This window comes from Solibaculum intestinale, assembly GCF_040096205.1.
GTDB lineage: Bacteria > Bacillota > Clostridia > Oscillospirales > Acutalibacteraceae > Solibaculum_A > Solibaculum_A intestinale.
On the sequence record NZ_JBBMFD010000004.1, the window covers coordinates 1 to 113,569 of the forward strand.

The following is a 113,569-nucleotide window of genomic DNA, read 5'->3' on the forward strand; positions in this document are numbered from 1 at the left end:
GCGCGGGGGGCGGGGCGCTCGCCCAACGCGTCCTTTTCCCGCAGCAGCGCCGCCGCCGTGTGGGCCGCTTCGCAGCCGGTGTTGATGAGAGCGACCTCCGGACCCATGACTTCATGGATCACGTCCCAGAGAAGGGGAAAATGGGTGCAGCCCAGAATCAGCGTGTCGATCTTTTCCTCGCGCAGCGGGATGAGATAACGCCGGGCCGTGAGCTTTGCAATCTCGTCGTCCTTGCGAAACCAGCCGCTCTCCACCAACGGGACGAACAGCGGGCATTCCCGGCTGAACACCTGAATGTCCGGATTTAGCGTATGCAGCGCCTTGTCGAAGGCCTTGCTCTTGATGGTGGCGGTGGTGCCGATGACGCCCACCCGCCCGGTCTTGGTGGCAGCGGCCGCCGCCTTGGAGGCGGGGTCCACCACCCCGATAAAGGGCAGCTGGATGGCCATCCCCACATGGGGCGCCACCGAGCTGACCGTGCCGCAGGCGGCGATGACCAGCTTAATGTCCATGCTGCTTAAAAAACGGATGTCCTGCGCCGCGTACTTTTCGATGGTTTTGACGCTGCGGGTGCCGTAGGGGACCCGGCCGGTATCGCCGAAATACACGATTTGTTCGTTTGGCAAAATGGTGCGCAGCTCTTTGACCGCCGTCAGTCCGCCGAGCCCCGAGTCGAACACGCCGATCGGACGGTTATCCATCAGCGGCACGCCCTTTCCAGCCCCAGCTCGATGAGCCGGGAAAGAAGCTCCGGATAAGGAAGGCCCGCCGCCTCAAAAAGCTTCGGGTACATGCTGATGGAGGTAAAACCGGGGATGGTGTTTGGCTCGTTTAAGAGGATCGCCCCGTCCGCCTCGCGCACAAAAAAGTCCACCCGCGCCATTCCTTCGCAGCCCAGGGCCAGAAAGGCCTCCACCGCCAGCCGGCGGATTTCCTCGATGGTCTCCTTCGCAAGGCGCGCCGGTATGTGCAGCTCGCTTTCCGATTGGTACTTGGCTTCGTAGTCGTAAAACTCGTTGCAGGGCACGATTTCGCCCACCGTGGCCGCCACCGGTTCCTCGTTTCCAAGAACCGCGCATTCCACTTCCTTGCCCACGATGGCCTCTTCGAACAAAATCCGTTCGTCGCAAGCGGCTGCCGCCTCGATGCAGCGGGCGAGCGCGGCCCGGTCTACGGCCTTGCCGACCCCCACCGAAGAACCGGCGTTTGCCGGCTTTACAAAGACCGGGTACCCCAGAGCCTTTTCCACCTTCTCGAAAACCGCCTCCGGGTCCTTTTTATAATCGAACGTCCGGCACCAGGTCCACTTAGCCTGGGGAATGCCGGCACTTTCAAGCGCCATGTTGGTATAGATTTTGTCCATCGTCAGCGCCGCCGCCGCGCATGAGCACCCTACAAAGGGAATGCCCGCCAGGGAAAGAAGGCCCTGGATGGTGCCGTCCTCGCCGTTTTTGCCGTGCAGCACGGGGAACACCACGTCGATGGGAAGAATGCACTCCCCGGTCTCCTCCCGGATCACCAGGCCGCCTGCCGCCATATCCGGCGAGAGATAGGCCGGCCGGTTGCCCGGATTCTTTTCCCAGTCCCCGTTTTCGATGGCGTCCACCGGCCCGGGATAATAAAACCAGCGCCCGTCCTTGGTGATGCCCACCATGACGACCTCATACCGGTCCCGGGGAATGTGGCTGAGCACCGAAGCCGCTGAAAGCCTGGAAATTTCATGCTCCGAGGAATTGCCGCCGAACAGCACGGCGACCGCGCGTTTATTCATATCGTAACCTCCAACCGTTCGTTCACCAATGATACAACTACATAGTTTACCATCAACCGCTTTCCTAAGTCAATGCTTATGAAGAAGCGGGCGGGCGGATTCTCCAAAGGGATGCGCTTTGGCCACAAAACAGGAGGAAATCTGCCGTTTTCCCAGGAAGAAGCCCAAGGGAAGATGACAAACGGGAAAAGCTATGGTACAATAAGGGCCAAGATCAGGAAAGGATGTGTCGTGCATTTGGAGAAAAATACGGCATTTGAATTGATTAAGGCTCGGGTGGCCGGCGTACTCAAGGAGCAGAACTTCCAGCTCAAAAGCGATGAGATTGTCGACGAACAGGACGGCAGTCGCTACGCCCTTTTTACCACGGAGAAAAGAGCGGTGGGCATCGTTTGGGATGCGAAGAAAAAGCGGTATGTGCTGCAGATCAGCACCGTGACCGACGGTGAGGTGGACGAAAGCTGGCGCACGCTGGCGCTGTGGCTGTTCGACCCTGAGAACCAGAACGATCAGGACGCCAAGTCCATCGCCAACGACTTTGAGGACTCCCTTGTGCAGCTCAATCCCAAAAACGCCCCTGCCAAGCGCGAGCCTACCACCAATAAAAAAAGTAAAATCACCATGGACGGCTTTGTGCAGAACTTTGTCAAGCTCTACCCCCAGTATCAGGATGAGCTCAACGCCCATGTGGAGCATTACGGCCAACTCCTGCCCGATACCTTTATCGACGAGGTTGTGGCGGAATATATGATGAGTATGCTCACCCAGAGGAAAAACGCCTTCATTAAAAAGTTATTCGAGTTCCTCAACAACCATTACAACAACGGCGACGACAACGTGCGTTCCGCCATTATGGTTACGCTGTTCCGCCACCTGCTGGATAACGAAGAGGCCGAGCGGCTGGCTCAGGAGACGTACATGTCCGAGACGCTTAAGCGTTCCTGGCTGCAAATGGGCCGGATGCTGAGGAAAAAAGGCGATAAGCTTCCCTGGTAAAGAAAGGACGTTCGCGGACCGGGATGCCGTGCAAAAGCAGCGGGCTTCGTCGTGCCGCCCGAAATGATACCATCCTTACGACAAGTGAACGGGAGGGATCCACATGGAGCAAAACGATCGAACCGGGCAGATGGGCTGCCCGCCCCAGCCCCAAAAGCCCGCGCGGCCTTACCAGCCTCCGGTAGAACCGTTCTATCCGTCCTATCAGCCTGGATACGGCCAGCCTTATGGAGCTGCGCCGGGCGGCTTTTCGCCACCGCAGACAGCAGGGCAGCAAATTCCGCCGGTATCCTGCCGGCAGGGAAGCCCTGCGGAGGAAGGGCGACGGGTTCCGCCTGCACCTCCTTTGGGCCATCCGGGTGAAACGAATCGGATGCCCCAGCCTCCCGCCACGGGTCAGTCCGTGCCAGGCGGACAAAACGCACCGGTGTATCCGGACAAAACGGCGCCTTTGACCGGAAATCCGCATCCAGGCAGAACGTCCGCTCTAGAGCCGGTGCCTTGTGTTGGTCCGCCGCCTGCGCCCCAGGAAGCGGGTGCGCAGGGCAATGGCGCGTATGCGGACCCGGCGGTACAAATCGTGTACCAAGGCCCGGTCTATGCAGCAAAAACCTCCGGGGAAGCTTTTCAGGCCCCGTCTCCCTCTCAGGGGACAGCGGCCGGGCAGCCGGGCATTTCTTTCCAGAACGGTCCGCAAGCCCAGTTTCAGAATACCGGCGGCCCGGCATCGACCTATCCGCCCCGCCCCTCTAAACCGGCGGGAAATGTGCCCCGCAAGGCCACCAAGGCCTATCAGAATATGCTTAAGACGGCCCGCCAGCCGAAAACCCTGGTGATGCTGGCACTGGTTCTGGTTTACGGCATCCTGTTTTCCGAGACCATTCTGCGTGCCGGTCTGGGCCTTTCGGTCCCGCTGACAGCGGCGGTTTTCTGCGGTATTTCCGTGTGGTACTGCAAAACCACCGGCGTGGAACTTTATAAACCCGCTATGGTTTTGCTTCTCCCCATTGGGCTCATCGCCGTGAGTTTTTTATTCATTGATTCGGGTGCGACCCATTTTCTAAACATGTGCCTGCTGTTAGTGCTCATCCCCATCCAGCTGACCGCTATGAACCGGGCGCATACGGCAGACCTCTTTTCTTTGGAAAGCTTCAAACGCGCGTTTCTTGAAGTGTTCTGCCGACCTTTTTCCAACCTGGATATGCCCTTATTGGCTTTTACCAGAAAAAAAGAACCGTCCTCCGGTAAAAACAAGGCAGCCCTTTGCATCCTAGTGGGAATTTTGGTGGCGCTGCCGGTGGGGCTTTTGTTCATCGCCCTCTTTTCCAGCGCGGACGCCAACTTCTCGAGCCTCTTCGGCAGGACCTTACAGTTCCTCGCGCAGAACGTCGGTTTTATCGTTACCGACGTGTTCTTCGGGCTTATCATCGCCCTGTTCTGCGCCGCTCTGTTCATCGGTCTCAAGGGCAGGCGGGAAGAAGAAACTCCGCAGAGGGAGGCGCAGGGCGCTCCTATACGCAAGGGCGGCCTGCCTGCCGCAGCGGTTGGAAGCTTTCTGACGGTAATCGTGCTCATCCACGCAGTTTTTGTGGGAGTGCAGTTTCAGTACCTGTTCGGTAACGGGAAGGGCCTGCTTCCCAATGACTGGACCTATTCCCAATACGCCCGCTGGGGGTATTGGGAATTGTCCCTGGCGCTGCTGATCGCGCTGATCCTGGTGGCGGTGGTGCTGTTTACGTCCAAGCGCAAAGAAAACGGACGGCTACCCATCTATGTGAGCCTTTCGCTCACCGCCTTAATTTTGTGCGACTTTGTGATTTTAGCCTCTTCCATCTACCGTATGCTCCTTTATATGGAGATGTATAACCTGACGGTTACCCGGCTGCTGGTGCTTTGGTCGATCGTCCTGATGGGCCTTTGCATGCTGTGGCTTTTAGGCCGGGTGTGGTTTGCCCGCTTTAAGGTGCTGCGCTGGTGCGCGGTAACGGTGATCGCCATGGTGATCGTGCTCAACGCGGCAAACGTAGACGTTCTCGTAGCAAGGGTAAATGTGGACCGGTATCTGGCTGGGCAGACCCAGGAGATCGACTGCCGGTACCTTTCCACCCTTTCGCCCGCCGCGGCGCCTCAGGTGGAGCGGCTGCTGAACACGGATGTGAAAGTGGAAGCCCGTGCGGCGCTGCGGGTACAGTCTTATAAGCTCGACCGGAAAAACTGGCGCAATTTCGCTATCCCGGACATGGAGGCGCGAAAGGTGATGCAACGAAACAACATTTCGTCGAGCCGGTATTATACGGGTTCTTATTCCTCTTCCCAGGAATTCCACGGATCCGGCGGCAGAGAAATTTAAATGCAGGAAAAGGGGCCGGGCCATAAGCCAGCGTCCCATAAGGAAGTAAAAGGATTAGGTGTCGGAACCGGCGTGATTTAACACGCCGGTTCCGATTCATTTAGGGACTTCCTTCCAATCTTCAAAGGAATGCGGATTTGTTCCACATAACCGTAGGGCGGATTGCCGGCGATAAGCTCCCCGGCTTCGCCACGTATTTTTACCACCGCCCGGATTTTCTTACTGGTGTCCTTGGCATAGTAGTCGTTAAATACATTTTTGAACACCGCAAAATCATTTTCCTCTTTGGCGCTGTCCACATCGTCGTTGATAGCGATAAAGCAGACATCTTAGGCGGGGAAGATGAAATCCTACAGCCGCCCCATGTAGGGGAATACTCCCTGCCCAGCCGGGACAAGTCTTTGACGATCACGGTGGATACGCTGTAATCCTCCACATATCTCATCACTTCCTGAAAGCCCGGCCTTTGAAAGTTGGTTCCAGAATATCCGTCGTCTACAAGGTCAAAATAATCCGTTCCCCAACAGCGGGATCAAAGTCTTTCAGCAGTTCATATAGTTTTTGTTCCTCGGTCATTCGCACTCTTCCTTTCGTCAACCGGCAAATTCAATGTGATAACGGCGGGCCTGCCAAGGCCCTGTTTCCGGCGGACAATCAGGCCACAGGATTCCAGTTCGTGAAATGCCCGTGCCGTCACCTGCCGCTTCGGCGGAGTTTCGCTTTGGCGTCCTCCACGGTAAAGTACAGGCGGATAGTCCCACCCGCTTCCATGTAGCCTTTCTTCCGGGAAATCCCCGCCCGGTCTAAAGAGTGTACAGCACCTTAGCGTCGTTGGATAAATCCAGAGGGATAAGGAACCGGGGAAAAATGAAATAAGATGAAATCTCCGTATCTGTTTTGTAGGGAATGTATCGCATAAATTCTCCTTCCCATTTTATCCCTCAATTTTTATGATAGATAGATGGACATTGACTTTTTCTCTAATTCTTGTTTCAAAAAGCTGGTAAAATCAAATTTTTACAACTTGGCAAGCAATGCAAACATATACATGTTTGCGATTTGATCGGGTTTTCTACCCGCTAAAATGCTTATTGGGGAATAACCCCATCCCTCAAAATCGCTACCTTCGGTAGCGGCTGTGCATCCTGCAGAGAATGAAAAATTGGAAAGAAACAAAAGAAAAACTCTATGTGAATGGATAAACCATTCACATAGAGTTTCCTTGTTGTCCATTCGCTTGGCATAGGTCCGTATTTCTGCAATACTTCTTTATGCTCCTCTGTCTTTTTTGCGGGGGTCTTTTGGACCAGTTATCTGTGTTTCGATACTACTTGCAGCAGCCGTGATACCCATCGTCGTTTGCAATATCCTCCGCTCTGGGCGGGAAGAACTGCTCCACCGGGAACCGGATCTTCTGGAACAGATCGCAAGGATTGTCGGTGGTGGTAGTGCATTCCTTATCCGGGATGCAGAAATCGTAGACGGGAATGAGCATCTGGACATTTCTCTCCAGCTGGATGATGGTGAACAAACCGATGGTTACGTATATGACCTTTTCCGGTCTGCAACCGCCCAGAGGTCCTCCGAAGCGGCGGCATATGCAATCGGGAATGACGCAGCCTTCGCTGCAGCAGTCGCAGCCGCCCCGGCACTCGCAGGGATCACATATCCGCGCAGAAAGAATGATCGGGTCGGCCACCTGACTAGCTGCCCACAAATGGGCAATGAGGTTCTTCCTGTCGGGTAAAATCTTGAAACCGGATCAAAACCGTGCCGTCTCCTTCCACCGTAATCTGTTCGAGGAGCCGGCGAAAGTCGCCGTTCTTCCACCGCTCCAAATCCAGCAGTTCCTGGGAGACGGCTTCTTCAGTTCCCGTCTCTTGCGGTCTTCGCTGCCAGTGGGAAAGCCGCTTTTCAAGTTCCAGTATTTTGGCCTCCAGGCGCGCGCGCTGGACTTTGAGCTCCTCCATAGACAGGATGCCTTCGGTATAAAGATCCTTCTGCCGCTCCATTTGTACGGCAAGGCGGCGAAGCTGCTCTTCCAGCTTTGCGGCGCTCTCTTGCTCCCGTTCCCCGGCAAGCCTTCGTCCCACCTCCCTTGCCACCTCCCGCCCAAAGACGTCCGGATCGCCCAGGATGGACAGGAGGTATCCCTTCAGATGGCAAAGCAGATCCTCTTCGTAGAGGTTTATGGTATTCGGACAGAAAGCGGCGGTGCGGTTGTGGTTTCCTGCACAGTGCCAGAACACATGGGTGCGCAGGCGGGAGGACCAAACCCGCCTGGTAAAGGAGTATCCGCAGTGACCGCACCGGATCAGGGTGCTAAAGCGGTGGCAGCCGCTGTACCGGCCAGCCGGGCCCTCTTCCTCCGGCATGCAGCGGCGCTGCCGCTCTTTCATAATCGCCTGGGCCTTTTCATACAGGTCCGGGTCCACAATCCGGTACTCCGCCCGGGGATGAACAAACCAGTCTTCCCTGGGCCTTGGCCGCTTGGCGCCGGTGAGAAAATCGATGGTCTCGGTTTTGTGGTTGAGAAGGACCCCGGCGTAGATGGGATTGGTCAGAATCCGGCGAATGGTTTTCGGTGACCATTCGCCTCCCTTTTTGGTGGGAATCCCCCTTTCATTCAGCTGTGCCGCAATCCGCCTGGTTCCAAGCCCCTCCTTCACATAAAGATGAAAGACTTCCGCCACCACCTGGGCCTCCCTAGGCGCAACCTGCAGGGTTTGGGCGTCTACCCGGTCGTATCCGTAGATGAAGTTGGGGACCTTTCCCTTCTTGGCGCTCACTTCCAATCCGAACTTGACCCGCCTGGAAAGGTTGGCACTTTCCTCTTGAGCCAAGGCGCTGAAAATAGTCAGCATGAACTCGCTGTTTCCCAGAACTGTCTGGTTGTTGGATAAAAACAAAATTTCCACATGGCTGGCTTTCAATTCCCGGATGGCCTGGAGGGAATCCACCGTGTTTCTGGCGAAACGGCTGATGTCCTTGACCACCACCATGTCAAAAAGCCCCAGCTTCGCGTCCGCAAGCAGACGGAGAAACTGGGTGCGGTTTTTGACCTGTTTGCCGGAAATGCCCTCGTCCGCATAAATTTGTACCAGAGCATATCCCTGTCTCTTGGCAAAGTCCTCAAAAAAGAGCTTTTGGTTTTCCAACGATTCGATTTGCGCTTCCTTGTCGGTGCTGACCCGGCAATAGGCGGCAATTCTCAAAATGGTCCTCCTTTGTAAACCTTGCGAAGCTCCGGCCCGATCCAACAATCGGACGAAGCCGGAGCTTTTTCTCAGAAATTATCCAGGAGCGATTTATAAAATTCACAGTAATCGCTTCTGTGTTCGGCGGTAAAGGCCATGGCCTCTTTGGGATGGCGGTTGAGCTGCCCGGTAAACATATATTGAAGGTCGTAGCCCCAGACAACTCCCGTTTCTCTAAGCGGGACCATATAATTCTCAATGAAGGTGAGCAGGCTGTAAAGGCTGAACTTAGGGTTTTTCAGAAAGCCCAGCAGAAGCTCCATGGCACAGTTTCCCGCGCCTCTGCCCATACCCATGGCCGTTGCGTCCAGGTAGGAAACCCCGTAAGACATGGTTTCAATCGTGTTCGCAAAGGCAAGGTTCTGATTGTTGTGCGCGTGAAAGCCAACCTTTTTTCCCGCCTTTTCCGCATAATCAATATACTTGCGGGCTAGGGCCGCCGCGTTTTCCGGATAGAGGGAGCCGTAGCTGTCCACCACATAAATGATATCGACACTTGAGCTGCAAAGCATATCCAGCGCGTCCTCGATCTGCTCGGTGCTCGCCTGCGAAACCGCCATGATGTTGCAGCTTGTTTCATAACCCAAGCGATGCAAGTATTCAATCATCTCAACGGCAGCGGGAATTTGGTGAATGTAGCACGCAACGCGGACGAAATCAATGACGCTCTCGCTTTTCGCAAGAAAATCCGTCTTAAAGTCGCAGCGGCCTACGTCCGCCATAACCGCTATTTTCATGTCGCTGACGTTGTCCCCGACGATGGAACGAAGATCCTCCTCGCTGCAGAACTTCCATTTTCCGAATTTTGAAGGATCAAACAGGTGTTTGCTGGCTTTGTAACCAAATTCCATGTAGTCCACGCCGCTCTTTACGTTGGCTTTGTAAAGCGCGGTAACGAATTCGTCCGTAAATTCAAAATTGTTGCAAAGCCCGCCGTCACGGATGGTTGCGTCCAGAACCTTCACATCGTCTCTGACGCTCATAAGACTGCCTTTTCTCAATGTCATGGATTTTCCACTCTTTTCATTTTACTTTAACGCTTTAAAGTTTTTAATTATCAAAATAATTTTACCATTCTCTCTGCTGTTTGTCAACTGCAAATAAAAAAGTCATCGGCAAATTAGTCCGTTTGTTTCCTATGGATTTCCTCCATGCGCTTCTCGATTACCAGTTCCTTGACCCGTTCCCGCGTGGCTGTCGGCGTGTTGGGATTTTGGATTTCATACCGCAGCTGGGGTGATTTTCCCTTTCCCATTTTCCCCCTCCTTTTGCTTGTTTTCTCTTTCTTCTTATATGAGAAAACGGGGCGTGTTATGAACGGGAAGAGCCTGCGCCGGTGCTCCTTCTTTGCAGCCTGCGGCTCCTGTATTCCAGACGCCCGGCGGACCAAATGCAATCGCTGCTTCGGCTTTTACAGAAAACCGGCGCCGTCAGGCTGACGGCGCCGGTTTTCTGAGCAATTCGATTTCTCAAAAGGTATCCCCGACCAGCCGCCATACGGCAGCCGGACAAGGCTCTTATACGCAAAGAAATGATAATAGGGCGGCCCTTATGCCAAGGCTTCGCCCAGCTTCACGCAGGCTTCCTGGGCGTCGTCGTCGGGCGCCTCGTTGCAAATGACGCTGTCGCAGGCGAGCTCCGCGCCGTCCCCAACACAGGTTTCCTCCCAGGTGCGCATCCATTCGCCGTCTCCCCAGCCGTAGGAGCCGAAGAGGGCGATTTTTTTGTCTTTAAGCTTTCCTTCGCACGCAGAAAACATGGGCTCAAACTCGCTTTCCTCCAGCTGTTCGGCGCCCATGGAGGGGCACCCGAAGGCCACTGCATCGAACTGGTCCATAGCGTCGGCATCAAATTCCGCCGAAGTAAAAAGCGTAACCTCAGCTCCCGCACCTTTGGCACCCTCTACTACCTTCTGGGCCATCTGTTCGGTGTTTCCGGTTCCGCTCCAATAAACAACTGCTACTTTACTCATAAAGACAAAACCTCTTTCCATGTATGTTTTGTATGTCAAGCAGCCACCGTCAGCTGCCAAACACTCCTTCCCTGATTCCAAAGGCGGGTATATACATCCCGGCATTTGCGGATCTTCTCAAAAGCCTTGCGGGCCTCGCATTCATCGCAATATACTTTCCAGCAGCCGGTGCATTTGCAATTTTTCCCTTCATTTCGGATAAACCCAATCACATCTCCCAGCGGATAGCCCAAAAAGAGCCCGATTTCATGAGGAAAGGAATCGCATTCCTTGAGCCGTTTTTTCAGCCGTCTCAGACAGTAGTCCACGCCGGTATGCCGATAGCCGTAGCCGGTGAGAAGCGGGGCAACGCCCGTTTTTTTCAGGTCTGCCTGCAAGTGCGCCCGGCGAAACACATAGATGAGCGCCGTATTTGCCTTTTTGCGCAAAAGAAGCAGGGAAATCCCCTTGCCGCCCAGCTGTGCGTTCCATCCGGCAAGCTGCCTGCGCAGTTCCTTTTCACAGGAAAAGGAAGCTGTAAAGAGATTCGCCGTTTTCAAAGACGCCAAGGTCGGCGCACAATGTAAAATCAGATATGGCTCCAGCAAAGGAATTCCCCCTTCTCCTTATCGTTTCAAACCATGCTCAGACAAAACCGAATGCAAAGCGGCGGCGCTGCTGGTATGAACCCGCGCAACCGGAACGTTGTTGCGTTTTGCTTCCTGGGAGGCGCTGATGACCATTTTGTGGGAAACGGTACTGGTGAAGAGAATCAGAAGGTCCGGGCAACCCATTTTCTTTTTGAGAGAACCGTTTTCTTTGGCGAACACCTTTGCCTTGCACCCATATTCCCTGCAGATGTTTTCATACTGGCAAACCATTCGTTCATTTCCGCCCACAATTACAATGCTCATAGTTGCTCCTTTCTGTTTTGACCTCTTATGCCTTCTGCGGCTGTTTGCCGCACGTATTTTCTATTTTCTCCGGACTCTTTGTTTCAAGGCCCGCTGCCCTGTCGAGAGAAGAGCAGGGCGGCTGTTTTTCCCAATGCCTTTTTCCGAATATTCCGGTTATTTTCCTTTTGATCGCGAACTTTCCTGCACAAAATCCAGAAGAATCGAAACGTTTCGTGCTACAAGTTAGTTAAAGCTAACTTAATGTGCTAAAAAAACGGCCTGCGCCGTGCTGATAGTAGCTTCCCCAACGATGCGCCGTCCATACCAATTTTAAAACGGATGGCTGAAAACGAATTTTTTCGGACCGTTTTTTGCGGCGGGCTTTCCCGTTTATCTTTGGCTGTTCTTCTCCGGCCCTTTTCGCCCCCCTCCGGCGGCAACGCAGGGTTTCATGCGGTTTGGGTCTTGTTGACGGAGCAGAAATCTGTTTTTCCTGCTCCGTCAACCCTTATTTTTGGAACACAAAGTGCCGCGTGCTCCTGACCCGGTCCGGGAAACGCCGGTCTTTAGGGGGGTTACTTTTTATGGCACATTCCCGAGGACGGGCAATGATCGCAGCCACAGCCGCAGCTGGACTTCCCCTTTTTCCGGTCCTTTTGAAGCTTTACGACGACCAGAACCACCACGGCCGCAATTGCCGCAGCAATTACAATGGTACCCCAGTTTGCCCAAAGGAAATCCAACATCTTTGCTTCCTCCTTACTCGATTTACACCTTCACCTTTGCTTTGAGGGTGTTGCTTTCTTTATACGGGCGCAACAGCAGGAAGAGAATCAGCGCCACGATGGCAAAGGCAGCGATGGAGCCGATGATGTTTCCCTGACCGGTAAACAGCATGCCCAGCTGGTAGACCACCAGGGAGATCGCATAGGCGAACACGCACTGGTACCCGATGGCGAAGAAGGTCCACTTGGCGCTGTTCATCTCCCGCTTGATGGCGCCGATGGCTGCAAAGCAGGGCGCGCACAGGAGGTTGAAGATCAGGAAGGAATAGGCCGAAAGAGGCGTGAAGAAGGTGCGCATGTTGACCCAGACCTGCCAGCCGTTCTCGGCCACTTCGTCGAATCCGCCGTAGAGCACGCCGAAGGTGCTCACCACGTTTTCCTTGGCGATGAGGCCGGTAATGGTGGCCACGGCCGCCTGCCAGTCGCCCCAGCCCAAGGGAGAGAAGATCCAGGCGATTGCGCCGCCGATGACCGCCAGGATGGAATTGTTGAGATCCTCCACCATACCGAAGCTGCCGTTTTCGAAGCCGAAGCCCTGCAAGAACCAAAGAAGAATGGCCGAAAGAAGAATGACCGTACCGGCCTTCTTGATGAAAGACCAGGCCCGTTCCCACATGGAGCGCAGAATGTTGCCCACCGTGGGCCAGTGGTAAGCCGGCAGCTCCATCACGAAAGGCGCCGGATCGCCCGCGAACATCTTGGTCTTTTTGAGCATGATACCGGAGAGGATGATGGCCGCAATGCCGATGAAGTAGGCGCTGGGCGCCACCCACCAGGCTCCGCCGAACAGTGCGCCCGCAATCAGAGCGATGATCGGCAGCTTTGCGCTGCAGGGGATAAAGGTGGTGGTCATAACGGTCATCTTGCGGTCCCGGTCGTTTTCGATGGTCCGGGAGGCCATAACGCCGGGGATGCCGCAGCCGGTGCCGATGAGCATGGGGATAAAGGACTTGCCGGACAGGCCGAACTTACGGAAAATCCGGTCCAGGACAAAAGCGATACGCGCCATGTACCCGCAGGACTCCAAAAATGCAAGCAGCAAAAAGAGGACCAGCATCTGGGGAACGAAGCCCAGGACCGCGCCGACGCCGCCGATGATACCGTCTAGAATCAAGCCCTGGAGCCAGTCCGCACAGTGGATGGAATTGAGGCCGCTGCTGACCAGAGAGGGAATACTGGGCACCCACACGCCGTAGTTGGCGGGATCGGGTTCTTCCATGGAAGCCGCCTGCGTATAAGCGGCAAAGTCCACGGGGATTTCTTCCTCTATATTTCCTTCGTCGTCATAGAGATAAGCGGTGGTGGTCAGGTCGGTGGCCTCAGCGGGATCCAGCTCCGCTTCCTCGGCGGCCGACTCGAAGGCCTCCACCATGGCGCCGGGAACCACATATTCCTCCGCCGCTTCCTCGTATTCGGCCGAACCGATGGCAAAGAGGTGGAAGCCGTCGCCGAATACGCCGTCGTTGGCCCAGTCGGTGGCCCAGGTGCCTACCGTGGTGACCGACAGGAAATAGACGATAAACATAACCACCGCGAAAATCGGCAGAGCCAGCCAGCGGTTGGTTACCACCTTGTCGATCTTGTCGGAGGTGGAAAGCTTGCCGCGGTTCTTTTTCTGGTAGCAGCTCTTGATGATGGACGCGATATACACGTACCGCTCGTTGGTGATGATGCTCTCCGCGTCGTCGTCAAGCTCCTTTTCCGCAGCCTTGATGTCCTCTTCGATGTGGCCGAGAACGGTTTTGTCCAGGTTCAGCTGGGACAGGACCTTTTCGTCCCGCTCGAAGATCTTAATGGCATACCAGCGCTGCTGCTCGGCGGGCAGGTTGTGCACCGCCGCCTCTTCAATGTGAGCGATGGCGTGTTCCACCGGGCCGCTGAAACTATGCTGGGGGATCGTCTTGGCGCCTCCGGCCGCTTTGACCGCCGCCTCGGCCGCCTCCATGATCCCGGTACCTTTTAAAGCCGAAATCTCCACGACGTTACATCCCAGCTGGCGGGAAAGCTCGTCGATGTGGATGCGGTCGCCGTTTTTCTTGACTACGTCCATCATGTTGACCGCAACCACTACCGGAATACCCAGCTCGGTCAACTGCGTCGTCAGGTACAGGTTGCGCTCCAGATTGGTGCCATCAATGATGTTGAGAATGGCGTCAGGGCGCTCATTGATGAGATAGTTTCTCGCCACCACTTCTTCCAAGGTGTAAGGCGAAAGAGAGTAAATGCCCGGAAGGTCCATGATGACCACATTGCTGTGTTTTTTCAGCTTCCCTTCCTTTTTTTCCACGGTAACGCCCGGCCAGTTTCCCACGAACTGGTTGGCGCCGGTCAGTGCATTGAACAGGGTGGTTTTTCCGCTGTTCGGGTTGCCCGCTAAGGCAATTCGGATATCCATGCCGCGTCGTTCCTTTCCCTATGTAATTAGTCCATACTAACCATTGTACCGAAAAAAACGGGGCATTTGCGCCCCCATTTTTCTCCTACTCCACCTCGATCATCTCAGCGTCCGCCTTGCGGATGGAAAGCTCGTAGCCCCGTACGGTGACCTCCACCGGATCGCCCAAAGGCGCTACCTTGCGTACTTGCACACGGGTGCCTTTTGTGAGGCCCATGTCCATAATGCGGCGCTTGACCGCACCCTCGCCGTGGAGCTTGACCACCGTCGCCACGTCGCCCACCTTTGCCTGCCTAAGCGTTTTCATGCCTGTTTCCTCCTCGTTTCCATCAACTGGGTTATACCATTATTTTGCTGGCCATTTCGCGGCTGATCGCCACGCGGGAATCCTTGACATTGACAATGAGATTCCCTGCAATGGTGGAAATCACAGTAACATTCCCGCCGGTGACAAATCCCAGGTTCTCCAAGTGGGCCTTTACCTCCGGACTTCCGCCCACCTTTCGAATCAGGTTCTCTTCCCCGACGTTTGCAAATATCAACGGCATCATGTTTCACCCCCGCCTTTCAGTAAGCATAAGCTAACCATCTTGTAAAAAATATAGTTAGCACTTACTAACCTCGTATATGTTAGCTCGCGCTAACAATTTTGTCAAGGGGTTTTTCAAAAAACTCCTTTCTTTTTTTCGGTTTTAGGCAAAGGCTCCCCACGACTTGCATTTGCGTGCATAAATATGGTATACTATAAATTAGAATTTGTGGATAATCACGAAATACGACAGAGTGGTGGATCATGAAGATACAAGAATCGGCAGAAAACTATTTAGAAACCATATTGATGCTGCAAAAACGCAAGGGCGCGGTGCGCTCCATCGACGTTGCCAACGAACTGGGATTCTCCAAGCCCAGCGTCAGCGTGGCGATGAAAAACCTGCGGGAAAACGGGTACATTGACGTGGACCCGGACGGGTTTTTGATCCTACTGGACGCGGGGCGGCAGATCGCGGAAAAAATGTATGAGCGCCATACCCTTTTGTCCGACTGGCTGATGACTCTGGGCGTGGACCCAGACACGGCGGTGCATGACGCCTGCCGCATCGAGCACGTCATCAGCAGCGAAAGCTTCGACGCCATCAAGAGGCACACAAAGCAAAAAGAATAAAAACGTTGAACGCATACAAAGCCCGACGTAGAAGCGGTTCGCTTCCCTATTCCGGGTTTGCTGCGGTATGGAGCAGGCAGTCCATCTTCGGCGGAAGGGGCTGTCTGAATACAGCGCTGTGGCGCTGGCTGCGTTTGCACGTAAAAAAGGGCAGGGATGCCATAGGTCCCTGCCCTTTTTCGTCGGGCTGGGGCCGGTCTGCCCAAAACGCTGCGTTCCATTTCCCATTTGTGGGCGCCTGCCTGGCAAACTGCCTTGGGCAGGTTTCCGGTCATCCGGTACTGATCGTCGCTGTCGTCAAAGCGGTAGTCGGAAGCGAACACCTTGACCGCGCCCTCACTGCCGTACAGAATCACCTTCTTGTTGAAGACCGCAAGGCCGTCGATGGTGCAGGGATGGGCCGCCGGAGAAGCGTACACATCGACCACCACATCGAAGAAGAAGGTCATATCCACCGAGTAGAATCCTTTGTTGAAAGGAACCGGCTCGATATCAATGTACACGGTGATGACGTCGGCTCTGCGGCTGCGTACGCTCACAGCCTGGTCGACAATCCGCTGGTTGCATTCGGTGAAGTATACCCTAAGATCTTCCAGGCAGTCTTTGTCCGAGCAGGAATCGTAAATTCTGCTGGTATCAATGCAGACTGCCTCTTTGAAGTTTCCGCTGTTGAAGCCATCGCATGTCTGAAACCTGTTATCAGCCATAATGAATCCTCCTGTTTGTGTATTGAAGCTGTCACTTCAATATCAGTGTATGTGTCTGCGCGGTTCGCGTCACTAAAATGTGCGCGTTTTGAGAGGGAAAAGACAAGTTCCCGGCGAAAACCATCGCCTTTGCCGCCTTTAAAGGCCGGTCAACACATGGAAACTTTCTTTGGGGGAATTCCGGCAACCGCGCTGTTTTGCCGTTTTCCATCCACACCCAGGCTATGCCCGGGCAAGAAAAAGGTGCGGCTTTTGCCAAAGAAAGTCACGCTTTTTTCTTTTTTTGATTTTGGGTGCCGACCTGCCGGAAAGAATGCATTTGCTTTTGAGGGCAAATTGCGGTAAAATGGAAGAATGGAAAACGACAGCCGATTTGACTAATAGGAGCGAGCAGATGAATTCGGAGTATAGCGCAGTCCGGCGCAAGGCGCTGGAAAAAATTTTTGGCCGCATGAACGACATGCAAAAACAGGCGGTATTTCAGACCGAGGGCCCTTTGCTGATTCTGGCGGGCGCGGGAAGCGGAAAAACCACGGTGCTTGTCAACCGCATCGCAAACCTCATCCGGTTCGGCAAGGCCTATCATTCGGACCAGGTTCCGGAAGAGATCGACGACGAGGCGCTGGGCCGGCTTAACTCGTTTGTGGAAGGAACCGAGCCGGACGATGGACAGCTCGACTCCCTTTTGGCGGTGGAGCCAGTGCGTCCGTGGCGGATTCTTGCCATTACCTTTACAAATAAAGCGGCGGGCGAGCTCAAAGACCGAATTGACAAAATGCTGCCCACCGGCGGCGCCGATGTTTGGGCCGCCACCTTTCATTCCACCTGCGCCCGGTTTTTGCGCCGGGACGCCGACCGGCTCGGATACAGCAGCAATTTCGCCATTTATGACACCGACGACCAGAAACGCCTGCTCAAGGAATGCATGAAGGCGCTGCGGGTGGACGACAAGGTGATGCCGGTGCGCAGCGTATTAAACCACATCAGTCACGCAAAGGACTCCATGATCGACCCGAAACGCTTTGTGGAAGCGGCGGGGAGCGACCTGCGTCTGAAAAAAATCGGAGAAATCTATCAAATGTACCAGCGGCGCTTAAAGGAAGCAGACGCCATGGACTTCGACGATTTGCTGATGCAGACGGTCATCCTCCTCAGGGAGAATGAGGACATCCGCACCCATTACCAGAACCGGTTTCGCTACATCATGGTGGACGAATACCAGGACACCAATCAGGTCCAATACCAGCTGGTCAGCCTCCTTTCCGAGGGCCACCGCAACCTGTGCGTGGTGGGCGACGACGACCAGAGCATCTATAAGTTCCGCGGGGCCACCATTGAGAACATCCTGAGCTTCGAGCGGCAATACCCGGACGCAAAGGTGATCCGCCTCGAGCAGAACTATCGGTCCACCGCTTGTATCTTGGACGCGGCCAACGCCGTGATCGAAAACAACAAGGAGCGAAAGGGCAAAAATCTCTGGACCGACAAAAAGGGCGGCGATAAGATCGTTAAGCTTCTGTGCGACAACGAGCAGGAGGAAGCCGCTTTTATGACCGAAAAAATTGTGGAAGCGGCGGCGGCCGGGCGCAAGTTTTCCGAGTTCGCGGTCCTCTACCGGGTCAACGCCCAGGCTTCCGCTATTGAGCGGGCGTTTGTGAAGGCGGGGGTCCCCTACCGGATTCTGGCCGGTCTTCGGTTCTATGAGCATAAGGAAGTCAAGGATATGCTGGCATACTTAAGCGTGGTCAACAACCATGCCGATACCGTCCGTCTGCGCCGCATCATCAACGAACCCAAGCGCCAGATCGGGGACGCGACGGTTGCCACCGCTATGGAAATCGCGGCCCAGGAGAACCTTCCCTTGTTCGACGTCATCGAGCAGGCCGACCGGTTTGCCGCTTTCTCCCGTTCCGCCCCCAGGCTTACCGCCTTTGCGCGGATGATCCGGGAATTTGAAGAAGAGATGGAAATTCTGCCGCTGCACGACGTGTATAAGCACATGCTCGAGCGCACCGGGTACCTTTCCATGCTGGAAGCCCAGGGGGAGGAGGCCCAGAGCCGGATTGAGAACATCAACGAACTCGCCTCCGCCATCATGACCTATGAGGACGAAAACGAGCAGCCCACCCTGGCCGGTTTCTTGGAGGAAATCTCTCTGATGACCGATGTGGACAACTACGATTCCAGCGCCGACGCGGTGACTCTGATGACCCTGCACGCGGCCAAAGGCCTGGAATTCCCGGTGGTGTTTATCCCCGGCATGGAGGAAGGCATCTTTCCGGGCATGCAGGCCATCTATAACCCCGACCAGATCGAGGAAGAGCGGCGGCTTGCCTATGTGGGCATCACCCGGGCGAAGGAACAGCTTTACCTTTCCTCGTGCTGCTCGCGCATGCTTTACGGTTCCACCGCCCGCAACAAGGTTTCCCGCTTTTCCGAGGAAATCCCGGAAGAGCTGGTGGAATGCATTGAAAAGGTCACCATGCGCCGCCCGGCGGCACAACGGGTACGTCAGCCGGACGAACGCAAGCAGGCCTTTGCCATTGCCGCCAATGCCGCCCGGCGGGTCGGCACCGGGTCGGACAATTCCGCACACATGACCAAGAAGGCTCTTTTCTCGGTGGGCGACCGGGTCTCTCACAAAGCCTTTGGGCCGGGTATGGTCATCTCGGTCAAGCCGGTGGGCAACGATACCCTGGTGGAGGTGGCCTTCGATCAAGTAGGTACCAAAAAGCTCATGGCTAATTTTGCAAGGTTAACCCGGCAGTAACCGGATACCCTTTGGAATCGACCGATTGTAAAAAAAGCGTCCCGATTTCCTTGAAGGAAACGGGGGCGCTTTTTCTATGATCTCATTTGCGGCAAAACGCAGGGGACGGATTAAAATCCGTCCCCTGCGTTTGTTTTTCATGCGCTTACTATGCGCGGGCCTTTCTTTTCCTGAGAACAAGAAGAATCACAAGCAGGGCCACACAGGCGACGGCCGCCATCGCCAGCCAAAACGCAGCGCTGCCAGAGACGCCGGTATCCGGCGGCCGCGGATCGTCGGGAGAAACCGGAAGCTCCTCTGCTTTGAACTGCCAGTCCAAATACCCGGCGGCATCCTGAAAGGCATTTCCGAGCGTCAGCGGAACGTCCAGCGTCACCTCCAAATCCACCTGAGCCCCGGAATAAAAGGTCCCCAGGTACACCCAATCGGTCAGTCCGCCCGTCTGGTCCGCAGGAGCGGCAAAGAGGGGGGAATCGCCCTCCTGGGCCACCGTCAGCCCCAGCTGGGAAAGAAATTCCTCCGACCCTTCCTTTGCGCCAAGCGCGCGCAGATAAAGCTTGACCTTCACTTGGTTGGAAGCGTCGTTGTGAATTTCAATCGTTTGCGTCAGCTTGTCACCGGGCATCACCTCTTTGAAATCCATAAACAAGTCGGTGGGAGACTGTTCGCTTCCCGGAGCGAACACAAACTTCTGCGCGCTCCCATCATAGGTGACGCTCCCCTGTGCGAAGGCCGGAAGGGTCAGGCTCATCAGCAGCGCCAGCACCACAAGAGGCAGGACAAGTGTTTTTCTCAACGTTTTCATATCCGCACCTCCTTACTGTCCGGCCGGGACCGCAGTGATGATTCCGTTCTCAACGGTAACGCCCCACGCGTCTGAGGCAACCGTTTCCGGAGAGGACTGTACGGCAGAGGCCACAATCTCCACAGAAAGCACATAGCCTTCCTTTTGGGTCAGCGGCCTGCACTGCTCCATGAGCAGACCTGTGTTCTCTCCAGGCGAGACGGCCTCGGAATAATAATAATATCCGTCCGAACCTTCCATCCAGCCGGTTTTCTCGGCGAGGGTCAGGGAATAATCGGTGCCGTTCTCCGGTTTTTGGGCTAAAACCACGCTCCCGTCGGGCGTTTTCCAGGTCACCACCAAAGACGCCCGGATAAACGCAGTGGTATTCCCGGTATTTTCAATGGACACATTCTCTTTCGTCACGCCGTCAAACGTTTCTTCCACCTGGCAGGCCACTTTGGAAGGCGTAAACAGGTTGGCGATTGGACTGGTTCCTGTGGCAAGAAAGGCCAGAGTAGTCCCGGCGGCCGCGGTAAGGAGCAATACCAGCAACACTGTCAGCCACAGCCGCTTTTTGTTCCAAGCTGAGGACGATTTCTTTTCCGTTTTCCATCGGATCACGATACCCCATGCCTCCTTTCTCAAGCTGCGGGCCTGGTGCCTGCAAACCGGTTATCCAGGTAATGATCGCCGCCAAGCCACTGCATTTCTACCCTCGTATTCGCAAAAGGCACGGTTTTTTCCTCACCGGGAGCCAGCGTAACCTCTTTGGTCATAGAATCAGGCTCGTACCGCCAGGACCAGTCCGTCAATTCCTGGACGGTATATGTGCCCGCCGGCAAATCCGCAACGGCAATTAAGCCGTTCCCATGGACGGTAACAATCAGGTCCACTCCCTGGGTATCCGTGTCGGCGCCGGTAACGCGAAACTGGAAGGTCTGGTTTTCATCCACCGGCTGGGACCCGGTTTTCGAAATGGTCAGCGTGCAGGTTTCCTCACGCGGATAATAGGAAAACCACACATGCTGGTTACTGTTTTGCGGGGTAAGGGTTACGGTCACCGCGTCGCCCTGGGCCGAAGGCCCGTCGTTTAGAATGTAGCGGTCATACTGGTAGCCTTCAAACCGCTTGGGCGTGACCGTATAGGGCGTGTCATAATCCAGGCCCTGGCTGCCGTCCTGCTCAAAATACGCCGGTGGCTCCAGCTGCTGCGCCAGAGAGGGAGAATCCACCACCTGGCCGTCCTCATTTACAGGCTGGCCGCTTTCGTTAACCCGGTACCAGTGCACCAGAATCGTGCCGCCGCCAATCGTGACCTTTGGAATGGGGAATTGATCTTCGGCGTCTTTTTGCTGATAGTCTTTATATTGGAAAGTGGTTTCCCGATTGGTTTCGATGACTTCGCCCTTCTGTACCGTGACGCCTTCCTTCACGGCAACCTTGTACTTCATTACCGGGTTTGCGCCTTCGTTGACGTTGCCCACCCTCCATTGGATGGTTTGGGTGGCAGAGTCATAAGAAGCGCTGCCCTGGCTGATATAAACATCGGCTCTGCCGGCGTTATAGTCCTCTGGATTGTTGGTGATGACCGGATTGGCGCCGTCAAAGGCCAACGCCACCTTCTCCCCCATGGGATCGGTCACAATGCCCTGAGAAGCCGCGATGGATATGCTTCCGGCAATGGCCTCAAAGGCGGTCTCCAGCTTTTGCTCCACGTTGTCGTTGGCCTTGATTTCATAGTAGCCCTTGGCCGGGTCGGTAGCACAGGCCTTGAGGACGTTTTCGCCGTCGTCTCCCGCCTGCAGAGCCACCGAGTAAATGGTGGCACCCTTGGCCTTGGTCTGGTTGGCTTCCCAGACGGTGCCCACGCCGTTGTCCGTGGTGGTATCAGTCGTCAAAACAAGGTTGCCGCGGTTGTCGTAAGAATACTGGCCGTACGCATGCCGCTCGGTGACGCCATGGCTGCAGGTAGCGTCTACATAGGCGTTATAATACAGATTAAAAGAGCTGCCGTTTCCCACGGTCGTGGTATAATCCACCGTCGGCACAAAGCTTGCATTGATAATGGTGCCGCCGTATTGCCCCGCTAGCAGATGAAGCGAGCTGCAATCCGAGTAGGTGGCTGTTCCCACAAAGGGATAGCTATAGGTAGCCGCGCCGTCGGTAAGGAGCACGATGTTTTTGAGCACGCCGGTAGAGGCAGCGGAATACAAAAGCGCATCCGCCTTGTGAATTCCCGCCTGCTGGTGGGTGCCGCCGCTTGCCTGGATGGCGTCGATGGCTTTGTCAAAAGCGTCTCTGGTTTCATAGGTATAAAAAATCCCGTTTGTAGAGGCGCTGTTGGAATAGGTTACGATGGCAATGCGGGTCTGGCTGCCCTCGGTAAGCAGCTTTTCCGCAAACGCTTTGGCCGCCTTTTTGGTGTTGCTGAGCTTTTTTCCGCTCATGCTGCCCGACCGGTCGATCACCAGAACCACATCGGTGGTGGACTGATAATTTTTCCCCTGGATCCCTAAGGTAACTTCCCAGAGGTTCTCCTGGCCTGCCACCGCTTTGGCGTCCTTATCCAGCTTAATGGCGCCCGGTTCCGGCCAGATGGGTGCGTCGTTACGTTTCGCCGCACGGATGCCCGCCGCCGCAAGAGCTGCGCCGTAAACGCCGTTTTTCTCTTCGGTTTGATATCCGTTGTGGCATATGGCGTCGAGAATGCTGCATGCCTGGCCCTCGTCCACCACGCTTTCCAAGCTGCCTGCCTGCTCCAGATTCATCCGGTTGACCGCCAGGCGGAACCCGTGGTCATCCAGACCGCTGTAAAAAAGCTGGTCGCGCAGTTCCCCGGCAAGGGGCAAGGCGCCATCTACATAAAACCCTTTTGTGAAGGCGGCGGTTTCCTCGCTTGTAAATTCGTTTGCGGCGGCATCTTCCATCCCCTCCTGTGCAAAAACAGCAGGAACGCCGCAGGTCATGACCGCCGCCAGCACGGCAAGGCAAAGCAGGAGAGACAGCCATTTCGATGCTCGACTGCGTTTCATCCGCGAAAACCTCCTTTCTTATTCTCCTGTGGGCCAACCGCCGGCGTCCCAAACCGTCGCGCCGTTGTTGGCTGCCTGTGTGGCGAACGCCACAAGGTTGATCTGGGCCTTGCTGTTCTGATAGAGATTACCCATCTCCTTTGCGAAGGTTACTTTCGTAAACAGCGGCTCGGTTTGCGCGCCGGGGGCCAAAGGCTTCTTGTAGTAGTAATACCCGTCCTTGTGCATCCAGTCCTCTTCATTCAAGTCGCAGGAAAGCAGGCTTACGTCCGCCTCCCCCGCCGCACCCTCGGCCAGGGTAATCACTTTTTCCATCCGGATGCGCACATAGGCGGGCTGAGACCCGGTGTTTTTCACCTGAACGATTTTGGAAACATCCGCCCCAGGCATGACGCCGGCCAGGTCCTTGAATGGGACGATTTCGCCGTCCTCGGAGACAGCGGTTTCCTCGAGTTCAATTCTGATATTTCCCGCTGTAATGACATTGGTAGCCGTATCCTCCGCGGTAAAATACGCGATGGTACTATAGGCCGCGACGGAAAGACACGTGATGAACAGGACAAGTGCCAAAAGCTTTCGTCTCATAACGCATTTCCTTTCTGTGATTTCTCGTTTCAGCCTGACCGTTGTTGCTGCACGCCGCAGGGCACACAAGGATATCCTCGCGTCTTTTGTGTTGTGCTAAGATACCCTTGTATGCCCTGCTCTCAATGAGAGCGGGGCATACGCGAAAGCAAAACAAGAGCGGATTCAGGAACCCTGCGACCTTTCCTGTCAGGAGAGACCCAAAACGCGGCATGGGCAAGGAAAAGCCCGCGGCCTGAACCGCCAGGAACAAGCACACGCATTTTCCGGCCGCAGCCGCAAACAAGCCCGGAGGGCGCCACGCGTATGATGTGGCCGGTTGTGATACGCGGACAAAGGCTTCTCTTAGGTCGTTTACGGCATTGGTCAGGAAATTAAGGAAGTAGATGAATTAGAGTTTTGCCCAGGCGTCCGCAGCGGTGGCAACGTTATCACTCTGCACCGCATAGGCCTGGAAGGTCAGGGTTGGATATGTATCGGCCTCCAACACGCTCAGCTGCTCTTTGGTCACGGTGTCCTTCACCGATACGGTATCGTCCTTGAGCACGGCAAAGGTGGTATCGGCCGTGGTCGCGGGAACCTGGCGGTAATACACGCCGTCCACTCCCGAAAGAGCCGTCCAGCCGTCCGCGATGGCATAAGTCATGAAGTCATCGAAGTTTGCGGACTCGGTAATCTTGACAAACAGCCAGCTCGCTTCGCTTGCGGCTTCTACCGTAACGGTGGGATCTTTCGCAATGGTGTTGCCGGGTACCATCTTGTAATCGGTAGTGGTTTCCGTCAGATCAATGTTGATATCGCCGACGGTGAAGGTGTTCTTGACAGGATCCGTCTGGTCCACCAGCCAGGCAAGCGAGCCGCCCACCACACAGCACAGCACCAGCGCGAGGGCTAAAACCGGAATGAGAATGTTCTTTTTCATGTTTTGTCCTTCCTTTCATGGCTTATCGAAATGTAAAATAAATGACGACAGGTGAGCTTAACCTTTGTTAATTCATCGGCGCGGCAGTCCATGCGTCGGCAGCGGTGGCAAAACCATCCGCCTGCACGGCATAAGCGGTGACAGAGACCACGGCCGTCTCATAACCCGCAGTCTGTGCGGCGCCGTCAATCGAAAAACTGCCGAACACCGGGATATTCTGCGAAGCTTTTGCAATGTCCTTATAAGCATACACATTGGGAGCACCCGCCACCGCGGTCCAGCCGTTGGCCTCCATCTGTGCGGCGATGGTCGTATCCCCGGCGGTTTCAATGGCGGACAAGCCGTTCTCCACCTTGGCAAACAGCCAGCAGTCCTCGCTGTTTGCATCCACATGGACGGTGGGATCCTTCGTGTAAGTGCGGCCGGGGATGAGTTTGTACTCGTTTGCCTGCACACGGGGAACATCCGGCGTCGCCTGGCCGTATTCGTCTACCTTGGCTTCGTCCAGCGCAATCTTGACATTTCCTACGGTAAATGTGTTGGTCACTTGGTCTTGCGAGGTGAGAAACGCAGCCGTAGAAAATACGGTTGCGACCACAAGCAACACCGCGCACAGCGATAGCACCAATCCTTTTGTTCCTGCCTTCATCAAAAAAACCTCCTAAAGTAATTTATCTGGGAGCCTTACGGCGTTACCCCTGAATCTGTGGCCCATCCTTTCGCGCCGGACGGCGCCGGTTTCGTTTTTCCACGCGTTCAAACAGGTCCGGTATCAAAATCAACAGCACAAAAACCGCACCGGCGGCAATGGCAAGATACAGGCCGGGCGGATGCTGAATATAATTGGAAACATAGCCGAGATAGGGAATGCAAGCGACCGGCCTTCCCAGAAGATTTTGAAACGGTACCGCAGCAGCGTCCTCGTGGTCGTTGTTGTCGCCCTTGGTATAAAACTGCTGTTTTTCCGTATCGACGCGCGTCACCCGGTGGGTGGCCGGCATCTCGTTGGTCAACAGAAAGGTGATCGGATCTCCCACCTGGACGGAGGATGGATCCGTTTTTTGCACATAAAGCAGCGAGCCGGTGGGAAAAGAAGGCTCCATGGAGCCTGAAAGCACGCAATACACCTGCATGCCGAAGAAACGCGGGCCTGCAATCAGCGCAGCCAAAACGGCCAGCAGTACGACGATGAGGGTGATGCCGGCATTCCCTATTTTTTTTATTTTTTTTACAGTTGTCATAGTCGTTCCTTTCCCGCCTTTCTGTTGTCTGCTTGCTTTTTCAGGTATTCTGAATATGATACAGAAAATCGGATATACTGATAGCAGTATTTTTTTGCTGAATTTCGTAAAGGTAGGCCCTTTGCGCCAAAAAAGCCGGAATCCCTTAGCAATCAAGGGATTCCGGCTTTTTTCTACCATATTTCTGACCCGTTAAAGAACAGCGGCAAAGCGCTGCATATGACTTCGTTTGAGCTCCATGGAGGAGTGTACATATCGGTCGAGCGTAATGTTGACGCTGGCGTGACCCAGAATTTCCGAAAGAGACTTTGCGTCAAACCCTACCTCAATCGCACGGCTGGCAAAGGTATGGCGCAGCGCATGAAACCGCAGGTTTCGCAGCCCGCACTCCCTCAAAAGACGTTTGAAATGATTCTGCAAGGTGCGCGGCTGCATGGGGGTATCCGTCCCGGTGAGGAGATAACATCCTTTCCATGCCTGTCGACATACCGTATCCAACAAAAAGGGAGGAATGGGGATTTCACGGGCGGACCGTTGCGTTTTCGGCGCGTCGATCCATATCTCGGTCCCTCCATTTCCGTCGGAAATCCGCTGCACCGTACGCCGTACCCTTAGGGTGCCGGCGGCGTAGTTAATGTCGTTACATTTGAGGCCGCAGATTTCTCCGATGCGCAGGCCGGTATACAGGCATAAAAGGATTCCCATACTTTCCCGGCCTTGGTTTTCAATAAGACGTGCCGTGAGCCGTTTTTGTTCGTCGGGCGACAGGATCTGCATCTCGTTTTCATCTTTTTTGATTTTGCATACGGTATCAATTTTCGCACAGTAGCCCTGTTTCGCTGCGTATTTGAGTACCTGTCCCATGACTGTCAGGATATCCCGTACCGTTTTTCCCTTCAAATCCCGCGACAGATCCGCAGCGAAAGCCTGCAAATCAGCGCTCGTGACGTCATGGATTCGCAGATATCCAAACCGAGGACGCAGATGTTTTTCGACGATGCCCCGGTATCGGCAGTATGTGGATTTTTTCACCTGCAATTCCATGGACTGCAGCCATAGATTGAGGACATCGCCGGTGGGCATACGCCGTGAAACCGTCGGCTGTTCCATTGCAGCCAGGCCTTGGCGGGCAGCACACAGCTTTTCCTTCACCTCTGTATAGGTTTTGGCGTAAACCGATCGGTACCGTATTTTCCCGTCAGGATTGCGGCCGGCCGGATACCGTCCCTCCCATCTGCCGTCCTTCCTTTTGCGTATGTTCTCTCCAGTCTTCGACATATTGATTCCTCCTTTTGCGGCTCTGCCGCATCTACCAGTATAGCAAAAAAGATGACCACTCCAATGACCCTCATAAAGGTTGAAAAAGGAATTTTATCGGTTGTTTTTGAATCAAATAAAACAAACATTTTCCAGTTAATTTATCATTTTTTCAAAATACACTTGTCAAAAACACTAGTTTATGGTATGCTTATTTAAATTAAATGGCGGTGTTTTACCTTCGCAAAGGGGCTACCTTTACGAAGGATTTCTTTTTTTACAGGTGGTGCCTATTCGTTTTTTATGAGGAAATCACGCAATAAAATTCGAAAACTAATTTGCCCAAAAATCGGCCATAATTCAAGCTGATTCCTTATTTTTATTTCGAAAACCGCATTCTGATTTTCGTGAATTATCTCATATTTATGCGTTTCTGTCGAGTGTTTGAATCCTAAGTATTCCATTGCGCATCGCTCTGCCGCTGGTCTTTTTTCTCTTGTTAAATGAAAAACGCCACGCACAAAAGCGCGTGGCGTTTTCGATTTAAACACACATGAAAAATGGAAAATAAAACACACGCACAACACTTGGTTTCCATTTTCTCTGCGGCCCCTTTTGAAGCATGGTCTCATTAAAACAAAAAAGCGTTCCAGCCCGGCAAAGGAAATGGCCATCGCCTTCCGTGCCTTCATAAGCACAACCGCACGGATGAGACAAGACCACGCACCTGGAAAATTTCCAGGCGTTCCTTTGAGGCGGGAACGCTTTTGTCATAAAATGAGGAAAAAGGCAAACGCTATGGTTAGCTGGCCTTCAGCTGAAGACGAAGCTTATCGGCAATCATAGCGATGAACTCACTGTTGGTAGGCTTGCCGCGGCCATTGTGAATGGTATAGCCGAAATAGCCGTTTAAAATATCCACGTCGCCCCGATCCCAAGCCACTTCGATGGCATGGCGGATGGCGCGCTCCACCCGGGAAGAGGTGGTCTGGTAGCGCTTGGCCACGGTGGGGTAGAGAAGCTTGGTAACGGCGTTGATATACTCGCTGTTGCCCACCGACAGCATGATAGCATCGCGCAGGTAATGGTAACCCTTAATGTGGGCCGGCACGCCGATTTGATGGATGATGTCGGTTACCAGCACCTCTAAATCCGACTGGGCGGGATTGACCGGCCTTGCCGCATGAAGCTGCGCAGGTACAGGCGATTCGCTGCAAAGGGAACAAATCCGGTCGGCCATGTAATCCGCGTCAAAGGGCTTGAGAAAATAATAAGCGGCACCCGAGCTCATCAGTTCGTTTTCAAGCCTCGGGTTATCAAAGCTGGACATGGTGACAAACTGCGGCGTCTTCGCCAGATTCCTCTGCTGCGCTTCACGGATCACACCCAACGCATCCAGGTTGGGCATGAACACATCCAAAAGCACCACATCCGGGTTTACCGACGAAATCGAGTCGAGCACCTTGCGTCCGTCCTTCGGGCAAGTTACCATTTCGATTCCCCGGCTCTCCAGCGCCTGGGCGCACACCTTGCCAAATTCCAGAGAGTCATCCGCCAATAAAAGTTTGAGTCCTTTTTCCATTTCAAATCCCTCACATTCCAAGTTTTTCCGGTGCTATTAGATTACCATATAATACCATAAAATGCAAGAGATTTCCGAAAATATTTTTGAAAATTTTGGAAGTCATTGCAAAACCGTCTAGTTCCGGCGGGTTTATTACGATGCCTTGTCGAGTACGCTGGTATCGACTTGTTTGGCGGAATCCAGCATATTCTCCGCAAAAATGCCGTAGCCGCGTGTGGGATCGTTGACGAACACATGCGTCACCGCACCCACCAGCATTCCGTTTTGAATGATGGGGCTGCCGCTCATTCCCTGAACAATGCCGCCCGCCTTGTCGAGAAGCTCTTGGTCGGTGATACGGATGACCATATTTTTGGTGGGGCTGTTGTCGTTAAAATTGACTTTCTCAATGGTTATATCGTAATACTGGGGCGTTTCCCCGTCAATGGTGGTCAGAATCTGGGCACTGCCTTCCTGCACCTGCTGGCGCATGGCTACCTGCATGGGCTCATGGGCGGAGGGTGCAGTGTCCAGAATGCCGTAGACGCCGGTTTCCCCGTTTTGGGTAAGAACGCCCATGTCCTTGTCGGAGCTGAAGCTTCCTCTGAGTTCACCGGGCTGTCCCACCTTACCGGGATTGATACCGCCGATCACGGCCGGCACAATTTCGCCGGACATGAGAGGCAGGATTTCCCCGGTGTCCATGTCGCAGATGCCGTGGCCCAGCCCGCCGAATACCATGGACTCGGGTTCATAGAAGGTAAGCGTCCCGATGCCGGCAGAGCTGTCCCGCACCCAGGCGCCCAGCTTATAGCAGCCGTCGCTTTTGGAAAAGGCGGGCGTAAAGGATACGTCAAAAGTCATGTTGTCCCGGCGGACAGACAAAACCAGCGGGCTTCCGTCGCATTCGGAAATGATCTTGGACACGTCCTCGTTGCTCATGACGCTTTTGCCGTCGATGGAGACGATCACGTCCCCCAGCTCCAGTCCCGCGTCCTTGGCGGGGTTTACCGAGCCGGCCTCGGTGTCCACCGTGGACATGCCGATGATGAGCACCCCGTCGGTAAACATTTTAATGCCGAAGGGCGTGCCGCAAGGAATGACGGTGGTTCCCTTCACCACGTCCACCGTCACCTGTTTGACGGGGAAAAGGCCTAAAAGCTTCAAATCTACCTTATAACTATGGCCGGCGGTTGCAACCGATGCCTCCACCGAATCGGCGGAAACCACGCTTGGCTGCACATCCACCGGAACACCGCTTTCAATGGAAAAATTTTCGCCCTCCACCACGCTGAACCGGTCGGGAATGGTCGTGCCTACCGTAAGAGTAAAGGCAAGCACCCCGGCAATCACGCCGGACAGCAGGGAGAACAGAAATTTTGATTTTCTTACAAACATTTCTACCTCCTGGCTTGCGGCATCAGCCGCGTTTTTCCTGATAATACTGCGTTTTTGTCCGCATTATAGCTTCACACGCAAACGGACTTTTATCGGTGGGAAATGACCCTATTCGCGGTGGATGCTGGGAAACGACCAAAAAATACCAGATTTATTATGCCACCGAAAACCCTGCGATTATGCAGAATTCCGCCGCTGCTGGAAGTTTTTCTTCCCGCCTGGAGGTTATGCATTTAACAGGACTTCCTAAAGCATGTAAAAAATAAAACCGTCGATAAAAAAGAATAAAACAGGAGTTTCCGTCGGACGTAGAAAAACCGGTTAATTTGCATCTTTTCCTGTTTTTTTGTATTTTATTTGTATCATTTCTATAAAACGAACTTATATCGTATGTTCATTGTGCACATGTTCATTTTTCGTTCATTTTTTGTTTATGAAATGCTTACGACTATGATAAAAGGAAGTCATAAATATCACATATGATAAGGGCGTCGGAAGGAGCCGGATAAAACAGAAAACTACCCCATTTTCTGCTTGTTCTCTTCCGATTGTACCCCTTTTTTCTTTCTCCTTCTTCATTTTTCACTCTCCATTTAAAAAACCAGGCTGTGCCGAACGGATTCGGCACAGCCTGGTTTTTTGTAAGGAAAAGGCGAAAAATCTGCTTGTGGTCGGGGTGCGCCTATGATAAGATAAAAAAAATATATTGATCGATTCCCGTCTTCTAAAGCTATGGCCCTTTCACAGATGGGAACCCGGGAGCGAACCTGATGAAAACCAAAAAAAATTCCATCGCCGTCTCCATTATGCTGGTGGGGCTGATGCTGGCGATTCTCTCCGGTTTCGCGGTCTTTTACATGAAGGATCTGACCACAAACCTGAAAGCGGAAACCAACGCTTATTTATCTGAGATTTCCCAGCAAAGCGTCAAAACGGTGAAAAAACAGATCGACGGGGATCTTAGCACCCTGCACGATTTGGCGGAGTTCATCGGCGCGCAGGAAGACTTGGATTTGAATCGGATTCTCTCCACTTTAAAAGGCGTTTGTGAAAACAACGGATTTAAGCGAATGGGCATCATTACGCCCGACGGCATCGCACATACCACCGACCACATGGAGATGGACTTTTCTGACCGAGCCTATTTTTACGACGCTTTTATCAACGGCGATCCATCGGTGACCGGTGTTCTCATCGACAAGGCGGACGGCGAGCCTATCCATGTGTACGCCACTCCGATTTATAAGCAGGACAAGGCCGTTGCCGTCATTTTTGCGACCCATCATATGGAAGTGTACCAGGAACTTCTTTCGATTTCCACGTTTGACGGCCGCGGATATTCTTATATCGTGCAAAGCACCGGAGAGCTGGTGGTCGATACCGCCCATCCCGGCCGCGATCCCGCCTTTACCGGACTTGACAGCCTTTTCCACAACCCCGATGCTACCGTATATGCGGACAGCGGAGAAATTAAGTTTAACATGCTGTTAGACAAATCCGGAATTCTCGAGTACACGGTAAACGGCGTAGTGAAATATATGGATTACACTCCTATCGGCATCAACGACTGGTACCTGCTCTCGGTAGCGCCTGCAAGCGTGGTTTCGGAGCGCAGCAACTATATTCTGACGCGCACGCTTTTTCTTTACATCGGTGTGATTGGGCTGTTTACTCTTTTGTTTGTATATATTCTTGTGTTTCAGCATCAAAGCAAAAAACGGCTCGAACAGCTCGCCTATTATGACGGCGTAACCGGCGTACACAACCTCTCCTGGTTCCAGCTGGATGCGAAAAATCTGCTGGAGAAGCATACCCAGCTGCACTATGCCATGGTTCAGTTGGATGTGGACAAGTTCAAGTACATCAACGACATGTTCGGCTACGAAGAAGGAAACCGGACTTTATGCCACATTGCCGCGTGTTTACAGGAGCAGGTCAAAAGCAACGAAGCCTTCTGCCGGGTGGCAAACGATCATTTTCTTCTGCTTTTGCGCTATTCCACCACACAGGATCTGTCCAACCGAATCGAACAAATCCGCCACGCCATCTGTGCTCCTTCCAATGAACATACGCAGTACGCCCTGATTCTCTCCAGCGGCGTGTATAAGGTCACCGACCCGGCCCTGCCCATCACCACTCTGATCGAACGGGCGAACCTGGCCCACAAAACCTCCAAGGACGATGGGAAGGGCGCGTGCATTTTTTATTCCGACTGCATCCGTGACCGTCTGCTTGAAGAAAAAGATATTGAAAATCACATGCGCGCGGCGCTTCAAAACGGCGAATTCGTGGTGTATCTGCAGCCGAAGATCGAACTTGGCACCAGGAAGGTATCCGGAGCAGAGGCGCTGGTGCGCTGGAATCGGCCGGGCAAAGGCTTGATTGGGCCGGACCAGTTTATTCCGATGTTCGAAAGGAACGGGTTTATCCTGGAGCTGGATCTGTATATATTCCGGCAGGTCTGCAAGCGGCTGCGTCTGTGGCTGGACTGCGGGTTGACTCCGGTGCCAATCGCCGTCAACCTTTCTAGGGTCCACCTGCACAACATGGAATTTATTGAGAAATACCAGCGTGTGGCGGAGCACTACCGCATTCCGCCCCGGCTCATCGAGCTGGAACTAACGGAAAGCGTAGTATTTGACAATTTTAAGATCTTTATGGATCTGGTGCGGGAGCTGCACCAAGTAGGCTTTGCTTTGTCCATGGACGATTTCGGCGCGGGATACTCGTCGCTGAATCTGCTCAAGGAGCTGCCGGTGGACATCCTCAAGCTGGACCGGGAATTCTTCCGGGAGACGGCCAACAACGACCGGGGCAAAACGGTGATCTGCGGAGTGGTTTCCATGGCAAAGGAGCTCAACATCCGGGTGGTTGCCGAGGGAGTGGAGACAGAGGTGCAGGCTGCGTTCCTCAAAAAGATCGGGTGCGACATGGCCCAGGGCTTTTTGTATGCAAAGCCCATGCCGATGGGAGAATTTGAAGCATATGTGTTCGGCAGAAAGCTGGATGCGTAACCGCGCGGCGGCCGGCAAAGGATTGCCGGCCGCCGTGTTTGTCTTTTTAAGAAAAAACCACGGGACTTTATCTTTTCTTTATCTTTTTTGAAGGATTTCGAAAACCTTGGGCGGTATACTTAGCTCCATTGAATAAAGGAGGCGAGCGTATGCCACTGATTCTGGAAACCAACGGGCTAACCAAGCTGTACGGCGGCCGGGCGGCTGTCAACCAGGTCAGCCTGCACGTAAAAGAAGGGGATATCTACGGCTTTATCGGCAAAAACGGGGCGGGTAAAACCACCTTTATGCGCCTGGTCACCGGCCTGGCACGGCCGGATAAGGGGAGCATGACCCTGTTCGGCGGACAGGATTTTTCGAGAAGCCGGCGGCGCATCGGCAGCATGATTGAATATCCTTCCCTGTATCCCAACATGACGGCGAGACAAAATCTAGAGGCCCACCGGCTGCTGCTGGGAATCCCGGAAAAGGGCAGCGTGGACGAAGCTCTTAAAACCGTCCGTCTGGCCGAAACCGGGAACAAAAAGGTCAAGCATTTTTCCTTAGGTATGCGCCAGCGTCTGGGCATCGCCCAATGCCTGCTGGGGCATCCGGACTTTCTCATTCTCGACGAGCCCATCAACGGTCTGGACCCTACCGGCATCAAGGAAATCCGCGACCTCCTTCTCACACTCAACGGGGAAAAGGGCATCACCATCCTGCTTTCCAGCCACATCTTAGGGGAGCTTGCGAAAATAGCCACCTGCTACGGCATCATCAACCAAGGGGTGCTGGTGGACGAATTTTCCAAAGACGAGCTGCAAACCCGATGCCGGCGCTGCCTGCGCATCCAGGTGGACGACGTAAAAAAGGCGGCGCAGGTGCTCGAAAGCATACTGAAAACCGACCAGTTTGACGTGCTGCCCGACCAGACCATACGCCTGTTCGGCTATTTGGAGGACTCCGGCATGGTCAATACCACCCTTGTGCAAAACGGCGTGACCGTCAGGACCATCGCCCCAGCGGGGCAGGACCTGGAAGGGTACTTCATGCAGCGGATGGGAGGCTACGGGAATGCTTAATCTGTTACGTACCGAATTCTATAAGCTGTGGCGGCAGAAGTCCTTTTACATCTGTGCGCTAGTGCTGGTGGTCTTCACGGTTTTCAGCGTCTTTTCCTATGAGCTTTTGAAGGTAATGATGGAGCTGATTCCGCCTGAAATTGCCCAGGGAGACATTCCTTCCTACGGCGTGGGGATGTCCGCCTCCGCCATCGGGTTTGAGGGGGATATGAACGGCCTATGGGCAATGACCACGTCCTTCGGCGGCAATCTGCTGCCGGTGCTCATCGGCATTTTCGTCGCCCTGTTCGTAACAGCGGACTTTTCCCATGGCGCGTTTAAAAACATCGCCGCCAAGGGCTTTTCCAGAACCTCTATTTACTTTTCCAAGCTCATCACCGGGGCGGTCGCCGGTACTCTGATGCTGCTTTTGATGGCGGGCGCTGCGCTGGCGACCGGTACGGCCCTCTGGGGCTTCGGTACGGCAAGTCCCTCGGATGTGTTCACCCTGCTTTTGATACAGGTGCTCATGCATCTGGCCGCTGTGGGCGTCATGGTGGCGATCTCCTTTTTGCTGCGCAGCATCGGCGGCGCGGTGGCGGTCAACATCTGCACGGTATCCTTTGCAGTCCTGATTCCGCAGCTCATCAGCACCTTTCTTAATTACCTGCTGAAAGAAGACCGGGTGGACCTTTCAAAATACTGGCTCTTTTCCAACATCACCGAGCTGTCGGCTCTGCCCCTCAGCGGCGACGCGGTGCTGCGGTGCGCCATTGTGGCGGTGGTTACCTTCGCGGTCTTTACCTTCTTTGGCGTATATTCCTTTGTCCGGCGGGACATCAAATAAGGAGATACGGCATGGCACTGCCGTCCTTTCAACCTCAATGGGGAGCGTGATCGACCATGAATGGAATCCTTTGGGCGGCAGTGATCCTTCTTGCAATGACGGCGGGCATTTTGTCTGCCTTTTTGCATGGGTACCGCCGGCAGGTGCGCGCCCTGAAGCGGCAGATGGACTTTCTAAAGCAAACCGATACCAACCTGCAGCTGAACACCACGCTCACCTTCCGGGACGTGGACGCTTTGGCTGTGAGCATCAACGAAGCGCTGGGGCGACATCGGAGCACCGAACAGGCTCTCCTTCGGGTCAGCCGCAATTACAAGGATACCATCACGAGCATTTCCCACGACCTACGCACGCCGCTGACCTCCGCCTCCGGCTACCTGCAGATGCTCCGTTCCCCGGATACGCCGGCAAAAAAGCGCGAGCAGTACCTTCACGTGATCGACCGGCGGATCGGGGCGGTGCGAAGGCTTCTGGATCAGCTTTTTGAATTTGCCCGCATTGAGGCGGACGAGCTGGTTTTGAACCCCAAGCGGCTGCTGGTGAACAATGTGCTGCGGGATACTGTGTCTCTTTTCTACGATGATTTCTGCCAGAAGGATGCGAGCCCGAGCCTGGACATTCCGGACGGCTCGCCGGTTGTTTTCGCCGACCAGGACGCCCTTCGCCGGGTCTTCGAGAACATCCTGCAAAACGCTCTGGTTCATGGGGACGGGGGATACCGCGTTTGCTCGGAGCAGACCGCGTTCGGCTGCCGCATCCGGTTTGAAAACACCACCCACACCATCGAAGAGGCCGATCTTGCCCACATCTTCGATCGGTTTTACACCACTGACCGGTCCAGAAGCCGCCGGACCACCGGTTTGGGCCTGTCCATCGCAAAGAAGCTGACCGAGCGCATGGGAGGAACCATCGGCGCTGCCCTGGAAGCGTCCACCTTTGTCATCACGGTCACCTTTCCAGCTGCATAAAAAAGAAAAAATCCGCTTCTGAACGCTGTCTTTCCTTCATATGGTAAGGTAGACGACGGATTCAGGAGGGATTTTTTTGATTACCGTGAATGTTCAGCCGAATGTCAGGATCGCGGTGGAGGACATCAATCCGGCCGGCGGGAAGACCATTCTTCTCCTCCACGGCTGGCCGCTCAACCGCAACATGTTCGAATATCAGCTGCACCTGCTGCCCAAATATGATTATCGCTGCGTCCTCATGGACCTGCGCGGGTTCGGCGATTCCGACCGGCCTTCGGACGGGTACCGGTACAACCAATTGGCCCGAGACGTAAACGCCGTGGTGCGAAGCCTTGGCTTGACCCAGTTTACACTGGCTGGCTTTTCCCTGGGCGGGGCGGTGGCACTGCGATACCTGTCTCTCTTTCCAGGCGCCCCGGTGGAGAAGCTCTGCCTCTTTTCTGCGGCAGCGCCTGCCTTTATCCAAAAGTATGGCTCTCCCCACGGCATGACCAAAATGCAGGTTGACGAGCTGATCCGCCAGGCATCCTCCGACCGGCCGCAGCTGATAGAGGAGTTTGCCGGCCTGCTCTTCGCCCAACCGCACAGCGACGCCATGTTTTCCTGGATAAAAGGGCTGTGTCTGCAGGCAAGCGGCATCGCCACCGTGCAGACCGCCATCGCCATGCGCGACGAGGACCTGCGCTCCGACCTGCGCAAGATCACCGTTCCCACCGGCATCTTTCACGGACGGCAGGACCAGTTCTGCCCCTTTGCATTTGCCCAGGAGCTCAACCGCTCCATCGCCAATTCCCAGCTTTTCGCGTTTGATCATAGCGCCCATGGCGTTTGCTACGATGAGCTGGATTCGTTCAACGAGCGGCTGGTGGAATTTCTCCAGCAAAAATAAACAATTCGGCTGGCAGGCTGCGTCTGCGAAAAGAGCCTGGGGCACACTTTCCCCAGGCTCTTTTGTTTTATCAGGATTCGTCTTTTACGGCAGCCGATAAAGTACCGCCCCGCCTGTTTGAAAAAGAATCGAACAAGAGCGCTCAGGCGGCATCTGCAAGCCGTTTCATAAGACAAGCCTGCGGTTTCCCTTGCGTGTGTTTCTTCATTACGTATGCATCTTAAATCCAATGCCCCACACCGTCTGAATATACGGCTGGCTGGCGTTGATCTTAGCGAGCTTTTGGCGGATGTTGCTGATGTGCACGTTGACGGCGTTGTCCTCACCCAGAAAGGTCTCGTTCCACACCGATTCGAAAATGTTGTTCTTGGTAAAAACCTTGTTGGGGTTGCTCATCAGCAGCTCCAAAATCAGGTATTCCCGCTTTGTCAGGCTGACCGGCTCCTCCCCCACCTTCACTTCAAAGGTGGAGGGATTTAGAGTGATGTCCTTGAAATGAAACACCCTGCCCACCGGACGGGCGTTGTTGCGCCGCAGAAGCGCCTCAATGCGGGCAAGCAGCTCATCGGTATGAAAAGGCTTGGTCACATAATCGTCCGCACCGCTTTTGAGCACCTGAATTTTCGTGCGGGTGTCGTCCTTAGCAGACACGGCGATCACCGGTACATCCGAGCTGTGCCGGATCCGGGCGAGCACCTCTTCCCCGGGGATGCCCGGCAGCATCAGGTCCAGAAGCACCAGATCATATGCATTTTTCTCCATCAGCAAAACCGCCTCGGTCCCCGAATAGGCCGGCTGGACGGCATATCCGTTTTGAGTGAGGAGATCACAGAGCATATTGCTGATGTCGGCATCGTCTTCCACGAGCAGAATGGATGTTTTGCGCATACGTTTATTCGGCTCCCACTTTTATTGCAATCAATTTTGTTCCTAGTGTACCATATTTTTTTCAAAAGTTCTACTAGGCCTTCCACCCTTTTTCCGATTCTCTTTAGCGCGCCATTTTTATCTCCCGTTCCCCGCCGCCTGCCTGAAGCGAAAAAAGCGCGCGGATGGTGGGGATCATCCGGCTAGTCGCCTCGTATCCCGCCTGCACGCAGGCCTCCATCTGGGAAAAGGTCAGCAGACCCGCATCTTCGGGCAATGCCGGCTTGAGTAGAAGACGTTCCCCTCTCGTTTTGCATTCCCGAAGGTTATCCTGCAAAATCCCCAGCGAGTGGGAGGCCACCTCCAGAATGTCGATATGCGCGGGGCACTGATAGCTTCCGGAAATGTCCACCGCCAGCACGTTTTCTTCCCCTGCCGCCACCAGCAGATCCACCGGTAGGATATCCACCACGCCCCCGTCCACCAGACGGCGTTTGCCGATTGCCTTGGGCCGGAACACAGCGGGCACGGCCGCGCTGGCACGCATGGCTTCGCTGAGCGTAGCCTCGTTTTCCCACGTTACGCCCCGCATGGGACGGACGCCGAACAGGCTGTTGGTGTAGGATATCACCAGGCCGCTGATTAAGTCTACCGCCGGGATGACCGTACGCATGGAAAGCTGACAGAGCTTTTTTCCTTCGGTGAGGGTATCCAGATAGCGCTCGAGCCGATTCCCTTTGAGAAAGCCGGACAGGGACAAGGGCCTGCGGCTGAGAAACTGTCCAAGGGCCAGGAGGATGTCGCCATAGGCTGGGTCGACGAGCAGCATGCCTTTTTTCGACAGTTCCTCCACCACCTCATGCAGCTCTTTTGCGGTAAAGCCCGCTGCGTAAAGGCCTGCCACGATGCCTCCGGCGCTTGCGCCGGACACCGCGTCCGGCCTAAGTCCGTTTTCTTCCAGCGCCATCAAAACCCCCACATGAGCCGCTCCCCGTGTTCCGCCTCCAGCAAACGCCATTCCAAAAGACACGATGTATTCCCCCTTTTTGTTTCTATTGGAGTATATTCGCCATTCCTCACAAGTATGGCTTTGTTCACAAGGTTGCACGAAGAGGCGATGGGGAATATTGCTGTGTTTTTGGTCTGGGCAGCGGCGGAGGCCCTTTTTTCATAGGCCGTGTTTGAAACGATTGGGCGCCCGTTTCAAGTTTTTTCTGCTCTTTTTCTTTTTCCTTGCATTTTCGCTTGTCACCCACTGCGCTATACGGTACAATAATTCTATTAAAAGTTGGAGGGAACGCGATGAAAAACTGGCTCAACAAGTGGATCACCCGGCTCGCCGGCTTTATCGAAATTGCCGTATCCATTCTCATCCTAATCAGCATCCTGCTGGCTTCGGTTTCCTTGGTCCAGGAGATGGGCCTTTTTGACGGCAAGCTGCTGACGGTGGACACCTTCGAAGGCTTCCTAGGCCATGCTCTGGCGCTGGTCATCGGTCTGGAATTTATCAAAATGCTTATCAAACACACGCCCGGCGCCGCCATCGAAGTGCTTCTGTACGCCATCGCCCGCCAGATCATCGTGTACCACACCACGACCCTGGAAACTCTGATCGGCATCCTGGCGGTTGCGGGGATTTTCGCCATTCGCAAGTTCCTTTTTGTGCGCACCTTCGACGACAAACCAAAGGGGCAAGCAAATTCGGACAAGGTAGAATCTCTCTCGGAGGAATCGGAGGAGGAGCCTGGCGAGTCTTAACACAATCTTCACCGGGCCAAACCGGGAAATAACACTGCGTTTATCTCTCTTATGCTATACTCAGAACTGCAAAGAGAGGTGAGCGGTATGTCCACGTTATTGATTCTGGCAAGCGTTTTCGTCCTGGCCGGGGTGCCGGCGGGATTGCTGTTGTTCTTCCGCTATTTGCTCAAACGCTGCCATTAAAGACCAATATGGTCTTATTACCGGGATGGGCTTGTGTTCCATCCCGTTTTTTTCTCGCCCAAATTAGCACTCTCAATAGGAGAGTGCTAATTTTAACAGATATTTCATATTTTATCTTATGTTTTGTCATAACCGGCTCCTATAATGAAAGCTGTTGAAAGGAAAGAAAGCAAAGGAAGGCGAATCCAATGTTTCCTGAGAAAACGAACTGACATCCCGCATTCTTTCACAACTCGTTAACCATAGGAGGGATTTGTATGTTTGATCTGATGCCTTTTGGACACAATGAAAAGAGCCTGTTCGATTATCTGGACAACTTTGAACGCAGCTTCTTCGGCGACGCCTTTGGCGGCAGTGTTTCGCAGTTTCGCACCGATATTGTAGACAAGGGCGATAAATACATCCTTCAAGCAGAGCTTCCCGGTTTCGCAAAGGAAGACATCCACATCGACGTGGACGGGGATTATTTGGTCATCCACGGGGAGCACAACGCCCAGGTGGAGGAAAACCATCATAAGTTCGTCCGCAAGGAGCGCCGCTACGGTTCCTTCTCCAGAAGCTTCAACATTGCCAACGTCAAAGCGGACGCTATTTCCGCTTCTTATCAAAACGGCATTCTTGAGCTTACGCTTCCCAAGAAGGAGGAAACGCCTCCGCCCACCCGCCAAATTGATATCAAATAAAATCAAGGAAAAGGCCCTGGAAAAAGATTTTTCCAGGGCCTTTTGTAACAGGAAAGAGCCGCCCAAGCATTTCGGCGGCTCTTTCCTGTTACAGGGCTGCTTGCTCGGCGAAAAAGTTGTCAATGGCGTCAAATACATGTATGGTTTCAAGACCAAGCTCGTTGCATTTCTGCGCCAAAATTTCCACCTGTGCGCGGTCTAAGGAAATGTCCGCAATCCTTGTCTGCCTTCCGTCCTCTTCCCGGTAGGCAAGCCCATAGGACCGATATGTTCCCAATTCCTCTGAAGTCATCTCATTTTCACATACGGTGTACCTGTGCATCTTATTTGATTCCTCCTTGCTAAATTCCCCCCGGAACATTATAGACCTGTAATTTGCAAAATACAATATTTTTTACTAATAATTCCAAATAAAATTATAAAAGATTTGAAACTGATTTTCATGTAAAAACATCCCTTTTTTCTTTTCTTCTTTCTTTAAAAACGATTGTATTTCATAAAAATTACGATTGGCGTTCTTTTTAGGCGCAAGAGTATTTTTTATTTTGTCGCTTATACTATAATACTTTGTGAAATATCAGAATATAGCGTATGATGACTCCAGGTGGTGATATCATGTCGAATACGGACATCAACCTTTCCGTTGGAAAACATATCCGAAAACTTCGCATGCAGCGTGGATGGAGTCAAGAAGAATTGGCATACCAATCTAAGCTGACCAGCGCGCATTTGGGGCACATTGAGCGGGGCGAACAGAATCCAACTTTGGAAACCCTCAGTAAAATCGCGGGTGGGCTTCAGGTTGAAATCCAGGATCTTTTCAATCATACCAATGCTTCTATCCATAATTCGTCGAATTTGCAGTGGGCCTGGTTTCAGAGAAGGCTGGAGAGATTGCCCCTTGAGCAACAGAACGAAGTGCTACGTATCTTGTCCTTATTGTTCGACATGCTGGAAAAATAGATTGTTTCTTTCGGGCGGACCGTTTGTTTGCGGTCTGCCTTTTTAAGCGGCAGCCGCCAGAAACGCCGCCCTGGCCTTTCTCTATCTTTCCCCTATGCTTGTCACTCATTTTCCTTTTCGCGCATAGGCTGGTAATGGTCTTTTTCGTACCCTCCGGTACAAGTTTCAATGAGGGGAGGTTTGTTTCCTTGAACATCATTCATTGCAACAATCCGCAGGAGAATCCCATTCCGGGCTGGATGCAAAATCCCGCGAGGGCTTCTATGCTGATTCTCAATCAAAGCGGCGGCCGGCTGATCCCCCAGGGGTCAGCTATGTATCAGAACGCTTCTTCTTTTTATCCGTCCTTCTATCTTCCAAGCCAAGCGAATTTCCAGTAAACTTCGGGCCTTCCGGATTTCCCCCGGAAGGCCCCTTTCTTTCATTTTGGTCCGTGTAAGGCGCCGCATCGCGTTCGCAGCCAGCCGCCAGTAATGAGACCCGGCTATGCCGTTTGCTGTGCGGTCTTCTTTCGTTTTCCGGGCCATTGGGTACGGGATCCCAAAAATTTTTGCGCATGGTAGGAAAGAAAGCAAAGTTCTGCTATACTAAAGAAAAACCCGGTTTAACGGCCGCGTAACTTCCGCCAAAGAGGGACCTATCCACGTGTCCGACGGAGGCGCATGGCGGGCAACGAACAAGGTCGAATTTTTCCGCTAAGTGCAAAAGCGTGCCGGCAAACTTGGAAACGGCAATCAGAGAGGAAGGAATCCAGATGAAACTACCCATTGATGTGCTCCATGCAGGGCCTGAACAAGGCGGCCAACTGCATGGAGAAACCAAAACGGCCGCCTGAATGCTTCAGACTCTGCCTTTGACCATCCCAATCAAAAGGAGCAGAGTCAACTATGAAATCAATCCATCGAAATCAAATCCATTCCAACGGGCAGCAGCCAAAGCGCCCGTTTGGTTTCTTCAAAAAGGAACGAAAAAAAACGGACAAGGATGTGTCTTGCGCCGTTTTGGACCTAACCAGCGGCAGCGTGCCAAAGCAGCTCATTCGCTTTACCATCCCGCTGCTGTTATCGAACCTGTTGCAGGGATTTTACAGCATGGTGGACATGGCGGTGGTGGGCCAGTTCGTGGGCAGCGCGGGGCTTGCCGCGGTGAGCAACGCCGCTCAGCTGAGCTTTGTTATCAATGCCGTGGGCATGGGAATCACCATGGGCGGAACAGTTCTGGTTGCGCGATGCAAGGGCGCCGGGGACGTACCGGGGCAAAAACGCGCCGTCGAAACCTTATTCGCCATGACGATGGCGGCCGCCCTTGTGATGACGGTCCTCAGCCTTCTCTTCTACCGGCAGGCCTTCTCCCTGCTGGGCGTTCCCCAGCCCGCTATGCAGGACGCCGACGCTTACATGGAAATTCTCTGCGCGGGAACGGTCTTCGTCTTCGGCTACAATATGGTGGTGGCGGTCCAGCGGGGGCTGGGAGACGCCAAACGCCCGCTTTACTTCGTCCTGCTGGCTTCCGTTCTCAACATCGTGCTGGACCTTCTGCTAGTGGGCGGGCTGCATCTGGGAACCCCGGGCGCGGCGGCGGCCACCATTGCCTCTCAGGCAGTATCCTTTCTGGCGGCTGCGGGTTACCTGCGCAGGCAGGAAGGGGATCTGTTTAATTTTCGCGTCAAGCGAATCCGCATCGGCAGACAGGAGGCTCTGACCATATTGCGCGTCGGGCTTCCCAGCGCCGCACAGACGGCGGTGGTCAATCTGTCCTACCTGCTGGTTACCGGCATGTTAAACCAGTTTGATGTGACGGTCGCTGCGGCGGCAGGCGCGGGGCTGAAAATCAATACCTTCGCGGGCATGTTCAGCTGGGCGGTGGGGTCGGCGGTGACCACCATGGTCAGTCAAAATCTGGGAGCGAAAAAAACGGAGCGAGCGGAGAAGGCCTGTAAAAGCGGACTTCTCCTGGCGATGGGAGCTACTGCTTTGGTAGCACTCCTGGTGAACCTAACGGCCCGTCCTCTGCTGGGCATATTCGATTCGGACCCGGCGGTGATCGAGGAAGGAGTGCGGTATCTTCGCATCTGCTGTTCCTTTAACGCGCTTTTTTATGGGGCCATGTACGTATTCGACTCCTTCGCCACCGGGGCGGGCAGCGCGGGGCTTGCCTTTGCCAACGCCTGTCTGGACGCCGTCGGCATGCGGCTTTTGCTTTGCTGGCTGCTGGGCTTCTGGCTGAGCCTAGGCGTGGAAGGCATCTATTGGGGGCAGGCGCTTTCCTCTGTCCTTCCCGCTGTGATGGGCGGGATCTACTTTCTGTGCGGGCGATGGAAACAAAAGGCGCTTTGAGCAGCTTTGGCTGAGGGCGTGTTTGTCTGGAACAGGGCCGAAACGCCCTTTTATAGGAAGGATTGGCCGTCTGTTCGCGCGGCAAAGGCTCAAAATAGAACAACCAGCAGGACCGCCGGCGTTTTCCATTACGCCGGCGGTCCTTCGTAAATGCCGTCTGTGTGAAACGGGCGATGCCTTTTTCCTGTTTTAGGGCGCAAACGTGCAGAACTGGCCGTTTGGCTTGCTTACGGCGGCGCGTTTGACCGGTTTGCTTGGGGCATACAAACGAAAAGGGCGGGATTTCTCCCGCCCTTTTGCCGCTTACTCCAATAAGCGTTGGAATTTTGCTTAGCCGATCTTGGTGATCTCAATGGAGCCGATACGGCCGCTCATAGCCGATCCGCCATAAGCCTGGGCATAAGCCGCCGCTTCCTCAGCGTCGCCCCAGATGGTGATCGTCAGCTTGCCGTCGGTCACTTCCACGTTATAGGTGTTCGGGCCGCCGTAGTTATCCGAAGCAACGCCTTCGGGCGTAACTTGGGTATGTATGTCGTCCTTGTTGTCCTGGAAGTAGAAGTGGGTGGTGTTGATGGAATCCTTCGCGCCGGTGTACATAAAGACACGATAGGTGCCGTTGGGCAGGTCTACCATGAACTTATATTCCGCGCCGCCTTCCGCGTACACAAAGTCGCAGATCTTCGCGCCGCCCGCCGCGGTCTTATAGGAATTGATCTCGCGGTCAAAACCGTACGCCTGGAGAAGTTCCAGCTTCTTGTTGTAGACGGTCTTCTCGGTCATCTGGGTGAAGCCGCCCTGAACCGGAGAAGTTTCGGTGCCGAAGTCGATCTTCCAGGAGGTCTGCCAGGCCGAGTTCGGGTCGACCAGGGACTTGGCCTCGGAAGCGGTCAGCGCGGTGCCGTAGATGGTCAGATCGTCCACATAGACGGTGCCCTTGCCTGCGCCTACGCGGACGTCCAGGTTGGAGAGAAATTCAAAGACAAAGGACATGTCTTCCGGCAAAGAGTAGACCTGCTCGCCGTCCACGTAAACGGCAATGCCGTCTTTACTGGTGGTGAACATGAAATAGGACCACTGATTGGAGGGAATAAACTCGGAAGGAATCGTGAGGAACGGCTCTCCTTCAATGTTTGCCTCAAAGAGGGAGGTGGAACCGGTGGTCTTGACCCACATGCCGATGCTGAAGCCCTCGGTGATGCCCTGGAAGGTATCGGACGGCAGCTTCAGGTAGTTTTCTTTGGAATCGTTTTCGTTGGTGACAGACAGAACCATGCTCTTATCGGCGTCGTTATAAGCAGACGCGGAACCGACCATGGTGCCGATGCCCACAAGACTGCCGGAGTTCTTGGTATAGAAGCCGTCGTTGGTACCGAAGTTATAGTTGTAAAGCGGGGTACCGCTGTAAGCTTCCGTATCCTCGGCAGCCTTATTGACCCGGACATTGAATTCCTTGATGGTCAAAGCGCCGTTTCTCATGACAACTGCAGTCAGAGTCGCGGTCTTGTTTTCGTCGGCACGGGTGATTTCACCGCAGGCCTTGATGACGGATGCGTCGCTGGTGGCCCAGAACACGGTGGTACCGAAATCGCCGGTGCTGCGCAGCGGCAGATCCACAGAAGTGGAGGAGGGCACGCTCAGCTTAGCCGCCGCGGCGTTAACCGCTTCAAAATCGCTGTCGCTGGTGGACAGGCGGGAACCCCAGATGGCGGTGTTGTTGCTGCCGTAAGCAGAGAAGGTCATAACCTGGCGCTTAAGGCCGGATTCATCCTGCTGCTTATAGAAAACGCCTTTATAGGTCACACCGTTGATGACCGCGTTCATATAATAGGTGCCCTCGGTCATGCTCCAGGTGCCTTCGATGTCGCCGGTGATGGTGCCGTCGGCATTGAGCGTGACAAGCAGGGTATCCTGCATGTAGGAGCTGGTGAGAGTGCCGTGGTCGACGAACTCGTAGTCGCCCACGATTTCGTCGAGCGCATAGCCGGTTTCAGAAATCTGATCGCCGGCATTCTCATAGACAGCCATGACCGGCCATCCCTCTTCGTTGCGGAACATCTGATGGATGCGGTTCTGATGGTTACCGCCGGTTTCAAACCGCTGGTGATAGATGTTGTAAAGCTGGCCGTCCACCACGATCATGGAATCGTGGCCGCCGTGCTTGTAGCCTTTGCTAAGGTTGGAGAAGTCATAGTTGCCCATGATCTTGACGCCGTATTCGTCCAGATTGGTCACATCCTCGCCGACCGCACCGTTCTTACCGGTGATGTCCACATAAGGGCCGGTGACGTCCTTGGAACGGAAAAGGCGCTGGTTGTAACCTTCGGTGATCTGGCCGTAGGTCACGTCAAGGTAGTAGTAATCGGAAACCGGGTCGTACACAATGTACGGACCTTCGCCGCCCAGAGAGTAGCCGCTCTGGATGCGGATACCAAAGTAACGGTCGATCTGCAGACCGGCCTCGGTGGTGCCGTCCTTGCCCGGGTATTTGGGCATGCCGGTGGCCGCGTCAAGCTCCAGCAGCCAGATGCCGCCCGCGTGAGAACCGTATACCATCCACATCTTGCCGTCCTTGTCAGTAAAGACAGCGGGGTCGATGCACTGGGGATATTCGGCCACGTTGTAGGTGCCGTCCGCCAGAACCCAGTCGTTGTTGAAGCCTTCCAGGGTGCCGGCTGCGATCAGCTCATCCAGATGGGTGTTGGTGTAGATGGTGTCCACCGTGACACCGGGCTCGTCCGGGCCGCCGCAGGTGGTGAAGCCGGAGTAGACCACGTTGGCGCCGAAGGTATACGGGCCGGTGATGGACTGGGAAGTAGCAAAGCCAATAACGCCACGCTTATAGTTGGAAGACGCCGGATAGTAGATCATGTAAGCGCCCTTGGTGCCGTCCTTATTGACGAAATCCTTATTATAGATGACGCAAGGCGCCCAAATGGCGGTGCCGTTGCCGGCGTTGGTGGAACCATCCTTATAGCCTGCGAAGGACAGGTCCAGATTGGAAGCGATATCGGAGCCGTAGAGACTCGTGCGCACGCCAGTCCAGTTAATCAGGTCAGAGGACTTGGCCACGCCCTGATTGGAACCGAAGATGTAGTACTCGCCCGTGTCCTTATCCTTGACGATGGACGGGTCATGCACGGAAGAACGGCTCTTGGAATCGGCCGGGTCAAACTCTTCCGGCTGGTAGGCACCCACACTGACGGTGAAGGTTTCCCCGGAGTCGATCCATCTCTTGGAGTCGTCCGCATACTTCACCGTAAAATTACGGATGCCGCGGCTGCCCACGCTGGTCATCAAAACCCAGCTGCGGGTGCCGTCGTCGTTCTCCGAGTAAAGGCGGGTGCTGACCATACCGTTGCCGTACTCGTTAAAGAGCGCGACCTGGGTGGTGCCTTTGCCGGTTACCACAGTCACCGGGAACAGCTCGTTGACCGCCGCGGAAGTGGGGCCGTTGGCGCTGATAAAGGTCGGCTCCTCATAGTCCGGGACGTCCGGCTCATACTTCTGCACGATCTTGAAGGAAACGGTAACGCCGGTATCCACGCCGTCCGCCATAACCTTCAGGGTGCGCTCACCCATAGTGGCTACGTTGAGAGTGATGGTCCAGGTGTTGGTGCCGTCTCCATTGGGGGTAGAGACACGGTCGGATACCAGACCCGCGCCGGATTCATTGGCTAAGTACACCTTTGCCGCCGACGCAGGGGCCTTGACGGTTACGACGATCGGATCCGCGATTCCATAAACCTCTCGGTCGGCGCTGGCGGTATAGGAATCCGCCGCGAAAGCCATGACCGATCCGAAGCTCATCATGCTCACGATCATCATAACAGCCAGAACCACAGACAACAGCTTTTTGAGTTTCATGTTTGATCCCCTTTCACTTTCTTTTCTCATTGCAGCCGTTTCTCGCTCTAAAAAGCAACATTTCTACATGTAGCAGCCGCAATACGCAAATGGTAGCCCCATCGGATGCGCCCGAAAAAATTTGCACAAATTCATCCTTTCTATCAACGGAATTTGATGAGGTTTCCCATGTGTTTTTAGTGTACTACATCTTCAATTGAGAATAAAGCTAAATTTTTAGAAGAAAAAAACGGTTTTTTAAACGTTTTTTTGTTGGAACAGGCATTTCTCAGAGCGGAGCACGTTTTCTCCCGGTTCTGGGATAAATCCGTCCATATGCCGCGCATAATTTCATATTTATGCAACATTTATTACATACATTTTCCGTACAAGATTTCTTGTGTTTTTTCCCGGAATGCAATTTTTTTCCGGATATCCAGGTTTCACTGCATTTTTATTTCTTGCATTTTCCACTTATAGAAAATATACGATAAAAATGACGTTGCTTTTTCCCAGTTTCATGTAATTGTGCGGACGACTGCGCGCAGAAGGCGTATGGAGTTCTCCGACACACCGCCTTGCGCGTACATAAGAAGGAACAGCGGCAAAAGAGTATCTCTTTATGGAAAACAAAAGCGACAAAAGTAGACTCTGGAACTTTCTAGCAAGTATGGCTTTTTGACGGCAGCCGTAGTATGATAAAAGAAAGCCGCCGGGAAAACAAGCGGCATTTGGAAGGTGATGACGTGAAACGCTGCATAGTCGAGTCTGGAATAGTGGATAACAAATAAAACAGGAGGATTCCCATGACTATTCCAGAAAATAGATATCCGCGCGCCAACGACCGGGATACGGTCTATTTAAACCGGGTGGTTACCAACCCCAACATCCAGGTGGGGGACTATACCTTTTATCACGATTTTGTCCGCGACCCTGCCCAGTTTGAAACAAATAATGTACTCTATCATTATCCAGTCAACAAGGACCGGCTGCTCATCGGAAAGTTTTGTTCCATCGCCTGCGGCGCCAGGTTTCTCTTTACCAGCGCGAACCATGCCCAAACATCCCTGTCCACCTATCCCTTTCCCATCTTCTTTGAAGAATGGGGCCTGGAGAAGGAACAGGTCACGTCCGCATGGGACAACAAGGGCGATATCGTCATTGGCAACGACGTTTGGATTGGATATGAGGCGGTCATCCTGTCCGGGGTGCACATCGGCGACGGCGCTGTTATCGGTGCCCGGGCAGTCGTAACCAAGGACGTGGCGCCTTACACGGTGGTAGGCGGAGTTCCGGCCAAAAAGATCAAGCTGCGCTTTGACGAGGAAACGGTCCGGCGGCTGCTTACCCTTCGGTGGTGGGATTGGCCGGCGGAAAAAATCCAAAAAAACCTTTCCGCGATCACTCAGGGAAACCTGGCGCTTCTCAACGATTAATCCTGTGCAAAATCTATTTGCCTGCACAAAAAGGAGCAAAGCGAAACGCTTTGCTCCTTTTTCCTTTTTCTCTGCCTTTTTTCAGGAACAGCCGCTCCAGCCGCAGGATTTGCAGATGGAACAGCCTCCTTCAAACACCAGCTCTTCCCCGCACTGAGGGCAGGGATTCTCCGCGTCCGTTTCAGGCTCCTTCTTTTCTTCCGTCAGGCCCAGCTCCTCCTGAAGCTCCTTCCACATATCAAGCAGGGCGTTGCCCACCGCGATGGGGCAGCATGCCCCTTTGGAGGTATCATGCTTGGTGGCGGTACGCACCGCGTAGGAAGGACAGGAGCCGCAGCTGTAAAGCTGGTCGACGATGGTATGAATGTCGCACCCGCTGCGGGCGGATAGGGAGATCATCCGAGAAAGGCCGATCATAAAGTTGTTGCAGCCGCCGGTGGAACCTTTGTTGAGATAGGTTTCCAGCAGCGCGCCGGTCTGCGGGTCAAAGAAAGCCGTACAGTGCAGGCTGCCGCAGCCGGTCATCAGCTTGCGCTTTTTGCCCACTACGTTGTTACTGACCTGGACGATCTCGCCCCGGCGCAGGCCGGAGGGCTCCCGGTCGGCTTTTTTCTCGTCCACCGTCAAAATTCCGGTGCGGCGGCAACCGTCCCGGAAGATGGTGACGCCCTTGAGCCCTTTTTCCCAGGCGAGCTGGTAAAGGGCCTGAGTTTCTTCCTCGGTAAAGGAATTGGGCACGTTGACCGTAGAGCTGATGGAGGCATCAATGTGACGCTGCCACACCGCCTGCATAGCGATACGATCCCGGTAGTCAATGGTCTGGGCGGTAACGAACCATGCGGGCAGCTCCTCGTCATCCACTATTCCATGGGCGGTGCGGTACTGCTGCACAATGGGGGTATATACCTTATAATAAACGTCCTTGCCGTGCAGAGACTCGGTCTTTCGCTCATAATAATTGGCAAAGACCGGTTCAATTCCCCCGGAAATACCCAGCATGGTGGATAAGGTGCCGGTGGGAGCGATGGTCAGAAGCTGAGAATTGCGCAGGCCGTACTGGGAGACAAGCTGTGCCGTTTCCTCGTCGGCGTTTTCCTGAAAGTAAGGAGTTTGCATAATTTCCGCCACGTTGCATTTGGGGTACGCCCCTTCTTCTTTGGCAAGAAGGGCGGAGGCGGCCATGGCTGCGTTGCTCATAAGACGGCCGATCCGGTCGCACAGCTCCACCGATTCAGGCGAACCGTAAGGAAGCTCCAGGTCAATCAGCATATCCGCGATACCCATGACCCCAAGGCCGATCTGACGCCAATTGCGGACACTGTCCTTCTGTTCCTCAAGCGGATGCAGCGGCAGTCCCTCGTCGAGCACATCGTTGAGCGCCTTGACCGAAACCGCCACCGCCTGGCAGAAGGCTTCCTCGTCGAACTGCTTGTCTTTGACAAAGGCGGCCAAGTTCAGGCTGCCAAGCAGACAGCTGCCGCCGGCCGGAAGAGGTTCCTCGGCGCAGGGATTTGTGCCGGCAAAGACGAATTCCTTGGTATTGCTCAGCAGGTTCCATCTGCAAATGCGGTCCCAGAACAGAGCACCAGGTTCTGCAAAGTCCCAGTTCATCCGGGCAATTTCGTTGAAAACTTTCCGGGCACGCACGGTTTTCGTGATGGTTTCGCCGGTGGCCTTACGGGTAAAATGCAGGGTGAAATCCGCGTCTTCCTTCACCGCCTGCATAAAGGCGTCGGAAATGCGCACGGAAATGTTGGCTTTGGTCACCCGGGTTAAGTCGGACTTGACATGGATGAATTCCTCCAAATCTGGATGGGCGCAGTCAATGGAAATCATCAGCGCACCCCGCCGGCCGTTTTGCCCGATCAGGCCGGTGACCATGGAGTAAAGGTCCATAAAGGAGACCGAGCCGGAGGTAGCTTTCGCGGTATTGTTGACCATAGCGCCCCGGGGGGCCAGGCCGGAAATATCAATGCCGCAGCCGCCGCCGAAACTGAAGGTGCGGGCAAGCTTTTTGGCGCAGTCAAAGATGGATTCTAGACTGTCCTCGGGCGGGGTGAGCACATAGCAGTTGCTGTAGGTCACCTTGACGCCGTCCTTATATAAACCGCGGTTGGAGAGGATACGCCCTCCAAACAGGAACTTCTTCTGCGCGATGAGGCCGCGCACCTCCCCGTCCCCGCCGCTGACCCGGTCAAGCCATTCTTCAAAGCTTTCCTGCCGGTAGCAGTACTTGCTCTGCCAGATATCGATTCCCAATTGATTGTGTTCTCCCAGCCATTCCTGGACCGTCATACTGGTTCCTTCCCTTCCATTCATAAAATACGTCCATAGTCCCTGTCTGTTTTTACGGTCTCTGTTTTCTGCATACGACGGTTTCGTCGCCTTGCTTCCTAGTATACCACTTCCCTGGCCCAGCGCAAAGACCCGGAATATTTTTACGTTTGCCGTGAAAAAATCCCCGGCACGCGATGCGTACCGGGGATCTCACTGGAGGCGCCACCCAGACTTGAACTGGGGAATCAGGGTTTTGCAGACCCGTGCCTTACCACTTGGCTATGGCGCCGTATAGGAATGGACGCTTCTCATCCACATCTTGAATTCCAGAAGCGTCCATTCATTTGGAGCGGACTACGAGGCTCGAACTCGCTACCTCCACCTTGGCAAGGTGGCGCTCTACCAGATGAGCTAAGTCCGCAAACTGGTGCCTCCGGGCGGAATCGAACCACCGACACGGGGATTTTCAGTCCCCTGCTCTACCGACTGAGCTACAGAGGCAAATATGGCGACCCGGAACGGGCTCGAACCGTCGACCTCTAGCGTGACAGGCTAGCGTTCTAACCAGCTGAACTACCGGGCCATTTGTTTGGTGGGAACAACAGGGCTCGAACCTGTGACCCCTTGCTTGTAAGGCAAGTGCTCTCCCAGCTGAGCTATGCTCCCTTTTCCAAGTGTTCCCGGTGTTTTACCGGCGACTTGTATATATTACTATAAGTCGCGGGGATTGTCAACACCCAATGCAAAATTTTTCGGCAAGAAATTTGCATGTATGTCAGCGCTCATTTTGTCGGCAGAAATTCCAATGGAAACCGGTTTGGTATGCTTCCCGCTTCGATAGAAGCCGTACACAAACGGAAGCCTTTTTCGTTGCCGCTGGTTCCCATGATTCAGGGTATGCGCATACAAAGAAAAATATACCTGCAAATGCAAAAAGCAACCCTTTTTTCTGTGCATGAAAAAAGAACCGGCCGCCGCATATTTCTTCTTTTCCCCGGTCATACTATTACCGCAATGAGAACAAACCAATTGCGTTTGCTTGTTCTCAACGCAAGAGCAGCCGGCGGCTAATTCCGCCGGCTGCTTTCCTGTGTAATACCGTAAATTAAGAAAAAGAGCGCGTAGGAGGGCCATTCAGGCCCTACGCGCTCTTTTTGATACACACTGCCCGGCGGTTAAGATAGGGTCAACTGTTCTCCAATGTCCTCCTGGGCGGGCAAGGCGCCGGTAGCGGGGATATTCTTGGTGCGGTACCGGTCTGGCTTTGCGAGCATCCCATCCTTATAAGGGGTTACGGCCGCCATCCGGTGGTTTTTCTTCAGGGTCATCACCGAAACGCCGATGGTATCCCGGGTGGCCTTGGGAGAAATGGCTCCCGTGTGCACCAGGAGCATCCGGCGGGAGGAAGACTTGAGGAGTACCTCCCGGTCCTCGGGCAGATAGAGAATCCCAGCTAAAGGCGACTTGTCCGAATAGGCGTTTACCAGCTTCTTGCGGTTGGTCTTGGTGGCGTATTTCTCGAAGGACACCTTCGCAGCCTTGCCGTTTTCGAACACAAAGAGCATGAAGCCCGCATAATCCTTGGTGGCCACCAAGTAGATCACGTTCTCGCCCTCGTCCATTCCCAGCTTTGCGGGAATATAGTCGCCGAGCGTGCTGATGCGGGTGTCGTCAAAATCGGAAGCCTTGGCTTTATAGACCTTACACTGGTCGGTAAAGAACAAAAGGTCGGTATTGTTGGTAGCCTCCATTGCCTGGGCTACCGCATCCCCCTCCTTGAGCTTATGCTCCGAACTCATGCGAAGAGACTGGGGGGTGACCTTCTTAAAGTACCCTTCCCTCGTCAGGAACAGGTGGACCGGGTAATCGGGCACCTCCTCCTCGATCTCCATATCCTTCACCTCGTAAAGGATTTCCGACCGGCGGGGCTGGCCGTATTTCTGAGCGATGGCGGTCAGTTCCTTGATGATGATCTCTTTTACCTTGCGTTCGCTGCCTAAAATAGCGGTGAGCTCTTCGATTTCCTTCTCCAGCTTCTCGGTTTCCTCCATGCGCTTGAGGATGTATTCCCGGTTTAGATGGCGAAGCCGGATTTCCGCTACGTATTCCGCCTGGATTTCGTCGATGCCGAACCCGATCATCAGATTCGGTACCACCTCCGCTTCCTCTTCGGTTTCCCGGACGATGCGGATGGCTTTGTCGATGTCCAGCAGGATTTTGGACAGGCCCTTGAGCAGATGCAGCTTGTCCTGGGCTTTTTTTAGATCAAAGGACACCCGGCGGCGCACGCAGCTGCTGCGGAATTTCACCCATTCGTTTAAAAGCTCCTTAATGCCCATCACCTTGGGCACTCCGCCGATGAGCACGTTGAAGTTACACGAGAAGGTATCCTCCAGGGGCGTCATTTTGTAGAGCTTCTGCATCAGCTTGTCCGGATCCGCGCCCCGCTTTAAGTCAATGGTGATTTTCAGGCCCGCCAGGCCCGTCTCGTCCCGGATGTCCGCCACTTCCCGGACCTTCGCGCTTTTGACCAGCTCCACCACCTTGTCGATGATCGCTTCAATGGTCGTGGTGGGTGGAATCTGAGTAATGTCGATGCAGTGGCTCTCCTTGTCGTACTGGTAGACCGCGCGCACCCGCACACCGCCCCGGCCGGTGCGGTAGATCTTATCAAACCCGTCCCGGTCGTAGAGAATGCGCCCGCCCAAAGGAAAATCCGGCGCCTGCAGCGTGGAAGCCACGTCGTGGTCCGGGTCCTTCATCAGGGCGATGGTGGTCTCGCAGACCTCCCTGAGGTTAAACGGGCAGATGGAACTTGCCATACTGACCGCGATGCCGGTGTTGGCGTTGACGAGCACCGTGGGAAACGCCGCGGGCAGCAGAGTGGGTTCCTTTAAGGTATTGTCGTAATTGTCCACAAAGTCCACGGTGTTCTTGTCGATATCCCGGAAGAGCTCCTGGCAGATGGAATCGAGCTTTACCTCGGTGTACCGGGAGGCGGCGTACATCATGTCTCTGGAATAGGACTTGCCGAAGTTCCCCTTCGAATCCACAAAGGGATGCAGCAGGGTTTCGTTTCCCCGGGAGAGACGGACCATGGTTTCGTAAATGGCGGCGTCCCCGTGGGGGTTTAGCTTCATGGTGGAGCCCACTACGTTGGCGGACTTGGTCCGCGGCCCGGTCAGAAGCCCCATCTTGTACATGGTGTAAAGCAGCTTGCGGTGGGAAGGTTTGAACCCGTCGATCTCCGGCAAGGCCCGGGAGACGATGACGCTCATGGCGTAGGGCATGTAATTCTTCTCCAGCGTATCGGTAATGGGCTGGATGACCACCTCCCCCGCGCCTTCGATGTACCCCTTCATGGCGGGCTTTCTTTGGGGCGCAGACTTTCGTTTTCTCGGCGGCATACGGATCCTCCTTTCCCGTTAAGATACGTCGGCCATATCCAGGTAATCCTGGCCGAACTGCGAAATAAAATCCTTGCGTCCGGGCAGATTGTCCCCCAGAAGCAGGTCGAACATGGCGGCGGTTTTTTCCACCTCGGCCGCCGTCACCTGAATGAGCCGACGGGTATCCGGGTTCATAGTGGTCAAGCTCATCATTTCCGGTTCGTTCTCGCCAAGCCCCTTGGATCGCTGGAGGGTGTACTTCACGTCCCCGATCTTCTGCAACACCTGGGTCTTTTCCCGGTCAGAATAGGCAAAATAGGTTTCATCCCTGGTGGTGATCTCGTAAAGGGGCGATTCGGCAATAAATACCTTTCCCTCGTCAATGAGGGTGGGCATAAGCCGGTAAAGCATGGTGAGAATCAGGGTACGGATCTGAAACCCGTCCACGTCCGCGTCGGTGCAGATGATGACCTTGTTCCAGCGCAGGGCGCTCAGATCAAAGGAGGAGATGTCTTTGTTGGCCTTGGTTTTGACCTCCACCCCGCAGCCGAGCACCTTGCAAAGGTCGGTGATGATGTCGTTTTTAAAAATGCGGTCGTAGTCGGCTTTCAGGCAGTTCAAAATTTTGCCCCGCACCGGGATAATGGCCTGAAAATCCGGGTTTCTGGCCTGCTTACAGGCGCCCAGGGCGGAGTCTCCCTCCACGATGTACACTTCCCGGATGGAGGTGTCCTTGCTGCGGCAGTCGACGAACTTTTCCACGCGGTTGGACAGGTCGATGTTGCCAGAGAGCTTTTTGCGGCTGGTGATGCGCAACTTCTCCGCTTCCTCCCGGCTTCGCTTGTTCACAAGCACCTGGGCGGCGATTTTCTCTGCGTCCAGGGGGTTCTCGATGAAATAAACCTCCAGCTGATGGCGCAGAAACTCGGTCATGGCCTCCTGGATGAACTTGTTGTTGATGGCCTTTTTGGTCTGGTTTTCGTAAGAGGTCTGAGTGGAGAAGGAAGAAATGACCACGATCAGACAGTCGGCCACGTCCTGAAAGGTAATCTTGCTTTCCGACTGCTTGTATTTGGAGTTTTGCTTGAGCCAGGCGTCGATCTGGGAAACGAAGGCGGAGCGCACCGCCTTCTCCGGCGCGCCCCCATACTCGAGCCAGCTGGAATTGTGGTAGTATTCCGCGGTGCAGACCTTGTTGGAAAAGCAGACGGCGGCGTTGATCTTCACCTTGTATTCCGGCTTGTCCGCCCGGTCCCGGCCCCGGCGCTCGGTCTGCCACAGCTGCACTCCGGTCATGGCCGTATCCCCAGCCAGCTCCGCCACATGGTCGGCAATGCCGTTTTCATAGAGGTACTCGTAGGTTTCAAACCCGTTCTTTCCCTCGTCCTTCAAAAGAAAGCGCAGCCCCGCGTTGACGATGGCCTGGCGCTTTAAAATATCCTGGTAGTATTCGAGAGGGATCGCAATGTCGGTAAACACCTGCAAGTCCGGGCGCCAACGAATTCGAGTCCCGGTGGGATGACGGGGAGACGCCGGTTCCTTGTGAAGCCCGCCCACGTTTTCTCCGCGCTCGAAATGCAGGGTATACTTTGTGCCGTCCCGGTAGATTTCCACGTCCATATACTCGGAAGAATACTGGGTGGCGCACAAGCCCAAGCCATTGAGGCCCAGAGAGAATTCATAGCTTTCCGCGTCCATATTGTTGTACTTGCCTCCCGCGTACAGCTCGCAGAAAACCAACTCCCAGTTGAACTTCTCCTCTTTGGGATTATAGTCCACCGGGATGCCGCGCCCAAAGTCCTCCACTTCCACCGAGCCGTCCCCATAGCGGGTGACGATAATTTGCTTGCCGAAGCCCTCTCTCGCCTCGTCGATGGAGTTGGAAAGAATCTCGAACACCGAATGCTCGCAGCCCTCCAGCCCGTCCGACCCAAAGATAACCGCCGGGCGTTTGCGCACCCGGTCCGCCCCTTTGAGCGAGGATATGCTGTCATTTCCGTACTCCTGTTTTTTCTTTGCCATGTTGCCTCTCCTTCCGGCATGGATTGCTTTTTGCCGCAAAGACGGCATACGCTCAAATGTAGAAAATTTTTCCATTATCGAAAACGCTTATATTTATTCAATTTACACCATTCCCGAAACTCTGTCAAGTATACCAGCTGGATGGTCCTCTTTACACAGATACAACCGAATTCCATACTGCTGGGTATATGTTTTATTGTTATGGAAAAAACGGTCCTCTGTTTTCATCCGCTTCGGCTCTCGGCGTTGAGACCTATGAAAAGATGGCGTACGACTCATTTATTCGACCTCTTTTGCAAAAAACACGTCCTGTTGCGCTTCTATAAACCCATTCTTTTTATAAAAGTAATATGCAGGAGCATTTTTATTCGTTTTCAATATAATTCGTTTGATTCCTCTTTCCCGGAGAAATATTTCGATTTGCCGCAAGAACTCCGTACCCGCGCCAGAGCCCTGCTTCTCTGTTTTGATCCCAAGGTCATCAATACAATACTCCGTACCGGTATACCAATGCCTAACTCTTCCAAGCGAAACGCCAATCATTTGTCCATTCTCAAATAACCCGAGCGCCAATGAGTTGGGGTTTCCGACCAAATCCACAATATACGCGCAAAACTGAGCTTCATCGCTCCAATCATCGTTCCATGGGGCCGCTGAAAAGGCGTCACGAATCAAATTCCGGATTTCTCCACTCTCAGCAATACTTAGTTTTCTCAGTTCAAAATTCATTTTAATACCCCTTTCTGCCGTATTGAGAAAATAAAAAACGTATGCAAGGACCAGCCTTGCATACGGAAAAGGTGCTCAACCGATGGATGTTCTGCTTTTTTATTTTATCAACCGTTGGGAGAAATGTCAATCCAACGTACAAAAGCCTTTCTTTGTCCGAGACGATTGCCGTCTTTTGGGAAAACGATAAGCAGGAGCGTCAAAAGGCGCTCCTGCTTTGCATATGAAGCCATTATTCCTTGTCGTTCAAGGTATGGTTCTCCTCAGAGGAGTCGGTGCCCAGGTAGTTCTGAGGCATTGCCGATTCCTCCACCTGTTTGGGTTCCGCTTCCATAATAGCCCGGAATTCCTCTCCGGAAAGCTTCTCTCCGCTGAAGAGGGCCATGGCAACCTCGTGCAGCTTCGCCATATGATCGGTGAGGATCTTCTCGCAGTGACGGTAGCCGGTCATCACGATGTTGTGCACTTCGTTGTCAATCTTGTTGGCCAGCTCCTCGGAATACTCGCGGGTATGGCCGAAGTCACGGCCCAGGAATACCTCGTTCTGGCTGGAACTGTAAGAAATCGGGCCGATGGTATCGCTCATGCCGTATTTCATGACCATCTTTTTGGCCATGTCGGTGGCCCGCTCGATATCGTTGGAAGCACCGGTGGAAATGTCGCCCAGCACCACCGCTTCCGCCACCCGGCCGCCCAAGAGGCTGACGATCTGCTCGTTCATCTCCAGCTTGGTCATGTGAGCCTTATCCTCTTTGGGCAGAGACATGGTATAACCGCCCGCCATGCCCCGGGGGATAATCGAAATCTGATGGACCGGGTCCTGAGTCGGCAGGAAATAAGACGCAATGGCGTGGCCCGCCTCGTGATAGGACGTAATCTTCTTATCCCGCTCGTTGACCACGTGAGAACGCTTCTCCACGCCCATGACCACCTTGATGGTGGCTTCCTCCACCTCGGCCATGGTGATGGCCTTGAGGCCCTTGCGGGCGGCCAGGAGCGCCGACTCGTTGAGCAGGTTCTCCAAATCCGCGCCGGTAAAGCCGGAGGTGGTTTTCGCAATGGTGGACAGGTCCACGTCCGGGGCAATGGGCTTGCCTCTGGCGTGTACCTTCAAAATCTCTTCTCTGCCCTTGATGTCCGGATAGCCCACCATAATCTGGCGGTCGAACCGGCCCGGACGCATCAGGGCGGGATCCAGGATATCCGCGCGGTTGGTGGCCGCGATCATGATGACGCCTTCGTTGGCGCCAAAGCCGTCCATTTCCACAAGCAACTGGTTTAGCGTCTGCTCGCGCTCGTCGTGGCCGCCGCCGAGACCCGCGCCGCGCTGACGGCCAACCGCGTCGATTTCGTCGATAAAGATGATGCAGGGCGCGTTCTTCTTGGCCTGCTCAAACAGGTCGCGCACACGGGACGCACCTACGCCTACGAACATCTCCACAAAGTCAGAGCCGGAGATGGAGAAAAACGGAACGCCCGCTTCGCCCGCCACCGCGCGGGCCAGCAAGGTTTTACCGGTACCGGGAGGGCCCACCAGCAGCACGCCCTTGGGCACCCGGGCGCCCAGCTCGTTAAACTTGCGGGAGTTTTTGAGGAAGTCCACGATTTCCCGGAGCTCTTCCTTTTCCTCGTCCGCGCCCGCCACATCTGCAAAGGTGGTTTTCCTCTTTTCGTCCGAAACCTGCTTGACCTTGGCCTTACCGAAGTTCATGGTTTTCGAACCGCCGTCGAGTCCCTGGGTCATCCGCCGCATCATAAAGACGTACAGAAGCACCATGGCAACGATCAGGATGATGGTGGGCAGGAAGCTTAGCAGCCAGGGCATATCCGACGCCGGCTGGTATTCGTATTTCATCTGGTCGGCGGGAGCCTTGCCTTCGTTGTACGCTTCGATGTAGGGCAGGGTGTCTTCCCGGAAGATGGTCAGGTTCGCAAGCTTATAGCTGATTTTTTTCTTGGTGCCGTCTTCCTCGTTGACGATCATCTCCATGTTACCGCTGCCCGTGTCCACCACAAATTCAGAGACCTTCTCGTCTTTAAAATACTGGAGGATTTCCGAGTATTGCAGGGTTTTCTGCGGCGTGGACATCAAAAACATGTACACCACGATGATGATCAAAATGGGAACACCCGCGTAGATTAACAGATTCCGGACATGTTTATTCAAGTATTTATTCACTCCTTGCGCCTTTGTGACAGGCGTAATCTCTCAATTACGAGTCAATGAACTCTGGCTTCAATACCCCGATGAACGGGAGATTGCGGTACTTTTCATTATAGTCAAGCCCATAGCCCACAATGAACCGGTCCTCTACCAGGGCACCCGTGTAATCCGGGAACACCTCGCTTAAGCGCCGGGCGGGCTTGTCGAGCAGAGTGCAGATTTTAATGCTGGCCGGGTTTCTTGCTTTTAATGTTTTGAGTATATAAGAAAGGGTCATGCCGCTGTCGAGAATGTCCTCCACAATCAGCACATCATAACCCTCGATTGGCTTTTTCAAATCCATAAGAATCCGGACCATGCCGGAGGGTTTGGTTCCTTCGTAGCTGGAAATCGCCATAAAGTCCACACAGCAGGGCACGGTGATGGCGCGCATCAGGTCCGCAATGAACATAAACGAGCCTTTTAAAATCCCTACTATAAGTAAATTCTTTCCGATATAGTCCCGGCTTATTCTCTCGCCCAGACCGCTGACGATCCGCATGAGTTCCTTTTCATCAAAAAGAACCGACTCCACATCCTCCATCATAAGCCATCTTCCTCCCTAACGTCAAGTAGCAGCAGGGAAATCGTTTCCCCCGTGGCCGTTACCCGCCGGTCGCATCCAAACCCTTCCACCCACACGATTCCTTCGTCATCCTCCACCACGGCGACCGCGTCCCGGTCTTTGGGCGGGATGTTCGCTTCCTGAAAGAGCTTTTTCAGAGATTTGGTGCAGTTTCGCCTGGAAAGAGTGAGCTTATCGCCGGGCCGGCGGCTTCGGACCCGTAAAGTTCCCTTTATTTTAGCATAGTCAAGGGCATGATAAAATAAAAAATTGTAAACATTCTGTCCGTCCCGTTCCATTTTCTGCGTGCAAATCCAGCGGCAGCCTACTTTGGTTTCTCCCGGGACGGCAAGGGCTGTGGCCGGCAGGAACGTTTTCTCTTCCTCCTCTTTTCCAGAAACCGTCAGCCTGCCGCGCTGCACCGTCATACGCACGCCGCCGGGCAGGTCTGTGCTTCCTCCTCCATGGAGAATCCCGGTAAGCGCCGGTTCATGCGCCGCGCCTATGGACCCGCCCGCATTCTTTGCCAACCGCACCAAGGCGCGAAACCGCAGTGGGGAAGGCAGCTTTGCCAAAGCGGCGGCATCGAACCCCTCGTCTTTTTTGGCAGCCGAAAGGGCGTTCTGTGCCAGGGTTTCCAAGAGCTCCTCTTCCTCCCGCAGAAACCGAGTCATGCGGGAAATCCCGGAAAGCAAGCTTGGGTTGAGACCTTTTAGCACCGGTGTCACCGAAAGACGAAGCTGGTTGCGGGCAAATTCACTGGAAAGGTTGGAAGAATCGGTCACATAGGATAGGCCGTGGGTCTTGCAGTAGGCCTCGATTTCCGCTCGTTCAAAGAAAAGCAGCGGGCGGATGATCCTTTCCCGCACCGGTGGGATGCCGCACAAGCCTTTGAGCCCCGTTCCCCGGACTAGGTTTAAAAGAACGGTTTCCAGATTGTCGTCGGCGGTGTGGGCGGTGGCAAGTACGGCACCGTGCTTTTTCGCCTGCGCCTCCAAGAAGGCGTAACGAAGCCGCCGGGCGCATTCCTCCACCGATTCCCCGGTACACGCCGCTTCCCCTTTGACGTCCACCCGCGTGCTGAAATATGGGACCGACCAGGCTTCGCAAAGGGTTCGGCAAAAAGCCTCGTCCCGGTCCGCCTCGTCCCCACGCAGGCCGTGATGGACGTGCCCCGCCAGCACCGTCAGCTTCCGGGTTTTCCGAAGCAGAACAAAACGATGAAGAAGCGAAACCGAATCGGCTCCTCCCGACAGGGCGACCAGCACGGTTTCGCTTGCGCAGAGCATATGAAACTGCTCGAGAGTCTCAACAAATTTATCCATTGGGTCGAATAAACTCCTGCGTCGTAAAGCGGGTGAACTGGCCCTCCCAGTGGAGCGGCACCGTTTCCACCGCGCCGTGGCGGTTTTTGGCGATGATGAGCTCGGCGGCGTTGGGGTTTTCCGACTGGCCGCCGTCCTCCCCGTCCTTATAGTACGTGCTGCGGTACAAGAACATGACCACGTCCGCGTCCTGCTCGATGGAGCCGGAGTCGCGCAGGTCGGCAAGCTGAGGGCGGTGCTCCGCCCGGTGCTCGCTGCCGCGGGAGAGCTGGGCCAGCAGCAAAACCGGCACGTCCAGGTCCTTGGCCATAACTTTGAGGGTCCGAGTGATCTCGGAAACCTCCTGGACCCGGTTTTCCGTGCGCCGGCCGGTGGTCATCAAACCCAAATAGTCGATCATCACCAGGTCCACCTGCTTCATCCGGCGAAGCTTCGCCTTAATTTCCGGGACGGTGATGGTGGAGGTATCGTCAAAATAAATAGGGGCGTTATGGAGCATGGAAGCCGCCATGGAAAAGGATTTCCACTCCTCCGGCGACAGACGCCCGGAGGTCAGCTGCGGCCCGGAAATGCGCGCTTCCGAGGAAAGCATACGCATGACAAGCTGCATGCAGGACATTTCCAAGGAGAAAAACGCCACCGTTTTCTTCTGCTTCACTCCCACGTTGTAGGCAAGGTTTAAGGCAAAGCTGGTTTTGCCCATGCCAGGGCGGGCCCCCAGAATAAGCAGGTCTGACTTATTGAAGCCGGTGAGCACCGCGTCCACCCCGGAAAGGCCGGTGGACAAGGGCGCAAATTCGCCGGTTTCGTCGGTGGAGAGTTTTTGCAGCCGGTCGTAGGCTTCCACGATGACGCTGCCGATGTGCCGCAGTTCCCCCGTGTCCCGGCCTTGGCGGATGTCGTAGATTTTCTGCTCGGCGCTGTCTAAAAGCACGTCGGCAGGAGTCTGCCCGTCAGCGGCGGTGTCGATGATTTCCCGGGACGCCAGGATCAGGGTGCGGATGTCGTACTTATTGCGTACAATCTCCGCATAGGTCATGACGTTTGCGATGGACGGGACCATCTGGGCGAGCTGGGTTAAGTAGGTTTTGCCCGCCGCGTCGTCATACACCTCCGCCGCCGTGAGCGCTTCGAGAACGGTGACAAAGTCCACCGGCTTCTGAAAGTCCTCCAGTGCGCACATCTGGGCGTAGATGGCCCGGTGCTGGGCCAGATGGAAATACTCCGGCTTTCGCAACACGCTGCGCACCCGGGAAAGACAGGAGCTGTCCAGCAAAATAGCACCCAAAACCGACTGCTCCGCTTCCAGGCTATAAGGCAGATTCAGCCCGTCCATTCCAAACGAATTCGACGCCGCACACATAAATTCCGGTTCCCTCCCTTCCTTCTCATTTATGCACCAAGATGCAGGCGGGGAAATTCCCCGCCTGCATCCGTCTTATCGGTTGCGCCTGCGTGCCGATAAACCGCACGGCTTTGTTGTTTATTCGCCTACGAGCACGTAAATATCCGCGGTAATGCCGGTGTAAAGCCGGACCTGGGCCTCATAGGTGCCGAACGCTTTGATGTCGCCGTCCATGGCGATTTTGCGCTTATCAATCTCCACACCCAGCTGCTTGCCCAGCGCCTCGGCCACTTCCTTGGAGGTCACCGAGCCGAAAAGCTTGCCGCCCTGGCCCGCCTTGGCGGAAATCTTCACCGTCTTTCCGGCAAGCGCTGCCGCCGCTTCCTTTGCCGCTTTGATTTCCATCTCCTGGCGGTGCTTCGCGGCCTGCTCTTTATTCTTAAAATCGTTCATCGCCTGGGCGTTGGCTTCCATCGCCAGGCCCTTCGGCAGCAGAAAATTGCGCGCGTACCCGTCGGACACGTTTACAAGCTGCCCGGCCTTGCCGGAGCCCTTCACGTCCGCCTTTAAAATCACCTTCATACCGATTCCCCCTATGTTAAACTTTCGCCGGCAGCTTTTTGACCGCCCGGCTCGCCTGATATACGTCAATGGCCTCCATCAGCTTCTGACGCGCTTCGGCCAGGGTCATCCCCTGCAGCTGCGCGCCCGCCATGGTCAGATGACCGCCGCCGCCGATAGCTTCCATAATCAGCTGTACGTTGACCGCCCCCATGGAGCGGGCGGAGACGAACACCGTCCCGTTCTCCCGGTAAAGGACAAAGGAGGCGTCCACCCCGTCGATGTAAAGAAGCTCGTCCGCCGCCTGGGCGGAACAGATGCGCATGTGCGGCCCGCTCCCGTCGGAAGCAGAGATGGCACAGGATTTGTACACCTGCGCGCCGGACACCAGCGCCGCTTTTTTCTGATAGGTGTCGATGCTGCTGGAAAAGAGCTTGCGCACCTCCACCGTGTCCGCCCCTTTGCGCCGCAGATAGGCAGCGGCCTCAAAGGTGCGCACGCCGGTGCGTAGAATGAAGTTCTTCGTATCCAGCATAATGCCCGACAGAATCGCCTCCGCCTCAAACCGGGTCAGAGAGGAATCGTCGGTGTATTCCAGCAGCTCCGCCACCATTTCGCTGGCGGAGGAAGCGGCCGGTTCGTGAAAGAAAATGACGGCGTTGTCTATGTAATCCACCATCTTGCGGTGATGGTCGATGACGACCACCGCCTTACACATCTGGTAAAGCTCCCTGGACTCGAGAAAATCCGGCCGGTGGGTGTCCACCACAATCAGCAGTGTGCGCCTGGTCACCGAGGTCACCGCCGCTTCCGGCGAAAGGAGAAGCTTGCCCATCCCGTTTTCATCCATCCGTTTGGTCAGGGCTCCCGAAAGGGAGGTCTCCCGGTTTAACACGATGGACACGGGCTTATTGTGGGTTTTCACCATCCGTGTCAGCCCCACCGCCGCGCCCAGGCAATCCAGGTCCGCGGCCTTGTGGCCCATGATCAGCACGTTTTCACTGCCGTCGATCAGCTCCGCCAGGGCCGACGCGATGATCCGGCTGCGCACCCGGGTGCGTTTTTCCACGCTTTTGGACACGCCGCCGTAGAACTCGTACCCTGCCTTGGATTTGATCGCCGCCTGATCGCCGCCCCGGCCAAGGGCCATATCCAGCGCCTGCCGGGCCATTTCCTCGCATTCACGCAAGGTGTCCCCGCCCCGGCCGATGCCGATGGACAGGGTGGCGCTCATGCGTTCGCCCACGGTAACCGAGCGGACCTCGTCAAGGACAGGAAACCGGTTGTCGATCATCTCCACGAGATGCCGCTCCTCCATGACGATCAAAAACCGGTCGCTTCCGATCTTTCGGATAAAACCGGTGGTCATCCCCATCCAGCGTTCCAGAAGGGTTTCGATCTGAACCGCCAGCTGGGCCCGTTCGCTTTCCTTGGCGTACTGCATAAGCTCGTCCATATTGTCCAGCACAATCAGGCCCACCGCCGGGCGGGATAACTTATATTCCTCCGCCGTCAGCTTTAAAACCGTATCGTCAATAAAATAAAGCATATACATGCCGTCCGCAGCCGAGGCTTTTCCGCCGTAAATGGTAAACTGACGGCTGCCCACCGTTACCGGGGTCGCCTTGCCGATCAAGGTATCCGGCGCATAGTCCGGCAGAACCCGGCGAAAGGGCATCTGAAACGCATCTCGGTTTCCCAGCACCCGTTCCCGGAAAAGGGCGTTGTAAAAGACGATCTGCTCGTCCTTTCCCAGCACCACCATGGGCAGCGGAAAGGTGGCGAGCACCTCCCGTTCGGCGCTGCCCATGGTGGATGTAAGCTTTTGCAGGTATCGAAACAATTCCTTTCGCACCCGCGCCATATGAATCAAGGTAAAGGTAAGCGCCAAGACAAAGACGGTCAGACAGCCGAAGAACACCCGCCGGTCCCAAAACCAGCTAAGCCCTGTAAAGAGCCCCACCAGGCAAAGCAGCACCGCCGGTACGCTGTTGAGATAGGTCAGTCCTTTCTTCATGCCGTCTTCCCCCGTTCCTTGTACGCTTACCGCCCAGGTTTTCTGCTAGATTTCCATGATAACCGGCAAAATCATCGGGTTGCGCTTGGTGCGGTCAAAAATCAGCTTGCTCAGATCGTCGCGCACCCGGGTCTTGATGTTGCCCCACTCGCGGATGTTGTGGTCGCTGCAGTCCTCCAGCGCCGTCTGTACCTTGCGCTTGATGTCATCCATCAGGTTCTCCGACTCGCGCACATACACAAAGCCTCTGGATACAATGTCCGGTCCGGAAATGATGTGCCCGTCCATGGAGTCGATGGTGGCGACCACCACGATCAGGCCGTCCTCGGCCAGATGCCGCCGGTCGCGCAGCACGATACTGCCCACGTCGCCCACGCCAATGCCGTCCACCATGACCCGGCCGGCGGGAACCGTGCCCACGTCCTTCATGGTGTTGCGGGTGAATTCCACCACCTTGCCGATGTCCGGCGTGAAGATGTTCTTTATCGGAATGCCCATGCTCTTGGCAAGGCCCACGTTCTTCTGCAAATGCTTCTGTTCGCCGTGGACGGGAATAAAGAACTTGGGCTTAGTGATGCCCATCATGAGCTTGAGCTCCTCCTGGCAGGCGTGGCCGGACACATGCACCTCATACATCCGCTCGTAGACTACCTCACAGCCCAATTTCAGAAGCTCGTCGACCACCTTGCCCACCGTCTTTTCATTGCCGGGGATGGGGGTGGCGGAGATAATGATAAAGTCCTCCGGGCCTACCGCCACCTTACGGTGGTCGGAGAAGGCCATGCGCGTCAGCGCCGACATGGGCTCGCCCTGGCTGCCGGTAGTGATGAGGACGATTTTTTCCTTAGGGTAATGGTTGATCTGGTCCAGGTCGACGATAATCCCGTCTGGCACCTTCAGATACCCGAGCTCCATCCCCACGCTCGCCACGTTGACCATGCTGCGCCCGGAAAGGGCCACCTTGCGCCCGTAACGGGCGGCGGCGTCGATGATCTGCTGAACCCGGTGGATGTTGGAAGCAAAGGTCGCGATGACGATGCGCCGGTGCTCGGCCCGCTTGAAGAGCACATCAAAGCTTTCGCCCACGCTGCGCTCGGACTTGGTGTAGCCGGGACGTTCGGCGTTGGTGGAATCCATCAGCAGCGCCAAAACTCCTTTGCGCCCGTATTCCCCGAACCGGCCCAGGTCGATCATTTCCCCGTGAATGGGGGTGCAGTCGATCTTAAAGTCACCGGTCTGGATGATGACGCCGGCGGGAGTGGTGATGGCGAAGGCCACCGCGCCCGGGATGGAATGGTTGACGTGAATGAGCTCAATGGAAAAGCAGCCCAGCTTGACCACCTGCCCGGGTGCGCAGACGTTGAGCTTGGTTTTGTTCAAAAGCCCGTGCTCGCGCAGCTTGCCCGCTACCAGGCCCAGGGTCAGCTGGGTGCCGTAGAGAGGGACGTTGAACTTCTTGAGCAGGAAGGGCAGAGAACCGATGTGGTCCTCATGGCCGTGGGTGAGCAGGATGCCGCGGATTTTGTTCTTGTTGCGTTCGACAAAGGTGAAATCCGGGATCACCAGGTCCACACCCAGCATATCCTCGTCCGGGAAGGCAAGGCCGCAGTCCACGATAAACATATCGTCGCCGCACTCGTACAAAGTCATGTTCTTGCCGATTTCGTTGAGGCCGCCCAGAAAATAAATCCGTACCGGCTGGTCCTTGCCGTCCTTGCGGATGGCCTTTGCCGCCACATCCTTCCCCTTGGGCTTTGCTGCCGCAGCCGGGCGCGGGCCGAAACGAGATTTTCCCTTACCCTGGGAAGACGCCTTTTTCTCCGGTTTCTTCTTGGAAACGGGCGCCTCCACTTCCTTTTTCTCGACCTTCTTTCCCTGGCCTGCGGGCTTTGCCCGCCGCTTGGGTTTGGTTTGGTTCGGCTTAGGTTGGGTTTCCGCCGCCGGAGCCAGTGTTGTAGTTTTTTCGTTTGCCACTCGATAACCTCCATATTTTTTCAAAGGGAAGCACAGCAAACCAAACCTGTCCGTTTGTCTTGCGCGGGCAGGTGTGTTTTGTCGACTGTCCTAATGGTTCCGTACACATTTTGCATGTTCCCAGTCTTCCTGCCGGAAGGGGATTTTCATCGGTTGTCTTCAGTATTCCCCAAAAAGCCGCCTGTCGTACACGGAGAAAGGAAAAATTTGAAGCCCGTATGTTCTCCATCCGGCCGGAATCCGCAAACCCGGTCTGCGGATATAAAAACAGCCCGTCGCTGTCAAAAGTCCATCTCAGTTTAGTATAAAACGGTAGAACGAATCATTTTGTCAGAAAGGAACGAAGCCCTGCGATAAGTAAAGCCGGCGTCAAAAAGGCGCGCGGCGCAGGGGAAATCCCTTTTGGTTCCTCCTGCTGTATCCAAAAAATGCAACATGTATATTGTTTTATTGTACCTGCCGGCACCCTTTCTGTCAAGGACGCCGGCAGGGATTCCCGATTGTACATAGATTCTTTACAAATCCAAAGGCGGCGTTTCTTTTGGGGCCTCCTGGCGGAAAATGGCCTCCTGGAGCCCTTCGCACAGCTCCATGGCGGTCTCGAAATTGGCCGCCTCGGCCAGAATTTTAAAGCCCTTGCCCCGTTTGGCCGGGCGCACCAGCACCTTCCCTTTGCCCGTGCTGATGAGCACCCCTTCGGCTGCGTCCCCCCGGTAGCCTTCCCCGGCCAGCCGCTTGAGGGCCCGGCCGGGGTTTCCTTCCCAGGGAATGCTCTTCTGGGCGATGGAGAAGCCGGGAATCTGATCCAAAAGCTCACGTAGAGTGGCCTTTCTTTCCTTTAGCATCCGCAAAAGCTTTACTGCGCACATCATCCCGTCGCGCACCCAGGGCTGCCGCTCGGCCAAAGCTCTCGCTTCCTTGTCGCAGGCGCCGGTGGGACAGTCCAGATACCGCAGCACCCGCCGTCCTTCCCGTCCCGCCAGACGATCGATGGCCCGGGGCGCCTCATAGGGAAGGGCCACGTCGTTTCCTTTTTGGAATTCGTCCCAGCAGCATAGGGTGAGCACCTTTTCGGCCCAAACGTAGCCGGTTTCCTCGTCGGCCGCCGCCAGCCGGGTCCCCGATGCGCCGATATGCAGCTGAAGACCCGATTCCACCGTACAGCCAAGGCCGAACAGTACCTCCCGCAGCACCCGCCCTGCTAAGGGAGAAGCGGACTTAACGGCCGCGTTCATCCCGGAAAGGCCGCCCGGTGCATACTCCCTGAGCGCGAGCTTATACTGTTCGAGAACGCCGGGCACCGGCTCGGCTTCCCGGATTTCTTCGTAGGCGCAGCGGGAAAATTCCCCCCGCTGCATACAAGCATCCAAATCCCGCTCCATGCTGCGGGGCAAGGGCAGGCCCTGGCCAGTGCAGAGGGCCAGGCGGGTTTTGAGCCCGCCGGAAACAAAGACGCCCATCTGCGCGCCGCACAGCTGGGTGCCGTAGCGCAGGGCGGATTCGAAAAGCTCCCCGAAGTCCAGCACCCCCGCGCCGGTGGACTGGATGCCGGAAATGAGCGCTCGTTTCATCATTTTTGAGCATTCGTCCGGCAGCCCGCAGACGGCCGCGGTCTTTCCTTTGAGCACGGTGCCCACGGCGGCACCGAACCGGGCCATGAATTCCGGCGTCATTTCCACGCCGGTCTCGCCGGATACGCCGTCGTCGTCAAAAAAGCCGGAGCGCACGGTGCCAAACTGCAGGTTCACTGCCGCAACGGCGCCTTCCTCCACCCGTTTTCCCGGCCAGATGCGCACGCCCGGGCGCACCGTTGCCCCTTCGCCGACCACAGCGCCCGCGCCCAGGGCGGCGCCTTCGTAGACGGACGCGCCCCGTTTGACGGAAGAATTGGCGCACAGCAGGGCGCCGGTGCAGGCGGCCCGGTCCCCCAGGTAACAATCGCGCAGCAGCACCGCCCGCTTGACCTTGGCGCTGCGGCCGATGCGGCAGCCGTCCTCGATTACCGTGTTCGGGCCGATGACCGCCCCATCCCCCACGGTAATCCCCTCGCCCAGATAGACGGGCGGAATGATCTCATAGTCCCCCTGGGGCAGGGCTCCGGCGCAGTAGATGCCGGTGGCCTCCTTGGAGGGCATGACGCAGCGTACCTTGCCGTTAAGAATATCCCGCTGGCAGGCGAGGAAGGTATCCAGATCCCCGATGTCGCACCAGTAGCCGGAACAGGGATAGGCGCAGACGGTCCGGCCCATGGAGAGAAGCTTCGGGAACAGGTTCTTGGCAAAATCATAGCTTTCCCGGTCCGGGATCAAATCAAGAATTTCGGGGTTTAGCAGATAAATGCCGGTGTTGGCCGTGTCGGTGCTGGCCTGGGCCCAGTCCGGCTTTTCTAAGAAGCCGGTGACGGTACCGTCCCTATCATAATTTACCAGGCCGTATTCCCGCGGGTCCTCCACCTGCTTGACCAGGATAGTGGCCGCCGCTCCCCGCTCCTGATGAAACCGCATGGCGGCGGACAGGTCGAAATCACACAGCGCGTCGCCGCTGATGACCAAAAACGGCTCGTCAAACCCCTTGGCCGCGTTTTTTACGCCGCCCGCCGTGCCCAAAGGCTGCTCTTCCTCCACAAAGGTCAGGTCCATCTCCCGGTACCGCCCAGTTTTGCCGTCCGAGCCGAACCGGCGGGTGATGGCATTGGGTAGGTACCGCAGGGTAACGGCGGCTTCGTCGAAATCGTTTTGCAGCAGCAGGTCCAAAATATACTCAAAAATCGGCCGGCCGCACAGCCGCGCCATGGGTTTTGGAAGGTCGCAGGTAAGAGGGCGCAGCCGGCTTCCCTCTCCTCCCGCCATGATTACCGCTTTCATTTGATCAGACACCTCTTTGCAAAAAATACATTCGGTACGGTCGCCCATGGGCAAACTCGTACGGATAGTATTCCCGCAAAAAGGGAGCCTTCATACACGTGTTTTTTGGCCGGCATCTTATGAAGGATTTCCATATGTAGAAGATTTTATAAATACTTTATGAAAATTGCCAATTGTACATCGAATATCAATTCTTATATACTAAATACAACAAAAAGGAGGGGTATTTATGTCCAGCACCGTTTCAAAAGTTTGTAAAATCAGTTCTATCGTCTTAGGTATCTTGTGTTTCTTCGGCGGCATTGTCATGGGCAAGGTATTTGGCGGCAGGGATTTCGACTTTGTTTCCATGATAACCGCATGGATCTGCAGTTTCCTGTTTTGTCTCTTTCTGTACGCCGTCGGCGAGCTTATCGACCTGCTGGTGGCGGCGAATAATAACTTAATCGTCCTCGCCGAGCAGCAGGAAGAACAGGCTTCCCGTTCCTCCGCTCCCGCTGCCTCTGCCGCCCCGTACGCATCCCCGGCGCCCGGCAGCGGCGACTGGGTCTGCAAAAAATGCGGCGCGCGCAATAAGGCCGACAACCGGTTCTGCAAGGAGTGCGACACTTACAAATCGTAATTTCCCTGTTTTTTCGCCCAGCGGCAGGAAACCCTTGCCGCCGGGCCTTTTTTTGGTTATAATGAATTTTTACCAAGCCACTAGGAAATGCCGCGAGCGGCATGCAAAGGAGTCGCTGCATGGAAAAGATAAAAAAGCAAGTCCAGATTTTTACCGACGGCGCCTGTTCCGGGAACCCGGGGCCGGGCGGATACGGGGTCGTTTTGCGCTATGGGGCGGTGGAGAAGGAGCTCAGCGAAGGCTTTCCCGCCACCACCAACAACCGCATGGAACTTTCGGCGGCCATCGCGGGGCTTTCCGCTCTCAAAGAGCCCTGCCGCGTCACCCTTTACAGCGATTCCAAATACCTCATCGACGCGGTGGAAAAGGGCTGGGCCAAAAGCTGGCGCGCCAAGGGGTGGAAACGCTCCAACAAAGAGCCGGCCCTTAACCCGGACCTGTGGGAAACGCTGTTGAATCTCTTGGAGCGGCATGAGGTGATGTTTGTCTGGGTCAAGGGGCACGCGGGACACCCGGAAAACGAGCGGTGCGACGCGCTGGCGGTGGCGGCGGCCAAAAAAGCGGCGGGCGGCATCAACCGGTAATGCTTTTGGATGTGCCTTCCTGGATTTTATGGGATTATTCCAGTATGATAGGCAAAAATCCGTCTTCTTTTATCCAAACCGACAATTGAAATCTATACTATATTAGTATACAATTTAGTTGCGCACAAAAGTATTGCGCGTTTTGCCATCCGGTCTTCTTGCCCGGGCAGGTATGTTTTCCTTCTTTTGTGCAAACCATAAACCACTGGAAAGCAAGACGGGCGGATCTTCGCCCTGTGCTTTCTTTGGCTGTGCGGGACGCTTCTCTGCTTTCTTTATTTTATTGCCGGCGCACAGCGGCGGAATGGAGTTTCTGTTATGGATCGTTTTGTTTACGCGGACAACGCCGCCACCACCCGGGTATCCGATGCAGTGGTGCAGGCGATGCTGCCCTATTTTACCGAGCATTACGGCAATCCGTCGAGCCTTTACCACATGGGCCAAGAGGCTCACGCGGCGGTGGATGAAGCCAGGAAAAAGGTCGCCAAGGCCCTGGGCGCGGCGGAAAACGAGATTTTCTTTACCTCGGGCGGATCGGAAGCGGACAACTGGGCCATCAAGGGCGTGGCCCGCAAGCTGGGCGCTCAGGGAAAGAAACATATCATCACCACAAAATTTGAGCACCACGCGGTGCTCCATACGGTGCAGGCTCTGGAAAAGGAAGGGTTCGAGGTTACGTATCTGGACGTGTACCACAACGGTGTGGTTCATCCCGAAGACGTAGCGGCCGCCATCCGGCCGGACACGTGTCTGGTCACCATCCTGTACGCCAACAACGAGATCGGCACCATCCAGCCCATCCCTCAAATCGGCCGCATCTGCAAGGACAACGGCGTCCTGTTTCACACCGACGCGGTGCAGGCGGTGGGCCAGGTGGAGATCGACGTGAAGGACCAATGCATCGACCTTTTGTCCCTGTCGGGGCATAAACTGCACGGGCCCAAGGGCATCGGCGCTTTGTACTGCCGCCGTGGCCTGCGCCTGCCGAACCTCATCGAGGGAGGCGCCCAGGAATCCGGGCGCCGGGCGGGCACGGAGAACGTGCCGTCCATCGTGGGGCTGGGAGTCGCCATTGAGGAAGCTTGCCGGGACATCCCGGGCCGGACCAAAGAAATCGCTAAGCTTCGCGACGCGCTCATTGAAGAGGTGCTCAAAATCCCCCGCTCCCGCTTAAATGGGGACCGGGAGCAGCGCCTGTGCGGCAACGCGAACTTCTGCTTCGAGGGCATCGAGGGGGAATCCCTCCTTCTGCTTCTGGATTTTAACGGGGTAGCCGGTTCCTCCGGCTCGGCCTGTACCTCCGGGTCTTTGGACCCCAGCCATGTGCTGCTGGCCATCGGCCTGCCTCACGAGATTGCCCACGGTTCCCTGCGCCTGAGCCTGGGGGATTATAACACCATGGAAGACGTGAGACACATCGCGGAAGTTCTGCCGCCCATCGTGCAGCGGCTGCGGGACATGTCTCCTTTGTGGGACGAAATCATCAAAAACGAGAAGAAACCGAACTGAGAGGAGTTTCGAGTATGGCATACAGTGAAAAGGTAATGGATCATTTCGCCCATCCGCGCAATGTGGGCGAGCTTGCCGACGCAAACGGCGTGGGCGAGGTGGGAAACTCCCGCTGCGGGGACATTATGAAGATGTTCATCAAGGTTAAGGACAACGTCATCGAGGACGTGAGCTTCAAGACCTTCGGCTGCGGCGCGGCGGTGGCCACCAGCTCCATGGCCACCGAGATGATCAAGGGAAAGACCATCGACGAGGCCCTCAAGCTGACCAACAAAGCGGTCATGGAGGCGCTCGACGGGCTGCCGCCGGTAAAGGTGCACTGTTCGGTGCTGGCTGAGCAGGCCATCAAGGCCGCCATTTCCGACTATTACACCCGCATCGGCATCGACCCGCTGCCCATCGTCGGGGAAATCGGGGACTGCGAAGCTTGCCACATACATTGATCCAAAGAAAAACGCCCCGGTACTCAAACCAAAGTACCGGGGCGTTTGTTCTGCGTTTTTTTCAGCGGTCGGCCGGTTCTATGCGGGAGGCTTCCAGCACCTTTCCTTCAATCAGGCGGTAAACCCGCTCCACATCTTCGATGTCTTCAAAGGCTCTGCCCTGCAAGAGGTTCGTGCTCCCGCGATAGGATGCGGTCCTATCATAATAGAAATTCCTGGGGGAAAAGTAGATGGTTCCCCGATCGTCCTTGGTCTGCTCTTTTTCCAGGGTTTCGATGTTCTGGTACAAAAGAAACTGGGTGTTTTTCCGGTACAGGAACAAAAGCCGCTGGTCGGTCACCACATAATGGGTGGAACTGAGACTTCTCGCCCGGGATACAAACCGCCCGAAAAGCAGGTAAAGCCCCACCAGGATAAACGGAATTCCAAACAGCGCCATAATGAGAGGGCCGCCGCCTGCAATCACAGTATACTCCCAAAAGCCCGCAAACCCGCACCAAAACAAGCTGAACGGAATCAAAACCGCATCGCTCTTTTGCAATCGAATGCCCTTTCTGGGCGAGCCTTCCCAAAGGACATATTCTCCCGGCTGCAAGGCGTTTCGCACCGCCTGGTTGTAGGAATCCTCCATGCTTCTCCATCCTTTCCCGCCTGTCCTCGGCCTTGGGCAGACGAGGAAACGCGGAGCTTTTTTCATAAGGATACTACAGCCGGGCAAAAACCGCAAGAAAAATACGTCGGGCGGCCAAAAAACGCATTTTTTAGAAATCGTGCCTGGAGCCGCCGCTTGCGCCGATTTTTTCATAAACCTGGACGATGGCTTCGACGCACTGAAAGTCCTCCAAGGTCTCATCGTCCAGGATGGCGCGGATTTCGTGCAGCGCCAGCATACATTCCAGATGGGCCAGGTCCCGGATGGAATCGTCCAGGTTCTCAAAGCGCACGGACACGTCGTACCGGGCCAGCAGGTGGAGCAAAATTTCCCTTTCGAAATCCATTGTCATTCCCTTTCAAAAAGCTTTTCCACGGGGACGTGAAGCTGGTCGGCAATGGCGAAAAGCAGGTCAAGGGAGACCCCTGTGCGCGCGGATTCAATGCGGCTCATATGGGTGCGGTCGATGTTCAGCTGTTCGGCCAGCTCCATCTGGGTCAGCCCCTGCATCCGGCGGTAATAGGCAATATTCAGCCCCAACCGCCGATACTTTTCCCACTGGTATGGTTCCATCCGTCCCACCTCTCCTAGATTTTACTAGAATTGGACTGGCAATGAAACGGACTGGGATACCACAAATGAGGCCTCACAGGCTTCAAACGTCGTTCGTTTGGGAGTAGGCTGGAGTTTTCGCCCTAGGTTCGGCCGGAGCATCCGCCTGCCGCAAGGGAAAACCGGCTGGGCCCGCTGGCGGGCAGCTTTAGCCCGGCCTGCCGTGGGGCATGCACTTCCCGCCTTTTGTGGCCTGTCCCAGCCTTTTCCTTCTCAAAACCACAACCGGTTGGGGTGTCTTTTACCTGTTAGGGAATTGACAAACGGGTCGAATTGGGCGATAATAAGCTATTATATGTGTATTGAAATTTCTGTTTGATTCGGAAAGGAGCAGTCTAACATGGGCGATACCTTAGCACAAAAGATCATCAAAGCGCACCTGCTCAGCGGCGACACCGCCGTAGGCAGCGAAATCGGCCTGAAAATCGACCAGACGCTGACCCAGGACGCCACGGGCACCATGGCCTATCTGGAATTCGAGGCCATGGGCGTGCCGCGGGTGAAGACCGAACGCAGCGTCGCGTATATCGACCACAACACCCTCCAGTCCGGCTTTGAAAACGCCGACGACCACCGCTTTATCCAGTCGGTTGCCAAAAAGCACGGGATTTACTTCTCCCGTCCCGGCAACGGCATCTGCCACCAGGTGCACTTGGAGCGGTTTGGCAAGCCCGGCAAGACCCTCATCGGGTCGGACAGCCACACTCCCACCGGCGGCGGCATCGGGATGCTGGCCTTCGGCGCGGGAGGCCTGGACGTGGCGGTGGCCATGGGCGGCGGCCCGTACTACATCTCCATGCCCAAAATGGTGCGTATCACCCTTTCGGGCAAGCTGCGTCCCTGGGTTTCGGCCAAGGACGTGATTCTGGAAGTGCTGCGGATGCTGTCGGTCAAGGGCGGCGTGGGCAAAATCATCGAATACGCCGGAGAGGGCGTCAAGTCCCTGACGGTGCCCGAACGCGCCACCATCACCAACATGGGCGCGGAGCTGGGCGCCACCACCTCCATCTTCCCGTCCGATGAGGTGACCCGGGAATTCCTCAAGGCCCAGGGCCGCGAGGAGGACTGGGCGGCTCTTTCTTCCGACGAGGACGCTACCTACGACGAGGAATACGCCATTGATTTGAGTTCTCTTCGCCCGGCGGCCGCCATGCCCCACAGCCCGGACAACGTCAAGGCCGTGGAGGACATCGGAAAAATCAAAATCGACCAGGTATGTATCGGTTCGTGCACCAATTCTTCTTACTTAGACTTAATGCGGGTAGCGCGCATTTTAAAGGGCAAGACGGTCCATCCGGACGTAAGCCTGTCCATCGCTCCCGGCTCCAAGCAGGTGTATAACATGCTGGCGAAAAACGGGGCATTGGCGGACATCATCGCAGCGGGCGCACGGGTGCTCGAATGCGCCTGCGGCCCCTGCATCGGCATGGGCCAGTCCCCCAATTCCGGCGGCGTCTCCCTGCGCACCTTCAACCGCAACTTTGAAGGCCGTTCCGGCACGGCGGACGGCAAGATTTATCTGGTAAGCCCGGAAACGGCGGCGGTTTCCGCCATCGCCGGCGTGCTCACCGACCCGCGCACCTTAGGAGAGATGGTCTCCATAGACCTGCCCGAGGAATTCCTGATCAACGACAACATGGTGCTCGCTCCCGCCCCGGTGGAGGAAATGGACAAGGTGGAAATCCTGCGCGGGCCCAACATCAAGCCCTTCCCCCAGTCCGAACCGCTTGCCGACACCATTGCGGCCAAGGCACTTCTCAAGGTGGGGGACAACATCACCACCGACCACATCATGCCCGCGGGCTCGAAAATCCTCCCCTACCGTTCCAACATCCCCTATCTGTCCCAGTTCTGCTTCGGCGTGTGCGACAAGGAGTTCCCCGCCCGCTGTAAGGAAGAGGGCAAGGGCATCGTAGTGGGCGGTTCCAACTACGGCCAGGGCTCTTCGAGAGAGCATGCGGCGCTGGTGCCGCTGTACTTAGGGGTCAAGGCGGTCATCGCCAAGTCCTTCGCCCGCATCCATGCGGCAAACCTGATCAATGCCGGCATCGTGCCGCTGACCTTTGAAAAGGACGCGGATTACGACGGGATTGATCAGATGGATGAGCTGCGCCTGCCGGAGATCCGCAAGGCCATCGCCGAAGGCGGCGAGATTGTGGTGGAGAATCTGACCAAGGGGACCAAGTTCCCGGTGCGCTGCGAGCTGTCCAAGCGCCAGCGGGAGATGCTGCTGGCCGGCGGCCTTCTCAATTACACGAAGCTTCAGGCGGAATAAGCTTTTCTATTTTGAGCCAGGAGGAAACACGAATGGAAGACAAAATCACGGCAGCCCTAACAAAATTTGAACAGGTCATGCGCGCCCAGCTCGAACGGGTCGAACGGATGAAGGCGGACAAGGAGTTCACCGATTTTGAGCACCTTGACAAGCTGATCATCGGCGTGTGCGGCGGGGACGGGATCGGCCCGATCATCACCAATGAAGCCGCCCGGGTGCTCGAGTACCTCCTCAAGGATGAGGTTGAGGCGGGCAAGGTGGAGTTTCGCACCATCGACGGGCTGACCATTGAGCATCGTGCCGAAGTGGGCAAGGCGATTCCCGACGACGTGCTCGCCGAGCTGAAAAAGTGCCACGTCATTCTGAAGGGCCCGACCACCACGCCCCGTGCCGGTGATCCGTGGCCCAACATCGAGTCGGCAAACGTGGCCATGCGTAAGGAGCTCGACCTGTTCGCCAACGTCCGTCCGGTAAAGGTTCCGGAAAAGGGGATTGACTGGACCTTCTTCCGGGAGAACACAGAAGGCGCCTATACCTTGGGTTCCTGCGGCGTCAACGTGACCGACGACCTGGCGGTGGACTTTACCGTTACCACCACCCAGGGCACTGAGCGTATCGCCCGCCTTGCTTACGACTATGCCCGCAAGAATAAGAAGGAGCGGGTTTCCATCATCACCAAGGCAAACGTGGTCAAGACCACCGACGGCAAGTTTCTGCGCCTTTGCCAGGAGATTGGCAAGGAATACCCGGAGATCATCACCGACGACTGGTACATTGACATCACCACCGCGAAGCTGATCGACGAGAAGCGCCGCACTGACTTCAAGGTGTTTATCCTGCCGAACCTCTACGGCGACATCATCACCGACGAGGCTGCGGAGTTCCAGGGCGGCGTAGGTACCGCCGGCAGCGCGAACCTGGGCAAGCATTACGCCATGTTCGAAGCCATCCACGGCTCCGCTCCCCGCATGATGAACGAAGGCCGCGGCCAGTACGCCGACCCCTGTTCCATGCTGCGCGCGGCGGTGATGCTCCTTTCCCACATCGGCCGCCAGGAAAAGGCGGACCTGCTGGAAAAAGCGCTGGACAAGTGCATGTACGAAGAGAAGAAGTACGTCATCACCGGGCGGGACACGGGCGCGACCTGCAGCCAGTTCGGCGAATACGTGATGCAGACCATCGAGGCCATGCAGAACTAATTCCAGGCGGACAAAAAGGGCACGGCCCGGGCCGTGCCCTTTTCTTGCAACCCCACGGCTATCAGAACAAAGGATGAGAAACGATGAGCAACAAACGGGAAAACATCTCCATGTCGGTAATCCGGCGCCTTCCCCGGTACTACCGGTTTCTAGGGGACCTGCTCAAGCACGGGGTCACCCGCATTTCGTCACGGGAGCTTTCCCAGCGCATGGGGCTGACCGCGTCGCAGATCCGGCAGGATCTCAACTGCTTCGGTGGGTTCGGGCAGCAGGGATACGGGTATATCGTGGACCAGCTGTACCGGGAAATCGGGAAAATCCTGGGGACAGACAAGCGCCGCCGGGCGATCCTGATCGGCGCTGGCAATTTGGGGCGCGCCATCGCCAACCACATGGCGTTTGAAACCCGCGGGTTCGACCTGATCGGCATTTTCGATCAAAATCCCAACCTCATCGGCCAGGTCATCAAGGGAATCCCGGTGCAGGACAGCCGGGGCTTGGAGGAATTTTGCAGCCGCAACCATCCGGCGGTGGCGGTGCTGTGTATCCCGAGAGAGTCCACCCATGAGATGGCAACCCGCCTGACCAAGCTCGGCATCAAGGGGTTCTGGAATTTCAGCCACTATGACCTGTCGGTCCATTTCCCTGATGCGGTCATCGAAAACGTTCATTTGGGGGACAGCCTCTTGACTTTAAGCTACCGGGTTTCTGAGCTGGAGAGAAAAGAATAGGCTCTTTTTTCCCAGTACGCCGGATGCAAAAACGCGGGACCATGATGGTCCCGCGTTTTTGCATTTTTTATTTCTCTCCCGCTTCACAGAGCTCTCGAAGCTTTTGCTTGAGCGCATCCTTTGCCACTCTGGTTTTAATAAAAAGAGGAAGAACGCAAATTCCACTTATGACAGCCGCAGGAACGCAGATCCAGACCCCATTCGTGACCATATCGAAAACCAGCTTTTTTGAATCCTCTAATATAGGTAGAAGAAAAAGAGGCAGAAAAGAAGACAATAGCAACAAAAATGGGATAGCTGCGATCACAATGGAAAGGATAATCGCCACTGTCATTTTCGTGTATGTATAGGAGATAGTATCCCCTACAATCTCACCCTTTAACACCGTTACCCAGGAATTGCGGATACAAGGAATGCGGTAGAAATAAAACGAATGCTTTTCCAACAGTTTTCCCCGAAAGTCCCTGTCCTGATGAAAAGAACAGGAGGTATCTATCTGTTCCAAAAATCGTTCCTGGAATTTTTCTTGCGTAACCTCTAATAGCATAGACTCTTTTCTCACGAAAATGCCCTTCTTTCCTGTTCCATCAATTCATAACTTTATTTTAACATAAAAGTTTCCACCGCAAAAGATAGAAAGGAGGCCGCCGAAACAGTCGGCTGCCTCCTGTTCAAATAAAACCGCAGACAAGCGGATATCTCCAGAATTTTACGCGGAAACCATTTTCCCATTTAGAATCGGCAAGGCAAAATATGTCCGGCTCGCCGCACAAAGGCCATGCTTTTGCATCACCTTCCACAGCTTTTCCGCCTTCTCCTGCTCCATCTCGCACAAGGGCAGACGGCAGGACCCCACCGGCACGCCCATAAACCGCAGGGCCTGCTTGACCGGAATAGGATTGACGTCGGAAAACAAAGCTCCGATCAAATCCAGATACTGCAGCTGCAGCGACGTGCTGTGCTGGACGTTGCCGTCCCGGTAGCTCTGGCAGATGTCGTGGACTACATGAGGCAGCAGGTTGGCCAGCACCGAAATCACACCCTTGGCGCCCAGTGAAAGGGACGGGGTGATCTGGTCGTCGTTGCCACAGTAGATGTCCAGCCGGTTGCCGCAGCGGGCGGCGATCTGAGCCATCTGGGAGACGCTGCCGCTGGCTTCTTTGATACCGACGATATTTTCCACCTCGCAAAGCCGCACACAGGTATCCGGCTGGATGTTCACGCCGGTGCGGGAAGGGACGTTATAAAGGATAACCGGCAGGTCGGCTGCCTGGGCGCAGGCTTTGAAATGCTGATAGAGCCCCTCCTGGGAGGTCTTATTGTAGTAGGGGGTTACGTGTAACAGAGCATCCGCGCCCGCTTTCTGAGCGAGCTTGGAAAGGCTGACCGCGTGCTGGGTGCAGTTGCCTCCCACGCCGGCGATCACCGGCACCCGGCCGTTTACCACCGAGGCGGTAAAACGGATGACTTCCAGATGCTCTTCATCGGTCATGGTGGAAGCTTCCCCGGTGGTCCCGGCTACGACGATGGCATCGGCATGGTTTGCAAGCTGGTGCTCCAGCAACGCGTTAAGTATGTGGTAATCAATGGCGCCGTCATCCTTCATGGGAGTGACGATGGCGGTGGCGCAACCTCGAAACACGGTTTTTTTCATGATAAACCCTCTCGTTTTTGGAAAATTTCCTTTTGGTGCAGGTGGCGTGCCTGCTGGTATCAATATAGTCCTGTGAGAGGAAAAACTCAAGAAAAGATCCCATAAAGAAACCGGCTTGGATGTTAAGGCCGTGTTCACACGGGAAGGTCCAGAATCAGATAAAGCGCGCCGCCCAAGGCACCCGCTCCCAGCATGACGAAAATTGGGTTTGGCTTCCACTTGCGCAGTACGAAAAAACCGGCCGCAAAAAGGACGATCGCGACCCAATCGGTAGAAGCCGGACCGATTTCTGCACCTGTTCCCCAGAAGGACAGAGTCAAGATAGACATGCCCGCCGCCGCGATCAGCGCCACCACTGCCGGGCGCAGCCCTGCAAGCACTCCCTTGATCAGCGACAGAGACCGGTATTTGTAATAAAGCTTTGCCAGGATGAGCACGATGATACAGGAGGGCGCGATACAGCCCAGCGTAGCCACGATGGCGCCGCCGACTCCGCCCACCCGGATACCCACAAAAGTGGCGGCGTTGATGGCGATGGGGCCGGGCGTCATTTGGGACAAGGTTACTACATCGGCAAACTCTCCCAGGCTCAGCCAGCCGTTTCTCCCCACCACCTGCTCCTGGATCAGCGGCATGGCGGCGTACCCTCCCCCGATGCTGAAAAGGCCGATCTGAAAAAAACTCCAAAAAAGTGCAAGATAGGCCATCATTCCTTCTCCCTTCCCTTACGCTCCCCGTAAAGAGCGCGGCCCGCTCCCAGCAGGCCGCAGATGAGCAGAATCAGGATTACATTCCATTCAAGCAGATAGGCGGCGGCAAATGACCCGATCATCAAAAGAATGGGAATGAGCTTCTTTTCCTTGCCCACCTGGATCGCCATACCCACTACCACATCAAAAATGACCGCCGCCACTCCCGCCTGCATTCCCTTGAGTACCGCGGCTACTACCCGGTTGGCGCGAAAGGCGGAGTAAATATAGGAAAGGACCGACAGAATCAGCAAAGGCGGCAGGACGGTTCCCAAAATCGTCACCAGCGCCCCGGGGATTCCAGCCAGGCGGTACCCGATGAGGATGGAGGCGTTGACCGCAATGGCCCCTGGTGAGGACTGGGCGATAGCGGTCAGGTCCAGCATCTCCTCTTCCCCGATCCATTGGTACTGCTCAACGAATTTCTTTCGCATCAGCGGGATAATGACATAACCGCCTCCAAACGTGAAGGCGCTTAAGGAAAAAGTAGAAGAAAATAACTTCCAATAAAAAGAAATCTTGTGTTTCATGAAGCGCTCCTTTTTAGAAAGCCGATTCGCCGGACCGGTGCGTTTGATTCATCTTCAAACCGTTTCCGGTCCTCTGCCGCGAAAGGTTTCTTATGTACCGGTTTTTTCTTTTCGCCAGGCGGCATTTGAAGGCTGGCAGGCTATTGATTCATTATAATCCATTTTTGAAAAAAGCAACCGCATCTTCCTGTAAAAAAACAGCGGACGGCTGCTGCCGTCCGCTGCCGTGTGTCAGCACGGTTTTACAAAATCCTGCACTTGGTCTTCCATCTGGGTCAGAGGAATTGGGAATTCCACGACGCCAGCGGAGTGTGCAAACAGCGTCATTTCCGGAATGAGAATCACCAGAGAATCACAGGTCAGATAATAGGGTTGATTTCTTGCAATGCTCGTAAATTCTTCGATTTGCTCGTCTACAAGGCCTCTCTCCTCAATCTGCCGGCTGATTTCTCCATTGATGGTTTCCAGGGCTCCGCTGTCGGGCTTGAGCAGATCCATCAATTCCAGTTTCTGTCCGGTGGTGCTCAAAAAGGTAAACCCTTCTTTTGTGGTCCGCCCATTTGCGCCTCCGGTGTACAGATATTCGTGAATGACCAGGCTTACAATGCCGCCACCGTTTCGAGCCGTTTCAAAGCCGATTTCCCCATCGACAGGGTCGCCCTTTTCCATGGCCGCTTTGACTTCAACCTTGGCACGTTTGGCCTGTTCGGCCAGCATCACATTCAGACGTTCCTGGGCTTTTTCATCGCTCATACAGGTCAGTCTTGGATAGGATACTGAAAACCGTGCCCGTTCGCCTGTGATTTCTTCCTGGACCGATTGAATCCGCACGTTGGACTGCGCTGCGAGAACCGGAGTTCCCACCGCCATCATAAAAACCGCTGCACACAATACTGAGATTGCTTTTTTCATAAAATCTCCGCCCTTTGCGCTCGGGCTTTTTTCAAGCTGCTATTGACGCGGCGGTTTTTCCGCCGCATCAATAGCATGTCCTCCATGCGTGCCTTAAACCGTGTCAATGGATGGATATGAAGATGAAAAAATCAGGCAGCGCATTTTTCTCATTTATTTCTTAAAAAATTTTGAATGAAATCCGCTTTTTTGATTGCTCCGCCGCAAGCGGAAATCCCGCTCGTTTTGCGGTTTTTGACGTATGGTTGCCGGCAGGAGACAAGCGCAGAAGAAAGCGGCCGTTCGCTCGTTCCGGGCTACGAAAGCCTCATGTCAGCCGTCTGCACGATCTGTCCGTCGTCGCGCACGAACGCCGCCTGGATTCCCAGACGTTCGGCTAGCTCCATCCCTTGTTCTTCCCCCAGGCAGAACAGCACCGTGGACAGTGCGTCCCCATCCACCGACCGGTCGGTGACCACCGTCACGCTGGCGAGTCCGTTCTCAATGGGATAGCCGGTCTTAGGGTCAAGCAGATGATGGTAGCGCTTGCCGTCTATGGTGAATCCCCGCTGGTTGATCCCGGAAGTAACCAGGGATTTGTCTTTTACCGACACGGCGCCCAGCTGGCTTTCGTCAAACGGAGACTGAAGCCCTACCCGAAACTCCGTCCCATCTGGTTTGCCGCCCAACACATAGATATTGCCGCCCAGGTCGAGAATCGCGCTTTGGACTCCCTGTCCGCGCAGCAGGTCCGCCATCCGGTCGGCGATATACCCCTTGGCGATGGATCCCAAATCCAGCTGCGCGCCGGGTACGGCGAGGGCCACGGTGCCGCCGTCCACTTTTACGCCTCGGTAGTCCACTGTTTTAAGAGCCTCCGCCATCCGCCCGCTTGCGGGGAGCGACGGTTCTTCGGCCCGGAAGTCCCACAGCTCGGACACCGCGCCGATGGTGATGTCATACCCGCCGTTCGACAGGTCACAGTAGGACAGGGCTGTTTCGATCAACTGAACGGTTTCCTCGGAAACGGCAACCGGCTGCCCGTTCGCGTGGTTGATCCGCCAAATGTCGCTCCCTTCCTTGGTGCGGCTGAACAGGTTCTCATACCGCCGCCCCAGCTCCATACACTGGGAAAGCAGCCCCTCGTCCTCCTTGTCATAAATGGTGACGGTGACGATGGTGTCGAACAAAAAGTCCTGCCGCTGGATGGGCTCATGGGGAAGACGGCTGCAGCCGGAAAACAGGACCGCAAACAAAAGCACGGCCAGGCATCCGATCACCGCCGCTTTTTTCCTCATAGTATAAACATCCTCCCGAATCAAATGCATCCGTGCGGCGCGGTGCCGCACGGATGCAGATAAAGTTCCTGTGTTCGGTGTATGGTTATTCTTCATCGTCCCCGGTGTCGATGACAATGTCTTCTATGGAAAGGACGCTGAGCTTTTCTTCGTCAAACGTGATGGAAAGGGCTTCTCCGTAGGTCGTCATGTCCTCTTCCAAAGAACCGCCCGTATACTGGCTGAGAATCTCCGTACGGTTTTCATTGATGTAGGAAAGCATCTGTTCGTCGGTAAAGCGCACGAAGAAATAAATCATGTTGCTGGGCGCGTCGGGAACCAGCAGCGCCTTTCCAGGCGCGGTGGCAAAGAACTGTTCCTTGATCGCATCGGTCAGATTGACCGCAGTTTTGGAATTCACCCAGGTTTCCTTGTTGCTGCTCTTGGGCTGGGTGGAATCGGAATTCATCCGGCTCTCTTCCGCCGCGACCACGTCCGCCCAGGTCATCTGACCGTTGTTGACGCCGTCCCGGTAGCCTTCAAAGGTTTCCACCAGCGCGGCGTTCTTTTCCTCCGCTCCGGAAACGACGGCCGCATTTTTAAGCACCCACATATAGCTGGCCATCAGCACATTGTCCTTCGCAAAGGCCAGAAGCTGCTCGTCGGAAACCGCCTCGGCCCCGTCCTTGCCATACATAGCTTCCAAAAGGATGGGCGGCAGAGACTTATAGTAAATATATGTCTCAAAGCTTTTCTTTGAAACGTTGTTGGGCTCGTAATAGAGAGACGCTCCGTTGGTGGTCCATTGAGTCTCAGCGCTTTCTTTTATACTCTCCTGCTGTTCGCTGGTGAGCGGGATTTTCCCCAGCTCCCGCAGCTTTGCTTCCACACCGATGTAGTACCGCAGCTGGGATTCAGTCTGCTCTTTGATCCACTGGGCCGCGGGTTTCCCGTCGATGGTTTGGCTGGCCAAGTCCTCCGTGTTTTCCACATACGCCATGGCGTTGCCAGTATTGTCTACCTGGAACGCACGGTAGACGCCGACGGAAACGGAGTTTTCCACGCCGGTCACCGCGATATCGTCCTGTCGGATGCGGTCGCATCCGGTTGCCGCCAGCGCGAGGACCAACGCCATCGCCGCCGCGGCAGCACGTTTTAATAATTTCAACGTTTTCCAACTGCCTTTCTCAATAGGTTTCCGACTTGATTATACAACACAATCGAAAAAATGTCTATCATTCCCAACGACTTTACAAACTATTCATCTTTTCACAGGAAAATTTATGTAAGTTGTCATTTTGATCGCAAATTTTGTCGATTCTCATTGAAAAAACCAGACAAAATCAAAGATATATTGGAATAAAATTTCAGTTTTGCTGTATATTTTTCGGTAAAAAATCCGGATGGTTAAGGGAAAAACATTGTTATTTGTCTTCCAATATGCTATAATTTTTGCATTCTTTCCAGCTGTACCCGATTTGGGTTCCTAGAACTTTCACCAACACAAAAGAAAAGGATGATGCGGCATGTCTCTTTTTACCGTGGGAAAGGACTTTCTGGGGATTTTCTATAACTTTCAAATGTTTCTCTCCAAACATTTGGCTTCCCTTCGTCTGACCAACATTGAGTTTTCCCTGCTGTATATGCTCTACAACGCCAACGGCACCAGCCAGGATGAACTGTCAAAACTGACCTACCTGGACAAGGCCACAGTATCCCGCGGCATCAAGTCTTTGGAGGAGAAAGACTATGTGTTCCGGGTCAAGGACAAGGTGGATAAGCGGGTCAAAAGCGTTTATTTGACGGAAAAGGCCTATGAAAAACGCGATCAGATCGATCAATTGGTGGGAGATTGGTATTCCCGGATGATGGAAGGAGTAACCGAGTTGCAGGCGGCGCAATTTTTCGACACCTTGGGAACCATCCGCCGCAACGCCGATTCCATTGCGGCGGATCTGCATTATCCTGTTCATATGGCCGCCTCGGCGTCGATGAACGAGCCGACCTATCCGGTCTGAGAGAAACCCTGTTTTTGCGCAGAAATCCCCCGGCGGGGAAGGAGTACCGCACCAGGCGGCGTCTCCTCAAAAGCCGGGGGATTTCTTTTTTCCTTTACGAGGCGTCCGGGAAGGAAAGGGCAACCCGGACGCCCGGTATTTGATCTGCCCTGCGCAGTGCGGGCGCACGCCTTTTTTAACAAATGGATAATGGCAGGCAACAGGCGGTTATCAGTCCCGCATGCCGGGCAGTTTTTTTAAGCAGCCGCTCCTTTAGGAGGCGGAACCCAGCGTTACCTGCAGGTCAATGGACTGGCCATTGCGGTAAACGGTGACGGTGACGGTATCGCCGGGAGCGCACTTGTTCTTTTCGCTGTTGAGCATCTGATAGCTGGATATCTCCACACCGTTGAACTTGGTGATGATATCGTTTCTCTGGATACCTGCGTCGGCGGCAGGCGAATCCACCGACACGGAGTAAACCACTACGCCGGCCGGATAACCCATGCGCTGCAACGTTTCCGCGTCATAACTGGAGTTGGCAGTGATGCCGATGTACGGGGTGGGAGCGTTCTCATTTTTAATGAGACGGTCGCAGATTTCCACTACTTCGTTGACCGGGATGGCAAAGCCCATGCCCTCGAAATTATCGCCGGCCATCTTGGAGTTGTTGATGCCGATGAGCTGGCCGTTGACGTTGACGAGGGCGCCGCCGGAATTACCGGGGTTGATGGCCGCGTCGGTCTGGATGAGGTTCATTTCCACCCCTTGTTCGGTCTGGATTTTACGATTTAAGCCGCTGATGATGCCGGAGCTGACCGAACCCATAAAGTCCAGGCCGCCAGGGTTGCCGATGGCGATGGCCTTCTCGCCTACCTGGATGGAATCGGAGTCGCCGATTTCAATAGCGGTCAAGCCGGTTTTGTTGATTTTCAAAACCGCCAGGTCCGCACTTGCGTCATAGCCGACGACGGTAGCGGCGATGCCTTCGTCCGGATTATCCGGAAGGAAAACCTCAATGGTGGTATTTTGAGCGGGCAGCTGCTGGCCGAAGGGATTGTTGGAGGACGTGTTCCCCTCCACAGCGCTGGAAATCACGTGATAGTTGGTAATGATGTAACCGTCGGTGGTGTAAACCACACCCGAACCTTCACTGGCGGAGGTGCTTCCCTGGCCATAGTAGAAACCGCCGGTACTGGGGGTGGACACCCGGATGCCCACCACGGAGGGCGCAGCCTTGTTGTAGGCGGTGCCGATGTTGGCCTCGTCGGTTTCGTTGACGTAGACAGTCTTATTGTTATTGGTGTTGAGCGTGCTGGAGTCGCCCTGGGAAGAGGTTGGTGCAGTAGCGTTTTGGAGACTGCCGCCGAGCACCACCACGGCAGAGGAAGAAATAACGCCGCAAATGAGGGCGGAAGCCAGCGAAACGGCGATCATGGAAGCAAGGCTGTAAGACCGTTTCTCTTTCTTTTTTTTCTGCTTGGGCTGCTGCGGCGGAGTGACCGGCGGATTGGGCAGGTGCTCCATGGGGTCTTTTGGCTGGTAACCATATTGATAGGAAGAATAAGGGTCCTGGCCTTGCCCAGAAGACGGCGGCACGGCGGCAGCGGGATTTTCATAGCCTGGGGCTTGGTACCCGCTGTATTTGGTCTCGTCCACCGACGGGCGGACGTAATGGTAGGTACAGTTGTTTTCATCTACAGGCTGCTGCCAGCCGGAAGCGGTCGGCTGGGACTCACCGGCCTGGTAAGGTTCCCTTGCGTTTTCTTCATGGGGGTCCTGCACCGGAGGAGTGGGCTGGTTGGCGTCGCCATAAGTATTCTCCTGAAAATCAAATCCGTTGTTTCTCTCGTTATCCAACATGATAGGTCCTCTCCTGTCATTCTAATTTTTCTCTACGCTTGTGCGGGCCTTCCCGCTTGCTGTGCTTTTATCATATCCATTGGATGTTTCAAACTTTTGCTTTTCCGGTAAATACAACATGAAATGATTTTTAACAGTGTGTGACCAAGAAAATTTCGGAAAAATCCCGGTGGATGCGCGGTTTCCTCTTGCCCTGTATGTTATACTGCTATTATAATAAATAGGATTCGAACAAACTTGTTTTTCATTTGGAAGGTGTCTATGAAGAAAAAAACTGCAATTATTCTGGCTTTGCTGCTGACAGCCTGTCTTTTCTTTTCCGGCTGTTCCGATCCCCATCCGTCCGGCGAAAGCGCCCGGATCAAGGTGGTGACTTCCTTTTACCCGGTGTACATCGCCGCTCTCAACCTGGTAGACGGGGTGGATGGAGTTGAGCTGCAAAACCTAACCCAGCCCACCACCGGCTGCCTGCATGATTATCAGCTGACCCCCCAGGACCTGATCGCCATGGAAGGAGCGGACGTGCTGGCGATCAACGGGGCGGGCATGGAGGATTTTCTCTCGAAGGTGCTGGAAAGCTACCCGTCGGTCACCCTGATCACCGCCAGCGACGGCATCGAACTGCTCGAGGAAGAGCACGACCATGAAGGCCACGACCATGAGGCGGAGGATCATGACCACGGTGAGGAGGGCAATCCCCATGTCTGGGTAAGCATCACCAACTATATGCAGTACGTGCAGAACATTGCCGACGGCCTGTCCAGGGCGGACCCGCAGAATGAAGCCATTTATCAGATCAACGCCCAGAAGTACAAAGCAAAACTTTCCGATTTAAAAACCAAAATGCACGGGGCAATCGATCCCCTGCCGAACCGGGGCATTGTTACCTTTCATGAGGCGTTCGGCTATTTCGCCGAGGAATTCGGCCTGCATGTGGAAGCGGTCATTGAGCGCGAGCCGGGGACCGACCCGACCGTACAGGAGTTGACCGAAACCATCGACAAGGTGGAGGAAAGCGGATGCAGGGCCCTGTTTGCCGAGCCCCAGTACGAACCCAGGCTTGCTCAGACCATTTCGGCGGAAACAGGCGCGAAGGTTTACACGCTGGACCCTTGCGTGTCCGGCGCATATGAAAAGGACGCGTATCTGAAGGCCATGGAGGAAAATCTCAATCAGTTAGTGGAGGCATTGGGACAATGAGGCATGTGAAAGGGTCGTGCTGCACGACTATAAAAAACATCGGGGTTTCCTCGGGAAAAACGCAAATTCTGCACGATGTAAGCTTTCACCTGCACTGCGGGGAGCTGACGGTCATCATCGGCCCAAACGGGGCGGGCAAGACGACGCTGCTCAAAGCGCTGCTGGGGGAACTGCGCCACACCGGCAGCATCCAGTTTCACGATCCCTCCGGGGAAGAACGGCGCATTCGCATCGGCTATGTCCCCCAAAAGCTGGACTTGGACCCCAATTCTCCAGTGAGCGTGTACGACTTTTTTGCCGCCATGATTTCCCGCCGTCCGGTCTTTCTGAGCAAGGGGCGGTTTCTCCACCAAAAGATCGGGGAATACCTGGCTGAATTTGAAATGGACGACAAGCTGGACCGGCGGCTTTGCGACCTGTCGGGCGGCGAATTGCAGCGGGTGTTGCTGGCGGTGGCCACCCATCCGGCCCCTGAGCTTTTAATCCTTGACGAGCCGGTTTCCGGCATCGACAGCAATGGCATGAGCGTGTTCTACGAAAAGCTCGGCGCTCTCAAGCGGGAGCGGGATATGGCGATCCTCATGGTGTCCCACGACTTGCATTACGTGGCTCAGTATGCGGACAAAATGCTGCTTTTGGACCAGACGGTTTTGAGCATGGGGACACCCAAAGAAGTTATGGCAAGCGACGCCTTTAAGCGGGAATTCAACGTTTTTGTGGAAGCGGAGGACCGGTAATGGAAGCAATTTATGAATGTATGGAATCGGTTCTGCCGTTCTCCTTCATGCATTACGATTTTATGAAAAACGCGCTGCTGGCGGTGCTGCTGCTGACCCCCATCTTCGGCATGATCGGGACCATGGTGGTGGACCACAAGCTGGCTTTTTTTTCCGATGCTTTAGGCCATTCCGCCCTGACCGGCATTGCCATCGGGGTGCTTCTCGGTATTTCCGAGCCGGTGGTGGCTATGACCCTGTTTGCCATCGTGTTCGCCATTCTGTTAAACAGCATCCGCCGTTCCCGGGTTTCGTCCAGCGACACGGTCATCAGCGTCTTTTCCTCCACGGCGGTGGCACTTGGTCTGGTGCTTCTCTCTTCTGGCGGTGGATTCTCCAAGTACTCCTCTTATCTGATCGGTGATATTTTGACCATCCGGCCGGCGGAAATCGCCATTTTGGCGGTGGTTCTGGTGCTGACGCTGATTTTCTGGATTTTCTGCTTCAATAAGCTGCTGCAGATCAGCGTCAACAGTACCCTGGCCTCCAGCCGGGGGGTTCCGGTGAAGACCATGGAGCTGATTTTTATCCTGGTCATCGCCGTGATCGTCACCATCTCCATCCGCTGGGTAGGGATTCTCATCATCAATTCCCTGCTGATCCTCCCCGCCGCCGCCAGCCGCAACGTAGCCCGCAACATGCGCCAGTATCATTTGCTCTCCGTGCTGTTTTCTATGGCGGCAGGGGTAATCGGCTTGGTGGCGTCCTACTACTACGGGGCGGCGGCAGGACCTACCATTGTCCTGGTCAGCGCCGTCTTCTTCTTCGCCACCTTCTTTCTCAAGCGCCTGGTGCGAAACTAATTGCGGCTCCCGCGCCGTTTTATCAAAAAAAGCGCAGCCGCCCTGATGGGCGGCTGCGCTTTTTCGTGAAATAGGCACGTCTTTTCTATTTCCGTCATAGGCTCTGGAAAAAAACTTTGATTATTTCTAAAGGCAGACCGATGCTCGCAATTTGCCTGGGAGAAACAAATAGCACCTTCTCTGTCCTCCGCAGGGATTCTCTTCGGAAGGAGAAACGCTTTGGCTCCCGTTTTCTCTATCCTAAGAATTTTTCCATCAGCTATCCCTGAAAGGCCGTATAACTGGTGAGATCCACCGCTACCTCCGGCTGCGCCCAGACAAATCCCATCTGAGAAGGGAGTTTTCCTTCTTCGAAACAACGCCACAGGTCCCAGTGAAGCCCCTTAACATACCGCTGCTCCCCTGTATCCACCACCAGCTCCTGCGGAAAATTCCACACCGGCACAAAGTCCGACAAGGCGTCAAAGCACGCCAGGTGAGGGACGATGGTATCAAGCCCGCAATAGGCGGGGTTCTTCCCCAGAATCTGCCCCAAAGTCCCCAGAAGCTTACCGCTTTCCTTAGAATCGTTGGGAGAACCCAGCGGCTCCACCCGGCCGTCCCGGTAGTGAACCACGATTTGGTCCTTGGGTGGGAACAGGTTGTAGGTGACGGTGGCCTTTTCAAATTCATAGACCAGAGTCGGGTCGATACTGAAATTACAGGCGTGGGTACCGTAGAAATACACCGGCACTCCTTCCTCTGTTTTCCCGGAAAAGGCCACCGTGTCATAGGTGTCGATGGCGTTGGCCCGGTAGGTCCCAGCCTTCATCGACACCAGGGGCGCACTCGTATTCACCCGATCCCCCAGCAAAAACAGCATGTTGTGCAGATAATGGGCGATGCCGTTGCTGGCAATGGAATCCAAGACATAGCTGCCGTCCCGAGCCCGGTATTTCCCGGCCCAGCCGCCGCCCCGGCCGTAGTAAACAAAGTCCCGGGGCCAGGCGGTATAGGAGCGCAAACGCAGGGCTCTGCCGTACTCCCCAGCCAGAATAGCCCTTTTCACCTTCAAAATCACATCGGAAAAGCACCACTGGAACCCTACGCTCAGCTGTTTGCCGGTACGGGCCATGGTTTGACGAATGGCATCCAAGTCCTGCAGCCTGGGCACCAGAGGCTTTTCACACAGCACATGAGAGCCGTGTTCCATGGCCTCAATTACCTGCCCGGCATGCAGGTTGATCGGGGTAGCGAGCACAGCCAAAAGCGCCTCATGCTCCTCGTAAAAGGCTTCCATCGTGTCATAGCAGGGAATCTGCTCCTCCTGGATCCGGTCATACAGCGGACATTTCTCCACAAAAGGGTCCACCACCCCTGCCACCGGGTATTCCTCCCGGTCCAGGTGGTTTAGCAGCAGGTCTACGTAGGTGCGGCCGTAGCCGCCCACACCCACCAGCAAAATGCTCTTTTTGCTCATTGTCTTTCATTCTCTCTTTTCCAGAAAGCAGCCCCAGCGTTCCTTCAGATGCCGTTGGACTCTCTATTCCTGCGCTTGCGATCTCCGCTAAAACACTCTTTCTCTGTTTCCAAACACATTGGTTCTTCTTTTACCGCTTGATTATCTCAGCAAAACGCTTTGCCGCTTCGTTCCAAGCGTCCACGTCCTTGGGCTGGTACTTCTTCTGCTCAAAGGAGGAAGCGATGATCTTGCGGGCCTCCTTGAGGTTGGCGATTTCGCCCATAGCCATAAGCTGAACCGAAATGTTACCAATGGCGGTGGCCTCAATGGGACCGGTGATGACCTCGACGCCGCAGGCGTTGGAAGCAAACTGGGACAAAAGCCCGTCCTTGGTGCCGCCGCCCACAATGTGCAGGCAAGGATAAGGATGGCCGGTCAGGTCCTCAAGCGCCTTAAAGGTCATGCGGTATTTGAGGGCCAGGCTCTCGTAGATGCAGCGCATGACTTCGCCTCGGCTTTCGGGCACATACTGGCCGGTCATGCGGCAGTAGTCCCGGATTTTGCCCGGCATATCGCCGGGAGTGTTGAAGGCCTCGTAATCCGGGTCCACAAAGCACTGAAACGGCTTGCAGGCCAGAGCCTCCCGCTCCAAGTCCGCAAAGCTGACCTCAAAGCCTTCCCGCTGCCACTGACGGCGGGATTCCTGGATTAACCACAGGCCCATGATGTTCTTGAGCAGGCGCACGTTGCGTCCATAGCCGCCTTCGTTGGTAAAGTTGTTTTGCAGGCTCTTTTCGTTGATGACCGGCTTTTCGCATTCAGTCCCCATCAGCGACCAGGTGCCGCTGGAAATGTACACAAAGTCGTCCCCTTCGGCCGGAACGGAAACCACTGCCGAACCAGTGTCATGGCCGGCCACATAATAAACCGGAACACTGGGGATTCCCAGCTCCTTGCACAAATCGTCCTTCAAATTTCCAGCACAGGTACCCGCATCCACAATGTCACAAAAAATGTCCTTCGGAATTCCCAACCGGTCAAAGAGAGAATAGGCCCAGTCGCCGGTGTTGGGGTTCATCAGCTGGGTGGTGGATGCCATGGTGTACTCCGAATGCTCCGCTCCGGTGAGGAAATAAACCATCATGTCGGGAACCAGCAGCAGCTTGTGGGCCCGCTTTAAAAGTTCCGGACGGTTCTTTGACAAAGAGAAGAGCTGATTGATGGTGTTGAGTGCGATGAACTGAATGCCCGTGTTTTCATAGATTTCTTCCTTGGGGATCACTTTGAACAGCTCCTCCATAATCCCCTCGGTGCGCGCATCCCGATAATGAATCGGGTTTTCCAAGAGGCGGCCCTCCTCGTCGAACAGGCCGAAGTCCACCCCCCAGGTGTCGATGCCCACGCAGTCAAACCCGCCGGCCAACTTCGCCTTGATGAGGCCCTGTTTGATTTCATGGTAGAGGCGCAGAATGTCCCAATAAAGGGTTCCGTTGAGACTGACCGGGTCGTTGGAAAAGCGGTGAATTTCCTGCAGGGAAATGGTTTTCCCGTCAAAGGTGCCTAAGATGGCGCGGCCGCTGGACGCACCGAAGTCAAAGGCAAGCACGCGTTTGTTCGCCATGATGTTTGTTCCTCCCTTATGTAACTATGCGGCGGGGTACGGCTTTTGCCGCGCCCCGCCGATAAAAATCTCATTTATTGGCCGCTTATCTCTTGAAAAGGTGTCCTTCTCGTAGGCACGGACTTCGTCGGTCCAGTCCATACCCACCGGCATTTTCTTCTTGTCACAGTGGTAATCCCGGCATCGTGAGGGCTTTCTGGGAAAGGGCCAGGCGGCGGGATTTGTCACCTTCCCGCTTGTACTTCCTGACAGTGGCAACCGGCTCGAGCAGCGCTTCCAGCGTACGGGCGCGGTCAGGATCGCTGCCAGTCATAGAATCGCTTCGTTTAAAACCGGGCGTGTCGTCGCCCTGTCAGCAATGCAGAGAGATGAGAGTACGGCCGGCCAGTTCAATGGCTTTGCCAGCATCTACACCCGCTGCCGCGTAAGCTTCACGGGCGAATTCAAAAGCTTTTTTCTATATGTGACAAATCATTCCTCACTTTCAATAGATTTGGAAATTTACACCATGTCTATATGGATGTTATTATTATAATACAGACCAAAACGGTTGTAAATAAGAAAATCCACCATTCCCCGCGTTTGGGCAGGATTCACGGGAGAACCGGAAAAGCTTGGGCGGGATTTGACGGTGCTGCGGAGAAACCGTGGAAATCACGTTTACAGAAATTCCATGCTATGGTATACTGTTTCATAGAAAAACGCCAGGCAGGAAGAAAGGGGAAATAAAGATGTCTCGGTATGTCAACCGCATTGCGACCACCCGTTCGAAGGAGGAAATTGACGCCCTTTTGGTGCCGATTTTACAACGGGAAGGTTTTACCTATGTCAAATACGAAGGCGAAGATGTCTGGAAAAAAGGCGTGGGGCTGATGACGGCTCCGCAGTTTTTCAAGTACGAGTACCTGGGCGACTCGGTGGGCGTGCAGGCGTGGATTAAGTTTGCAATTCTTCCCGGCGTCTATGCGGGCGAAATGGGTCTCAAGGGCTTCTGGGGCATCGCCATCAAAAAAATGCTGCAGGCCCGCGTCAACGAAATGGAGTATGCCATCGCCAATCCGTATCCCCAGCCTCAGGCGAGCGCAAACGTATAGGCCGACCAACAAAGCTATATTTTTCTGAAAATGGAAGAAAGAAAAAGACGGTTTGGTCTTCCTATATCCCGCTGGTTGTGATAGGATGGTGTTACGGCGAACCGCCGCAAAGGAAAACGATCTAAAATAAAAGGAGTTTGCTTTTTGAAACGTTATTGTAAATCGGTAATTGTGCGCTGACCGGGAGGTTTGCGTAACAATTCAATTGCTCAAGCCTCCCAAAAGGTTTTAAAACTTTTTAGGAGGAATTATCCCCATGAATCGGGAAAATAAACGAAAAACCTTTGAAAAGGGGTATTATAAAACTCACCCCTGCAGCGACAGTTTTACCTGCAAAGTCTGCGGCCGCCTGGTGGTAGCCGCCGGTGCGGGCAGCGACCATCGCAACCATTGTCCCAACTGCCTTTGTAGCCTCCATGTGGACGAGGAGCCGGGCGACCGGGCGGCGGACTGCGGCGGCATTATGGAACCCATCGGCGTCTGGGTGCGCAAGCGCGGCGAATGGGCAGTGATCCATCGGTGTAAGCGCTGCGGCAAGCTGTCCTCCAACCGGGTGGCGGCCGATGACAATCCCATGAAGCTGATGTCCATCGCCATGCAGCCTTTGTGCACCCCGCCGTTCCCTTTAGAGCGTGTGGAGGAAATGACAAAGCTGATGGGCGGCGACGGAAGCATGAAGTGAAATGGACAAATGTTTGCTGTAAATTCGCAGAGCCAACGGATCAGATGGTACGTTGGCTCTGCATTTTTTAATAGTAATAACCGGCTTCCAAACCAGAAAGGCCCGGCGGAAAGAATCCTTTCCGCCGGGCCTTTCTCGTCTCGCCTATCGCTTATAGCTCGCCCTTTTCGATCTGCTCGAAGACAGCGATGCGGTCAGCGTGCCGGCCGCCTTCAAAAGCCGTGTTCAAAAACACGTCCACCAGCTCCAAAGCGAGGCCCGCGCCCACCACCCTGGCGCCCATGCACAGGATGTTTGCATCGTTGTGAAGGCGGGTGTACTTGGCACTGAAATAGTCCGAGCAACAGGCAGCACGCACGCCGGGGACTTTGTTGGCGGCGATGGAGATCCCGATACCGGTTCCGCAGCAGAGAATGCCCTTCTCGCACTCGCCGACAGCCACTGCTTTGCCTACTTTTGCTCCGAAGAGGGCGTAGTTCACCGAGTCGCAGCTATAAGTTCCATAGTCCTTGTAAGCAATGCCCTTGCTGTCCAAATACGCGCGGATTTCTTCCTTGAGCGGGAAGCCCGCATGGTCCGATCCCAATGCAATCATTTGTTTTTCCTCCGTATTTCTTCTTATTTATTCGGTCCGCCTGTCTGCGCTCCCAGGTTAAGACGCGGCGGCTTTTCCACTCGATTATTTTCCCGCCGCCTGCCGGCGTTTGAGTTCCCGCTGGGCCTGAGGCAGGCGCAGGTAGGAGGGCAGCAGGGCAGACGCGTCCACGCCCTTTCCCTGGGCAAATGCCTGCTGTGCCGCCCGGGCAACCCCGTAGGCGCGCTGGTAGCGCAGGTGAAGCGGGGCCAGGCGGAAGGGAATCCCCTGCTCGGCAAAGGCTTTCTCACAAACATGGGCGCCGTCCCCGGTCAAAAGCACCTGTTTTCCCAAGCACTTTAGTTCGGCTGTCAGTTCGGCAATGGTCAAAGCCCGGTCTTCGCACAGGCGGATGACCTGCCCATTCCGAACCTCGAACAGCGCCTGATACACCTGCTGGCACCTGGCGTCCATCGCCCCGCACACCACCCCGTCAAAACCCTCGAAAAGATAGGCCATAGATTCCAGGGTAGAAATTCCAACACAGGGCTTCCCCTGCGCGAAGGCCATTCCCTTTACTGCCGCCACCCCGATGCGAATTCCTGTAAAGGAACCAGGACCGCTGTTTACGGCAAAGCCGTCCACCTGGGCCGGTTTTACATGCGCCGCAGCCAGAAGGTGTTCCACCAGCTGCATGAGGGTCTGGCTGTGGGTAAGCCCCACGTTCAAATATTGTTCTCCAATCAGCTTCTCGTCCTCCAGCAGGGCGCAGGAGGCGGAAACCGCGGAGGAATCCATCGCTAAGATGCGCATGAGTCTTCGCCTCTTTCCACCGTGATAACGCGTTCATACTCGTTTTGCCCCGGCTCGATGGCCACGCGGATGACATTTGCCGGCAAAGCGCCCTCAATGTTCTCGCTCCACTCCACGGCCAGCACGCCGCCCCGGGCCAGATACTCGAAAAAGCCAGTGGATTCCAGGTCATCCCAGCCCTCCACTCGGTACATATCGAAGTGATAGAGCTCCAAATCTCCCGGGTGCTCATGCACTAAGGCAAAGGTGGGGCTGGACACCTCTCCCCCGACCCCGAGCCCTTTGGCAAGGCCGCGGACAAAAGCGGTTTTCCCCATTCCCAGCCCTCCATACAGCGCAAGCACGTCGCCGGGCAAAAGGGTTTTCGCAAGCTTTTGGGCAAACTGCTCGGTGTCTTCGGGCGAACGGGAAACAAAACGATCTGTCTGCATGAATACGATCCTCCGGTCAACCAAGTGGGGACGGGAAAAGGCGTTTGCCGATCCGGAGCGTCCCGCCAGCCGGTCAAAACGCTTTGACGCGTCTGGTTAAAAAGAATTATACCATATTTTTATTTTTGGTACAATGCGCAAAACCCATCCGGCTAATCACGGCCTCTCCGCTTTTATTGAAAAAAACGGTAATTTCCGTCCCTTCCTCTTCGAAAACTGTCACCTCCTCCTTTTGCCGACATAGTATGAAACTGTATCAATGCTTTGGAAACAGCCGGTTCTATGGTGTTCATAGTTCCGATTCCTTAGGCTGATCAAACGGAAACGGAGGAGATTTTATGGCAGATGATATGCTGCGCACCCGCTTTTTTCTAGGTTCCAATTCGCCGATAGGCTTTGTATCAAAATTTGACCGCGTGTACGACCCTCATGACGGGTGGCAGGCATACTTACTCAAAGGGGGACCCGGTACGGGAAAATCCACCTTTATGAAAAGCATCGCCCAGGCGGCGGAAGCAAACGGGTATGAGGTTGAGCTGATTTTCTGCTCGTCCGACCCCAATTCATTGGACGGTGTGGTGATTCCTAAACGCAAATGCTGCATTCTGGACGCCACCTCGCCCCACGTACTCGAACCCTCCTTCCCCGGCGCCTGCGAAACCATCGTCAACATCGGCGCCTACTGGGATAAAGATATTTTACAGGAAAATCGGGACGAAATCATGAAGACGTCGGCCGCCTGCTCGGCCCAGCACGCCCGGGCCACTCGGTATCTGGCGGCGGCGGGAAGCCTTTTATCCGACAGCTACCGCTTCGCCCTCGACTGCACCGACACGGCAAAAGTAGCCCGCTATGCCTCCCGCCTTTCCCGCCGGGAATTCGGCCAGCCCAAGGAAAACCTGGGGCATGAGGAAATCCGCCTGCTTTCGGCCGTCACGCCCCACGGGGTGCTCTTCTTTGAGGAGACGGTGGAGAAGCTTTGTTCCAGGGTCTTCGTCATTGAGGACGAATACGGCGCCTCTTCCCGGCTGCTGCTGGCTCACCTGCGTACCCACGCGCTCACCTGCGGCCACGATGTGATCTCCTGCTACTGCCCCATGTCCCCTCTCGATAAGCTGGACCACCTGTTGATTCCAGATCTGGGGATCGGGTTTGTCACCTCCAACAGCTGGTACCAAGTAAAGCTCTCGCCCTTCCGCCGCATCCACATGCAGCGCTTTACCTCCAACGAGCTGCTGCGCCAGCGCCGTCAACGCCTTTCCTTCAATCGCCGCGCCAGCCGCGACCTGATTTCCGAGGCCTCCGCCCGGATGCTGGAAGCCAAGGCCATTCACGACGAGCTGGAGAATTTCTACATTTCCGCCATGGATTTCGATGCCGCCGAATCGCTGCGGCAAAGCGTCATCCAGCAGATGGTACTAGATGATTAAATACGATAAGAGAAGCCGGAGCGTATGATTCGCTCCGGCCTTTTTCTGTGAATCGGCTTGGTGATACCGACTTTTGCGGACTTTTTTATGACACAGATGGCAGGGTTCGATCGGGATCATCCTCATTCCAATCGAACTGAAATTGTCCCATATGCTTCTTCGCATCAACTAAAATGAAGTAGTTCCCTGCATGGTCCAGGTGGACAACAAAGGAGGTAGAAGGGACCTTTTCCCTCTTCAAATAAGTATTCCCATTCCCGTCGGTTATCCCGATGCGTATTTCTCCATGAAATGTTTCCACCATGCCGTACAAGTCCACAGGTCGATCAACTGTTATCATTTCTCTATAGGTGCCGGTAAACAAATCGTGGGTCTTGCCAAACTGATTTTCGGAATTGGTATCTTTCGTCTCTTGGATATTGCTATCTTTGACATTACTCCAAAATTTGAGCCGAATGCAGCCGGAACCAAACAATGCAATCACTACCGCCAAAAAAGAGCGATTCCTCGTTGTTTCATCAATTTTCCCTCTCTTTATCCATTGTAACGATTATCTATTTCTTAAATAATAGCATATAAGAAGCAAAATAACCATTGTTTTACAATAAAATTCAAGAAAAGAATAGAAACCTCCATTTTATCAAATTGATCCTACAATGAGACGCAAAAAGGCCGCCGGACAAAAATAGTCCGGCGGCCTTGCCATCATCCTGGTAAAAAAGAGTTATTTATCCTCTTCTTCCACGTCGTGGCCGCATTCCTCGCAGGCGCAGGAATCGTCCTCACAGCCGCACTCGTCGGCATACTGCAGATCGAATTCCAGCGTCTCGCCGCAGTTGGGGCAGTCCACCTCGCCCGCCAGCAGCGTTTCCTCATCCAGACAGATGGTGTCGCCGCAGTTGGGGCACTTGACCTCGACAAACTCATCGTCGTCCTCGTCCTCATACTCCTCATCGTCATAGTAGTCCTGCTCGAGGGCGTCCAGGTCCTCGTCCACTGCGTCAATCTGCTCGGAAAGCTCGGAGAAGCCATCCTCCAGATCGGACACCGTCATAGCCAAGTCATCCAGCACATCCGCGATTGCCTTAAAAATACGGGTTTCCTTTGCATCCTCACTCAATTCCGAAGCGTCGAGAATCCCTCTGAGATATGCTACCTTTTCCGTCACAGTCATGGCTGCTCCTCCTTTATTCAAATGGGTCTGATGAAACACGTCCGTTTTCTTTGCCAATTAGGCGCGCTCCATGTACTCGCCCGTGCGGGTATCAATGCGAATCTTTTCCCCCTCGTCGATGAAAAGCGGCACGCGGATTTCCGCGCCTGTTTCCAGGGTGGCGGGCTTGGTCACATTGGTGGCGGTATCGCCTCTAAAGCCCGGATCGGTCTTTGTGACCGTCAGCTCCACAAAGTTCGGCGGCTGCACGCCAAAGACGTTGCCCTTATAAGAGAGAACGGTGCACTCCATGTTCTCCTGAACGAACTTAAAATTGTCGTCCAGAATGGAAGCGTTGATCGGCAGCTGCTCGTAGGTCTCGGTATCCATAAAATAATACAGATCGCCGTCGCTGTACAGATACTGCATCGGCTTGCGCTCGATGTAGGCGGTCGGGAACTTATCGCTGGGGTTGAACGTTTTTTCTACCACAGAGCCCGCAATCACATTGCGGATCTTCGTGCGGACAAATGCCGCGCCCTTGCCGGGCTTGACATGCTGAAATTCGATGATCTGATAGACGTTTCCGTCCATCTCAAAAGTCACGCCGTTGCGAAAATCTCCTGCTGATACCATTGGTTTTACCCCCAAAACGTAAGATTATTCTCATTTTACCGGATACAAAGGCCAATTACAAGAAAAACTTGCCGTCATAATATTATAAGGGATTTTTCCGACTTCGTCAAGTTTTTAAAGCCCTGCTCAGTGATGACCACCAGATCTTCGATGCGCACACCGAACCGGCCCTCCAGGTAAATGCCGGGTTCCACCGTCATGGTAGTTCCCGGGACAAGCATCGCCTGGCATTTGGGTGAGAGCCGCGGGTCCTCGTGAATTTGAAGCCCCACGCTGTGACCGGTGGCGTGGCCGAAATCCTTGCCGTACCCGGCGGCCTCGATCACATCCCGTGCGGCCGCGTCCCCGTCGCTGCAAAGAACGTCCGGGCCGAGCGTGGAAAGGGCTGTCTGCTGGGCTTTGAGCACCACCTCGTAAACCGCTCTTTGCTCCTCGCTTACCTCACCGACCGCCACCGTACGGGTCATATCCGCACAGTAACCGTTTACCACCGCGCCAAAATCCATGGTGACAAAGTCCCCTTTCCTTACCTTGCGGTCGGTGGGGACGGCGTGAGGCAGAGAAGTGTTGGGCCCGGAGGCGGCGATGGTCTCAAAGGCCACGCCCTCCGATCCCAGCCTGCGCATGAAAAACTCCAGCTCTAAAGCGATTTCCCGTTCGCTGACCCCTTCCCCTATAAAGGAAAGCATGTGGGTAAAGGTTTGGTCGGTGATGGCCTGCGCCTGCTGCATCCACCGGATTTCCTGAGCGGACTTGACCGAGCGCAAAGCGAAAATGGGCTGGTCCGCCCCGCCCGCCAGCTTTACCTTTCCCTCCAGCAGCTCCCGCAGGCTCTGCTCCTGACGCACGGTGACGTACTCCTCCTCGATGAGCAGACGGCCTACCCCAAAGCGGTCCAGCTGGGCTAGCAAGCAGTCATAAAACCGGTCGTAGCACAAGCATTCCAAATCCTTGATTTTTGCCTTGGCCGCCTCGATGTAGCGAAAGTCGGTCAGGAACACCGACCCGCGGCGGGTGAGCAGCAGCGCGCCGTCGCTGGCGTCAAAGCCGGTAAAATACCGCCGGTTTACCGGCGACAAAATCAGCACCCCGTCCGCCCGCCAGTCGATGGCGTCGAGCAGGGCTTTTCTTCTCCCTTGCATGGCAAAACGCCTCCTGTTTTCCGTTAAATCAGGTCCTTGATGGCGTCGATGGCCAGCAGGTAGCTGTTCTTCCCAAAGCCGATGACGCTGCCCGCGCACACCGGCGCAATCACCGAATTGTGCCGGAATTCCTCCCTGGCGTGGATGTTGGAACAGTGCACCTCCACCACCGGGATCTTAATGGAAGAGATGGCGTCCCGGATGGCATAGCTGTAGTGGGTGTAGGCGCCTGCATTGATGATGACGCCGTCGCAGGTTTTGCGCGCCTCGTGCAGCTTGTCAATCAGCGCGCCCTCGGAATTGGACTGGAAAATCTCGCAGTTTATTCCCCGGCTTTCCGCCTTCTGGGCGATTTGCAGGTTGATGGAGCCCAAGGTTTCCCTGCCGTAGATGTTCGTTTCCCGCTCCCCCAGCAGATTCAGGTTGGGGCCGTGGATGACCAGAATCTTCTTCATGGTATTTCGCCGTCCTTTTTTCTTACTTCGACCGGATACGGTCGTAATACTGCTTCATCAAAAGGGCATCGGGCGCCTGGGTGCCGGCCGATTCGCAGATGAATACCGGCGCCGCGTTTTTGCGCACGGTGACGTTGAGCACCTCTTCAAAGGAAGGGCCGAACTCCTCGTCCACAAAGGTCAGATGGCGCACCTCGCCGCCCTTGGAATATTCGATCTTGGAAAAATGGGAGTGGATGCGCTGCATCCGGTCCCGGCCCAAGCCGTTCTCAATTTCCTCGAACACTTTTTCAATGGCCTCTTCACAGCCAAGGCCGCCGTGGGTGCGGGCGTTCAGGTGCCCGAAGTCAATCGTGGGGAGCAGACGCTCGTCGATCCCGCAAAGGGCAATGACCTCGGACAGGTCCCCCAGTTGGTTGATCTTACCCATGGTTTCCGGGCAGAGATGAATGTCCCCCAGGCCTTCTTCGTCCATGGCGTCCAGCGCTTTCTTGAGGGTCACCGATGCAAGGGCGGTGGCGTCCGCCCGGGACAGCTTGCCAAGCCCTCCCGGATGCACCACGATCCGCTTCGCCCCGCACCACCTGGCCACCCTGGCGCTTTGCAGGATATACTCCACGGAATTGTCTCGTTTTGACTCCTCCGGAGAGGCCAGCGAGATATAATAAGGGGCGTGGATGGACAGGGAAACGCCCTGCTGCCTTGCGTTTTCTCCCAGGGTCTCAGCAGTGGGCTGGGACATGCGCACGCCGCGTCCAAACTGAATTTCATAGGCGTCAAGCCCCTTTTCCTTTACATACTGGGGGGCCTGGATGGTCGCTTTATAGCCGGCCTCGTAGAAATCCTCACAATTTCCCGCCGGTCCGAACCGTGCCGTCACGGTCATCCCTCCTGTTCTCGGTCTTTTCCTGCTCCTGGTACTTTTGTACCACCTTTTCTTCCATTCGGCGGCGGATGCGAAAGGACAGGCTTTCCGCTTCGTCCACCCGCTCCACCAAAATCGCCTTCATTCCCGCACCGTGGCCGCCCAGCACATCGGTATAAACCTGGTCGCCCACCACGGCAATGGCGGATACCGGCAGATTCATTCTTTTTGCCGCCTGCCGGATGCGAAAGGGCAGGGGCTTACAAGCGTTTGCCACAAAGGGCAGGTGCAGACGAGCGGCAAAATCGCGCACCCGTTTTTCCCGGTTATTGGAAATCAAAAGGAGCGCAATGCCGTTTTTCCGCATCAAGGCGAGCCATTCGATCACCCCGTCAAGGGGGTCCGGATGGCCGTGGGACGCAAGGGTATTGTCCACATCCAGCAAAAGCCCTTTCACCGAAAGGGCGCGCAGGTCTTCCAAGGTGATCTGCGTCACCCGTTTACGCATGAGCTCCGGAATCAGTTTTGGCATAACGCTCACTTCCTTATGCAACAGGATACGGATTTCTTCGTTCAAATGCAAGAGAAAATCTGTGAACAAATCCGATTCTGGACCAAACATGAAAAAAGCGGGCATCACTGCCCGCTTTTGCATACAACTGTACCGCAACCGGCCCTTTCCTTAGCGGAACTTACGCTTGCGGGCGGCTTCGGACTTCTTCTTGCGCCGAACGGAAGGCTTTTCATACGCCTCACGCTTACGCACCTCGGCAATCACGCTGTCTCTCTGACACTGTCTCTTAAAGCGTCTGAGCGCGCTATCCAAAGATTCATTTTCCTTGACACGGACTTCCGGCATTCTGCAATTCCCTCCCCTCCGTCTTGCGACAGGGGTATTAGACCTTGTGAGCCTATAACAAATCATATTATACATGATTTCACCGGCGCCTGTCAAGCTATTTTCGGCATTCTCACAAAGAAACCACAATGTCTTTTTTTCGATCTGGGCAGGAAGCACCAAAGACCCGCTTAAAACCTAGTCGCACAGCCATGCGAGGCCCACGACGCCCAGGCCCAGATGGATGCCCAGCACCGGCCCGATCCGGGAAACGGTGATATCCGCCCCCACTCCCGCCTGCTTTAAGGCGGCGGTAATTTTTTTCGGCTCTACGCCGGGGCCGAAGTACTCGACCACCACCCGGCCCGCTTGGGGCGGAACCTTGGCGATCAAGGCTTTGATCTGCTCGGTGCGGCCTCTTGCCATGCCGTCGGCCACGATCGCCCCGTCCTTGAGGGTAAGCAGGGGGCGTATGTTGAGAATGGCGGACACCGACTGGCGCACCAGCCCCAGCCGGCCGCTGCGGCGCAATGCGTCCATATTGTCCACGGAAAAAGCGGTCCCCACCTGCTTTTTGATCTGCTCGAGCTGGGCAGCCACCTCGTAAAGCCCCATACCCGCGTCTATCAGCTCCCGGGCTTTCTGAACAAGCAGGTACTGCCCGCCGGCGGTGGAAAGGGAATCCACCACCGCAATGCGCTGGTCATTTAACTCCTGGGCCGCCAGGGTGGCGCTGGAATAGGTGCCGCTCAACCGGGAGGACATAACGATACACAGCACCTCGTTGCCCGCCTCAAGCTCCTGTTCAAAGGCCGCCACAAAGGTGGAGATGGGCGGATGGGCGGTGGTGCACTGAAAGATGTGCTCCCCCACCTGCGCCTCATACCGGCCCTTCTGGTCGGCAAAGCTTTCGCTGAAGGACCGGCCGTCGATGGTGAAGCTCACCGGGACCAGGCGGACGCCCAGCTTGTGGGCCTGGCCTTTGGTCAGGTACGCGGTGGAATCGGTGACAATGGTAATCATCGGCCGTCCCACCCGATTCTGCGAAACCGGTGGTACCGGTGGTCCAAAAGCTGCTCGGTAGGCAGCGCTTTGTTTTTCTGGATGGTGCTGTAAAGCTCGGCGCGGATGGTTTCATAAAGCTCGGTAAAGTCTTCGCCCGGCTCTTTGAACACTCGTTCGATCACCCGCAGGGACAGAAGATCGCCCGCGGTGAGCTTGAGGCATTCCGCCGCTTCGGCGGTCTTGCTGGGGTCTTTCCACAGGATGCTTGCGCAGCCTTCGGGCGAAATGACCGAATAGACCGCGTTTTCCAGCATCCAGACTTCGTCGGCCACCGCCAGACCCAAAGCCCCGCCGCTGCCCCCTTCCCCGATGAGCACGGAGATAACGGGGGTTTTGAGCGTCATCATTTCCATGAGGTTTTCCGCGATGGCTTCCCCCTGGCCCCGCTCCTCGGCGGACTTGCCGCAGTAAGCGCCGGAGGTGTCGATAAAGCAGACGACCGGCCGGTGGAATTTCTCCGCCAGTTTCATCTGCCGCAACGCCTTGCGGTACCCTTCCGGGTGAGCGCAGCCGAAGTTGCGCTTGATTTTATCGGTGGTGTCATGGCCCCGTTCCAGGGCGATGACGGTTACCGGCATGTCGATGAGCCTGGCGATGCCGCAGACTACCGCCTTGTCGTCGCCGTAACGGCGGTCCCCGTGCAGCTCGGTAAAGTCGGTAAAGATTTTATGGATGAAGTCGGTGCCGGTGGGGCGGCCCTTCGCCCGGGCAGCTTTGACGCGTTCAATCGCTTCCATTCTTTACTCCGCCTCCTTTGCGTGCAGGCTCAACAGCTTCGCCAAGTACCTCTTCTGCTCGAGCCGGCTGACCACCGCGTCCACAAACCCCTTGTCCTGCAAAAACTCCGCCCGCTGGAATCCCGCGGGCAGCTTCTGGCGGATGGTCTGTTCGATGACCCTGGGTCCGGCAAAGCCCACCAGCGCGCCCGGCTCGGCGATAATAATGTCGCCCTCCATGGCAAAGCTGGCGGTGACGCCGCCGGTGGTGGGGTCGGTGAGGACGGTGATGTAAAGGAGGCCTTCGTCGGAATGGCGCTTGACCGCTCCGCTGGTTTTCGCCATCTGCATTAAGGACAAAATGCCCTCCTGCATTCTGGCGCCGCCGGACACGGTAAAGCCCACCACCGGCAGGCCTTCCTTCGCCGCGTATTCAAAAAGGCGGGTGATCTTTTCCCCGACCACCGTGCCCATGGAGCCCATCATAAAATAGGGTTCCATGACAAAGAGGGCGCAGGGAAACCCGTCGATTTCACAGGTGCCGCAAACCACTGCTTCCTTTTCCGCACTTTCCAGGCGGGCGTTTTTGAGCTTGCCGTCATAGTGGGGAAAGCCGATGAGGTTTTCCGACTGCAAGTCCCCGTCCATCTCCGAAAAGGTGCCGTCGTCCGCAGTCATGCTGATGCGCTGGCGGGCGTTTACCCGGAAATGATGGCCGCACTTGGGACAGACGTGATGATTGTCGCTTAAGTCGCTGGTAAAGAGCGTAGCGCGGCAGGACGGGCAGATGCTGCACATTTCGTCCGGCACGGTGGGGCTTGTGGTTTTGGTATGCTTGCTGTCGTAGGTTTCCAGCTCGTTCTTCGGACGCTTGAATAAGCTTTTTTTCAGCATGGCCTATCCTCTTTTCGACATGAAGTTGGTATAATAGCGGCCGGACTTGAATTCCTCGTCGCTCAAAATATCCATCTGCAGCTCGCTGTTGTGCTCCACCCCTTCGATGACCAGCTCGCACAAAGCCGCCTGCATTTTGCGGATGGCTTCTTCCCTCGTCTTGGCGTACACAATCAGCTTGCCCATCATGGAATCGTAAAAGGGCGGAACAAAATAGTCCTGATAAAGGGCCGTATCGAACCGCACCCAGGGGCCGCCCGGCACGTGCAGCAGGGTAATGCGCCCGCAGGAGGGACAGAAGTTGTTATTAGGGTCCTCGGCGTTGATGCGGCATTCGATGGCGGCACCTTCGATTTTGATGTCCTTCTGGGTAAAGGACAGGGGCAAACCGGACGCCACCCGGATCTGCCATTTCACCAGGTCGATGCCGGTGACCATCTCGGTAACCGGATGCTCCACCTGCAGACGGGTATTCATTTCCATGAAGTAGTAGTGGTTGTCCCGGTCAAAAAGGAATTCGATGGTTCCCACGCCCCGGTAGCCCACGGCTTTCGCCGCCTTAGTGGACACCTCCACCATCTTTGCGCGGATGTCCTCGGTGACCACCGGCGAGGGGCTTTCCTCGATGAGCTTCTGGTTTTTGCGCTGCACCGAGCAGTCCCGTTCCCCCAGGCACACCACGTTGCCGTGGTCGTCGCAGATGATCTGCATTTCAATGTGCTTAACCGGGCTTAAAAACTTCTCCAAATACACCGCCCCGTCACCAAAGGCGCTGAGGGCTTCGTTGGAGGCGGTCTGAAACGCGTTTTCAAACTCGTCGGTATGGTTTACCAGGCGGATACCCCGGCCGCCGCCGCCTGCTCTCGCCTTGCAAAGCAGCGGATAGCCAATCTCGTCCGCCTTTTTATGGGCTTCCTTCACATCCTCAATCACGTCGCACCCAGGCACCACCGGCACCCCGGCCGCCTTCATGGTGCGGCGCGCTTCGTCCTTGTCCCCCATCTTGTTGATGATCTCAGCCGAGGGGCCGATGAACACGATGCGGCAGGATTCGCAGAGCTTTGCGAACTTGGCGTTCTCGGACAAAAGGCCGTAGCCCGGATGGATGGCCTGGGCGCCGGTCGCCACCGCCGCCGACAGGATGGCCGTCATGTTTAAGTAGCTGTCCTTCACCTGGGGACCGCCGATGCAGATGGCCTCGTCCGCCAGGCTCACGTGCAGCGCCTCCCGGTCGGCCTCGGAATAGACCGCTACCGTAGAGATGCCCATTTCCTTGCAGGCGCGGATGACGCGCACGGCGATTTCCCCGCGGTTGGCAATTAGAATTTTGGAAAACAACGGTTTCCTCCCCTTTCCTATCTCATCAACGCGAAAGAGAATTCTCCGCTGACCGCCAGCTTATCGCCCACATACCCCTTGCCCTTGGCAAAGTAAAAGGGCTCGCGGACCCGTTCAATGGAGCACTGGATCTGCAGGGTATCCCCTGGCTTTACGGGGTGCTTGAACTTGACGCTGTTAAGCCCGGTAAAATACGGGGTGGCGCCTTCGGCTTTGCCCGCCAGCATCACGCAGCAGGCCTGCCCCATCATTTCGCACAGCACCACACCCGGCACCACCGGGTTTCCCGGGAAATGGCCCTGCAAAAACCATTCGTCGCCCTTTACGGTATATTGTCCCACCGCGTGGGTCTCATCCACGGCATTCGCCTCGTCGATGAGGAGCATCGGCTCCCGATGGGGAAGGATGGTCTTGATTTCTTCTCGGTTCATTTTGTCTCCCCGCCCTCTTAAAAGATTTTAAAGAGCGGCTGGTTGTATTCCACCACCTGGCCGTTCTGCGCGCACACGTCGACGATCTCGCCGTCCACCTGCGCGGTGATTTCGTTCATCAGCTTCATCGCCTCAATGATGCACAGCACGTCGCCCTTCTTGACCTTACTGCCCACCTTCACGTAAGGTTCGGCGTCCGGAGAAGGGGAATCGTAAAATACGCCCACCATGGGGGATTTGACCTCGGTAATGTTGTTAAAGTCCACCGGCTGGGTAGCGGGCACTTCGGAAGAAGCCGCCGGGGCGGCTGCAGGCGCGGCAGAGGCCGAAGCGGGCGCTGCCGCAGGAAGAATCATGGGGGCGAAACCCGCCGTGGGGCGCTCAAAATGGATGTTCAGGTCCCCCTCGGTCACTTCCAGCACCGACAAACCGGTGTCCTCCATGATCTTGGCCAGGGAACGCAATTGCTTGATGTCCATTATCGTCGTCCTCCTCCTTTACACCTTCGCTAACGCGATGCAGGCGTTGTGTCCGCCAAAGCCCAGGGATACGGAAAGGGCAAGATCCGCCTGAACCTTGCGGGCTTCGTTTGGAATGTAGTCGAGATCGCAATCGGGATCGGGTTCTTCATAGCCGATGGTGGGCGGGAGAATCCCGTCGCGCAAAGAAAGCACACAGGCGATGGCTTCGGCAGCGCCCGCTGCCCCCAGCATATGGCCGGTCATAGATTTGGTGGAGCTGATCATGGCTTCTCTCGCTTTTTCCTCGCCCAGCGCCTTTTTGATGGCGAGCGTTTCCGACTTATCGTTCAAAGGCGTGCTGGTGCCGTGGGCATTGAAATAAATCTTCGCCTCCGGCATGCCTGCCTCTTCATACGCCTGCTTGATGGCTCTGGCACCGCCGATGGCCTCCGGGTGGGGCGCGGTCACATGATAGGCGTCGCAGGTGTTGCCGTAGCCTTTGATTTCCGCGTAAATCTTCGCGCCTCTGCGTTTTGCGTGCTCGTATTCCTCCAGAACCAGGATGCCCGCACCCTCGCCGATGACAAAGCCGTCCCGGCGCTTGTCAAAGGGGATGGAGGCGCTCTTGGGATCGTTTCTCGTGCTCAGGGCCATGCAGTTGGTAAAGCCGGCCACGGCAAGAGGGTTGATGGTGGCTTCCGCGCCGCCGGCAAGGATCGCGTCCGCGTACCCGTGCTGGATGGCGCGGAAGGCTTCGCCGATGGTGTTGGTACTGGTGGCGCAGGCGGTCACAATGGGCACGCAGGGGCCCTGGGCGTTATATTTGATGGCCACGTTGCCTGCGGCAATGTTGGCGATCATCATGGGGATAAAGAACGGGGAAACCTTGCGCGCGCCGCCAGAGCGCAGCTTGTCGCTCTCGCTAAGGAAGGTATTGATGCCGCCCACGCCCGAGCCGATGTAAACGCCAAGGCGCTCCGGGTCCACCTGGTCCTGAATGCCGCTGTCTGCCATGGCCTGGGCCGCCGCCGCCAGAGCGTACTGGCAGTACAGGTCGGTCTTGCGCACCTCGCTTTTGGGCATGTACTGGGTTGGGTCAAAGTCCTTGACCTCAGCCGCAATTTTCACCTTGAATTCCGCCGCATCGAACTTGGTGATTGCACCGATGCCGCAAACGCCGTCGGTCAGGTTCTTCCAAAAGGTCGCCACGTCGTTGCCCACCGGGGAAACAACGCCCAGACCCGTCACCACTACTCTGTTCATAGAAACTTCCTTTCTTTGCTCGATCATACTTCTATGGGAAGGAATCTCCCGTTAAATATACAGGCCGCCATCCACCTTGATGACCTCGCCGGTAATGTACCGTGCTCCTTCCGATGCAAGGAACAGGGCCGTCTGGGCAATGTCCTCAGGCGAGCCCATTTTCTTCATGGGGATCATGCCGTTTGCCGCGTCCTTGACCTTATCGGACAAAGCGCCGGTCATATCGGTTTCAATAAAGCCGGGGGCGATGGCGTTGCAGGTGACCCCGCGGGCCGCCAGCTCCTTGGCCACGGTCTTCGTAAGCCCCACAATGCCCGCCTTGGCCGCCGAATAGTTGGCCTGACCGGCGTTGCCCATGAGCCCGGAAACCGAAGAAATGTTGATGATCCGGCCGCTGCGCTTGCGCATGAAGTGGGAATAGGTATGCTTGATCAGGTTGAAAGCGCCCTTGAGGTTCGTGGAAATCACCGCGTCAAAGTCCTCCTCCTTCATGGAGAGGACCAGAGAATCCCGGACGATGCCGGCGTTATTGACGAGAATGTCCACGCCGCCGAAGGCCTCGATGACTTCCTTGACCACTTCGCCCGTCTTCGCAAAGTCAGACACGTCGCACCGGTAGCTTTCGGCCTTCACGCCAAAAGCCATAGCCTGGCTGCAGACTTCCTTGGCCGCTTCTTCGTTGCCGGCGTACAAAATAGCCACATTGGCTCCGTTTTGCGCGAACGCCAGCGCGATGGCCCTGCCGATGCCTCTAGAGCCGCCGGTGACGATGGCTGTTTTTCCTTCTAACACCATAGGTTGCTAATCTCCGTTTCTCCGGCGGAAAGAATATGGCTTTCGCTTCGCTTAGGCCGCCGGGCCCAGCAAAGCACCGAGACTTGCTTATTTCTGCAAGGCGGCCAGGGTTTCTTCCAAGCTCTTTTTATCCTCTACATGGAACACCGTAGCCATTTTGCTGATTTTCTTAATCAGGCCGCTCAAGGTCTTGCCCGCGCCCACCTCGATGAAGATTTCGATGCCGTCTTTGAGCATCTGCTCCACCGTATCCTGCCAGCGGACCGGATGGTTGACTTGAGTTGCCGCAAGCTCCCGCCCGTCGGCAGGGTAAGGCTTTGCGGTGGCGTTTGCGTAAAGCGGGATGCGCGGCGCCGAAAAAGGCACCGTCTTTAGATAACCGGCGAGCTTTTCGGCCGCCTCGTTCATAAACGGCGAATGAAAGCCCCCGCTTACCGCCAGCGGCACCACCCGGCCGCCCTTTTGGGCCGCCGCCGCGCTAAACTCCGCCAGCTCGCCCTTTTCTCCCGCCACCACCAGCTGGCCGGGGCTGTTGTAGTTGACCGGGTAAACATGGTCAAAAGGAGCGCACAGGGCTTCCACCTCTTCGTTTTTAAGCTTCAGTACCGCAGCCATAGCGCCGTCCACCTGTTCGGCTGCCGCCTGCATGAACTTTGCCCGCTCACAGACCAGGGAAAAACCCGCCTCGTCGTCTAGGGCTCCGGCAAAGGTCAGCGCCGCGATTTCGCCCAGCGAAAATCCCGCCGCCGCCGCCGCGTGCACCCCGTGCTCTTCCAATGCCCTGGCCGCTGCCAGATCCACGCAGTAAAGGCAGGGCTGCGTATTAATGGTGATGGAAAGCTCTTCCTTGGACGCGGTAAAACACTGTTCACTGGTTCCCGGACGAATCCGGTCGGCCGTGTCGAACACGGCTTTGGCCGCCGGGGAGCACTCAGAAAGCTCCTTGCCCATACCGCTGTACTGGGCGCCCTGCCCGGAAAATACAAATGCAATCTGTTCCATGTCTTTGCACCGCCTAGTCGTCAGTTTTCCGTCCGCCCAGGCTTTGAAGCTGTTTGGGCGGGCGTTTGTCCTATTTGAAAGCGCGGGCCGTCCCAGGCGGGAATATCCGATCCCCGCCCGTCACGGTTACCCATTCTTTTTGAGCCGTTTTTCCAGCCTAGCCTGTTCAATTGCATCCACCAGGTCCTGTACACAGCGGATGCGCTCGCTCATTTCAATTTCCACATGATAGTCGTCTTCCAAGGTTAAAAGCAGCTCTACCATGTCCAACGAGTCGATCCTCAGCTGGGCAAAGGTCGTCTGCGCCCGGATTTTGGATAACCGCACACCTTTATACCGGGCGATCCTTTTCGCCACATGGTCAAACGTCATGCTCATGCCTCCAAGCGCCATGCTCGATTCTTATTTGCTCCAGCGCAGCACGCCGGCGCCCGTGGTAAACCCGCCGCCGAAGGCGCTCATGGCCAGAATGTCCCCCTTCTTGAGCTTTCCTTCACGGTTGAGTTCGTCAAGCATCATGGGGATGCTGGCGGAGGAAGTGTTGCCGTAGTGCTCGATATTCACCACGTATTTCTCCCTTGGAATGGGCAAACGATGGGCCGCCGCCTCGATGATGCGGATGTTCGCCTGGTGAGGCAGCACGAAATCCACCTGCTCACAGGTAAGCCCCGCCTCCTCAATGACACACTTCAGGTCCGCCGCCATATTGGTGACCGCGAACTTATACACGTCCTGCCCGTTCATACGCAAAAATGGGTCCTCTTCTTGGGTTTCGTCAAAGGGACAGTTTCCGTGCACCTGAGGGATGACCAGAGACTCCCAGTTTCCGTCCGCCGTCAGGCGCAGGGAGAGCAGGTCGTCCCCTTCCTCAAGCACCACGGCGCCCGCGCCGTCCCCAAAGAGGACGCAGGTGGAGCGGTCGGTCCAGTCCGCCAGCCGGCTCAAAACTTCCGAAGAAACTATCAGCACCTTTTTCACCTTTTTGCGGGCAAAGTAGCCATCCGCCACGTCCAGCGCATACAGAAAACCAGAGCAGGCGGCGTTCACGTCAAAGGCCGGGCAGGTCGCCCCGATGCGCTTTTGAATCACACAGGCCTGAGAAGGCGTCATATAGTCCCCCCGCACGGTGGAGCAAAGAATCAGGTCCAGCTCCTGAGGAGAAACCCCCGCGTCCTCCAGCGCCCGCTTGGCCGCCCACTCGGTCAGGTCGGACATGGTTTCCGTGGTACACACATGCCGCTCCCCAATGCCCGTGCGGGTGCGGATCCATTCGTCGCTGGTGTCGAGAAACTGGGACAGGTCGTCGTTGGTTTTTACACAGGCGGGAGCGGCGCTCCCGGTGCCGATCACTTGAAAGCTCAAAGTCAGTCCTCCATCTCATTCAGCTTCTGCTTGAAGAAGTCGTTTAATTTAATCATTCCCTTTATCATCGCGCTTTTTTCTTCACTTGTCAATTCTTTTGCCACCGAACGGACCAGCCGCCGGTGAAAATACGCGTGGGCGGCCTGGGCCTTCTGCCCGAGCTTTGTCAGCGTCACCCGCACCGAACGCCCGTCCGACCGGCAGCGGCACTTCTCCACAAACCCCTTTTTCATCAACTTATTAATGGCCACCGTCACCGACGGCAGGGTGATGTCCAGTTCCTTGGCGATGCCGCTGATGGTGTGCCCTTCTGTGCCGCATTTGCCCACCGCCTCCACCAAATGCAGCTCGGAAATGGACAGATCCAGCTTGCTCGTCTGCTGCAGCGCTTTTTCCTCTACCTTTAAAACAGAACGGAAGGTTTCCACCAAAACCGTATTCATATGCTCGCAAAACGCGTCCATAGTACCCTTTCTTTGGGCAGGCCAGATGCCGCCCAATATACTTAGATTGTTTAAGCATTATACGGCTTTGCCACTTTTTTGTCAAGCAAAGGCCCGTTTCCTTCCCGCCGGCAAACATTCGGTTTTATGATACTCGGATTAACAGAAAATGTCAACGAAGTTTTCCCATTGGGCGAATACCCTTCCTGTAACCCGGCGATACTAATTCCCGGTGATGAATTTATGATGATTACGTTAATCCGGACTGTACTGCTGTACATATTTGTCGTGCTGGCCATGCGGATCATGGGCAAACGGCAAATAGGTGAG

The 113,569-nt window shown here is 55.2% G+C and carries 110 protein-coding genes and 5 tRNA genes (1 of these 115 cut by a window edge); 33 read left to right on the forward strand and 82 right to left on the reverse strand.

Going from position 1 to position 113,569, the window contains the following annotated elements; translation table 11 throughout:
• Together murI and WMO26_RS03675 are read right to left on the reverse strand one after the other, a co-directional pair.
• The coding region (murI, locus tag WMO26_RS03670; protein ID WP_349218209.1) for a glutamate racemase at positions 1–701 on the reverse strand (701 nt) is incomplete at its 3' end.
• On the reverse strand, positions 701–1,771 hold the full coding sequence (locus WMO26_RS03675) for a D-alanine--D-alanine ligase family protein (protein ID WP_349218210.1): 1,071 nt from the start codon (positions 1,769–1,771) through the stop codon (positions 701–703). The genes murI and WMO26_RS03675, both read right to left, overlap by 1 nt.
• A 237-nt stretch (positions 1,772–2,008) precedes the next feature.
• Between WMO26_RS03675 and WMO26_RS03680 the strand changes: the two genes are divergently transcribed.
• From WMO26_RS03680 to WMO26_RS03690, 3 genes are all read left to right on the forward strand, one after another.
• Positions 2,009–2,767, forward strand: a complete 759-nt coding sequence (locus WMO26_RS03680) for a DUF7674 family protein (protein WP_349218211.1) — start codon at positions 2,009–2,011, stop codon at positions 2,765–2,767.
• Positions 2,768–2,870: 103 nt separating this feature from the next.
• The gene (locus tag WMO26_RS03685) at positions 2,871–5,117 is read left to right on the forward strand and encodes a DUF4153 domain-containing protein (RefSeq protein WP_349218213.1); all 2,247 of its coding nucleotides are present in this window, start codon (positions 2,871–2,873) and stop codon (positions 5,115–5,117) included.
• Positions 5,118–5,254: 137 nt separating this feature from the next.
• A complete protein-coding gene (locus tag WMO26_RS03690; protein ID WP_349218414.1) occupies positions 5,255–5,545 on the forward strand; it encodes a hypothetical protein in 291 nt (96 codons plus the stop codon).
• An 899-nt stretch (positions 5,546–6,444) separates the two neighbouring features.
• Here WMO26_RS03690 and WMO26_RS03695 read toward each other — a convergent pair.
• From WMO26_RS03695 to WMO26_RS03745, 11 genes are all read right to left on the reverse strand, one after another.
• The gene (locus WMO26_RS03695) at positions 6,445–6,816 is read right to left on the reverse strand and encodes a hypothetical protein (protein WP_349218214.1); all 372 of its coding nucleotides are present in this window, start codon (positions 6,814–6,816) and stop codon (positions 6,445–6,447) included.
• A gap of 4 nt (positions 6,817–6,820) precedes the next feature.
• Positions 6,821–8,332, reverse strand: coding sequence for a recombinase family protein (locus WMO26_RS03700; protein WP_349218215.1), 1,512 nt, complete (start codon positions 8,330–8,332; stop codon positions 6,821–6,823).
• A gap of 71 nt (positions 8,333–8,403) precedes the next feature.
• Positions 8,404–9,357 (reverse strand): aldolase catalytic domain-containing protein, encoded by a 954-nt coding sequence (locus WMO26_RS03705; protein WP_349218217.1) that lies wholly within the window; start codon positions 9,355–9,357, stop codon positions 8,404–8,406.
• A 137-nt stretch (positions 9,358–9,494) separates the two neighbouring features.
• On the reverse strand, positions 9,495–9,629 hold the full coding sequence (locus WMO26_RS03710) for a hypothetical protein (protein WP_349218218.1): 135 nt from the start codon (positions 9,627–9,629) through the stop codon (positions 9,495–9,497).
• Between the two features lie 294 nt (positions 9,630–9,923).
• Positions 9,924–10,346: a flavodoxin gene (locus WMO26_RS03715; protein WP_349218219.1), complete on the reverse strand. Its 423-nt coding sequence runs from the start codon at positions 10,344–10,346 to the stop codon at positions 9,924–9,926.
• A gap of 35 nt (positions 10,347–10,381) precedes the next feature.
• Positions 10,382–10,933, reverse strand: coding sequence for a DUF3793 family protein (locus WMO26_RS03720; protein WP_349218220.1), 552 nt, complete (start codon positions 10,931–10,933; stop codon positions 10,382–10,384).
• A gap of 18 nt (positions 10,934–10,951) precedes the next feature.
• A complete protein-coding gene (locus tag WMO26_RS03725; protein WP_349218221.1) occupies positions 10,952–11,239 on the reverse strand; it encodes a DUF2325 domain-containing protein in 288 nt (95 codons plus the stop codon).
• Between the two features lie 557 nt (positions 11,240–11,796).
• A complete protein-coding gene (locus WMO26_RS03730) occupies positions 11,797–11,967 on the reverse strand; it encodes a FeoB-associated Cys-rich membrane protein (RefSeq protein WP_349218223.1) in 171 nt (56 codons plus the stop codon).
• A gap of 22 nt (positions 11,968–11,989) precedes the next feature.
• Positions 11,990–14,401, reverse strand: a complete 2,412-nt coding sequence (gene feoB / locus WMO26_RS03735; RefSeq protein WP_349218225.1) for a ferrous iron transport protein B — start codon at positions 14,399–14,401, stop codon at positions 11,990–11,992.
• Positions 14,402–14,486: 85 nt separating this feature from the next.
• Complete coding sequence (locus WMO26_RS03740; RefSeq protein WP_349218226.1) at positions 14,487–14,708, reverse strand: FeoA family protein; 222 nt, start codon at positions 14,706–14,708, stop codon at positions 14,487–14,489.
• 31 nt (positions 14,709–14,739) lie between these two features.
• Positions 14,740–14,952, reverse strand: coding sequence for a FeoA family protein (locus tag WMO26_RS03745; RefSeq protein ID WP_349218228.1), 213 nt, complete (start codon positions 14,950–14,952; stop codon positions 14,740–14,742).
• Positions 14,953–15,194: 242 nt separating this feature from the next.
• Here WMO26_RS03745 and WMO26_RS03750 point away from each other — a divergent pair, with 242 nt between their 5' ends.
• The 3 genes from WMO26_RS03750 to WMO26_RS03760 are packed head-to-tail and all read left to right on the forward strand — an operon-like array spanning position 15,195 to position 19,040.
• Positions 15,195–15,563 carry a metal-dependent transcriptional regulator gene (locus tag WMO26_RS03750; protein WP_349218230.1) on the forward strand — a complete coding sequence of 123 codons (369 nt, stop codon included), beginning with the start codon at positions 15,195–15,197 and terminating at the stop codon, positions 15,561–15,563.
• Positions 15,564–15,568: 5 nt separating this feature from the next.
• Positions 15,569–16,615 carry a hypothetical protein gene (locus WMO26_RS03755; RefSeq protein ID WP_349218231.1) on the forward strand — a complete coding sequence of 349 codons (1,047 nt, stop codon included), beginning with the start codon at positions 15,569–15,571 and terminating at the stop codon, positions 16,613–16,615.
• 49 nt (positions 16,616–16,664) lie between these two features.
• Positions 16,665–19,040 (forward strand): ATP-dependent helicase, encoded by a 2,376-nt coding sequence (locus WMO26_RS03760; protein ID WP_349218233.1) that lies wholly within the window; start codon positions 16,665–16,667, stop codon positions 19,038–19,040.
• Between the two features lie 148 nt (positions 19,041–19,188).
• Here WMO26_RS03760 and WMO26_RS03765 read toward each other — a convergent pair whose 3' ends face one another.
• The 11 genes from WMO26_RS03765 to spoIVB all read right to left on the reverse strand — a co-directional run bounded on the left by WMO26_RS03765 (position 19,189) and on the right by spoIVB (position 29,826).
• Positions 19,189–19,845 (reverse strand): hypothetical protein, encoded by a 657-nt coding sequence (locus tag WMO26_RS03765; RefSeq protein WP_349218234.1) that lies wholly within the window; start codon positions 19,843–19,845, stop codon positions 19,189–19,191.
• A gap of 12 nt (positions 19,846–19,857) precedes the next feature.
• Entirely contained in the window at positions 19,858–20,448 is a 591-nt protein-coding gene (locus tag WMO26_RS03770; RefSeq protein WP_349218236.1) for a hypothetical protein, read from the reverse strand.
• Positions 20,449–20,468: 20 nt separating this feature from the next.
• Complete coding sequence (locus WMO26_RS03775; protein ID WP_349218238.1) at positions 20,469–22,859, reverse strand: VWA domain-containing protein; 2,391 nt, start codon at positions 22,857–22,859, stop codon at positions 20,469–20,471.
• An 18-nt stretch (positions 22,860–22,877) separates the two neighbouring features.
• A complete protein-coding gene (locus tag WMO26_RS03780; RefSeq protein WP_349218239.1) occupies positions 22,878–23,444 on the reverse strand; it encodes a SipW-dependent-type signal peptide-containing protein in 567 nt (188 codons plus the stop codon).
• A gap of 391 nt (positions 23,445–23,835) precedes the next feature.
• The gene (locus WMO26_RS03785) at positions 23,836–24,366 is read right to left on the reverse strand and encodes a hypothetical protein (protein WP_349218240.1); all 531 of its coding nucleotides are present in this window, start codon (positions 24,364–24,366) and stop codon (positions 23,836–23,838) included.
• A gap of 67 nt (positions 24,367–24,433) precedes the next feature.
• Positions 24,434–25,015: a hypothetical protein gene (locus WMO26_RS03790; RefSeq protein WP_349218242.1), complete on the reverse strand. Its 582-nt coding sequence runs from the start codon at positions 25,013–25,015 to the stop codon at positions 24,434–24,436.
• A gap of 43 nt (positions 25,016–25,058) precedes the next feature.
• The gene (locus tag WMO26_RS03795) at positions 25,059–25,787 is read right to left on the reverse strand and encodes a signal peptidase I (RefSeq protein WP_349218243.1); all 729 of its coding nucleotides are present in this window, start codon (positions 25,785–25,787) and stop codon (positions 25,059–25,061) included.
• A 12-nt stretch (positions 25,788–25,799) separates the two neighbouring features.
• Entirely contained in the window at positions 25,800–26,885 is a 1,086-nt protein-coding gene (locus WMO26_RS03800; protein WP_349218245.1) for a tyrosine-type recombinase/integrase, read from the reverse strand.
• Between the two features lie 269 nt (positions 26,886–27,154).
• Positions 27,155–27,556: a hypothetical protein gene (locus WMO26_RS03805; protein ID WP_349218247.1), complete on the reverse strand. Its 402-nt coding sequence runs from the start codon at positions 27,554–27,556 to the stop codon at positions 27,155–27,157.
• Between the two features lie 110 nt (positions 27,557–27,666).
• On the reverse strand, positions 27,667–28,446 hold the full coding sequence (gene spo0A, locus WMO26_RS03810) for a sporulation transcription factor Spo0A (protein ID WP_349218249.1): 780 nt from the start codon (positions 28,444–28,446) through the stop codon (positions 27,667–27,669).
• A gap of 135 nt (positions 28,447–28,581) precedes the next feature.
• Positions 28,582–29,826: a SpoIVB peptidase gene (gene spoIVB / locus WMO26_RS03815; protein WP_349218251.1), complete on the reverse strand. Its 1,245-nt coding sequence runs from the start codon at positions 29,824–29,826 to the stop codon at positions 28,582–28,584.
• 770 nt (positions 29,827–30,596) lie between these two features.
• On the opposite strand from spoIVB, the gene WMO26_RS03820 reads away from it, so the two are divergent.
• The 5 genes from WMO26_RS03820 (at position 30,597) to WMO26_RS03840 (ending at position 36,584) form a co-directional block, all read left to right on the forward strand.
• Positions 30,597–32,840 (forward strand): bifunctional diguanylate cyclase/phosphodiesterase, encoded by a 2,244-nt coding sequence (locus WMO26_RS03820; RefSeq protein ID WP_349218252.1) that lies wholly within the window; start codon positions 30,597–30,599, stop codon positions 32,838–32,840.
• A gap of 149 nt (positions 32,841–32,989) precedes the next feature.
• The gene (locus WMO26_RS03825) at positions 32,990–33,901 is read left to right on the forward strand and encodes an ABC transporter ATP-binding protein (protein WP_349218254.1); all 912 of its coding nucleotides are present in this window, start codon (positions 32,990–32,992) and stop codon (positions 33,899–33,901) included.
• Positions 33,894–34,727, forward strand: a complete 834-nt coding sequence (locus WMO26_RS03830) for a DUF2705 family protein (protein ID WP_349218256.1) — start codon at positions 33,894–33,896, stop codon at positions 34,725–34,727. Before WMO26_RS03825 ends, WMO26_RS03830 begins: the two co-directional genes overlap by 8 nt.
• Before the next feature lie 56 nt (positions 34,728–34,783).
• Positions 34,784–35,695, forward strand: a complete 912-nt coding sequence (locus tag WMO26_RS03835) for a sensor histidine kinase (RefSeq protein ID WP_349218258.1) — start codon at positions 34,784–34,786, stop codon at positions 35,693–35,695.
• Between the two features lie 85 nt (positions 35,696–35,780).
• A complete protein-coding gene (locus WMO26_RS03840; protein ID WP_349218413.1) occupies positions 35,781–36,584 on the forward strand; it encodes an alpha/beta fold hydrolase in 804 nt (267 codons plus the stop codon).
• Positions 36,585–36,791: 207 nt separating this feature from the next.
• Here WMO26_RS03840 and WMO26_RS03845 read toward each other — a convergent pair whose 3' ends face one another.
• Together WMO26_RS03845 and WMO26_RS03850 are read right to left on the reverse strand one after the other, a co-directional pair.
• Positions 36,792–37,472: a response regulator transcription factor gene (locus WMO26_RS03845; protein WP_349218259.1), complete on the reverse strand. Its 681-nt coding sequence runs from the start codon at positions 37,470–37,472 to the stop codon at positions 36,792–36,794.
• A gap of 103 nt (positions 37,473–37,575) precedes the next feature.
• A complete protein-coding gene (locus WMO26_RS03850) occupies positions 37,576–38,481 on the reverse strand; it encodes a patatin-like phospholipase family protein (protein WP_349218261.1) in 906 nt (301 codons plus the stop codon).
• 272 nt (positions 38,482–38,753) lie between these two features.
• Here WMO26_RS03850 and WMO26_RS03855 point away from each other — a divergent pair, with 272 nt between their 5' ends.
• Both WMO26_RS03855 and WMO26_RS03860 read left to right on the forward strand, forming a co-directional pair.
• Positions 38,754–39,209, forward strand: a complete 456-nt coding sequence (locus WMO26_RS03855; protein ID WP_349218263.1) for a phosphate-starvation-inducible PsiE family protein — start codon at positions 38,754–38,756, stop codon at positions 39,207–39,209.
• Positions 39,210–39,652: 443 nt separating this feature from the next.
• Positions 39,653–40,078 (forward strand): Hsp20/alpha crystallin family protein, encoded by a 426-nt coding sequence (locus tag WMO26_RS03860; protein ID WP_349218265.1) that lies wholly within the window; start codon positions 39,653–39,655, stop codon positions 40,076–40,078.
• An 88-nt stretch (positions 40,079–40,166) separates the two neighbouring features.
• Here the strand turns inward: WMO26_RS03860 and WMO26_RS03865 are convergent, their stop codons facing one another.
• Entirely contained in the window at positions 40,167–40,439 is a 273-nt protein-coding gene (locus WMO26_RS03865; protein ID WP_349218266.1) for a DUF6514 family protein, read from the reverse strand.
• Positions 40,440–40,693: 254 nt separating this feature from the next.
• Between WMO26_RS03865 and WMO26_RS03870 the strand changes: the two genes are divergently transcribed.
• The 3 genes from WMO26_RS03870 (at position 40,694) to WMO26_RS03880 (ending at position 43,377) form a co-directional block, all read left to right on the forward strand.
• Positions 40,694–41,041 carry a helix-turn-helix domain-containing protein gene (locus WMO26_RS03870; protein ID WP_349218267.1) on the forward strand — a complete coding sequence of 116 codons (348 nt, stop codon included), beginning with the start codon at positions 40,694–40,696 and terminating at the stop codon, positions 41,039–41,041.
• A 188-nt stretch (positions 41,042–41,229) separates the two neighbouring features.
• A complete protein-coding gene (locus WMO26_RS03875; protein WP_349218269.1) occupies positions 41,230–41,421 on the forward strand; it encodes a hypothetical protein in 192 nt (63 codons plus the stop codon).
• A gap of 507 nt (positions 41,422–41,928) precedes the next feature.
• Complete coding sequence (locus WMO26_RS03880; RefSeq protein ID WP_349218271.1) at positions 41,929–43,377, forward strand: MATE family efflux transporter; 1,449 nt, start codon at positions 41,929–41,931, stop codon at positions 43,375–43,377.
• A 330-nt stretch (positions 43,378–43,707) separates the two neighbouring features.
• On the opposite strand, the gene WMO26_RS03885 is transcribed toward WMO26_RS03880, so the two are convergent.
• The gene (locus WMO26_RS03885; RefSeq protein WP_349218273.1) at positions 43,708–47,241 is read right to left on the reverse strand and encodes a lipocalin-like domain-containing protein; all 3,534 of its coding nucleotides are present in this window, start codon (positions 47,239–47,241) and stop codon (positions 43,708–43,710) included.
• A 785-nt stretch (positions 47,242–48,026) separates the two neighbouring features.
• On the opposite strand from WMO26_RS03885, the gene WMO26_RS03890 reads away from it, so the two are divergent.
• Positions 48,027–48,656 carry a CatB-related O-acetyltransferase gene (locus WMO26_RS03890; RefSeq protein WP_349218275.1) on the forward strand — a complete coding sequence of 210 codons (630 nt, stop codon included), beginning with the start codon at positions 48,027–48,029 and terminating at the stop codon, positions 48,654–48,656.
• Between the two features lie 81 nt (positions 48,657–48,737).
• Here WMO26_RS03890 and WMO26_RS03895 read toward each other — a convergent pair whose 3' ends face one another.
• The 6 genes from WMO26_RS03895 to WMO26_RS03920 form a co-directional block, all read right to left on the reverse strand.
• Complete coding sequence (locus tag WMO26_RS03895; protein WP_349218276.1) at positions 48,738–50,951, reverse strand: adenosylcobalamin-dependent ribonucleoside-diphosphate reductase; 2,214 nt, start codon at positions 50,949–50,951, stop codon at positions 48,738–48,740.
• Between the two features lie 196 nt (positions 50,952–51,147).
• Positions 51,148–51,222, reverse strand: a tRNA-Cys gene (locus WMO26_RS03900).
• A gap of 56 nt (positions 51,223–51,278) precedes the next feature.
• Positions 51,279–51,354, reverse strand: a tRNA-Gly gene (locus tag WMO26_RS03905).
• A 4-nt stretch (positions 51,355–51,358) separates the two neighbouring features.
• A tRNA-Phe gene (locus tag WMO26_RS03910) sits at positions 51,359–51,434 on the reverse strand.
• A gap of 5 nt (positions 51,435–51,439) precedes the next feature.
• Positions 51,440–51,516, reverse strand: a tRNA-Asp gene (locus tag WMO26_RS03915).
• 7 nt (positions 51,517–51,523) lie between these two features.
• A tRNA-Val gene (locus WMO26_RS03920) sits at positions 51,524–51,599 on the reverse strand.
• Positions 51,600–51,701: 102 nt separating this feature from the next.
• Between WMO26_RS03920 and WMO26_RS03925 the strand changes: the two genes are divergently transcribed.
• On the forward strand, positions 51,702–52,004 hold the full coding sequence (locus WMO26_RS03925; protein WP_349218278.1) for a hypothetical protein: 303 nt from the start codon (positions 51,702–51,704) through the stop codon (positions 52,002–52,004).
• 104 nt (positions 52,005–52,108) lie between these two features.
• Here the strand turns inward: WMO26_RS03925 and WMO26_RS03930 are convergent, their stop codons facing one another.
• From WMO26_RS03930 to WMO26_RS03980, 11 genes are all read right to left on the reverse strand, one after another.
• Entirely contained in the window at positions 52,109–54,340 is a 2,232-nt protein-coding gene (locus WMO26_RS03930; RefSeq protein ID WP_349218280.1) for a DNA gyrase subunit A, read from the reverse strand.
• Between the two features lie 18 nt (positions 54,341–54,358).
• A complete protein-coding gene (locus tag WMO26_RS03935) occupies positions 54,359–56,344 on the reverse strand; it encodes a DNA gyrase/topoisomerase IV subunit B (protein ID WP_349218281.1) in 1,986 nt (661 codons plus the stop codon).
• 279 nt (positions 56,345–56,623) lie between these two features.
• On the reverse strand, positions 56,624–57,073 hold the full coding sequence (locus WMO26_RS03940) for a GNAT family N-acetyltransferase (protein WP_349218283.1): 450 nt from the start codon (positions 57,071–57,073) through the stop codon (positions 56,624–56,626).
• A gap of 232 nt (positions 57,074–57,305) precedes the next feature.
• The gene (ftsH, locus tag WMO26_RS03945) at positions 57,306–59,240 is read right to left on the reverse strand and encodes an ATP-dependent zinc metalloprotease FtsH (RefSeq protein WP_349218285.1); all 1,935 of its coding nucleotides are present in this window, start codon (positions 59,238–59,240) and stop codon (positions 57,306–57,308) included.
• A 46-nt stretch (positions 59,241–59,286) separates the two neighbouring features.
• Positions 59,287–59,823 carry a hypoxanthine phosphoribosyltransferase gene (gene hpt / locus WMO26_RS03950; protein WP_349218287.1) on the reverse strand — a complete coding sequence of 179 codons (537 nt, stop codon included), beginning with the start codon at positions 59,821–59,823 and terminating at the stop codon, positions 59,287–59,289.
• Entirely contained in the window at positions 59,820–61,166 is a 1,347-nt protein-coding gene (gene tilS, locus WMO26_RS03955) for a tRNA lysidine(34) synthetase TilS (RefSeq protein WP_349218288.1), read from the reverse strand. The genes hpt and tilS overlap by 4 nt, the downstream gene beginning before the upstream one ends.
• Positions 61,159–62,529 (reverse strand): replicative DNA helicase, encoded by a 1,371-nt coding sequence (dnaB, locus tag WMO26_RS03960; RefSeq protein WP_349218289.1) that lies wholly within the window; start codon positions 62,527–62,529, stop codon positions 61,159–61,161. Before dnaB ends, tilS begins: the two co-directional genes overlap by 8 nt.
• 120 nt (positions 62,530–62,649) lie before the next feature.
• On the reverse strand, positions 62,650–63,093 hold the full coding sequence (gene rplI, locus WMO26_RS03965) for a 50S ribosomal protein L9 (RefSeq protein WP_349218290.1): 444 nt from the start codon (positions 63,091–63,093) through the stop codon (positions 62,650–62,652).
• Positions 63,094–63,109: 16 nt separating this feature from the next.
• Positions 63,110–65,089 (reverse strand): DHH family phosphoesterase, encoded by a 1,980-nt coding sequence (locus tag WMO26_RS03970; RefSeq protein WP_349218291.1) that lies wholly within the window; start codon positions 65,087–65,089, stop codon positions 63,110–63,112.
• Positions 65,090–65,134: 45 nt separating this feature from the next.
• Positions 65,135–67,063: an RNase J family beta-CASP ribonuclease gene (locus WMO26_RS03975; RefSeq protein WP_349218293.1), complete on the reverse strand. Its 1,929-nt coding sequence runs from the start codon at positions 67,061–67,063 to the stop codon at positions 65,135–65,137.
• Between the two features lie 515 nt (positions 67,064–67,578).
• On the reverse strand, positions 67,579–69,927 hold the full coding sequence (locus tag WMO26_RS03980) for a sugar phosphate nucleotidyltransferase (RefSeq protein WP_349218295.1): 2,349 nt from the start codon (positions 69,925–69,927) through the stop codon (positions 67,579–67,581).
• A 229-nt stretch (positions 69,928–70,156) separates the two neighbouring features.
• On the opposite strand from WMO26_RS03980, the gene WMO26_RS03985 reads away from it, so the two are divergent.
• The 4 genes from WMO26_RS03985 (at position 70,157) to nifU (ending at position 73,085) form a co-directional block, all read left to right on the forward strand.
• Positions 70,157–70,549: a hypothetical protein gene (locus tag WMO26_RS03985; RefSeq protein WP_349218297.1), complete on the forward strand. Its 393-nt coding sequence runs from the start codon at positions 70,157–70,159 to the stop codon at positions 70,547–70,549.
• Between the two features lie 119 nt (positions 70,550–70,668).
• Positions 70,669–71,133 (forward strand): ribonuclease HI, encoded by a 465-nt coding sequence (gene rnhA, locus WMO26_RS03990; protein WP_349218299.1) that lies wholly within the window; start codon positions 70,669–70,671, stop codon positions 71,131–71,133.
• Positions 71,134–71,451: 318 nt separating this feature from the next.
• Positions 71,452–72,642, forward strand: coding sequence for a cysteine desulfurase NifS (nifS, locus tag WMO26_RS03995; RefSeq protein WP_349218300.1), 1,191 nt, complete (start codon positions 71,452–71,454; stop codon positions 72,640–72,642).
• A 14-nt stretch (positions 72,643–72,656) separates the two neighbouring features.
• On the forward strand, positions 72,657–73,085 hold the full coding sequence (nifU, locus tag WMO26_RS04000; RefSeq protein ID WP_349218302.1) for a Fe-S cluster assembly scaffold protein NifU: 429 nt from the start codon (positions 72,657–72,659) through the stop codon (positions 73,083–73,085).
• Between the two features lie 61 nt (positions 73,086–73,146).
• Here the strand turns inward: nifU and WMO26_RS04005 are convergent, their stop codons facing one another.
• From WMO26_RS04005 to WMO26_RS04015, 3 genes are all read right to left on the reverse strand, one after another.
• The gene (locus WMO26_RS04005) at positions 73,147–73,716 is read right to left on the reverse strand and encodes a hypothetical protein (protein WP_349218303.1); all 570 of its coding nucleotides are present in this window, start codon (positions 73,714–73,716) and stop codon (positions 73,147–73,149) included.
• 130 nt (positions 73,717–73,846) lie between these two features.
• Positions 73,847–74,083: a hypothetical protein gene (locus WMO26_RS04010; RefSeq protein WP_349218305.1), complete on the reverse strand. Its 237-nt coding sequence runs from the start codon at positions 74,081–74,083 to the stop codon at positions 73,847–73,849.
• A 2-nt stretch (positions 74,084–74,085) separates the two neighbouring features.
• On the reverse strand, positions 74,086–74,310 hold the full coding sequence (locus tag WMO26_RS04015) for a helix-turn-helix domain-containing protein (protein WP_349218306.1): 225 nt from the start codon (positions 74,308–74,310) through the stop codon (positions 74,086–74,088).
• 379 nt (positions 74,311–74,689) lie between these two features.
• Between WMO26_RS04015 and WMO26_RS04020 the strand changes: the two genes are divergently transcribed.
• From WMO26_RS04020 to WMO26_RS04030, 3 genes are all read left to right on the forward strand, one after another.
• A complete protein-coding gene (locus tag WMO26_RS04020) occupies positions 74,690–76,624 on the forward strand; it encodes an aconitate hydratase (protein ID WP_349218308.1) in 1,935 nt (644 codons plus the stop codon).
• Positions 76,625–76,656: 32 nt separating this feature from the next.
• Complete coding sequence (locus tag WMO26_RS04025) at positions 76,657–77,823, forward strand: isocitrate/isopropylmalate family dehydrogenase (protein WP_349218309.1); 1,167 nt, start codon at positions 76,657–76,659, stop codon at positions 77,821–77,823.
• An 83-nt stretch (positions 77,824–77,906) separates the two neighbouring features.
• On the forward strand, positions 77,907–78,554 hold the full coding sequence (locus WMO26_RS04030) for a redox-sensing transcriptional repressor Rex (protein WP_349218310.1): 648 nt from the start codon (positions 77,907–77,909) through the stop codon (positions 78,552–78,554).
• A 67-nt stretch (positions 78,555–78,621) separates the two neighbouring features.
• Here WMO26_RS04030 and WMO26_RS04035 read toward each other — a convergent pair whose 3' ends face one another.
• The 7 genes from WMO26_RS04035 to WMO26_RS04065 all read right to left on the reverse strand — a co-directional run bounded on the left by WMO26_RS04035 (position 78,622) and on the right by WMO26_RS04065 (position 84,823).
• On the reverse strand, positions 78,622–79,116 hold the full coding sequence (locus WMO26_RS04035) for a hypothetical protein (RefSeq protein ID WP_349218312.1): 495 nt from the start codon (positions 79,114–79,116) through the stop codon (positions 78,622–78,624).
• 147 nt (positions 79,117–79,263) lie between these two features.
• Complete coding sequence (gene dapA / locus WMO26_RS04040) at positions 79,264–80,208, reverse strand: 4-hydroxy-tetrahydrodipicolinate synthase (protein WP_349218314.1); 945 nt, start codon at positions 80,206–80,208, stop codon at positions 79,264–79,266.
• Positions 80,209–80,342: 134 nt separating this feature from the next.
• Complete coding sequence (locus tag WMO26_RS04045; RefSeq protein WP_349218315.1) at positions 80,343–80,915, reverse strand: chromate transporter; 573 nt, start codon at positions 80,913–80,915, stop codon at positions 80,343–80,345.
• Complete coding sequence (locus WMO26_RS04050; protein WP_349218316.1) at positions 80,915–81,487, reverse strand: chromate transporter; 573 nt, start codon at positions 81,485–81,487, stop codon at positions 80,915–80,917. The genes WMO26_RS04045 and WMO26_RS04050 overlap by 1 nt, the downstream gene beginning before the upstream one ends.
• 231 nt (positions 81,488–81,718) lie before the next feature.
• Complete coding sequence (locus WMO26_RS04055; protein WP_349218318.1) at positions 81,719–82,399, reverse strand: DUF3298 and DUF4163 domain-containing protein; 681 nt, start codon at positions 82,397–82,399, stop codon at positions 81,719–81,721.
• 296 nt (positions 82,400–82,695) lie between these two features.
• Positions 82,696–83,676 carry an FAD:protein FMN transferase gene (locus WMO26_RS04060; protein ID WP_349218319.1) on the reverse strand — a complete coding sequence of 327 codons (981 nt, stop codon included), beginning with the start codon at positions 83,674–83,676 and terminating at the stop codon, positions 82,696–82,698.
• A gap of 85 nt (positions 83,677–83,761) precedes the next feature.
• A complete protein-coding gene (locus tag WMO26_RS04065; protein ID WP_349218320.1) occupies positions 83,762–84,823 on the reverse strand; it encodes a hypothetical protein in 1,062 nt (353 codons plus the stop codon).
• A 358-nt stretch (positions 84,824–85,181) separates the two neighbouring features.
• Between WMO26_RS04065 and WMO26_RS04070 the strand changes: the two genes are divergently transcribed.
• Positions 85,182–85,673, forward strand: a complete 492-nt coding sequence (locus WMO26_RS04070; protein WP_349218322.1) for a MarR family winged helix-turn-helix transcriptional regulator — start codon at positions 85,182–85,184, stop codon at positions 85,671–85,673.
• Between the two features lie 252 nt (positions 85,674–85,925).
• Here WMO26_RS04070 and WMO26_RS04075 read toward each other — a convergent pair whose 3' ends face one another.
• Complete coding sequence (locus WMO26_RS04075) at positions 85,926–87,515, reverse strand: S1C family serine protease (protein ID WP_349218324.1); 1,590 nt, start codon at positions 87,513–87,515, stop codon at positions 85,926–85,928.
• A gap of 261 nt (positions 87,516–87,776) precedes the next feature.
• Here WMO26_RS04075 and WMO26_RS04080 point away from each other — a divergent pair, with 261 nt between their 5' ends.
• Genes WMO26_RS04080 through WMO26_RS04090 form a run of 3 tightly spaced genes read left to right on the forward strand, consistent with a single transcriptional unit; the run spans position 87,777 to position 90,294 of the window.
• A complete protein-coding gene (locus WMO26_RS04080; protein WP_349218326.1) occupies positions 87,777–88,715 on the forward strand; it encodes a metal ABC transporter substrate-binding protein in 939 nt (312 codons plus the stop codon).
• On the forward strand, positions 88,712–89,452 hold the full coding sequence (locus tag WMO26_RS04085; RefSeq protein ID WP_349218327.1) for a metal ABC transporter ATP-binding protein: 741 nt from the start codon (positions 88,712–88,714) through the stop codon (positions 89,450–89,452). The genes WMO26_RS04080 and WMO26_RS04085 overlap by 4 nt, the downstream gene beginning before the upstream one ends.
• Complete coding sequence (locus WMO26_RS04090) at positions 89,452–90,294, forward strand: metal ABC transporter permease (protein WP_349218328.1); 843 nt, start codon at positions 89,452–89,454, stop codon at positions 90,292–90,294. The genes WMO26_RS04085 and WMO26_RS04090 overlap by 1 nt, the downstream gene beginning before the upstream one ends.
• 259 nt (positions 90,295–90,553) lie before the next feature.
• Here WMO26_RS04090 and WMO26_RS04095 read toward each other — a convergent pair whose 3' ends face one another.
• From WMO26_RS04095 to WMO26_RS04105, 3 genes are all read right to left on the reverse strand, one after another.
• Complete coding sequence (locus WMO26_RS04095; protein ID WP_349218329.1) at positions 90,554–91,753, reverse strand: Gfo/Idh/MocA family protein; 1,200 nt, start codon at positions 91,751–91,753, stop codon at positions 90,554–90,556.
• 130 nt (positions 91,754–91,883) lie between these two features.
• Positions 91,884–93,356, reverse strand: coding sequence for a rhamnulokinase (locus WMO26_RS04100; RefSeq protein ID WP_349218331.1), 1,473 nt, complete (start codon positions 93,354–93,356; stop codon positions 91,884–91,886).
• 163 nt (positions 93,357–93,519) lie between these two features.
• The gene (locus tag WMO26_RS04105; protein WP_349218332.1) at positions 93,520–93,669 is read right to left on the reverse strand and encodes a hypothetical protein; all 150 of its coding nucleotides are present in this window, start codon (positions 93,667–93,669) and stop codon (positions 93,520–93,522) included.
• 418 nt (positions 93,670–94,087) lie between these two features.
• Between WMO26_RS04105 and WMO26_RS04110 the strand changes: the two genes are divergently transcribed.
• Both WMO26_RS04110 and WMO26_RS04115 read left to right on the forward strand, forming a co-directional pair.
• A complete protein-coding gene (locus tag WMO26_RS04110; RefSeq protein WP_349218333.1) occupies positions 94,088–94,450 on the forward strand; it encodes a hypothetical protein in 363 nt (120 codons plus the stop codon).
• A gap of 256 nt (positions 94,451–94,706) precedes the next feature.
• A complete protein-coding gene (locus WMO26_RS04115) occupies positions 94,707–95,132 on the forward strand; it encodes an RNHCP domain-containing protein (protein WP_349218335.1) in 426 nt (141 codons plus the stop codon).
• A gap of 151 nt (positions 95,133–95,283) precedes the next feature.
• Here the strand turns inward: WMO26_RS04115 and rpiB are convergent, their stop codons facing one another.
• From rpiB to tsaE, 3 genes are all read right to left on the reverse strand, one after another.
• Positions 95,284–95,727: a ribose 5-phosphate isomerase B gene (rpiB, locus tag WMO26_RS04120; RefSeq protein ID WP_349218337.1), complete on the reverse strand. Its 444-nt coding sequence runs from the start codon at positions 95,725–95,727 to the stop codon at positions 95,284–95,286.
• A gap of 84 nt (positions 95,728–95,811) precedes the next feature.
• Entirely contained in the window at positions 95,812–96,519 is a 708-nt protein-coding gene (tsaB, locus tag WMO26_RS04125) for a tRNA (adenosine(37)-N6)-threonylcarbamoyltransferase complex dimerization subunit type 1 TsaB (protein WP_349218339.1), read from the reverse strand.
• A complete protein-coding gene (gene tsaE, locus WMO26_RS04130; protein ID WP_349218340.1) occupies positions 96,507–96,950 on the reverse strand; it encodes a tRNA (adenosine(37)-N6)-threonylcarbamoyltransferase complex ATPase subunit type 1 TsaE in 444 nt (147 codons plus the stop codon). Before tsaE ends, tsaB begins: the two co-directional genes overlap by 13 nt.
• Positions 96,951–97,288: 338 nt before the next feature.
• Between tsaE and WMO26_RS04135 the strand changes: the two genes are divergently transcribed.
• Positions 97,289–98,380 (forward strand): hypothetical protein, encoded by a 1,092-nt coding sequence (locus WMO26_RS04135; protein WP_349218341.1) that lies wholly within the window; start codon positions 97,289–97,291, stop codon positions 98,378–98,380.
• Positions 98,381–98,465: 85 nt separating this feature from the next.
• Here WMO26_RS04135 and WMO26_RS04140 read toward each other — a convergent pair whose 3' ends face one another.
• From WMO26_RS04140 to WMO26_RS04235, 20 genes are all read right to left on the reverse strand, one after another.
• Positions 98,466–98,873 (reverse strand): hypothetical protein, encoded by a 408-nt coding sequence (locus tag WMO26_RS04140; RefSeq protein ID WP_349218342.1) that lies wholly within the window; start codon positions 98,871–98,873, stop codon positions 98,466–98,468.
• A 231-nt stretch (positions 98,874–99,104) separates the two neighbouring features.
• Positions 99,105–99,554 (reverse strand): CD1247 N-terminal domain-containing protein, encoded by a 450-nt coding sequence (locus WMO26_RS04145; RefSeq protein WP_349218344.1) that lies wholly within the window; start codon positions 99,552–99,554, stop codon positions 99,105–99,107.
• Positions 99,555–99,611: 57 nt separating this feature from the next.
• On the reverse strand, positions 99,612–100,169 hold the full coding sequence (efp, locus tag WMO26_RS04150) for an elongation factor P (RefSeq protein WP_349218345.1): 558 nt from the start codon (positions 100,167–100,169) through the stop codon (positions 99,612–99,614).
• Positions 100,170–100,243: 74 nt separating this feature from the next.
• Entirely contained in the window at positions 100,244–101,311 is a 1,068-nt protein-coding gene (locus WMO26_RS04155; RefSeq protein WP_349218346.1) for a M24 family metallopeptidase, read from the reverse strand.
• Positions 101,312–101,334: 23 nt separating this feature from the next.
• On the reverse strand, positions 101,335–101,766 hold the full coding sequence (gene aroQ / locus WMO26_RS04160) for a type II 3-dehydroquinate dehydratase (RefSeq protein WP_349218348.1): 432 nt from the start codon (positions 101,764–101,766) through the stop codon (positions 101,335–101,337).
• Between the two features lie 22 nt (positions 101,767–101,788).
• A complete protein-coding gene (locus WMO26_RS04165) occupies positions 101,789–102,652 on the reverse strand; it encodes a TIM barrel protein (protein ID WP_435431546.1) in 864 nt (287 codons plus the stop codon).
• Positions 102,612–103,163, reverse strand: coding sequence for a YqeG family HAD IIIA-type phosphatase (locus tag WMO26_RS04170; RefSeq protein ID WP_349218351.1), 552 nt, complete (start codon positions 103,161–103,163; stop codon positions 102,612–102,614). The genes WMO26_RS04165 and WMO26_RS04170 overlap by 41 nt, the downstream gene beginning before the upstream one ends.
• 150 nt (positions 103,164–103,313) lie before the next feature.
• Positions 103,314–103,490: a 30S ribosomal protein S21 gene (gene rpsU / locus WMO26_RS04175; RefSeq protein WP_349218352.1), complete on the reverse strand. Its 177-nt coding sequence runs from the start codon at positions 103,488–103,490 to the stop codon at positions 103,314–103,316.
• Positions 103,491–103,667: 177 nt separating this feature from the next.
• Positions 103,668–104,492, reverse strand: coding sequence for a DegV family protein (locus WMO26_RS04180; RefSeq protein ID WP_349218354.1), 825 nt, complete (start codon positions 104,490–104,492; stop codon positions 103,668–103,670).
• Positions 104,489–105,271 carry an acetyl-CoA carboxylase carboxyltransferase subunit alpha gene (locus WMO26_RS04185; RefSeq protein WP_349218355.1) on the reverse strand — a complete coding sequence of 261 codons (783 nt, stop codon included), beginning with the start codon at positions 105,269–105,271 and terminating at the stop codon, positions 104,489–104,491. Before WMO26_RS04185 ends, WMO26_RS04180 begins: the two co-directional genes overlap by 4 nt.
• Positions 105,272–105,274: 3 nt before the next feature.
• Entirely contained in the window at positions 105,275–106,144 is an 870-nt protein-coding gene (gene accD, locus WMO26_RS04190; protein WP_349218356.1) for an acetyl-CoA carboxylase, carboxyltransferase subunit beta, read from the reverse strand.
• Positions 106,145–106,147: 3 nt separating this feature from the next.
• Positions 106,148–107,482: an acetyl-CoA carboxylase biotin carboxylase subunit gene (gene accC / locus WMO26_RS04195; RefSeq protein WP_349218358.1), complete on the reverse strand. Its 1,335-nt coding sequence runs from the start codon at positions 107,480–107,482 to the stop codon at positions 106,148–106,150.
• Between the two features lie 17 nt (positions 107,483–107,499).
• A complete protein-coding gene (gene fabZ / locus WMO26_RS04200) occupies positions 107,500–107,913 on the reverse strand; it encodes a 3-hydroxyacyl-ACP dehydratase FabZ (protein ID WP_349218360.1) in 414 nt (137 codons plus the stop codon).
• Positions 107,914–107,930: 17 nt separating this feature from the next.
• Positions 107,931–108,392: an acetyl-CoA carboxylase biotin carboxyl carrier protein gene (gene accB / locus WMO26_RS04205; RefSeq protein WP_349218361.1), complete on the reverse strand. Its 462-nt coding sequence runs from the start codon at positions 108,390–108,392 to the stop codon at positions 107,931–107,933.
• 18 nt (positions 108,393–108,410) lie between these two features.
• Entirely contained in the window at positions 108,411–109,637 is a 1,227-nt protein-coding gene (gene fabF, locus WMO26_RS04210) for a beta-ketoacyl-ACP synthase II (protein ID WP_349218363.1), read from the reverse strand.
• Positions 109,638–109,688: 51 nt separating this feature from the next.
• The gene (gene fabG, locus WMO26_RS04215) at positions 109,689–110,432 is read right to left on the reverse strand and encodes a 3-oxoacyl-[acyl-carrier-protein] reductase (protein WP_349218364.1); all 744 of its coding nucleotides are present in this window, start codon (positions 110,430–110,432) and stop codon (positions 109,689–109,691) included.
• Between the two features lie 87 nt (positions 110,433–110,519).
• Positions 110,520–111,434 (reverse strand): ACP S-malonyltransferase, encoded by a 915-nt coding sequence (gene fabD / locus WMO26_RS04220; protein WP_349218365.1) that lies wholly within the window; start codon positions 111,432–111,434, stop codon positions 110,520–110,522.
• A gap of 126 nt (positions 111,435–111,560) precedes the next feature.
• Entirely contained in the window at positions 111,561–111,806 is a 246-nt protein-coding gene (locus WMO26_RS04225; protein ID WP_349218366.1) for a phosphopantetheine-binding protein, read from the reverse strand.
• A 30-nt stretch (positions 111,807–111,836) separates the two neighbouring features.
• On the reverse strand, positions 111,837–112,796 hold the full coding sequence (locus WMO26_RS04230; protein ID WP_349218368.1) for a beta-ketoacyl-ACP synthase III: 960 nt from the start codon (positions 112,794–112,796) through the stop codon (positions 111,837–111,839).
• 2 nt (positions 112,797–112,798) lie between these two features.
• Positions 112,799–113,260, reverse strand: a complete 462-nt coding sequence (locus WMO26_RS04235) for a MarR family winged helix-turn-helix transcriptional regulator (protein ID WP_349218370.1) — start codon at positions 113,258–113,260, stop codon at positions 112,799–112,801.
• Between the two features lie 222 nt (positions 113,261–113,482).
• Here WMO26_RS04235 and WMO26_RS04240 point away from each other — a divergent pair, with 222 nt between their 5' ends.
• Positions 113,483–113,569: the beginning of a DUF421 domain-containing protein gene (locus tag WMO26_RS04240; protein WP_349218371.1), read on the forward strand. Its footprint extends 591 nt past the window's final position; only the first 87 of its 678 coding nucleotides appear in the window; its start codon is at positions 113,483–113,485; the stop codon falls past the right edge of the window.

Excerpts from the sequence above, each read along its gene's own strand:
- WMO26_RS03675 (WP_349218210.1), bottom strand. The coding sequence starts at position 1,771 with ATGAATAAACGCGCGGTCGCCGTGCTGTTCGGCGGCAATTCCTCGGAG.
- WMO26_RS03685 (WP_349218213.1), top strand. The coding sequence starts at position 2,871 with ATGGAGCAAAACGATCGAACCGGGCAGATGGGCTGCCCGCCCCAGCCC.
- WMO26_RS03705 (WP_349218217.1), bottom strand. The coding sequence starts at position 9,357 with ATGAGCGTCAGAGACGATGTGAAGGTTCTGGACGCAACCATCCGTGAC.
- WMO26_RS03710 (WP_349218218.1), bottom strand. The coding sequence starts at position 9,629 with ATGGGAAAGGGAAAATCACCCCAGCTGCGGTATGAAATCCAAAATCCC.
- WMO26_RS03715 (WP_349218219.1), bottom strand. The coding sequence starts at position 10,346 with ATGAGTAAAGTAGCAGTTGTTTATTGGAGCGGAACCGGAAACACCGAA.
- WMO26_RS03725 (WP_349218221.1), bottom strand. The coding sequence starts at position 11,239 with ATGAGCATTGTAATTGTGGGCGGAAATGAACGAATGGTTTGCCAGTAT.
- WMO26_RS03730 (WP_349218223.1), bottom strand. The coding sequence starts at position 11,967 with ATGTTGGATTTCCTTTGGGCAAACTGGGGTACCATTGTAATTGCTGCG.
- feoB (WP_349218225.1), bottom strand. The coding sequence starts at position 14,401 with ATGGATATCCGAATTGCCTTAGCGGGCAACCCGAACAGCGGAAAAACC.
- WMO26_RS03740 (WP_349218226.1), bottom strand. The coding sequence starts at position 14,708 with ATGAAAACGCTTAGGCAGGCAAAGGTGGGCGACGTGGCGACGGTGGTC.
- WMO26_RS03745 (WP_349218228.1), bottom strand. The coding sequence starts at position 14,952 with ATGATGCCGTTGATATTTGCAAACGTCGGGGAAGAGAACCTGATTCGA.
- WMO26_RS03750 (WP_349218230.1), top strand. The coding sequence starts at position 15,195 with ATGAAGATACAAGAATCGGCAGAAAACTATTTAGAAACCATATTGATG.
- WMO26_RS03760 (WP_349218233.1), top strand. The coding sequence starts at position 16,665 with ATGAATTCGGAGTATAGCGCAGTCCGGCGCAAGGCGCTGGAAAAAATT.
- WMO26_RS03765 (WP_349218234.1), bottom strand. The coding sequence starts at position 19,845 with ATGAAAACGTTGAGAAAAACACTTGTCCTGCCTCTTGTGGTGCTGGCG.
- WMO26_RS03775 (WP_349218238.1), bottom strand. The coding sequence starts at position 22,859 with ATGAAACGCAGTCGAGCATCGAAATGGCTGTCTCTCCTGCTTTGCCTT.
- WMO26_RS03780 (WP_349218239.1), bottom strand. The coding sequence starts at position 23,444 with ATGAGACGAAAGCTTTTGGCACTTGTCCTGTTCATCACGTGTCTTTCC.
- WMO26_RS03785 (WP_349218240.1), bottom strand. The coding sequence starts at position 24,366 with ATGAAAAAGAACATTCTCATTCCGGTTTTAGCCCTCGCGCTGGTGCTG.
- WMO26_RS03790 (WP_349218242.1), bottom strand. The coding sequence starts at position 25,015 with ATGAAGGCAGGAACAAAAGGATTGGTGCTATCGCTGTGCGCGGTGTTG.
- WMO26_RS03795 (WP_349218243.1), bottom strand. The coding sequence starts at position 25,787 with ATGGTAGAAAAAAGCCGGAATCCCTTGATTGCTAAGGGATTCCGGCTT.
- WMO26_RS03800 (WP_349218245.1), bottom strand. The coding sequence starts at position 26,885 with ATGTCGAAGACTGGAGAGAACATACGCAAAAGGAAGGACGGCAGATGG.
- WMO26_RS03805 (WP_349218247.1), bottom strand. The coding sequence starts at position 27,556 with ATGAAGGCACGGAAGGCGATGGCCATTTCCTTTGCCGGGCTGGAACGC.
- spo0A (WP_349218249.1), bottom strand. The coding sequence starts at position 28,446 with ATGGAAAAAGGACTCAAACTTTTATTGGCGGATGACTCTCTGGAATTT.
- spoIVB (WP_349218251.1), bottom strand. The coding sequence starts at position 29,826 with ATGTTTGTAAGAAAATCAAAATTTCTGTTCTCCCTGCTGTCCGGCGTG.
- WMO26_RS03820 (WP_349218252.1), top strand. The coding sequence starts at position 30,597 with ATGAAAACCAAAAAAAATTCCATCGCCGTCTCCATTATGCTGGTGGGG.
- WMO26_RS03825 (WP_349218254.1), top strand. The coding sequence starts at position 32,990 with ATGCCACTGATTCTGGAAACCAACGGGCTAACCAAGCTGTACGGCGGC.
- WMO26_RS03830 (WP_349218256.1), top strand. The coding sequence starts at position 33,894 with ATGCTTAATCTGTTACGTACCGAATTCTATAAGCTGTGGCGGCAGAAG.
- WMO26_RS03835 (WP_349218258.1), top strand. The coding sequence starts at position 34,784 with ATGAATGGAATCCTTTGGGCGGCAGTGATCCTTCTTGCAATGACGGCG.
- WMO26_RS03845 (WP_349218259.1), bottom strand. The coding sequence starts at position 37,472 with ATGCGCAAAACATCCATTCTGCTCGTGGAAGACGATGCCGACATCAGC.
- WMO26_RS03855 (WP_349218263.1), top strand. The coding sequence starts at position 38,754 with ATGAAAAACTGGCTCAACAAGTGGATCACCCGGCTCGCCGGCTTTATC.
- WMO26_RS03860 (WP_349218265.1), top strand. The coding sequence starts at position 39,653 with ATGTTTGATCTGATGCCTTTTGGACACAATGAAAAGAGCCTGTTCGAT.
- WMO26_RS03865 (WP_349218266.1), bottom strand. The coding sequence starts at position 40,439 with ATGTTCCGGGGGGAATTTAGCAAGGAGGAATCAAATAAGATGCACAGG.
- WMO26_RS03870 (WP_349218267.1), top strand. The coding sequence starts at position 40,694 with ATGTCGAATACGGACATCAACCTTTCCGTTGGAAAACATATCCGAAAA.
- WMO26_RS03880 (WP_349218271.1), top strand. The coding sequence starts at position 41,929 with ATGAAATCAATCCATCGAAATCAAATCCATTCCAACGGGCAGCAGCCA.
- WMO26_RS03885 (WP_349218273.1), bottom strand. The coding sequence starts at position 47,241 with ATGAAACTCAAAAAGCTGTTGTCTGTGGTTCTGGCTGTTATGATGATC.
- WMO26_RS03890 (WP_349218275.1), top strand. The coding sequence starts at position 48,027 with ATGACTATTCCAGAAAATAGATATCCGCGCGCCAACGACCGGGATACG.
- WMO26_RS03895 (WP_349218276.1), bottom strand. The coding sequence starts at position 50,951 with ATGACGGTCCAGGAATGGCTGGGAGAACACAATCAATTGGGAATCGAT.
- WMO26_RS03925 (WP_349218278.1), top strand. The coding sequence starts at position 51,702 with ATGTATGTCAGCGCTCATTTTGTCGGCAGAAATTCCAATGGAAACCGG.
- WMO26_RS03930 (WP_349218280.1), bottom strand. The coding sequence starts at position 54,340 with ATGCCGCCGAGAAAACGAAAGTCTGCGCCCCAAAGAAAGCCCGCCATG.
- WMO26_RS03935 (WP_349218281.1), bottom strand. The coding sequence starts at position 56,344 with ATGGCAAAGAAAAAACAGGAGTACGGAAATGACAGCATATCCTCGCTC.
- WMO26_RS03940 (WP_349218283.1), bottom strand. The coding sequence starts at position 57,073 with ATGAATTTTGAACTGAGAAAACTAAGTATTGCTGAGAGTGGAGAAATC.
- hpt (WP_349218287.1), bottom strand. The coding sequence starts at position 59,823 with ATGATGGAGGATGTGGAGTCGGTTCTTTTTGATGAAAAGGAACTCATG.
- tilS (WP_349218288.1), bottom strand. The coding sequence starts at position 61,166 with ATGGATAAATTTGTTGAGACTCTCGAGCAGTTTCATATGCTCTGCGCA.
- dnaB (WP_349218289.1), bottom strand. The coding sequence starts at position 62,529 with ATGTGTGCGGCGTCGAATTCGTTTGGAATGGACGGGCTGAATCTGCCT.
- rplI (WP_349218290.1), bottom strand. The coding sequence starts at position 63,093 with ATGAAGGTGATTTTAAAGGCGGACGTGAAGGGCTCCGGCAAGGCCGGG.
- WMO26_RS03970 (WP_349218291.1), bottom strand. The coding sequence starts at position 65,089 with ATGAAGAAAGGACTGACCTATCTCAACAGCGTACCGGCGGTGCTGCTT.
- WMO26_RS03980 (WP_349218295.1), bottom strand. The coding sequence starts at position 69,927 with ATGAAAGCGGTAATCATGGCGGGAGGAGAGGGAAGCCGGCTGCGCCCT.
- WMO26_RS03985 (WP_349218297.1), top strand. The coding sequence starts at position 70,157 with ATGTCCAGCACCGTTTCAAAAGTTTGTAAAATCAGTTCTATCGTCTTA.
- rnhA (WP_349218299.1), top strand. The coding sequence starts at position 70,669 with ATGGAAAAGATAAAAAAGCAAGTCCAGATTTTTACCGACGGCGCCTGT.
- nifS (WP_349218300.1), top strand. The coding sequence starts at position 71,452 with ATGGATCGTTTTGTTTACGCGGACAACGCCGCCACCACCCGGGTATCC.
- nifU (WP_349218302.1), top strand. The coding sequence starts at position 72,657 with ATGGCATACAGTGAAAAGGTAATGGATCATTTCGCCCATCCGCGCAAT.
- WMO26_RS04005 (WP_349218303.1), bottom strand. The coding sequence starts at position 73,716 with ATGGAGGATTCCTACAACCAGGCGGTGCGAAACGCCTTGCAGCCGGGA.
- WMO26_RS04010 (WP_349218305.1), bottom strand. The coding sequence starts at position 74,083 with ATGGATTTCGAAAGGGAAATTTTGCTCCACCTGCTGGCCCGGTACGAC.
- WMO26_RS04015 (WP_349218306.1), bottom strand. The coding sequence starts at position 74,310 with ATGGAACCATACCAGTGGGAAAAGTATCGGCGGTTGGGGCTGAATATT.
- WMO26_RS04020 (WP_349218308.1), top strand. The coding sequence starts at position 74,690 with ATGGGCGATACCTTAGCACAAAAGATCATCAAAGCGCACCTGCTCAGC.
- WMO26_RS04025 (WP_349218309.1), top strand. The coding sequence starts at position 76,657 with ATGGAAGACAAAATCACGGCAGCCCTAACAAAATTTGAACAGGTCATG.
- WMO26_RS04030 (WP_349218310.1), top strand. The coding sequence starts at position 77,907 with ATGAGCAACAAACGGGAAAACATCTCCATGTCGGTAATCCGGCGCCTT.
- dapA (WP_349218314.1), bottom strand. The coding sequence starts at position 80,208 with ATGAAAAAAACCGTGTTTCGAGGTTGCGCCACCGCCATCGTCACTCCC.
- WMO26_RS04045 (WP_349218315.1), bottom strand. The coding sequence starts at position 80,915 with ATGGCCTATCTTGCACTTTTTTGGAGTTTTTTTCAGATCGGCCTTTTC.
- WMO26_RS04050 (WP_349218316.1), bottom strand. The coding sequence starts at position 81,487 with ATGAAACACAAGATTTCTTTTTATTGGAAGTTATTTTCTTCTACTTTT.
- WMO26_RS04055 (WP_349218318.1), bottom strand. The coding sequence starts at position 82,399 with ATGAAAAAAGCAATCTCAGTATTGTGTGCAGCGGTTTTTATGATGGCG.
- WMO26_RS04060 (WP_349218319.1), bottom strand. The coding sequence starts at position 83,676 with ATGAGGAAAAAAGCGGCGGTGATCGGATGCCTGGCCGTGCTTTTGTTT.
- WMO26_RS04070 (WP_349218322.1), top strand. The coding sequence starts at position 85,182 with ATGTCTCTTTTTACCGTGGGAAAGGACTTTCTGGGGATTTTCTATAAC.
- WMO26_RS04075 (WP_349218324.1), bottom strand. The coding sequence starts at position 87,515 with ATGTTGGATAACGAGAGAAACAACGGATTTGATTTTCAGGAGAATACT.
- WMO26_RS04080 (WP_349218326.1), top strand. The coding sequence starts at position 87,777 with ATGAAGAAAAAAACTGCAATTATTCTGGCTTTGCTGCTGACAGCCTGT.
- WMO26_RS04085 (WP_349218327.1), top strand. The coding sequence starts at position 88,712 with ATGAGGCATGTGAAAGGGTCGTGCTGCACGACTATAAAAAACATCGGG.
- WMO26_RS04090 (WP_349218328.1), top strand. The coding sequence starts at position 89,452 with ATGGAAGCAATTTATGAATGTATGGAATCGGTTCTGCCGTTCTCCTTC.
- WMO26_RS04095 (WP_349218329.1), bottom strand. The coding sequence starts at position 91,753 with ATGAGCAAAAAGAGCATTTTGCTGGTGGGTGTGGGCGGCTACGGCCGC.
- WMO26_RS04100 (WP_349218331.1), bottom strand. The coding sequence starts at position 93,356 with ATGGCGAACAAACGCGTGCTTGCCTTTGACTTCGGTGCGTCCAGCGGC.
- WMO26_RS04105 (WP_349218332.1), bottom strand. The coding sequence starts at position 93,669 with ATGACTGGCAGCGATCCTGACCGCGCCCGTACGCTGGAAGCGCTGCTC.
- WMO26_RS04110 (WP_349218333.1), top strand. The coding sequence starts at position 94,088 with ATGTCTCGGTATGTCAACCGCATTGCGACCACCCGTTCGAAGGAGGAA.
- WMO26_RS04115 (WP_349218335.1), top strand. The coding sequence starts at position 94,707 with ATGAATCGGGAAAATAAACGAAAAACCTTTGAAAAGGGGTATTATAAA.
- rpiB (WP_349218337.1), bottom strand. The coding sequence starts at position 95,727 with ATGATTGCATTGGGATCGGACCATGCGGGCTTCCCGCTCAAGGAAGAA.
- tsaB (WP_349218339.1), bottom strand. The coding sequence starts at position 96,519 with ATGCGCATCTTAGCGATGGATTCCTCCGCGGTTTCCGCCTCCTGCGCC.
- tsaE (WP_349218340.1), bottom strand. The coding sequence starts at position 96,950 with ATGCAGACAGATCGTTTTGTTTCCCGTTCGCCCGAAGACACCGAGCAG.
- WMO26_RS04135 (WP_349218341.1), top strand. The coding sequence starts at position 97,289 with ATGGCAGATGATATGCTGCGCACCCGCTTTTTTCTAGGTTCCAATTCG.
- WMO26_RS04145 (WP_349218344.1), bottom strand. The coding sequence starts at position 99,554 with ATGACTGTGACGGAAAAGGTAGCATATCTCAGAGGGATTCTCGACGCT.
- efp (WP_349218345.1), bottom strand. The coding sequence starts at position 100,169 with ATGGTATCAGCAGGAGATTTTCGCAACGGCGTGACTTTTGAGATGGAC.
- WMO26_RS04155 (WP_349218346.1), bottom strand. The coding sequence starts at position 101,311 with ATGCAAGGGAGAAGAAAAGCCCTGCTCGACGCCATCGACTGGCGGGCG.
- aroQ (WP_349218348.1), bottom strand. The coding sequence starts at position 101,766 with ATGAAGAAGATTCTGGTCATCCACGGCCCCAACCTGAATCTGCTGGGG.
- WMO26_RS04165 (WP_435431546.1), bottom strand. The coding sequence starts at position 102,652 with ATGACCGTGACGGCACGGTTCGGACCGGCGGGAAATTGTGAGGATTTC.
- WMO26_RS04170 (WP_349218351.1), bottom strand. The coding sequence starts at position 103,163 with ATGCCAAAACTGATTCCGGAGCTCATGCGTAAACGGGTGACGCAGATC.
- rpsU (WP_349218352.1), bottom strand. The coding sequence starts at position 103,490 with ATGCCGGAAGTCCGTGTCAAGGAAAATGAATCTTTGGATAGCGCGCTC.
- WMO26_RS04180 (WP_349218354.1), bottom strand. The coding sequence starts at position 104,492 with ATGATTACCATTGTCACCGATTCCACCGCGTACCTGACCAAAGGCCAG.
- WMO26_RS04185 (WP_349218355.1), bottom strand. The coding sequence starts at position 105,271 with ATGGAAGCGATTGAACGCGTCAAAGCTGCCCGGGCGAAGGGCCGCCCC.
- accD (WP_349218356.1), bottom strand. The coding sequence starts at position 106,144 with ATGCTGAAAAAAAGCTTATTCAAGCGTCCGAAGAACGAGCTGGAAACC.
- fabZ (WP_349218360.1), bottom strand. The coding sequence starts at position 107,913 with ATGAACCGAGAAGAAATCAAGACCATCCTTCCCCATCGGGAGCCGATG.
- accB (WP_349218361.1), bottom strand. The coding sequence starts at position 108,392 with ATGGACATCAAGCAATTGCGTTCCCTGGCCAAGATCATGGAGGACACC.
- fabF (WP_349218363.1), bottom strand. The coding sequence starts at position 109,637 with ATGAACAGAGTAGTGGTGACGGGTCTGGGCGTTGTTTCCCCGGTGGGC.
- fabG (WP_349218364.1), bottom strand. The coding sequence starts at position 110,432 with ATGGTGTTAGAAGGAAAAACAGCCATCGTCACCGGCGGCTCTAGAGGC.
- fabD (WP_349218365.1), bottom strand. The coding sequence starts at position 111,434 with ATGGAACAGATTGCATTTGTATTTTCCGGGCAGGGCGCCCAGTACAGC.
- WMO26_RS04225 (WP_349218366.1), bottom strand. The coding sequence starts at position 111,806 with ATGACGTTTGACCATGTGGCGAAAAGGATCGCCCGGTATAAAGGTGTG.
- WMO26_RS04235 (WP_349218370.1), bottom strand. The coding sequence starts at position 113,260 with ATGGACGCGTTTTGCGAGCATATGAATACGGTTTTGGTGGAAACCTTC.